General features: G+C 42.9%; 112 protein-coding genes, 2 tRNA genes, 5 pseudogenes and 1 riboswitch. Of the genes and pseudogenes, 60 read left to right on the forward strand and 59 right to left on the reverse strand.

All coding sequences use genetic code 11. The features are described 5' to 3' along the window. Both HXY43_RS01765 and HXY43_RS01770 read left to right on the forward strand, forming a co-directional pair. Window positions 1-107, forward strand: a pseudogene (locus tag HXY43_RS01765) (IS630 family transposase); the annotation flags it as partial. 381 nt (window positions 108-488) lie between these two features. Further along, a complete protein-coding gene (locus HXY43_RS01770) occupies window positions 489-1,871 on the forward strand; it encodes a phytase (RefSeq protein WP_290879195.1) in 1,383 nt (460 codons plus the stop codon). 307 nt (window positions 1,872-2,178) lie between these two features. Here the strand turns inward: HXY43_RS01770 and HXY43_RS01775 are convergent, their stop codons facing one another. Further along, window positions 2,179-3,552, reverse strand: coding sequence for a DUF3370 domain-containing protein (locus HXY43_RS01775; RefSeq protein ID WP_290879197.1), 1,374 nt, complete (start codon window positions 3,550-3,552; stop codon window positions 2,179-2,181). Between the two features lie 40 nt (window positions 3,553-3,592). Next, window positions 3,593-4,105, reverse strand: coding sequence for a peptidase C15 (locus tag HXY43_RS01780; RefSeq protein ID WP_026732698.1), 513 nt, complete (start codon window positions 4,103-4,105; stop codon window positions 3,593-3,595). 58 nt (window positions 4,106-4,163) lie between these two features. Here HXY43_RS01780 and hisH point away from each other — a divergent pair, with 58 nt between their 5' ends. Beyond that, window positions 4,164-4,799, forward strand: coding sequence for an imidazole glycerol phosphate synthase subunit HisH (gene hisH, locus HXY43_RS01785; protein ID WP_026732699.1), 636 nt, complete (start codon window positions 4,164-4,166; stop codon window positions 4,797-4,799). A gap of 221 nt (window positions 4,800-5,020) precedes the next feature. Continuing rightward, window positions 5,021-5,566 (forward strand): 16S rRNA (guanine(966)-N(2))-methyltransferase RsmD, encoded by a 546-nt coding sequence (rsmD, locus tag HXY43_RS01790; RefSeq protein WP_290879203.1) that lies wholly within the window; start codon window positions 5,021-5,023, stop codon window positions 5,564-5,566. 258 nt (window positions 5,567-5,824) lie between these two features. Here rsmD and petG read toward each other — a convergent pair whose 3' ends face one another. Then, complete coding sequence (gene petG / locus HXY43_RS01795) at window positions 5,825-5,938, reverse strand: cytochrome b6-f complex subunit V (RefSeq protein ID WP_290879205.1); 114 nt, start codon at window positions 5,936-5,938, stop codon at window positions 5,825-5,827. Window positions 5,939-6,147: 209 nt separating this feature from the next. On the opposite strand from petG, the gene HXY43_RS01800 reads away from it, so the two are divergent. The 3 genes from HXY43_RS01800 (at window position 6,148) to HXY43_RS01810 (ending at window position 8,249) form a co-directional block, all read left to right on the forward strand. After that, window positions 6,148-6,522, forward strand: a complete 375-nt coding sequence (locus HXY43_RS01800) for a cytochrome c (protein WP_026732702.1) — start codon at window positions 6,148-6,150, stop codon at window positions 6,520-6,522. 170 nt (window positions 6,523-6,692) lie between these two features. Next, window positions 6,693-7,859: a RuBisCO large subunit C-terminal-like domain-containing protein gene (locus HXY43_RS01805; RefSeq protein ID WP_290879207.1), complete on the forward strand. Its 1,167-nt coding sequence runs from the start codon at window positions 6,693-6,695 to the stop codon at window positions 7,857-7,859. Between the two features lie 316 nt (window positions 7,860-8,175). Further along, a tRNA-Met gene (locus HXY43_RS01810) sits at window positions 8,176-8,249 on the forward strand. A gap of 6 nt (window positions 8,250-8,255) precedes the next feature. Here HXY43_RS01810 and HXY43_RS01815 read toward each other — a convergent pair. Then, window positions 8,256-10,376, reverse strand: coding sequence for an amylo-alpha-1,6-glucosidase (locus HXY43_RS01815; RefSeq protein WP_290879210.1), 2,121 nt, complete (start codon window positions 10,374-10,376; stop codon window positions 8,256-8,258). A gap of 144 nt (window positions 10,377-10,520) precedes the next feature. On the opposite strand from HXY43_RS01815, the gene HXY43_RS01820 reads away from it, so the two are divergent. Beyond that, window positions 10,521-11,120, forward strand: coding sequence for a peroxiredoxin (locus HXY43_RS01820; protein WP_026732705.1), 600 nt, complete (start codon window positions 10,521-10,523; stop codon window positions 11,118-11,120). A 288-nt stretch (window positions 11,121-11,408) separates the two neighbouring features. Here the strand turns inward: HXY43_RS01820 and sipA are convergent, their stop codons facing one another. Together sipA and HXY43_RS01830 are read right to left on the reverse strand one after the other, a co-directional pair. After that, window positions 11,409-11,654, reverse strand: a complete 246-nt coding sequence (gene sipA / locus HXY43_RS01825) for a regulatory protein SipA (protein ID WP_290879213.1) — start codon at window positions 11,652-11,654, stop codon at window positions 11,409-11,411. 68 nt (window positions 11,655-11,722) lie between these two features. Further along, window positions 11,723-12,730 carry a sirohydrochlorin chelatase gene (locus tag HXY43_RS01830; protein WP_290879215.1) on the reverse strand — a complete coding sequence of 336 codons (1,008 nt, stop codon included), beginning with the start codon at window positions 12,728-12,730 and terminating at the stop codon, window positions 11,723-11,725. Window positions 12,731-12,770: 40 nt separating this feature from the next. Next, window positions 12,771-12,964, reverse strand: a riboswitch (cobalamin riboswitch). Between the two features lie 431 nt (window positions 12,965-13,395). Here HXY43_RS01830 and HXY43_RS01835 point away from each other — a divergent pair. The 3 genes from HXY43_RS01835 to HXY43_RS01845 all read left to right on the forward strand — a co-directional run bounded on the left by HXY43_RS01835 (window position 13,396) and on the right by HXY43_RS01845 (window position 16,033). Then, entirely contained in the window at window positions 13,396-14,151 is a 756-nt protein-coding gene (locus HXY43_RS01835; protein WP_290879217.1) for a PEP-CTERM sorting domain-containing protein, read from the forward strand. A gap of 58 nt (window positions 14,152-14,209) precedes the next feature. Continuing rightward, window positions 14,210-15,049 carry a cyanoexosortase A gene (gene crtA, locus HXY43_RS01840; RefSeq protein ID WP_290879220.1) on the forward strand — a complete coding sequence of 280 codons (840 nt, stop codon included), beginning with the start codon at window positions 14,210-14,212 and terminating at the stop codon, window positions 15,047-15,049. Between the two features lie 264 nt (window positions 15,050-15,313). Continuing rightward, on the forward strand, window positions 15,314-16,033 hold the full coding sequence (locus HXY43_RS01845) for an HpsJ family protein (protein ID WP_290879222.1): 720 nt from the start codon (window positions 15,314-15,316) through the stop codon (window positions 16,031-16,033). 130 nt (window positions 16,034-16,163) lie between these two features. Here HXY43_RS01845 and HXY43_RS01850 read toward each other — a convergent pair whose 3' ends face one another. The 6 genes and pseudogenes from HXY43_RS01850 to HXY43_RS01875 form a co-directional block, all read right to left on the reverse strand. Beyond that, a complete protein-coding gene (locus HXY43_RS01850; protein WP_290879224.1) occupies window positions 16,164-16,616 on the reverse strand; it encodes a hypothetical protein in 453 nt (150 codons plus the stop codon). Between the two features lie 171 nt (window positions 16,617-16,787). Beyond that, a pseudogene (locus HXY43_RS01855) lies at window positions 16,788-17,342 on the reverse strand (sensor histidine kinase); the annotation flags it as partial. Further along, window positions 17,341-17,586, reverse strand: a pseudogene (locus HXY43_RS01860) (response regulator transcription factor); the annotation flags it as partial. The pseudogenes HXY43_RS01855 and HXY43_RS01860, both read right to left, overlap by 2 nt. A 42-nt stretch (window positions 17,587-17,628) precedes the next feature. Next, window positions 17,629-18,141, reverse strand: a complete 513-nt coding sequence (locus HXY43_RS01865) for a Coq4 family protein (RefSeq protein ID WP_290879227.1) — start codon at window positions 18,139-18,141, stop codon at window positions 17,629-17,631. Between the two features lie 61 nt (window positions 18,142-18,202). After that, window positions 18,203-18,661 carry a hypothetical protein gene (locus HXY43_RS01870; protein ID WP_290879230.1) on the reverse strand — a complete coding sequence of 153 codons (459 nt, stop codon included), beginning with the start codon at window positions 18,659-18,661 and terminating at the stop codon, window positions 18,203-18,205. A 391-nt stretch (window positions 18,662-19,052) separates the two neighbouring features. Continuing rightward, complete coding sequence (locus HXY43_RS01875; protein ID WP_290879232.1) at window positions 19,053-19,511, reverse strand: P pilus assembly/Cpx signaling pathway, periplasmic inhibitor/zinc-resistance associated protein; 459 nt, start codon at window positions 19,509-19,511, stop codon at window positions 19,053-19,055. 360 nt (window positions 19,512-19,871) lie between these two features. On the opposite strand from HXY43_RS01875, the gene HXY43_RS01880 reads away from it, so the two are divergent. Together HXY43_RS01880 and HXY43_RS01885 are read left to right on the forward strand one after the other, a co-directional pair. Beyond that, the gene (locus HXY43_RS01880; RefSeq protein WP_290879233.1) at window positions 19,872-21,068 is read left to right on the forward strand and encodes a sensor histidine kinase; all 1,197 of its coding nucleotides are present in this window, start codon (window positions 19,872-19,874) and stop codon (window positions 21,066-21,068) included. A gap of 5 nt (window positions 21,069-21,073) precedes the next feature. Further along, a complete protein-coding gene (locus HXY43_RS01885) occupies window positions 21,074-21,727 on the forward strand; it encodes a response regulator transcription factor (RefSeq protein WP_290879236.1) in 654 nt (217 codons plus the stop codon). Between the two features lie 50 nt (window positions 21,728-21,777). Here the strand turns inward: HXY43_RS01885 and HXY43_RS01890 are convergent, their stop codons facing one another. Together HXY43_RS01890 and HXY43_RS01895 are read right to left on the reverse strand one after the other, a co-directional pair. After that, entirely contained in the window at window positions 21,778-22,644 is an 867-nt protein-coding gene (locus tag HXY43_RS01890; protein WP_290879240.1) for a HEAT repeat domain-containing protein, read from the reverse strand. A 325-nt stretch (window positions 22,645-22,969) separates the two neighbouring features. Beyond that, window positions 22,970-23,395 (reverse strand): nucleoside deaminase, encoded by a 426-nt coding sequence (locus tag HXY43_RS01895; RefSeq protein WP_026733658.1) that lies wholly within the window; start codon window positions 23,393-23,395, stop codon window positions 22,970-22,972. A gap of 160 nt (window positions 23,396-23,555) precedes the next feature. Here HXY43_RS01895 and HXY43_RS01900 point away from each other — a divergent pair, with 160 nt between their 5' ends. Both HXY43_RS01900 and HXY43_RS01905 read left to right on the forward strand, forming a co-directional pair. Then, on the forward strand, window positions 23,556-24,344 hold the full coding sequence (locus HXY43_RS01900; protein WP_290879432.1) for an ion transporter: 789 nt from the start codon (window positions 23,556-23,558) through the stop codon (window positions 24,342-24,344). 127 nt (window positions 24,345-24,471) lie between these two features. Further along, window positions 24,472-26,058, forward strand: a complete 1,587-nt coding sequence (locus tag HXY43_RS01905; RefSeq protein WP_290879245.1) for a DUF1565 domain-containing protein — start codon at window positions 24,472-24,474, stop codon at window positions 26,056-26,058. A gap of 263 nt (window positions 26,059-26,321) precedes the next feature. Here the strand turns inward: HXY43_RS01905 and HXY43_RS01910 are convergent, their stop codons facing one another. From HXY43_RS01910 to HXY43_RS01930, 5 genes are all read right to left on the reverse strand, one after another. After that, on the reverse strand, window positions 26,322-27,656 hold the full coding sequence (locus HXY43_RS01910; protein ID WP_290879247.1) for an ABC transporter substrate-binding protein: 1,335 nt from the start codon (window positions 27,654-27,656) through the stop codon (window positions 26,322-26,324). 197 nt (window positions 27,657-27,853) lie between these two features. Beyond that, a tRNA-Ser gene (locus HXY43_RS01915) sits at window positions 27,854-27,945 on the reverse strand. A 119-nt stretch (window positions 27,946-28,064) separates the two neighbouring features. Further along, entirely contained in the window at window positions 28,065-28,997 is a 933-nt protein-coding gene (gene crtB / locus HXY43_RS01920) for a 15-cis-phytoene synthase CrtB (protein WP_290879249.1), read from the reverse strand. Then, entirely contained in the window at window positions 28,981-30,420 is a 1,440-nt protein-coding gene (gene pds / locus HXY43_RS01925) for a 15-cis-phytoene desaturase (RefSeq protein WP_026733653.1), read from the reverse strand. Before pds ends, crtB begins: the two co-directional genes overlap by 17 nt. A gap of 182 nt (window positions 30,421-30,602) precedes the next feature. Next, window positions 30,603-31,490, reverse strand: coding sequence for a PhzF family phenazine biosynthesis protein (locus tag HXY43_RS01930; RefSeq protein WP_290879252.1), 888 nt, complete (start codon window positions 31,488-31,490; stop codon window positions 30,603-30,605). A gap of 333 nt (window positions 31,491-31,823) precedes the next feature. Here HXY43_RS01930 and HXY43_RS01935 point away from each other — a divergent pair, with 333 nt between their 5' ends. Continuing rightward, a complete protein-coding gene (locus HXY43_RS01935) occupies window positions 31,824-33,092 on the forward strand; it encodes a septal ring lytic transglycosylase RlpA family protein (protein WP_290879255.1) in 1,269 nt (422 codons plus the stop codon). A gap of 228 nt (window positions 33,093-33,320) precedes the next feature. After that, window positions 33,321-34,397 (forward strand): beta-N-acetylhexosaminidase, encoded by a 1,077-nt coding sequence (gene nagZ, locus HXY43_RS01940; protein WP_290879257.1) that lies wholly within the window; start codon window positions 33,321-33,323, stop codon window positions 34,395-34,397. Between the two features lie 397 nt (window positions 34,398-34,794). On the opposite strand, the gene HXY43_RS01945 is transcribed toward nagZ, so the two are convergent. The 4 genes from HXY43_RS01945 to mutL form a co-directional block, all read right to left on the reverse strand. After that, window positions 34,795-35,238 (reverse strand): PIN domain-containing protein, encoded by a 444-nt coding sequence (locus HXY43_RS01945; protein ID WP_290879259.1) that lies wholly within the window; start codon window positions 35,236-35,238, stop codon window positions 34,795-34,797. After that, complete coding sequence (locus HXY43_RS01950; RefSeq protein ID WP_290879261.1) at window positions 35,226-35,465, reverse strand: hypothetical protein; 240 nt, start codon at window positions 35,463-35,465, stop codon at window positions 35,226-35,228. Before HXY43_RS01950 ends, HXY43_RS01945 begins: the two co-directional genes overlap by 13 nt. 149 nt (window positions 35,466-35,614) lie before the next feature. Beyond that, complete coding sequence (locus HXY43_RS01955; RefSeq protein WP_290879263.1) at window positions 35,615-35,845, reverse strand: hypothetical protein; 231 nt, start codon at window positions 35,843-35,845, stop codon at window positions 35,615-35,617. Window positions 35,846-35,851: 6 nt separating this feature from the next. Beyond that, window positions 35,852-37,591: a DNA mismatch repair endonuclease MutL gene (gene mutL / locus HXY43_RS01960; protein ID WP_290879265.1), complete on the reverse strand. Its 1,740-nt coding sequence runs from the start codon at window positions 37,589-37,591 to the stop codon at window positions 35,852-35,854. Window positions 37,592-37,822: 231 nt separating this feature from the next. On the opposite strand from mutL, the gene HXY43_RS01965 reads away from it, so the two are divergent. Next, on the forward strand, window positions 37,823-38,137 hold the full coding sequence (locus tag HXY43_RS01965; RefSeq protein WP_290879267.1) for a rhodanese-like domain-containing protein: 315 nt from the start codon (window positions 37,823-37,825) through the stop codon (window positions 38,135-38,137). A 241-nt stretch (window positions 38,138-38,378) separates the two neighbouring features. On the opposite strand, the gene HXY43_RS01970 is transcribed toward HXY43_RS01965, so the two are convergent. The 3 genes from HXY43_RS01970 to HXY43_RS01980 form a co-directional block, all read right to left on the reverse strand. Then, a complete protein-coding gene (locus HXY43_RS01970) occupies window positions 38,379-39,422 on the reverse strand; it encodes an adenosine deaminase (RefSeq protein ID WP_290879270.1) in 1,044 nt (347 codons plus the stop codon). Window positions 39,423-39,550: 128 nt separating this feature from the next. Beyond that, on the reverse strand, window positions 39,551-39,844 hold the full coding sequence (locus HXY43_RS01975) for a response regulator (protein WP_367161452.1): 294 nt from the start codon (window positions 39,842-39,844) through the stop codon (window positions 39,551-39,553). A 252-nt stretch (window positions 39,845-40,096) separates the two neighbouring features. Continuing rightward, window positions 40,097-42,625, reverse strand: a complete 2,529-nt coding sequence (locus HXY43_RS01980) for a PAS domain S-box protein (protein WP_290879272.1) — start codon at window positions 42,623-42,625, stop codon at window positions 40,097-40,099. A gap of 501 nt (window positions 42,626-43,126) precedes the next feature. On the opposite strand from HXY43_RS01980, the gene HXY43_RS01985 reads away from it, so the two are divergent. The 6 genes from HXY43_RS01985 to HXY43_RS02010 all read left to right on the forward strand — a co-directional run bounded on the left by HXY43_RS01985 (window position 43,127) and on the right by HXY43_RS02010 (window position 48,560). Further along, the gene (locus HXY43_RS01985) at window positions 43,127-44,470 is read left to right on the forward strand and encodes an adenylosuccinate synthase (protein WP_290879274.1); all 1,344 of its coding nucleotides are present in this window, start codon (window positions 43,127-43,129) and stop codon (window positions 44,468-44,470) included. A gap of 131 nt (window positions 44,471-44,601) precedes the next feature. Further along, a complete protein-coding gene (gene rplY / locus HXY43_RS01990) occupies window positions 44,602-44,901 on the forward strand; it encodes a 50S ribosomal protein L25 (RefSeq protein ID WP_290879276.1) in 300 nt (99 codons plus the stop codon). A 246-nt stretch (window positions 44,902-45,147) separates the two neighbouring features. Next, the gene (locus HXY43_RS01995) at window positions 45,148-46,683 is read left to right on the forward strand and encodes an AAA family ATPase (RefSeq protein ID WP_290879279.1); all 1,536 of its coding nucleotides are present in this window, start codon (window positions 45,148-45,150) and stop codon (window positions 46,681-46,683) included. A 100-nt stretch (window positions 46,684-46,783) separates the two neighbouring features. After that, window positions 46,784-47,299, forward strand: a complete 516-nt coding sequence (locus HXY43_RS02000; protein WP_290879281.1) for a hypothetical protein — start codon at window positions 46,784-46,786, stop codon at window positions 47,297-47,299. 152 nt (window positions 47,300-47,451) lie between these two features. Continuing rightward, entirely contained in the window at window positions 47,452-48,246 is a 795-nt protein-coding gene (locus HXY43_RS02005; RefSeq protein WP_290879283.1) for a YdcF family protein, read from the forward strand. 92 nt (window positions 48,247-48,338) lie between these two features. Beyond that, the gene (locus HXY43_RS02010) at window positions 48,339-48,560 is read left to right on the forward strand and encodes a hypothetical protein (RefSeq protein ID WP_026733641.1); all 222 of its coding nucleotides are present in this window, start codon (window positions 48,339-48,341) and stop codon (window positions 48,558-48,560) included. Window positions 48,561-48,566: 6 nt separating this feature from the next. On the opposite strand, the gene HXY43_RS02015 is transcribed toward HXY43_RS02010, so the two are convergent. From HXY43_RS02015 to HXY43_RS02035, 5 genes are all read right to left on the reverse strand, one after another. Further along, on the reverse strand, window positions 48,567-48,839 hold the full coding sequence (locus tag HXY43_RS02015; RefSeq protein ID WP_290879287.1) for a ferredoxin-thioredoxin reductase variable chain: 273 nt from the start codon (window positions 48,837-48,839) through the stop codon (window positions 48,567-48,569). Between the two features lie 268 nt (window positions 48,840-49,107). Then, the gene (locus HXY43_RS02020; RefSeq protein WP_290879288.1) at window positions 49,108-50,313 is read right to left on the reverse strand and encodes a transposase; all 1,206 of its coding nucleotides are present in this window, start codon (window positions 50,311-50,313) and stop codon (window positions 49,108-49,110) included. 272 nt (window positions 50,314-50,585) lie between these two features. Next, window positions 50,586-50,753 (reverse strand): hypothetical protein, encoded by a 168-nt coding sequence (locus HXY43_RS02025; protein ID WP_290879289.1) that lies wholly within the window; start codon window positions 50,751-50,753, stop codon window positions 50,586-50,588. A gap of 131 nt (window positions 50,754-50,884) precedes the next feature. Then, on the reverse strand, window positions 50,885-51,151 hold the full coding sequence (locus HXY43_RS02030) for a hypothetical protein (protein WP_290879291.1): 267 nt from the start codon (window positions 51,149-51,151) through the stop codon (window positions 50,885-50,887). Beyond that, a complete protein-coding gene (locus HXY43_RS02035) occupies window positions 51,148-51,570 on the reverse strand; it encodes a hypothetical protein (RefSeq protein ID WP_290879294.1) in 423 nt (140 codons plus the stop codon). The genes HXY43_RS02030 and HXY43_RS02035 overlap by 4 nt, the downstream gene beginning before the upstream one ends. 689 nt (window positions 51,571-52,259) lie before the next feature. Between HXY43_RS02035 and HXY43_RS02040 the strand changes: the two genes are divergently transcribed. The 6 genes from HXY43_RS02040 to HXY43_RS02065 all read left to right on the forward strand — a co-directional run bounded on the left by HXY43_RS02040 (window position 52,260) and on the right by HXY43_RS02065 (window position 55,399). After that, the gene (locus HXY43_RS02040; protein WP_290879296.1) at window positions 52,260-52,652 is read left to right on the forward strand and encodes a hypothetical protein; all 393 of its coding nucleotides are present in this window, start codon (window positions 52,260-52,262) and stop codon (window positions 52,650-52,652) included. 142 nt (window positions 52,653-52,794) lie between these two features. Continuing rightward, window positions 52,795-53,103 (forward strand): hypothetical protein, encoded by a 309-nt coding sequence (locus HXY43_RS02045; RefSeq protein WP_290879297.1) that lies wholly within the window; start codon window positions 52,795-52,797, stop codon window positions 53,101-53,103. Window positions 53,104-53,169: 66 nt separating this feature from the next. Further along, on the forward strand, window positions 53,170-53,949 hold the full coding sequence (locus HXY43_RS02050) for a hypothetical protein (protein ID WP_290879300.1): 780 nt from the start codon (window positions 53,170-53,172) through the stop codon (window positions 53,947-53,949). A gap of 76 nt (window positions 53,950-54,025) precedes the next feature. Continuing rightward, complete coding sequence (locus HXY43_RS02055; protein WP_290879302.1) at window positions 54,026-54,262, forward strand: hypothetical protein; 237 nt, start codon at window positions 54,026-54,028, stop codon at window positions 54,260-54,262. Window positions 54,263-54,581: 319 nt separating this feature from the next. Next, window positions 54,582-54,803, forward strand: a complete 222-nt coding sequence (locus tag HXY43_RS02060) for a hypothetical protein (protein WP_290879305.1) — start codon at window positions 54,582-54,584, stop codon at window positions 54,801-54,803. 80 nt (window positions 54,804-54,883) lie between these two features. Further along, window positions 54,884-55,399 carry a helix-turn-helix domain-containing protein gene (locus HXY43_RS02065; RefSeq protein WP_290879306.1) on the forward strand — a complete coding sequence of 172 codons (516 nt, stop codon included), beginning with the start codon at window positions 54,884-54,886 and terminating at the stop codon, window positions 55,397-55,399. A gap of 38 nt (window positions 55,400-55,437) precedes the next feature. Here the strand turns inward: HXY43_RS02065 and HXY43_RS02070 are convergent, their stop codons facing one another. Next, on the reverse strand, window positions 55,438-55,635 hold the full coding sequence (locus HXY43_RS02070; protein WP_290879308.1) for a hypothetical protein: 198 nt from the start codon (window positions 55,633-55,635) through the stop codon (window positions 55,438-55,440). A 5-nt stretch (window positions 55,636-55,640) separates the two neighbouring features. After that, window positions 55,641-56,222, reverse strand: coding sequence for a tyrosine-type recombinase/integrase (locus HXY43_RS02075; RefSeq protein WP_290879311.1), 582 nt, complete (start codon window positions 56,220-56,222; stop codon window positions 55,641-55,643). Window positions 56,223-56,442: 220 nt separating this feature from the next. On the opposite strand from HXY43_RS02075, the gene HXY43_RS02080 reads away from it, so the two are divergent. The 9 genes from HXY43_RS02080 (at window position 56,443) to HXY43_RS02120 (ending at window position 61,760) form a co-directional block, all read left to right on the forward strand. Beyond that, entirely contained in the window at window positions 56,443-56,772 is a 330-nt protein-coding gene (locus HXY43_RS02080; protein ID WP_290879314.1) for a hypothetical protein, read from the forward strand. A gap of 8 nt (window positions 56,773-56,780) precedes the next feature. Continuing rightward, on the forward strand, window positions 56,781-57,407 hold the full coding sequence (locus HXY43_RS02085) for a hypothetical protein (RefSeq protein ID WP_290879316.1): 627 nt from the start codon (window positions 56,781-56,783) through the stop codon (window positions 57,405-57,407). Next, on the forward strand, window positions 57,400-59,292 hold the full coding sequence (locus HXY43_RS02090) for a hypothetical protein (RefSeq protein WP_290879318.1): 1,893 nt from the start codon (window positions 57,400-57,402) through the stop codon (window positions 59,290-59,292). The genes HXY43_RS02085 and HXY43_RS02090 overlap by 8 nt, the downstream gene beginning before the upstream one ends. Continuing rightward, window positions 59,289-60,119 (forward strand): hypothetical protein, encoded by an 831-nt coding sequence (locus HXY43_RS02095; RefSeq protein WP_290879320.1) that lies wholly within the window; start codon window positions 59,289-59,291, stop codon window positions 60,117-60,119. Before HXY43_RS02090 ends, HXY43_RS02095 begins: the two co-directional genes overlap by 4 nt. 117 nt (window positions 60,120-60,236) lie before the next feature. Beyond that, window positions 60,237-60,605 carry a hypothetical protein gene (locus HXY43_RS02100; protein ID WP_290879322.1) on the forward strand — a complete coding sequence of 123 codons (369 nt, stop codon included), beginning with the start codon at window positions 60,237-60,239 and terminating at the stop codon, window positions 60,603-60,605. A gap of 34 nt (window positions 60,606-60,639) precedes the next feature. Continuing rightward, window positions 60,640-60,864: a hypothetical protein gene (locus HXY43_RS02105; RefSeq protein ID WP_290879325.1), complete on the forward strand. Its 225-nt coding sequence runs from the start codon at window positions 60,640-60,642 to the stop codon at window positions 60,862-60,864. After that, on the forward strand, window positions 60,851-61,237 hold the full coding sequence (locus tag HXY43_RS02110) for a hypothetical protein (protein ID WP_290879327.1): 387 nt from the start codon (window positions 60,851-60,853) through the stop codon (window positions 61,235-61,237). The genes HXY43_RS02105 and HXY43_RS02110 overlap by 14 nt, the downstream gene beginning before the upstream one ends. 83 nt (window positions 61,238-61,320) lie before the next feature. Beyond that, on the forward strand, window positions 61,321-61,596 hold the full coding sequence (locus HXY43_RS02115) for a hypothetical protein (protein WP_290879329.1): 276 nt from the start codon (window positions 61,321-61,323) through the stop codon (window positions 61,594-61,596). 2 nt (window positions 61,597-61,598) lie between these two features. Beyond that, a complete protein-coding gene (locus HXY43_RS02120; RefSeq protein ID WP_290879331.1) occupies window positions 61,599-61,760 on the forward strand; it encodes a hypothetical protein in 162 nt (53 codons plus the stop codon). A gap of 221 nt (window positions 61,761-61,981) precedes the next feature. Here HXY43_RS02120 and HXY43_RS02125 read toward each other — a convergent pair whose 3' ends face one another. Next, window positions 61,982-63,940, reverse strand: a complete 1,959-nt coding sequence (locus HXY43_RS02125) for a protein phosphatase 2C domain-containing protein (protein WP_290879334.1) — start codon at window positions 63,938-63,940, stop codon at window positions 61,982-61,984. Window positions 63,941-64,182: 242 nt separating this feature from the next. Here HXY43_RS02125 and HXY43_RS02130 point away from each other — a divergent pair, with 242 nt between their 5' ends. Together HXY43_RS02130 and HXY43_RS02135 are read left to right on the forward strand one after the other, a co-directional pair. Further along, window positions 64,183-64,650: an NfeD family protein gene (locus tag HXY43_RS02130; RefSeq protein WP_290879337.1), complete on the forward strand. Its 468-nt coding sequence runs from the start codon at window positions 64,183-64,185 to the stop codon at window positions 64,648-64,650. 96 nt (window positions 64,651-64,746) lie between these two features. Next, window positions 64,747-65,754, forward strand: coding sequence for an SPFH domain-containing protein (locus HXY43_RS02135; protein ID WP_290879339.1), 1,008 nt, complete (start codon window positions 64,747-64,749; stop codon window positions 65,752-65,754). 78 nt (window positions 65,755-65,832) lie between these two features. Here the strand turns inward: HXY43_RS02135 and HXY43_RS02140 are convergent, their stop codons facing one another. Continuing rightward, window positions 65,833-66,231, reverse strand: a complete 399-nt coding sequence (locus tag HXY43_RS02140) for a Fur family transcriptional regulator (RefSeq protein ID WP_026733636.1) — start codon at window positions 66,229-66,231, stop codon at window positions 65,833-65,835. 155 nt (window positions 66,232-66,386) lie between these two features. Here HXY43_RS02140 and purS point away from each other — a divergent pair, with 155 nt between their 5' ends. Together purS and purQ are read left to right on the forward strand one after the other, a co-directional pair. Next, window positions 66,387-66,665, forward strand: coding sequence for a phosphoribosylformylglycinamidine synthase subunit PurS (gene purS / locus HXY43_RS02145; RefSeq protein WP_026733635.1), 279 nt, complete (start codon window positions 66,387-66,389; stop codon window positions 66,663-66,665). 176 nt (window positions 66,666-66,841) lie between these two features. Beyond that, a complete protein-coding gene (gene purQ / locus HXY43_RS02150; protein ID WP_290879346.1) occupies window positions 66,842-67,519 on the forward strand; it encodes a phosphoribosylformylglycinamidine synthase subunit PurQ in 678 nt (225 codons plus the stop codon). Between the two features lie 28 nt (window positions 67,520-67,547). On the opposite strand, the gene HXY43_RS02155 is transcribed toward purQ, so the two are convergent. The 5 genes from HXY43_RS02155 to HXY43_RS02175 form a co-directional block, all read right to left on the reverse strand. Next, window positions 67,548-68,135, reverse strand: a complete 588-nt coding sequence (locus HXY43_RS02155; RefSeq protein ID WP_290879349.1) for a Uma2 family endonuclease — start codon at window positions 68,133-68,135, stop codon at window positions 67,548-67,550. A 37-nt stretch (window positions 68,136-68,172) separates the two neighbouring features. Next, window positions 68,173-68,388, reverse strand: a complete 216-nt coding sequence (locus HXY43_RS02160) for a hypothetical protein (protein WP_290879352.1) — start codon at window positions 68,386-68,388, stop codon at window positions 68,173-68,175. Window positions 68,389-68,543: 155 nt separating this feature from the next. Then, window positions 68,544-70,070, reverse strand: a complete 1,527-nt coding sequence (trpE, locus tag HXY43_RS02165; RefSeq protein WP_290879354.1) for an anthranilate synthase component I — start codon at window positions 70,068-70,070, stop codon at window positions 68,544-68,546. Window positions 70,071-70,192: 122 nt separating this feature from the next. Then, window positions 70,193-70,621 (reverse strand): photosystem I reaction center subunit II PsaD, encoded by a 429-nt coding sequence (locus HXY43_RS02170; RefSeq protein ID WP_026733629.1) that lies wholly within the window; start codon window positions 70,619-70,621, stop codon window positions 70,193-70,195. A gap of 164 nt (window positions 70,622-70,785) precedes the next feature. After that, window positions 70,786-72,798, reverse strand: a complete 2,013-nt coding sequence (locus HXY43_RS02175; protein WP_290879358.1) for a DICT sensory domain-containing protein — start codon at window positions 72,796-72,798, stop codon at window positions 70,786-70,788. A 1,520-nt stretch (window positions 72,799-74,318) separates the two neighbouring features. Between HXY43_RS02175 and HXY43_RS02180 the strand changes: the two genes are divergently transcribed. Both HXY43_RS02180 and HXY43_RS02185 read left to right on the forward strand, forming a co-directional pair. Beyond that, window positions 74,319-75,365 (forward strand): glycosyltransferase family 4 protein, encoded by a 1,047-nt coding sequence (locus HXY43_RS02180; protein WP_026733627.1) that lies wholly within the window; start codon window positions 74,319-74,321, stop codon window positions 75,363-75,365. 794 nt (window positions 75,366-76,159) lie between these two features. After that, window positions 76,160-78,457, forward strand: coding sequence for an amylo-alpha-1,6-glucosidase (locus HXY43_RS02185; RefSeq protein ID WP_290879360.1), 2,298 nt, complete (start codon window positions 76,160-76,162; stop codon window positions 78,455-78,457). A gap of 71 nt (window positions 78,458-78,528) precedes the next feature. Here HXY43_RS02185 and HXY43_RS02190 read toward each other — a convergent pair whose 3' ends face one another. Both HXY43_RS02190 and HXY43_RS02195 read right to left on the reverse strand, forming a co-directional pair. Beyond that, the gene (locus tag HXY43_RS02190; RefSeq protein ID WP_290879362.1) at window positions 78,529-78,858 is read right to left on the reverse strand and encodes a DUF2973 domain-containing protein; all 330 of its coding nucleotides are present in this window, start codon (window positions 78,856-78,858) and stop codon (window positions 78,529-78,531) included. 195 nt (window positions 78,859-79,053) lie between these two features. After that, window positions 79,054-79,392 carry a DUF2605 domain-containing protein gene (locus HXY43_RS02195; protein ID WP_290879365.1) on the reverse strand — a complete coding sequence of 113 codons (339 nt, stop codon included), beginning with the start codon at window positions 79,390-79,392 and terminating at the stop codon, window positions 79,054-79,056. Between the two features lie 675 nt (window positions 79,393-80,067). On the opposite strand from HXY43_RS02195, the gene thrS reads away from it, so the two are divergent. The 4 genes from thrS (at window position 80,068) to HXY43_RS02215 (ending at window position 83,025) form a co-directional block, all read left to right on the forward strand. Then, a complete protein-coding gene (thrS, locus tag HXY43_RS02200; protein ID WP_290879367.1) occupies window positions 80,068-81,915 on the forward strand; it encodes a threonine--tRNA ligase in 1,848 nt (615 codons plus the stop codon). A gap of 66 nt (window positions 81,916-81,981) precedes the next feature. Continuing rightward, window positions 81,982-82,170, forward strand: coding sequence for a hypothetical protein (locus HXY43_RS02205; RefSeq protein WP_367161453.1), 189 nt, complete (start codon window positions 81,982-81,984; stop codon window positions 82,168-82,170). Continuing rightward, window positions 82,155-82,460, forward strand: coding sequence for a type II toxin-antitoxin system RelE/ParE family toxin (locus HXY43_RS02210; protein WP_290879371.1), 306 nt, complete (start codon window positions 82,155-82,157; stop codon window positions 82,458-82,460). Before HXY43_RS02205 ends, HXY43_RS02210 begins: the two co-directional genes overlap by 16 nt. A gap of 325 nt (window positions 82,461-82,785) precedes the next feature. After that, window positions 82,786-83,025, forward strand: a complete 240-nt coding sequence (locus HXY43_RS02215; protein ID WP_290879374.1) for a hypothetical protein — start codon at window positions 82,786-82,788, stop codon at window positions 83,023-83,025. 111 nt (window positions 83,026-83,136) lie between these two features. On the opposite strand, the gene HXY43_RS02220 is transcribed toward HXY43_RS02215, so the two are convergent. After that, entirely contained in the window at window positions 83,137-83,802 is a 666-nt protein-coding gene (locus HXY43_RS02220) for a phosphoribosyltransferase (protein WP_290879377.1), read from the reverse strand. Between the two features lie 281 nt (window positions 83,803-84,083). Here HXY43_RS02220 and HXY43_RS02225 point away from each other — a divergent pair. From HXY43_RS02225 to HXY43_RS02235, 3 genes and pseudogenes are all read left to right on the forward strand, one after another. Beyond that, a pseudogene (locus tag HXY43_RS02225) lies at window positions 84,084-84,692 on the forward strand (uracil-DNA glycosylase family protein); the annotation flags it as partial. A gap of 108 nt (window positions 84,693-84,800) precedes the next feature. Beyond that, window positions 84,801-85,214, forward strand: a pseudogene (locus tag HXY43_RS02230) (hypothetical protein); the annotation flags it as partial. Window positions 85,215-85,331: 117 nt separating this feature from the next. Beyond that, window positions 85,332-85,856 carry a uracil-DNA glycosylase gene (locus HXY43_RS02235; protein WP_290879437.1) on the forward strand — a complete coding sequence of 175 codons (525 nt, stop codon included), beginning with the start codon at window positions 85,332-85,334 and terminating at the stop codon, window positions 85,854-85,856. Between the two features lie 158 nt (window positions 85,857-86,014). Here HXY43_RS02235 and HXY43_RS02240 read toward each other — a convergent pair whose 3' ends face one another. Continuing rightward, window positions 86,015-88,555, reverse strand: coding sequence for a hypothetical protein (locus HXY43_RS02240; RefSeq protein ID WP_290879379.1), 2,541 nt, complete (start codon window positions 88,553-88,555; stop codon window positions 86,015-86,017). A gap of 229 nt (window positions 88,556-88,784) precedes the next feature. On the opposite strand from HXY43_RS02240, the gene HXY43_RS02245 reads away from it, so the two are divergent. Continuing rightward, on the forward strand, window positions 88,785-89,171 hold the full coding sequence (locus tag HXY43_RS02245) for a hypothetical protein (RefSeq protein WP_026730966.1): 387 nt from the start codon (window positions 88,785-88,787) through the stop codon (window positions 89,169-89,171). 236 nt (window positions 89,172-89,407) lie between these two features. Continuing rightward, a complete protein-coding gene (locus tag HXY43_RS02250) occupies window positions 89,408-89,725 on the forward strand; it encodes a hypothetical protein (RefSeq protein WP_290879384.1) in 318 nt (105 codons plus the stop codon). Between the two features lie 19 nt (window positions 89,726-89,744). Here HXY43_RS02250 and HXY43_RS02255 read toward each other — a convergent pair whose 3' ends face one another. The 3 genes from HXY43_RS02255 to tyrS form a co-directional block, all read right to left on the reverse strand. Further along, a complete protein-coding gene (locus HXY43_RS02255; RefSeq protein WP_290879387.1) occupies window positions 89,745-90,380 on the reverse strand; it encodes a hypothetical protein in 636 nt (211 codons plus the stop codon). Next, window positions 90,377-91,096, reverse strand: coding sequence for an orotidine-5'-phosphate decarboxylase (gene pyrF / locus HXY43_RS02260; RefSeq protein ID WP_290879390.1), 720 nt, complete (start codon window positions 91,094-91,096; stop codon window positions 90,377-90,379). Before pyrF ends, HXY43_RS02255 begins: the two co-directional genes overlap by 4 nt. A gap of 139 nt (window positions 91,097-91,235) precedes the next feature. Beyond that, a complete protein-coding gene (tyrS, locus tag HXY43_RS02265; protein ID WP_290879439.1) occupies window positions 91,236-92,405 on the reverse strand; it encodes a tyrosine--tRNA ligase in 1,170 nt (389 codons plus the stop codon). A gap of 176 nt (window positions 92,406-92,581) precedes the next feature. On the opposite strand from tyrS, the gene HXY43_RS02270 reads away from it, so the two are divergent. After that, window positions 92,582-94,501, forward strand: coding sequence for a transglycosylase domain-containing protein (locus HXY43_RS02270; protein ID WP_290879393.1), 1,920 nt, complete (start codon window positions 92,582-92,584; stop codon window positions 94,499-94,501). 133 nt (window positions 94,502-94,634) lie between these two features. Here the strand turns inward: HXY43_RS02270 and HXY43_RS02275 are convergent, their stop codons facing one another. Continuing rightward, on the reverse strand, window positions 94,635-94,958 hold the full coding sequence (locus HXY43_RS02275; protein WP_026730971.1) for a DUF1825 family protein: 324 nt from the start codon (window positions 94,956-94,958) through the stop codon (window positions 94,635-94,637). Window positions 94,959-95,295: 337 nt separating this feature from the next. Between HXY43_RS02275 and HXY43_RS02280 the strand changes: the two genes are divergently transcribed. Both HXY43_RS02280 and HXY43_RS02285 read left to right on the forward strand, forming a co-directional pair. Next, window positions 95,296-95,670, forward strand: a complete 375-nt coding sequence (locus HXY43_RS02280) for an NINE protein (protein WP_026730972.1) — start codon at window positions 95,296-95,298, stop codon at window positions 95,668-95,670. Window positions 95,671-95,778: 108 nt separating this feature from the next. Next, a complete protein-coding gene (locus tag HXY43_RS02285; protein WP_290879398.1) occupies window positions 95,779-96,321 on the forward strand; it encodes a ComEA family DNA-binding protein in 543 nt (180 codons plus the stop codon). Between the two features lie 99 nt (window positions 96,322-96,420). Here HXY43_RS02285 and lepB read toward each other — a convergent pair whose 3' ends face one another. The 9 genes from lepB to HXY43_RS02330 form a co-directional block, all read right to left on the reverse strand. Next, complete coding sequence (gene lepB / locus HXY43_RS02290; RefSeq protein WP_290879400.1) at window positions 96,421-96,993, reverse strand: signal peptidase I; 573 nt, start codon at window positions 96,991-96,993, stop codon at window positions 96,421-96,423. 386 nt (window positions 96,994-97,379) lie between these two features. Further along, the gene (locus HXY43_RS02295; protein WP_290879403.1) at window positions 97,380-98,771 is read right to left on the reverse strand and encodes a UDP-glucose/GDP-mannose dehydrogenase family protein; all 1,392 of its coding nucleotides are present in this window, start codon (window positions 98,769-98,771) and stop codon (window positions 97,380-97,382) included. Between the two features lie 115 nt (window positions 98,772-98,886). Beyond that, window positions 98,887-99,822, reverse strand: a complete 936-nt coding sequence (locus tag HXY43_RS02300; RefSeq protein WP_290879406.1) for a UDP-glucuronic acid decarboxylase family protein — start codon at window positions 99,820-99,822, stop codon at window positions 98,887-98,889. A 338-nt stretch (window positions 99,823-100,160) separates the two neighbouring features. Further along, window positions 100,161-102,296, reverse strand: coding sequence for a cation:proton antiporter (locus HXY43_RS02305; protein WP_290879408.1), 2,136 nt, complete (start codon window positions 102,294-102,296; stop codon window positions 100,161-100,163). Between the two features lie 242 nt (window positions 102,297-102,538). Continuing rightward, a complete protein-coding gene (locus tag HXY43_RS02310; RefSeq protein WP_290879411.1) occupies window positions 102,539-103,195 on the reverse strand; it encodes a hypothetical protein in 657 nt (218 codons plus the stop codon). 92 nt (window positions 103,196-103,287) lie between these two features. Further along, window positions 103,288-103,485, reverse strand: coding sequence for an NAD(P)H dehydrogenase subunit NdhS (locus HXY43_RS02315; RefSeq protein WP_290879413.1), 198 nt, complete (start codon window positions 103,483-103,485; stop codon window positions 103,288-103,290). 125 nt (window positions 103,486-103,610) lie between these two features. Further along, window positions 103,611-104,924, reverse strand: a complete 1,314-nt coding sequence (gene rodA, locus HXY43_RS02320) for a rod shape-determining protein RodA (RefSeq protein ID WP_290879415.1) — start codon at window positions 104,922-104,924, stop codon at window positions 103,611-103,613. A 101-nt stretch (window positions 104,925-105,025) separates the two neighbouring features. After that, on the reverse strand, window positions 105,026-106,096 hold the full coding sequence (locus HXY43_RS02325; protein ID WP_026730982.1) for an Mrp/NBP35 family ATP-binding protein: 1,071 nt from the start codon (window positions 106,094-106,096) through the stop codon (window positions 105,026-105,028). A gap of 152 nt (window positions 106,097-106,248) precedes the next feature. Then, on the reverse strand, window positions 106,249-106,773 hold the full coding sequence (locus HXY43_RS02330) for a hypothetical protein (RefSeq protein WP_026730983.1): 525 nt from the start codon (window positions 106,771-106,773) through the stop codon (window positions 106,249-106,251). Window positions 106,774-107,547: 774 nt separating this feature from the next. Here HXY43_RS02330 and hemF point away from each other — a divergent pair. Together hemF and HXY43_RS02340 are read left to right on the forward strand one after the other, a co-directional pair. Then, complete coding sequence (gene hemF, locus HXY43_RS02335) at window positions 107,548-108,594, forward strand: oxygen-dependent coproporphyrinogen oxidase (RefSeq protein ID WP_290879419.1); 1,047 nt, start codon at window positions 107,548-107,550, stop codon at window positions 108,592-108,594. 278 nt (window positions 108,595-108,872) lie between these two features. After that, window positions 108,873-109,241 (forward strand): STAS domain-containing protein, encoded by a 369-nt coding sequence (locus HXY43_RS02340; protein WP_290879422.1) that lies wholly within the window; start codon window positions 108,873-108,875, stop codon window positions 109,239-109,241. A 66-nt stretch (window positions 109,242-109,307) separates the two neighbouring features. Here the strand turns inward: HXY43_RS02340 and HXY43_RS02345 are convergent, their stop codons facing one another. Further along, a complete protein-coding gene (locus HXY43_RS02345; protein ID WP_290879424.1) occupies window positions 109,308-109,904 on the reverse strand; it encodes a chromophore lyase CpcT/CpeT in 597 nt (198 codons plus the stop codon). Between the two features lie 736 nt (window positions 109,905-110,640). Between HXY43_RS02345 and psb29 the strand changes: the two genes are divergently transcribed. Continuing rightward, on the forward strand, window positions 110,641-111,348 hold the full coding sequence (gene psb29 / locus HXY43_RS02350; protein ID WP_290879427.1) for a photosystem II biogenesis protein Psp29: 708 nt from the start codon (window positions 110,641-110,643) through the stop codon (window positions 111,346-111,348). Between the two features lie 384 nt (window positions 111,349-111,732). Here psb29 and HXY43_RS02355 read toward each other — a convergent pair whose 3' ends face one another. Continuing rightward, window positions 111,733-112,347 carry a biopolymer transporter ExbD gene (locus HXY43_RS02355; protein ID WP_290879429.1) on the reverse strand — a complete coding sequence of 205 codons (615 nt, stop codon included), beginning with the start codon at window positions 112,345-112,347 and terminating at the stop codon, window positions 111,733-111,735. Between the last annotated feature and the right edge of the window lie 163 nt (window positions 112,348-112,510).

Below are 112,510 nucleotides of genomic sequence, written 5' to 3' on the forward strand. Positions count from 1 at the left end.
AACGTCTTTGGCCTTTAATTAATGAACCACTAGCTCATCGTTCATTCCAAAGCCTTGATGAATTAGAGCAAGTTCTATTTCAACGTTGCCAAGTTCTTCTCAAACAGCCATCTTTGATTCAAGCGATCGCATGTTTCCACTGGTGTTTCCACTGGTGGCCAAAAACAAAACCTTTATCATTCTGACGCAACCGGAATTGATATGACGATCCCCACACAATTAAACTCTTCCTAAAGAGGATTTTGGAAGACTATTGTCGGTTGGTGTATCCTAAAGACTCATACCATTTTGGATTTTAGATTTTAGATTTTGGATTGGGAATTACTGTCTCTGTCGAGGTTGTGTCAATCCATCTGTCGCAATCATTTTTTAAATTGGCATCACGTTAAAGAGAGAATGAACTCTTCCCTAAACTTAACCCAGCTATAAATTGAACTTCATATTCACTTGTTACAGTTTCATACTTCAACAATGTAATGAGAGTAACAATGAAGTTTAGAAATGAGAGTGCTGCTGCTCTAGTTCGATCTGCTGCTATCTTGACATTGGCCACTGCCCTTTTTACCTCGTCCAGTAGTGTACTTGGCAACACTGTTACTCCAGTTTCAGTTCAGCCCAAGTTAGAAACTCCCTCAAATTTTGATGATGATGCCGGGGGCAATGCGGATGCTGACGATCCAGCCATCTGGGTACATCCATTTTCACCTTCTAAGAGTCTGGTTGTTAGTACTCTCAAAGAGGCTGGACTCGCAGTTTATAACCTCAAGGGAGTGCAACTACAATCTATTGCAGCACCTCCAGCTCCAACTCCTGACGATAGCCCAGGCCGCTTTAATAACATTGATGTGCTCTATGGCTTTGTTCTAAACAATCAGAAGGTTGATCTAGCCGTCGTGAGCGATCGCGGTTCGGACAAGCTGCGTATTTACAGCATTAATCCCCAAGCGGCATCCTCAGGTCAGCCGCCATTAACTGATGTGACGGCTGCTAATGTACCGTTTATATTTTCCAGTAGCCAAACTCAAGTTAATGAGCAGGCAACCGCCTATGGGATTGCTGTTTACCAGGAGCCAAAGTCAGGGCGATCGTTTGCTTATGTGAGTCAGCGAAACCGTACAGCCATTGCTCTAGTTGAGTTACTACAGACCGATCGGGGACAAATTACCTATCGTAAGCTTAAGCAACTCAATCTTCCCAGTCAATTCAAGTTACCCAATGGCACAACCTGGATTCCCTGTGAAGATCCGGGTGAACTCCCCCAAGTAGAAGGCATGGTTGTAGATCGGGATCTAGGCATGCTTTATGCCGGCCAAGAGGATGTTGGCATTTGGAAGATTAAACTGCCGCTAGGCTCCACCCGCCCTATCCTCTTAGATCGAGTCCGTGAGTTTGGTGTTCCCTATACCTATGACCCGGTGGAAGAAGAATGCAAAATTGACTTCAGTAACGATCCAGGCTATGGGGGCAAACACCTTTCTGCAGATGTCGAAGGACTGACCATCTACTATGCAGACGATGATGAGGGCTACTTGCTAGCATCTAGCCAAGGTGATAACACCTTTGCCGTCTACGAACGAGAAGACAACAATCGTTTTGTTGGTAGTTTTGCGATCGTTGATACTACAACGGTAGATGGAGTGCAAGAATCAGACGGAGCGGCTGTTATCAACGTGCCCTTAGACAGTGAATTTCCACTGGGTCTATTTGTTACTCAAGATGGTGAGAATATCCCAGAGGTCTTAGATGATGCAGGTGAAGTGCGAGCAAACACCAACTTTAAATTTATACCCTGGCAATCCATTGCTAACACGTTTCCTAAACCATTACAGATTGAGCCTGATGATTGGAACCCTCGAGACGATGATGATTAAGTCATTGTCAGTTCTGTGTGAAACAATCCTGACTAATAACTGCGGATGAGTTCAGGGTAAACACACCTTAAAGCACATATATAATTGACGATTAAATATATATGTGCTTTAAGGATATATAGGACTAGTATTTGATTTTTGAAAAGATACGTAGGGGAGGCAAAAAGGGGTGTGGATTTTCCTCCCCTTTATTGCCGTTGCGTTAAAGCAGTGCGTAACGCACCGCCACGCCAGTGGTGCCCTGCAGCTAATTCCAACTCTCAAAGGACGCTCAAATCCTTACATAGCCTTAACACACCCTTGTATTTTAAAGAGAGTTAGTGTTCTTCAAAGTTTGAACTGTTAAGACTTGCGGTGGTGTTGCATCTGGTGGATAAAGTAAATCCACTTTTACCAATCTTTTGTCGCCTGCTTTCATATTTAAAACTACTAGAGGTTCTCCAGGCTGACCCTGCCTTTGCACCAAATGCACAAACTGGGTTTGTAGCTTGCCTTGGTCATCTTTGTAGCCTAAGCGCACTGTACCACGAAAGAATACTTGCCGCCCTGGTGTACTCAAAAAGCGTAACCCCGGTTGGACTAACTGGTCTTCTTTGAGGGGTGTTTGCATTGAAATAGTTACTCTTTGTGGTGTTTGAGTATTGTTATATAGTGGTAACTTCAGGCTGTATTGGATTCCGTAATTTCCGTGGGCGCGATAGGCAGTGTCAGGATAGCGCACCAGCATCGGCGCACTTTGAATTTGACCAGTCCCTAATGTGCCGCGATGTACAGTACTTAAAGCATAGGAATAAGCTTGACCGGGTTGGGGAATGGTTAGGTATTTGACTTTGGGACTATCTGTAATATTTGCTCGCCAGAAGGAACCCTGGGCTACGCCGGCGACTCGTCCATAGATTATGGGTTTGTCAGTTTTTTCTAGAGGAGTGGGGGTTTTATCGCGAGGTAATGCTAAATCACCATTATTAAGTAAATTTTCCCACTCTTGGAGAGTAGGGGCACGTTCACTGCCATCAGGATTGGTAGGCGCAAACATTGCCAGACTAGCTGCATAGACAGTGCCATTACTCCGCAGGCGAATTAAGGTAGACCGACCATTTAAGGGCGGTGTCAGTCCTTGAACTGGGATAGGTGCATTCAATAACATCTGACTTTGCCCACCAGGAATGATGATTTGGGCAGGAAAAATATCTTGGCGGCGTCCTCGCAGAACATCATTCATAACGCGATCGCCAGGCCCGGCGAAAACTGTTCCTAACAAGTTTTGAGTAAAGGATGGCAATTCCACAAACGGTGCATCCGGTTGACTCAAATAAGTTGCCCCTTGGAAAACATTCACCTTTACTGGTTGTTTGCCTGGGTTATGCAAGATTATCCCCAGATATAGCGATCGCAAATTATCTGGGGTTGGTGCTTCGGCGACGTGGTGGGCAAAAATATCAAATCGTCCCTGAAACGGGAAATTTAGATGTGCAGTTGGCACTTTTTTCCCTGCTGAGGGAAAGGTGGAAAGGAGAATTCCTTCTTTCAACACCTTTTCTGGGCTATTGCTATTAAAGGTAGGAATCCGATCTAGCTTTCCTGGTAGAGGACGAACTTGTTGAGTTTGGACTACTTCCTCAGCTGGTGGTGGTACAGGTGTTGTCTGGGCAATAGGAAGAATTTGTAAGAATGGCAACATATACCTAGATATTTTTTTCTAGATAGAGACGCAAACAACTTTACCAAAGTGCCATCCTGTGAATAATTAATAAAAAATCGGCAAGAATTGAGGATGAATTTTCTTCAGTCAAAATAGGAACGTGGACAAAGATGCAAGGGACTTTTAGTTGGAACTGCCGCAGGTAATCTAGCACCGAATAATAAAGACCCTCGCAGACAAATTTACCGCAGTCGTGGCTGATCTCAACAGCAGCTGTTCCCACCACCAATTGCTTTAAATCAACCGTTGTTTGCAACACACTTTCCCCACAACTAGCATTGGATTCCACACTTAATTGCGTCCGCTTTTCGGCCATGCCACAGCAGATAATCCCGTCTGGCTGGAGTTTCGCGATTTTTTTCAGTACTTGAGCACTGGCAACTTGCACATCTGGTGGCAGCAGTCTTACAAAACTTAAATCATGAGAGATCGAATCAAGTTTGGCAACTTCAATCAATAAATCATCAGAAGAATTTGACACCTGATGAGGTAGCCAAGTGTGAAAAGAAGTTAATAGCAATCTTTTCTTCATAAGGAATATTATTTAAAATAGAATTACCCTCCATAATAAATTGACAGGGAGCAGGTTAATGGCGGTAATAGCAGTCGTGGATTACGACATGGGAAATTTGCACTCAGCCTGTAAAGGTTTGGAAAAAGCTGGTGCAAATCCTAAAATTACAGATTCTGCCAAAGATTTAGAAAGGGCAGATGCAATAGTATTGCCTGGTGTTGGTGCATTCGATCCGGCAGTACAACATTTGAGATCGCGTGGTTTAGAAGAACCCATCAAAGCAGCGATCGCATCTGGCAAACCTTTTTTAGGCATTTGTTTGGGACTGCAAATTCTTTTTGATTCCTCTGAAGAAGGTATTGAACCAGGACTAGGAATTATCAAAGGAAAAGTACGACGCTTCCGTCCAGAACCCGGTATTACAATTCCCCATATGGGTTGGAATCAACTGGAATTGACCCAACCAAAATGTCTTTTGTGGGAATATTTAGCGCCTCAACCTTGGGTATATTTTGTCCATTCCTATTATGTCGAACCAGCCGATCCGCAAGTCTGTGCCGCGACAGTCACCCACGGCAGTCAAACTGTAACAGCTGCTATAGCCTGGGAAAATTTGATGGCAGTCCAATTCCATCCAGAAAAATCTTCTAATATTGGATTGCAAATCCTATCTAATTTTGTTGCTCAAGTACGCGAACAAATTGCTGCTTAAAAACGAGTTAATTTTTGTAAAATTATCCGATTACCCAACCTCTTTTACCGTCTCCACTAAACCCGTTCGGAATGACTGAAAAATTCTACTACAAACGTGGTAGCTAATTATTTACTTGAAGAAGTAATTAACTAATATTTGCATAAACCACTTTCTGTCATTCAAAGTTAGAGCTAAGGTGAGTTTGTACCAAAGTCTGCGTGAATTTTGACCCTAAGCTCATGGCTCTGAGAATTTACGGTAATAGGCAGTTAAAAAGTTTACATGGGAAAGAAACCAGACCCACCAGTGCGCGGGTCAGGGAGGCAATCTTTAATATTTGGCAGGGAACAATAGAAGGATGTCGCTGGCTGGATTTGTGTGCTGGGACAGGTTCAATGGGTGCAGAGGCATTGTGTAGAGGGGCAAGCCTCGCGATCGCCATAGAAAAATCGAGCCGTGCTTGTGCAATTATCGAACAAAATTGGCAACGGGTAGCGAGTCCCGAACAGGAATGGAAGGTGCTGCGAGGTGACATATTGCAGTGGTTGCCCAAACTTTCTGGACAGCAATTTGATAGAATTTACTTCGATCCGCCTTATGCTAGTGGCGTGTATCAGCCAGCATTGGAAGCGATCGCCCACCACCAGCTTTTAGATCCTATTGGCGAAATTGCAGTTGAACACAGTCCCCAAGGTTGGAATCCACCAGTGGTTCCCAGCTTAGAAATCTGCCGTCAGAAAGTTTATGGCAATACAGCTGTTACCTTCTACAGGATTGGAGAATAAACAGAAGGAACTAGGGGAAGTAGGGGCAGTACCTAGCCCTGTCAAGGTGGGTAAAAACCAACCCAAATCTCAGTAAACAAGACTATTTTCTTCTTTGTGTCTACCCTGCGGGAAGCCGAAGAAGGCGCGTCTACGTGTCTTGGTGTTTCAAAAATGATTTTTTCACCACAAAGACACAAAGGCACCAAGAAAAACTCATTTTAAGACTTACACCTTGACAGGTCTAGGGCAGTACCTTATGCCTGCCCATACTTTAATTTAAAGACCTAGCTGGTTGCCACGCTTATACTGCTTGTAGGCAGCGTAGAAAAGTCCAGCTAGAGTTACGGAAATGAGACCCAGAACCATGCCGTCTAGTAAGGGTTCAACCACTTGAAATCTCCTTGTTGCAATTATTAAAGATTTATTTCCTGTTCCTCATCTTACCAAATCTGGCATCAATCCCGCGTCAGGAAATGGTTTTGGGCAGTAACTGTACAAAAGAAATATACAATTTGTGCTTGCAGACACATCAAAGAAATTTTAAGCTATGTGTATGAAATGAAAAATTTTTGTACACCTAGACTTTGACAGCAAAAATTTTGGATAACCAGATTACCCAACCTAAAATTCTGATTCAGCGGATCGCTTTAATGGCTCTGGCGATTTTGCTAGCAGTCGTTTTGGGGATTTTTGCTGTTCGTATGGTAAGGGCTTCTGACCCCTACGTCAAGACCGTTCTATCCTTAACAGGCAACCCTACTCAGGGACACGCTATCTTTCAAATCAACTGCGCTGGTTGTCATGGCTGGGAAGCAGATGGGCGTGTCGGTCCCAGCTTGCAAGGAGTCTCTAAGCGCAAATCCCCCTATGGTCTGATTCATCAAGTTATTAGTGGTGACACGCCTCCCATGCCTAAATTTCAACCTAGCGCCAAAGAAATGGCAGACTTGCTTAGCTATTTGGAGACACTCTAAGTGGGGATGGGGGGATGGGGAGAGTGGGAGAGTGGGAATTGGGCATCGGGCATTGGGCATAGTTAACAACCACTAACTACTAACCACTAACTACTAACCACTAACTACTAACCACTAACTACTAACCACTAACTACTAACCACTAACTACTAACTATTGACTATTGACTAATGACCATTGAAGTAGACTACCGCTTTCCTGCGGGTGTTGACCCAGAAAAGCAAGCCAAAATTATCGCGGTTGGGCAAACAGTTGGAACTTGGGATGCCCGTTTTGCCTACCGAGAAGCAGCTTTGCGATCGCATTTAGCAGAAGTAGCCTCAGTAGAAACAGAAGCCCAAACAAGTTACAGCATCGCCACGATTCGCTTTCCTGAAGCAAATGTAGAAAACGACATCTCCAGCCTGTTGACGATGATATTTGGCAAGTACTCTATGGCTGGTGCGGCAAAAATCGTGGCGGTACGTTTACCAAAAACTTATGGTCTACATCCCAAACTGGGCATTAGCGGTATTCGAGAACGACTGGGGGTATTTAACCGCCCGTTGATTATGGCTATTTTCAAACCAGCACTGGGACTCTCAGCCACCGATCACGCCGCTATTTTGGCAGAAGTAGCCCACGCCGGACTAGATATTATTAAAGATGACGAAATTCTCGGCGATCTGGATATTGCCCCAACCATAGAACGCCTGAAAGCCTGTCGTCAGGTAATTGAAGAAGTCAAGCAAACCACCGGACGTACAGTATTGTATGCTGTCAATGTTACAGGTACGGCAGATAAATTATTAGAGAAAGCGCGTCTTTTGGTACAGCAAGGCGCCAATGCACTCTTGTTGAATGTTCTTACCTACGGCTTTTCGGTACTGCAAGCCTTAGCCAGCGACCCAGAAATTAATGTTCCCATCTTCGCCCATCCAGCACTAGCTGGAGCAATGTGTGCTGCCCCCGATTATGGTATGGCATACTCTGTGGTATTGGGAACCTTGATGGCTCATGCTGGTGCGGACGCCGTGCTGTATCCCGCACACTACGGTAGTTTACCCTTTGACCCAGTCGAAGAAGGTAAGATCCGAGATATTTTGCACAGTCGTGGTGTTTTTCCTGTCCCTTCCGCTGGTATTCATCCTGGCATCGTTCCCAAAGCTTTGGTTGATTACGGTCAGGATGTAATTCTCAACGCCGGTACTGGCATTATGGATCATCCCGATGGTGCAGCTGCTGGTGTGCAGGCATTTTTCGATGTCCTACAACGAGTTAGCAAGGGCGAATCTTTAACGCTGGAAGCCTTACCACCAGGGCCGCTGCGCCATGCTGTCGAAAAGTGGGGAAACTAGTTGTTTGGCATTGGCAACAACCAACTAAGCTGTTCCAGATTTAATTTGCATTCTGAGGGCAGGCGGGGACGCCTACCCCACAATAGTTAGACTACTCTGAAAATAAGGCGGAAGGCAGACGGCAGACGGCAGAAGGAATAAAGATTTTCATCGGTGGTGCTGTACTAAAAGTTCATGACCCACTAATTTAGAATATGCAGATTAAAACATGATTTTGTCACGGCTTTAATTTACATCAGGGGTAAATTTATTAATATTCTGATACTAGTCATAACGAAACTTGTATGCTATATTTAGAAATCGGTGAGAAAAGTTTGGCTCAGTAGCTCAGTAGGTTAGAGCGGAGGACTCATAAGCCTTAGGTCGTGTGTTCGAATCACACCTGAGCCATTATTTTTAACTACGAATATGGCGGATCAACTCAGCAACCGACCAAGCTTGAGCGATCGCACCTCTGGGTGTATGTGGTTCATCACCATCAAAAATCTCAGAAATGGAGTTTAGACAGGCGTCGGAAAGGAAGTGTTCTAGCAGGGGTTGCCAATCAAAGGGTAGGGCTTGATTTGGATGAAAACGCTGCCAAGCACGGATATAAGGCCCAATTAGCCAACTCCAAACAGTTCCTTGATGGTAAGAGCGATCGCGTTGCTCAGAGTTGCCTGTGTATTTACCCACATACGACCGATCGCTTGGATCGAGGGTGCGAAGACCATAAGGTGTAAGTAAGCGATCGGTAGCACGTTGTAATATTTGCTGCCCTTGCTGGGCAGAAAAGGCACAATGAGCGAGAGAAAGGGCTATGACTGCATTTGGACGAACCTGAAAATTGCGTCCATCGTCCGGCTCAATAGTGTCATATAAGTAGCCAAGCTGGGAATTCCAAAACTGTTGCAGTGAGGCTTTTACCTGTTGTGCTTGCTGGCTGTAACGCTGCGCTTGCTTAGCCAAACGACTCGGTTCGGTAACGATTTCTTGCTCACTTAATATTTCTGCCCATCGAGAAGCCCAACATAAAGCTGAATACCACAGAGCATTGATTTCTACTGGCTTACCGCGACGAGGTGTGACAGGCTGCCCATCAACTATAGCATCCATCCAAGTCAAGGCTACACCACGAGCATCCCAACCAATCAGCCCATCAGTAGAATCAACCTGGATATTGTAGCGCGTACCACCAATAAAAGCTTTATAAATTTGCTGTACTACTGGGTACTGCTGCGCTAAAAACTGCCAGTCTTGCGTAGCTTCTAGGTAAAGCCCTAAAGTTTCTATCCACCACAGTGCTGCATCAATACTGTTGTAAAAAGGTTCACTTTCTCCATCCGGTAATGTATTGGGAATCAGTCCGTGGCGACAGTAACACCCAAGAGTCTCTAGGAGTCCTTTCGCCAGGTCAAAGCGTTGCGGAACTAGTGTTAACCCTGGTAAAGCAATCAAGATATTGCGTCCATAATCATTGAACCAATGATAACCAGCAATGACACTAGGACCAGCTATAGAGGTTCGGTAAACGATAAACTGATCGCTTGCCCGTAGTAATTGCTGCCAAATTTGGTACTGGGCATTGGGTATTGGGCATTGGGTATTGGGTATTGAAGTAGTGATTTTTCCCATGCCCCTTGCCCCTTCTCCCCATCCAAAAATGTGAGAAAGTCGCTCTTGCTCTGCCTCGATTGCTTCTGCAAAAATATCATCAGTGAGAACAGTTTGTAATTTGTCGGGAAAACCCACTTTTGCTTCTAGAGTCACTGCATCTCCTGGCATCAAAGCCACTGTCAAGTAACCAGGACTGTAGAGGTCTTCGCGATCGCTTAATCCTCGGCGCGTTTCTTCTGGTAAATGATAATTCCAATACCAAAATGCATCTGGTTGATAGTTTCCTCGTGTCCACCGCAAGTGCCAAGGTGTGCCAAACTGTCCTGAATTTATCGCTTGCAGGCAAACTTGCCCTTGCCCCAGCAACTGCGAGAATTGCAATCCCAGAGTTGCTTTTTGTTGGGAGTGAAAATCGCGATCGCCGATTAGCAGTCGCAACCTCAAAATCGCGACATCACTGCCTTCATAGCGGTATTGAATTAATAGGCGATGGCAAAAAGATGGGGAGATGGGGAGAACCGGAGGTGGGGAAAAAAACCTCACCCCATCACCCCCTCTCCCACTCTCCCCCTCTCCCCCTCCTAAACCGTGGGGCATCACCAATTGCCTGGTTATTTGCCAGTTGTCTTCACCCCAAACCCATTTGGGAACTGGGTTAATATCGAAATAGCGCAGTAGTTCGTAACCCGTCGGATCAATCTGACCACTGCCCCAGAAATTCGTCCCTAATGCTATAACTTGCTTTGGTAGTTCCAGGCTAGCTTCTAAATGTGAAAGCAGCAGAGTACGCCCAGAAGGTGGATTGGTTGCAGCAAACAACCAACCATGATACATACGAGTGCGAACATCTGAAAGCGTACCGCTGGCAAAACTTCCCAAACCATTTGTGAGCAACCATTCTCTTGTATCTAAATCCAGCATTTGCTACTCAAAATCGTTATGAGTATGATATAGTCGTAACAGTTCGTAATTAATTAAGCTGTCAGGACGTGGACGGGTGAGTGTCACCTGTACACCTGTAGAAAGCGGGCAGCTAGACGCAAGTAATTTCAAGGAGAATTAGTTATGTCTACAGAAGGATGCCTCCGTGTTGGTCAAAGCGCCCCCGACTTTACAGCAACGGCTGTGGTAGATCAGGAATTCAAAACTATCAAACTTTCCGACTATCGCGGTAAGTATGTTGTTTTGTTTTTCTATCCCCTAGACTTTACCTTTGTTTGCCCAACTGAAATCACAGCCTTTAGCGATCGCTACGAAGAATTTAAAAAAGTTAACACAGAAATCCTGGGTGTATCCGTTGATAGCGAGTTTTCACACTTAGCATGGATTCAGACCGATCGCAAGTCTGGGGGTGTCGGCGATCTTAACTATCCTCTGGTTTCCGACATTAAGAAAGAAATTAGCACCGCTTACAACGTTCTCGATCCAGCAGCTGGTATTGCCTTGCGTGGTCTGTTTATCATCGACAAAGATGGTATTATCCAACACGCGACAATCAACAACCTAGCGTTTGGTCGCAACGTTGATGAGACTCTGCGGACACTGCAAGCTATTCAGTACGTGCAGTCTCACCCCGATGAAGTTTGCCCAGCTGGTTGGCAACCTGGTGACAAGACAATGGTTCCCGATCCTGTCAAGTCCAAAGTTTATTTCGCTGCTGTCTAGACTATAGTTAGTCAGGCTGAATTGACCGAATCAGGCAGGGAAATTAAAGGTTAAAGGAGCAAGGTTTCCCAATTCCTTTGTCCCTGCCTCTTTATTCCTAATTTTTTGTTAAAGTTTTGTCAGTCAGAGTTGATTTATAAGCTGATGTGCATTTAAGTTGTATAATCAGGGCGGGCGAGACGCCCACCCCACAAGAGTTTGATTTTTTTGAGAATGCAAATTAAATGCCTTTTAGCTTAAAGTAAATCTTAAGTAGGGGAGCTAGTGCGGTTTAACATAAGTTAACAATTACTGGCTGCTATTCTCAGCTTGGGGAGATTCTACACTGTCGATGTATTGGCTTTCCATGAGAAAGGCTCCCCTAGCAAAGCGGACACCCCAGTATCCTCCGGGACGGCGATCAAATACCACACCCTCTTCACCAATGCGAATCACATCGGGAGGACGCAACATAGGCATAGGATCGGCGGTTTTAACGTAGGGTGGTAGTGCGACAACGCGGACTTTGCTACCGATGGCGAATTCTTTGGACATAAAAACAAAATTATGAATGGTGAATGATGAATTATGAAACTCTTTTATCATTCATAATTCATCATTTCTTAGGGTGCTTGCCAAATTTTTTGATGGTACTGCTCTATATCTGCATATGGATCTACAGGCAGGTGGGAGTGGTCGTGATTGTGATGGTCATGAGAATGACTGTGTCCGTGGTGATTTGCTCCAGCTGCGAGGCGGAATTTACACATTTCACAATTCATCTGCACTTGTCCTAGTTGAGTTTCGATTTCTCGCTCCCTAAGTACAGAAAATAGCTGGGGATGCAGGCCCATTTCTGGCAAACAGGTCATGGAAATTTCTGGATATTGTTCCTGCTGCTGGGCAGTGATGTTAAAGATTTTTTTCACTAAAGCGCCAGTAAACAGGAAGTATGGTAAAACAATAATGCGTTTTGGTTGGTATAAACGGGCGCGACGGAAACCTTCTTCTAGTCTGGGGTGAGTAATGCCAATAAAGCAGGTTTCGACAGTTGAGTAGCCGCTACCTTCCCAAAGAATACGAGCGAGTTTGTAAACATCACCATTCGCATCAGGATCGCTGGAACCACGACCGACAAACAACAGAACTGTATCAGCACGAGAGATTTGCAGGGGGTTATTTTCTGGTTTGTCGAGTTCTGCTAAACGCGATCGCCACAATTCGATAATACCGGGGGCAATTCCAAAATGCCGCCCGTAATGAAACTTCAACTGCGGATACTTAGCCCTAGCGCGGTCAAGCTCATTCGTAACATCAAACTTATTATGCCGTGCGGCAAATAGCAGCACTGGTAAGACAGAGAATTCTGTGTAGCCTTGTTCTACACACTGGTCGATACCTTCTTGAATTGTCGGGCCAGTCAATTCCAGAAAACAAGGTACGACTGGACGCGATCGATCTAAAGTTTGATAAATCGCAGCAAAATCTAATAAAGCCAGCCTTCCATCTGCATCCCTAGTGCCATGACCAATCATCAATACAGGACGCTTAATTGGCAATGGTGGCAATTCTAGAGTTTCGACGCTTGGGTATTCTGGTTGGTTCAGATTTGTTGTATCAAAAATAAGCATTCTCAGTTAAAGCTCCTTTCCCGTGCAACGCAGGAAATAGAGTGAGTTAGTAACACATAGGCGTTCTGGCTTAGGCAATTTTAGATTTTGGATTTTGGATTTTGGATTAATGCCAATCTAAAATCTAGAATCTAAAATCTAAAATCCCTTTACAGCTGCGGCACAGCCCCGGACTTACACCGGTATTTCCCTATTTTGTTACGGTTCACAGTTGCCTTGTTATCTTAACTGAATCTTGCCCAGTTCCAAAATGCGGGGGGAGGGGGTGAAGGTATACAGTGACTTAGTTATTTGTCATCACGGACAGATTGTTGTTGTATTAACTGTCTTAACTGGCTGGCTTAACTAGCTTATCTGACGTTGCAACTAGTTACTGAAAGATGAAAAACTCAACAATAGCAGTGTAACAATATCATCTACGAACTATAGAGTTTGCAGTTACCCTTGGGCAGGTATCTGTAAGGATAAGAAATAGACTATCTCAGACTTAGAATTCCTTGCATCCAAAGTAAGGAAAGTTCCAGTGCGAGCAAGTTGCAAGATGACCTTAGAGCCGCACAGTTCATATTTAAATTAACACCACCTATTTTTTTATCGCACTGACAACCTACGATGCTTGCCTTGCAGTTATTCCTGCAATCACGCCCATCAAAGGTATAAAATTTATGAAATTCACAATGAAGCTACTAACACACACAACTGTAGCTGCAACTGTTTTCACAGCGGGTTTTGTCGCCACAGACCAAACTCTAGCTGCTTCTGCCACCTTTAAAGATGTCAATGCGGCAACGCTAGAGTTATTCGATGAATCAGGAAAGTTAGTCGGCAGTGGAGGATTTACATACAAACCCTTTTCAGGAAGTTTTGTACAGTTGAGACCCGGTGTTGTTTACGAAAATCCTCAAGACCCTATCCCGCCATTGAATGTGGCACGTCGCTTTACACCACCCGAGGAATATTCTCTTGTTAACAGCTTCTCAGTAGATTTGCTGTTGGATGGTTTTGAATTTCAAATCCCTAGTCCCACATCTACAGTTTTTGAACTGAATGAAACTGGTCAGAGCATTGTAGGAGCATTCGTCTATTTTTGGAAACCCACAAATTTTGCAATGTCTCCGCCAGGCCCAACGGATGTGCTTTTGAGTGTGTTGGGAGGAGATCCTCGGTCTCCCTTATTGGGGACTCGAAACAATTGGGACGGATGCTTACCCAGATGTGGAGTTAGTCAGAGAGATATTTTCAGTATCGATTCAGATGGAACTTGGGGTTTCTTGGGTTTTCCTGTAAGTGGACAAGGCCCTGTCAGTGGCAGCGGCAGATGGAAAGCAACAGCAGTTCCTGAACCCACAACTATTGGAGGAACTTTGCTGTTAGTTGCCGGCTTGATTGGAAGGAAGCGCAAAAAGCAGCTAGCAAAATGATTGCTAAATCATTCCAGTTCTAAGTTAGCAAGCTAATCCTGCTCATTCCGTCTTCCCTATGAAAGCTACGCGCTTGATTGAAATTAAACCACTAAAAAATATCCAGTTCTGGCTATTAGGAATAGGAGCCGGCTTAACTGCGATTATCTTAACTCTTTCTTGGAAATCTGGAGATATTGCCCATGTAGGAATGAGTGTAGTATTTTTGTTAGCCGTCGTTTCTTTACTTGAAGACAAACACCACTACCTATCTTTAGAAAGTGGAATTTTTCCCAGCGCTATAGGTGGATTATTGATTGGTGGCGTACTTTGGCAAAGTGCTAATTTTCATCATATTAATTCACCGGAAATTTTTCTTCGCGTCTCACCATTGATTTCTGCTTTAGGCATTGGTTTGCTGGCTTCTGGGTTCAAAGGATTAAAACAATATTCACAAGAACTCACTATATTGTTTTTTTTAGGTATTCCGAAGTTAGTGCTATCATCTCTGTTTGATATTTCTTCCTTGACGGCTACATTTTCGGCTTTCCTGCTTTGGTACTGCGGTGTTGATGTGTCCCTACAAGGAGTTTTCTTAAATTTGCCAACAGGAAGTGTCAAGGTTTATGAGGGCTGTTCAGGCATTGAATCTGTCTGCTATCTTTTAGGCATCGCTGTAATTTGTTTGCTGATGTTTCCAACTAAACGAAAACAGAGAGTTTTAGTAATATTCGTGGCTGTGGCATTGGGATTCATTATCAATGGGATACGCGTTGCTCTGCTAGCTGTTATGGTACTAAAAGTTAACTACCCAGCATTTATTTACTGGCATGAAGGCGACGGTTCCTTAATATTTGGAATGATTGAAGTGTTGGCATTTGTTTTGTTTTACTTTTTACTGCACCAACAACAGGAATAAAAAAATCAAGATTAATGACTCTGTGGAAAAAATTGCGAATTCCGTTTTTGGCTGTAATCTTGGGTAGCATTATTCTCATTTTAATGAAAGTCTTTTTAACAACGAATATAAATAAGCCAAAACCAGATCAATCTGATTATGAATATCAACATCAATATGTTTTTCGTCCTATAAATTTACAAGACTTTAAAAACTTCCTAAGCCGGGAGATTTAGGATAGTGATAAGTATCAAAAATTTGTGTTAAGAAAATTGTGTGAGGAACATGACTAAACCCACGACTGATAAATTAATTCCCTTGTTAAACGAGCTACAGGAATTTGCCTATAAAATGGCAGATTCTATGAATATATTTCGAGTGCTTGGCTATGGTCTATTACTCTTAGCCTTGTTTGATATTCTTGAGATGTTTATACCGCCAGGCTTTATGAACCCTGCTTGGGAATTTCAAACCTTTGGAGCACTGGTTGAAAGAGTACCTGTACCTTTAATCGGATTTGTATTGGTATTTTATGGAGAAAAGTATTCGAGAAAAGAATGGGAATTCCGGATTTTGAAATTCCTGTCTTGGTTAACTTTATTGTTAGCATTATTGTTCTTATTACTCATTCCTTTGGGAATTGCTAACACTGTTAGACTCACTAATACAACTGTTAGTCAAATCAATATATTATCCCAACAAAAACTCACTCAAGCTGAACAATTGGAAAAGCAACTGAACCAAGCTACACCTGAACAGATTAATAATTTTTTGAAAAGCCAAGGTCGCTCATTAGATGGTCAAAATCCTCAAGAAGTCAAAAATCAAATTTTGTCACAAATATCTCAAGCTAAAGAAAAAATTCAAACTCAAACAAAAGCTACTCAGTCTTCTCAAAGAATAAAACTGCTCAAGAATTCTATAAAGTGGAACTTAGGAGCTTTAGTTTCTGCTGCTTTGTTTCTAAGTATTTGGCAGGGAACTCGTTGGGCAAGAATGAATTGATACAAATCAAGTCAGTATAAACTTGCATAAGTTCATAGCGAAATTTTTGCAACAAAGCTCTGCGAACCTTTGCGTTTACCTCAGCGAGCCTCTGCGTTTCAAATTTACTCAGAAATACTAAGTTTTAGTGTCACCTCACCAGAAGCTGGTTCATTCCACAATATTTTTTTGTATTCTGACTTGCTGCTTTCAAATTCGCTTGGATCTTAGATTTGTTATTAATCAAAACTGTGGCATAGTATATACTGCCTTTGACATTTGTACTATAGATTAACTGATACGGTTGAGATATTCGCGTTGCAGGAGAACATGATGCTATCTCGGCACTTGCTCCCTGGTTTCTGCTATCGTAGATATTCATCAATATTTGTGTGGGATTATTTCTTGGGCGAAAAACTCTCACAGATTTCTGATTATTGGTATTAAAATAGAGCGTCGTGTCGCTAGTATCTAGGCGATCGCAATAAGTAGATCTTCGGTTTGCTTGTGCTAATATATCTGTGTTCAAGTCTCTTTTCACCTGTTCTTGCAACTTAGTAGACTTAGAGCCAAGTTGAGCTTTTGCTGATGCACAGATAGACAATACTCCCAGAAAGACCAGAAAAAATGAGATCGATTTTTTTGTTGACATGATTTTAGATGTACCGCAAAGTCAAAGCATTTTACTATTAGATTTACCACAAGTTAGATTTATCACAAGTGGTTAGAACAAAAGAACTTTTGACTTCCAAGGTAGCGGTACTAGTTCGCTTAACTACGAAGCTTCTAGAGGCAATCGCACGATAAAGGTGCTACCTTTACCCAGTTCGCTTTGTACCTGGATATAACCTCCGTGTGCCTGCACAATAGCTTGAGCGATCGCTAATCCTAAACCTGCTCCACCAGCGCTACGAGAGCGATCGCTATTCACGCGATAAAATCGGTCAAAGATTCGCTTTTGCTCGTTTGCAGCAATGCCAATGCCTGTATCTTTAACTGCGATCGCAGCTTGATGAGTACTGCGTTCTAAGGCAACACTCACTTCCCCATTGGCTGGTGTATATTGAATACCATTCATAATCAAGTTAGAAATCAGCCGATAAATCTGGTCTTCATCAACGATAACTGTTAGTGGCTGTTGTACTCGTATCTTAGATGTGAGCTTGACTTTGGCTGCTACTGCCAGTGGTGCTAATTCTTCAACTAGATCGTTGACAATGTCATTGAGGTTACAGCGAACGCGTCGTAATGGTGCTGTTTTTCTATCCATTCGAGATAGCAGCAGCAAATCAGCCACCAATTGTGTCAGTCGTTGCGTTTGGCGCTGTACGCAGTTGTTCACTTGTGAGAATTTGATTGGGATGTCGCATGAAATACTCTAGAAGCTGAAACTCTTTGTTAGTCAAAGGAATTACTTGTTTGTCGCCCTCTGGCTGTTGATACGAGACAGTGCGGCTACCGTAGTCAAGAGAGAGGTTCGCAATTTGTAACTTTTCCGGTTGAATTTGGGGCGATCGCCTTTGTAAAGCCCGTAACCGTGCCAGTAACTCTGCCATTCCAAAGGGCTTGACTAAATCAGGTTCATCTTCCACTAGCAAAATTCTCATGTTCACAACTCACCAGTAGCCAAAAATTGATTGCACATCTTTCAAAGGCAAGTGCCAAAGTAACTCTGGTTGCCAAGTATCCGGATCAAAGTGGGAGTTAGATCCACGTTGGTATGCTTGCCATAGCCTCTCCCAATCTAACTGTTGCCGATCCTGCATTTGTCTGCTCATCATTCGCAACAGTCCTAAACCCAGCAGCAGGTTAACTAACCTAAATTTTGCTCCTAGTAAAAATGCTTGTACTTCTGCTTCACCCAAATAATCTGTGCTGTACTCCGTGAGGACGTGAACGCCATCGTGGAGTTGTTTGCGACGGGAACCCGTAGTGAAGGGTGTTAAATTATTTTCATCGAGGAAATCAGCCCAAGTTCTGCCAAAAGTACCAATAGGAAGGGAACGTAATTTCTGTATATCTACAATTTGAGGGACGTTTAGACCTTGTTTTTCTGTTATGCGATCGACTAAATCTAAAAACTTTTGAATACGAACAGTAGGATGAGGTGAAGTGGTGAATGCCTGCATTGTAGGTTGATTTTGGGATAAAGTGGGCTAGGAGCCCACCATACTTTTAGTTAGGGTATTACTATCTTGGTTGCTGCTGCGGTTGCTGCTGACGCTGCAAATTCTGACGGTATTGGTCTAGTTGTTGCTTTTGTTGGGGAGTCAAAACTGCTTCCTGCTGCTGTCGCATAGACACGAAAATTTGCTGCAATTGGGATTTTTGTTGTGGGGTAAAATTTAAAGCAGCAAAAGCCTGTTGAGGAGGCTGACCTGTTTGCATGGCAGTCTTAATTTGCTCCCGTTGCTTTGGTGTCAAAACCTGCTCAACTTGGGAGCGGACTTTGGCATTAATTTGTTGCAATTGGGTTTTTTGTTGATCCGTTAATTCTATACGTGGTGGTTGAGGTTGCGGTTGCTGCTGGTTTTGTGCAAGTTGCAGTGTTGCTTTAGGGGCAATTTCTGCTTGGACAGAACGTTGTGGGATTACAGATAAACTAAGAGCGATCGCTCCCGCTATTAGTGATAAATTTCTGAGCTTCATTTATTGCCTCGCGGATTTCTCCCGTTTGTTCCACTATTATAAAAACTCATTGCCGCATACCACGTCCGAAAAAGTGATGAATATACTCCTCGATTACTGAGGGATATCGTCAAAAATCTTACCCTGACTGGATTCTCCAATCCTGTTTATTTTGCTGTGAAGTAGGAAAGGGTTAAAGGTTAAAGGGCAATACGGTTCAGTTAAGGCTTTGATCCCCCCTAACCCAATACAGTTCAGTTAGTACTCTTTGTGTCTTAGTGTCTTAGTGGTTTAAAGATGATCTTTTTCACCACAAAGACACCAAGACACCAAGGCAAATTAATCATTTCAAGACTCGCATCTAAAAGTAAAAGGGATTGGGGATTGGGGATTGAGTTTTCACGCGTAAAAATTAACGATTAAATTTTTGACGACGCGAACGCATATTATCCCGGAACTCTTGTAGTTGCTGCTTTTGTTCGGGAGTCAGAACTGCTTCCATTTGAGATCTCTTAGACTGCATGATTTGCCGCATTTGGGTTCTCTGTTCTTCAGTCAAATTTAAATTCCGCCATACTTGACGCTTTCCTTGACGGTTTTGCCTGGCAGTTTCTAGCTGTTGACGCTGTTCTGGGGTGAGAATCCGATCAATTTCAGCGCGGGTATTGCGGCGAATCTCTTCCATTTGGGTTTTTTGTGCATCTGTTAACCCCAAACGTTGGAAAGGGCCTTTTTCTCGGACTGGTGTTTCTGTGGCTTGTACCAGTATTAGAGATGAAGAAGAGATTGTTTCTGCTTTGACTGCAAAAGGTATAGTAGTTAAACTAACGGCAGCAGCACCAGCAATAAGAAATAATTTAGAAAGTTTCATTTATAATCTCCACACTTTTGTGTTTCTTTTTCTCCATCCTAGAGACTGATGCAAAGGAGACACATGAGGAGAAAGTCATGTATGCACCCATGACTGAAGTCATGTTTTTTCTATGACGCTAGTTCTCACTGGCTTTCTGAATTGACTGATAGACTGTCATTAACCTGTGTTTACTTTACTATTGATGGGAAAGCTTCCCAAGCAAAGTAAAACAGTTAGTAAACTCTCACCTTTAAAGTCATGGGTGTGAAGATACTTTTGATTTTCTAGTTACCAGGTTGAACCTGATAATAAGAGTTATTCTCTGCTTTCTAGTTTCTAGTTCCTTCTAGCCCCTATTTTTATAGGAGGTATATTTCTGTGAGCCGTCCAATTACAATTCAAAATCATCCTTTTCGGTTTCTGCTTTATTTAGAGTGGATATTAATGGGGTGTGCAGCTTTGATTGCCTTCATACCATCTCCTTTACAGCGTTTTCCTACTAAATTTCCAGAATTAATAATTTGTAGTGTCACAGTTTTTGGTTTAATGGGCTTAAGATTGCCCACAAGTAATAAATTCACTAAAGTAATTTACACAGCACTTGAAATTTTTTTGATAATTATCACTACATTTTTTGGAGGTAGAGCTGCAAGACTATTTCCATTTTTATACGTTATTTTAGTAACTCGTAGTTGCTTAATTTTTCAGATTCAAGGGCGTGTAATAATTACCTTTTTATCCTTCGTCTTGTTTTTATTAACATTGAAGCGAAGATTTGATCGTTTACCATTAACTCCAGCTGCACAAGAACGTTTTTTGTTTATCAATTTTAGCTTTGGAGTGATGTTCGGATTAGCTTTACTATTTGTATTGCTATTGATGACTACAGTTTTATCTGAACGCCAGAGCCGAGAAGAATTAGCAATTGCCAATAAAAAACTCAGTCAATATGCATTACGAATAGAGAATCACGCTACTTTAGAAGAACGCAATCGTATTGCTCGGGAAATTCATGATTCATTAGGACATTCTCTCACTGCTTTGAATCTACAATTAGAGACTGCTTTAAAGCTGTGGCAAACAAATCCAGAAAAAGCTCAAACATTCCTAGCAAAAGCAAAAGAACTGGGTTCTAAGTCTCTACAAGATGTACGGCAATCTGTTTCTGCCATGCGCTCTCATACCTTGCAAGAACAATCTTTAGAACAGGCAATAGCAGTACTTGCAGAAAATATGCATCGTGCAACTGGAGTTTTACCAATTTGTGAAATTACCCTATCTCGTCCCATTCCTCCTGAAATTACTACTCCTGTCTACCGAATTATTCAAGAATCATTTACAAACATTTATAAACACGCTCAAGCTACAGAAGTGAAACTAGAACTGGCTGCAAATAAAGATTTAAAATTGATAGTTCAAGATAATGGTAAAGGCTTTGATTTAGAACAAAATACCACTGGGTTTGGACTGCAAAGTATGCGCGATCGCACTTTAGCATTAGGAGGAAAATTTCAAATTCATAGCACTCCTGGTTCTGGTTGCAAAATTATAGTTGATATCCCTTTACCGAGGTGAAGGCAATGATAAAAATCTTGCTTGTAGACGATCAAAATTTAATTCGTCAAGGGTTAAAAGCTTTATTAGAACTAGAACAGGATTTAGAAGTAGTCGGAGAAGCAGAAAATGGTGAAATCGCAATTAGTTTGATTGAACAATTATATCCAGATGTGGTATTGATGGATATTAGAATGCCAGTCATGGATGGAGTTGCAGCTACACGAGAAATTCAAAAGCGTTTCCCCGGAATCAAAGTTTTAGTGCTAACAACTTTTGATGATGATGAATATGTAAAAGCCGCATTGCAGAATGGAGCAATGGGCTATTTACTCAAAGATACTCCTTCAGAAGAATTAGCTGTTGCTATCCGCGCTGTTCACAAAGGATATACTCAATTAGGCCCGGGAATAGTTAAAAAGCTTTTGACTCAATTTCCCCCATTTGCAGTAAATAATTCACCACCTCTACCTCCTAGCTTGGCTGAACTTACTCCTAGAGAAAAAGATGTTTTGCGGCTAATCGCTATTGGTGCTACTAACAAAGAAATTGCTCAGCAACTTTATATTTCTGAGGGAACAGTCAAGAATCATGTGACTAATATTTTAAATCGCTTAAATTTGCGCGATCGCACACAAGCAGCAATTTTTGCAAATTCATTTTTGTCTTATCTGAATTAGAGAAATCTCTCACCATCCCAAGCTATTGTGCATTAAGAATGCACAATAGCTTACTTTGCCCGCCTCAGCATCTCTTTTTTCAGGACGTTAAAGGGGTTACTCACAAAAGTAATTTCTTGTTGGTTGAATTTGAGTGAAGGATTTTGCAGCACTTTTAAGGCTTTTTCCAAGCCTGAGACAGCCGTATCTAATTCTTTTGTAGATACCTGATTGAGATTCTCTTGCAAACTCAAACCTATATTACCCAAAGCATAAGCCGCAGTGTGGCGAACTGTTTCATCTGTGTCTTGCAAACGGGCAACTAAGGCAGGTATGGCGGGTGCTGAGGGCTTACCGATATTAGCTAAAGCAGAAACAACATTTACGCGCATCCAAGCATCTTCATCGTCTAACTTTTTCATTAATGCAGGTACGGCATAGCCTGCGTCTTTTCCCATACCCCGTAAAGCATGGGCTGTGCTGTAGCGTTCCCATGCATTTTTGCTGTCTAAACCAGCTATTAAGTAAGGAACATACGCTTGCCTGCCAATTTTTTTGATAGCTTGAACTGCATGAGAACGAACGGTAGCATCTTTGTCACCTATTGCCCGTAACAAAACGGGTGCAGATTGGGCTGCTGCTGGCCCTATTTTACCGATAATGATTGCTGCACTAGCACGCACTTGGGCATCGCTATCCTGCAAAGCTGTAATTAAGGCGGGGACGGCAGGTTTACCCACAGTTGTGAGATAATCTATCGCAGCAGCACGCTGTTGAGGGTTCTTTAACCGTTGAATATGAGAATTAATTTGTGTCTCAGTCAGCGGCTTTGCCCAAGTAGCGTGTATTAGTAGCAAAGATGATGAAAAACAGACGAAGGCGATCGCTATTTGGGACGCAATGACATTTAAGCGTGGTATACGGGTATCTTTAATCATAGCTATATTCTTGAAACTGATTAATAGAAATGACAAAGCCCTTAAAAAATAAGTTTCTGAGAGGATATCTTAAAAGTATAAGATCCCCCCTAACCCCCCTTAGAAAGGGGGGAACAATCTTCTCTAAGTCCCCCTTTTTAAGGGGGATTTAGGGGGATCTCTAGGAAATTGTGTTTGATTAATAACTTCTCAGACATCCTATGAGGGCTATGAGAAAAATCAGGTTTTCTAAATCGACGTGGATCGGTGGTTGATTAATCAAACACAATTTTGGTCATAGCCTTAATTCACATTAGACGCAAATCATAAATTAATATTTGCATTACTATTTAAATAACTCTATACACTCTTCTCTTAAAACCCCTTTTTTCACCCGAATTTTTCTAAAACTTTGAGCAATAATCTCTTCGCAAGTGATTGTTATTTGCGATTGATTCACTGAGATTAAATCTTCAATAGAAGCACCATAGACAATTTCTGATATACCTGTCCAAACACAAGCAGTAGCACACATTGGGCAAGGTTCACCAGTTGTATATATGCTATAGCCTTCTAAAGAAGAACTTTGAAGTTTTGACGTTAAACTGCGAATGGCATTAATTTCTGCATGAGCGGATGGATCGCTGTCTCGCTTGACAGTATTATATGCAACTGCAACAACTTCTCTATCTTTGACAATTACTGCACCGTAAGGAGCATCTCCTTTCTTTGCTTCTGCCAGTGCTAAACGCATAAAATCTTCTGGAGTCATATAATCAAGATAGAATTTGGTGATTAGAAAGGATACTTGTTAAGTATATAGCAATCCTATTAGAGTTGTGAACACGACAGATAAATTAGAATAATTGAGGATGATTAGATAGCATTTTAATGTTATTTCTGCAAGATAATTAAAAATGCCATTGATATTTATGTTGCTAACAAAAGAGACAAAAGAAAAAACCGCATTCTACTTAAGAGACTTAGAAACGCCAGTAGGTAAAGTTATTAATTTAACTATTGCTGGGTTGGTTTTGCTGTCATCAGGAATTTTTGTGGCAGAAACTTATAATATTCCCGAACATATTAGATTTAATTTAGATATTGCTGACAACATTATCTTGATTATTTTTGCTTTAGAATACTCTCTGCGTTTGTGGAGTGCAAAAAATAAAATTCAATATATATTTAGCTTTTATTCTCTAATTGACTTGATAGCAATTTTACCATATTTTCTCAGTCCAGTTAATATTAGTTTTATTCGTCTATTACGATGGTTTAGAATTTTAAGATTAATTAGATTCATCAACAGAAAATTTTTATTTGGTATCAGCAGTGAAGATGGTGTAATTTTTGCCAGGATATTATTTACTTTATTCGCAATTATATTTATATACTCTGGTTTAATTTATCAAGTCGAGCATCCTGTTAATCAGAAAGTATTTGCTACTTTTTTGGATGCCTTTTATTTTTCAATTGTGACAATGACAACTGTAGGTTTTGGCGATGTTACACCAATTTCAGAATTAGGTCGCCTGCTGACAGTTTTGATGATTTTAACAGGTATTGCCCTAATTCCTTGGCAAGTAGGTGATTTGATTAAGCGATTAGTCAAAACCGCTAATCAGGTAGAAACTGTTTGCACGGGATGCGGCTTAGCCTTCCACGATGCTGATGCTATGTTTTGCAAAAAGTGCGGGACGAAGTTGTATAAAGATTGACTCATTACTGCCAAAAGTAGGCAAAAGAGCAAGTAGCAGAAAATACTTAAGCTTATTTAAGGATTTCACCGCTACAAAGTTGAAGTGTAGACGGTAGGATGTCAATGTGTTTTTTGTCACTAGAAATATGACCCAATTTCTTTACGTAAATCCTGTAGTTGGTAATGATAGTGCCAGTGGTAATCAACAAGCCCCTCTGAAAACTATTACACAAGCACTTAAGAAAGCGACATCCGGTACGCAGATTAAACTGGCAGATGGTAGTTACAATGCTGCTAGTGGTGAAGTATTTCCCTTGTCAATTCCCAGTGAAGTCTCGGTAATAGGTAATGAAGCGAGTATTGGTAGCGGTATATTAATTGAAGGCAGTGGCGAATACCTCAGTCGGACTTTTGCCCGTCAAAATGTTACGTTTGTGCTGGCTAATGGCGCAGAACTGAAGGGTGTAACCGTGACAAATTCGGCTACCCGTGGTAGTGGTGTCTGGATAGAATCAACTAGTCCCACGGTTGCCAATTGCACCTTCACAAAATGCAAGCGAGAGGGAGTTTTTGTTACTGGCGATGGCAAGCCAATCATTCGTGATAATCAATTTACAGAAAACGCTGCTAACGGAATCGCGATCGCCAAGAATGCCCAAGGTGAAATCCGAGGTAACAGCTGCTTTAACACAGGTTTTGGCATTGCCATTAGTGATACTGCTTCTCCCAAGCTGATAGATAACAAAATCTACGAAAACCGTTCTGGAATTGTTATTTCTGGTGAAGCCCGTCCGGTACTACGTAATAATTTATGTGAAAGAAATACCCAAGACGGTTTGACGGTAATTGTGAATGCCTTTCCGGATATTGGCAGTATCAATAACCCAGGAAGCAATATCTTCCGCAGTAACGGTCAATTTGATATTCAAAATGCTAGTTCCAATAAGTTAGTTTCTGTAGGAAATCAAATAGATCCGGCAAAAGTCCAGGGTAGTATCGAATTTGTTGATACTACTGTTCCTACCCCAACACCCACACCGACACCAACACCAACTCCTACACCATCACCTACCCCAGCACCGACACCAACACCAACTCCGACGCCATCACCTATTCCTACACCCACACCTATACCTACACCTACACCCAGTCCTAGTGACTTAACAGATATTGGCAATCATTGGGCAGCTGCGTTTATTCGGGAATTAATCAAACTGGATATCATCAAAGGTTTTCCAGATCGCACATTTAAACCCGACGCAACAATGACAAGGGCGCAATACGCCGCATTATTAGTAAAAGCCTTCAACCCATCCGCCAAACGCCAAGCAATTAAATTCAAAGATGTACCACAGGATTTTTGGGCGAATAAAGTCATTCAACAAGCATATCAAGGGCAATTTCTCTCTGGTTATCCCGATAACACCTTTCGTCCCAACGATAATATTCAGCGCGTACAAGTTATCGTCTCTCTGGTGAATGGCTTGGGGTTAACCGCTAGTGGTAACAAAACCCTAAAACCCTACGACGATCAAGCAAAAATTCCTGACTATGCCAAAGACGAGGTAGCTGTTGCTGGTGAAAAACAGATTATTGTCAATTACCCACAACTCAAGCAACTCAATCCTACCCGCGATGCTACACGCGCAGAGGTGGTAGCAATGGTGTATCAAGCTTTAGTTGATGCTGAACGGGTAGCAGCAATAGATTCGCCATATATTATAGTTGCTTAATTTGTTTAACTTTAGGGATTTCCAAGAAATAAATTATCCCGGATTGTGGGGTGGAGAGAAGTTGCCGGGGAGATGTTCTTTCCGGCAAACTTCGGAGCATCCTCGCCCGCCCTTATCAAGCGGCAGGCGAGACGCCTGCCTCCACAAGAGATTTTTGGATACTTTTTTATTTGAAATTCCCTTAGTAACAACCCGTTTTCTCACAAAAAACGGGTTGGTTTGAGTATTAATAGCGCGATCGCACTTTCCTAAACCACTAGTCCCTATTTGGGGCTAACTTGTTCAACAGTCTTGATTTTACCATCATCGCTAACTGTCCAAACGTCGTAGACACCAACCACATCACCGTTTTGGTCAATATCTACATTGCCACTGGCTCCTTGATAGTTAATATCTTTACCTTCTCTCAGTAATTTCAGACCCTCACAAACATCGCTAACTTCTACACCAGGAGCATTGGCAACTTCACGAATTTTGCTAGCGATGCCAACGCCTGTATTTTCTTTAGCAGCTTGGGCAGCCAAGACTAACAAAGCGGCGGCGTCCCAACCGTGGGGAGTGTATGGTGCGGGTGCAACTCCTCTTTTAGACTGCCAAAGCTTGGTGAAAGCTTCTAATCCTCTACCGTTGGAACCTGGTACTGTGCCTATGGCTCCAGCGACGATATATTTACCATCAGCAGCTTTACCAACTCTATCAGGGAATGTATCTGACTTCACACCGTCGGTCAGCATCATTTGTACTCCTTGAGTTACACCTTGCTGGTATGCGGATTTGAGAAACAGACCGCCAGTTTCTTCATAAAACACACCCAGCACAGCATCCGGTTTACCTGCAAAAGCTGCTTGGGCTTCAGTATCAAATGTAGTAGCTTTAGGGTCGTAGCGAACAGGGTTATTTTTATTAACTACGGTTCCCCCTAATTTTTCAAATGCTTGCACAAATGCTTTTTCAAATCCCACACCGTAGTCATTGTTAATGACTACGGTGGAAACGCGCTTGAAACCTCTTTTATTGGCTAGTTGAGCTAAAGCTTGTGCCTGGTAAGTATCTGGAGGTGCAGTACGCGCCCAATAGCCTTTATAATCGCCTTTTGTTGCCTTTTCGGTAAATACGGGGCTGGTGCTGCCAGGAGAGATAAGCATGACTTTATTCGGCACGGCAATCGAGACGGCAGCACTGGAAACGCTGCTGGCAAAGGAACCAACTACACCTGCTACTTTATCTAAGGTTGCTAGTTTTTGCATACCGGAAGCACCAGCTTTGGGGTCGGTTTGGTCGTCTACTTGTACTAAGGTGACGGGTTTCCCATTCACACCGTCGCAAGCGTTGACGGTATTGACAAGTAAGGGAACAGATTCTACCATCTGCTGTCCGATCGCAGCTAAGTCACCTGTTGTTGGTAGCAAAGAGCCAATTTTCAGTCCTTGACCACTACTGGTAGCAGGAGATGTGGTGGTAGAACCTGCCGGGGTACTGGTAGCTCCGTTATCGCTTGTGTTGGAGGTAGTGGTATTATTCCCATCACAAGCCGCGACTAACAAGCCAGTTGTTAAAGTTGTTAAAGCTAGGGCAAAGGCACCAATAATCTTTTTCATATATCGCTTTTACTCCTATTTTGCTCAGGAGCCTAACAGTCAAATCAAACTTAATTGAAGATAAGTTTAATCTTTAATGGCTCCAAAGCATAAATAATAGCATCACCCAAAAGGTGTAAAAGTCGATTTCCTGCTTATATCTAGAGTTAGATTTTTTCTTACTTTAGAGACGCGATATATCGCGTCTCTACATAAAACGGAGAGGGAGGGATTCGAACCCTCGGTACGGCCTTACGAACCGTACAACAGATTAGCAATCTGCCGCTTTCGACCACTCAGCCACCTCTCCAAGGTGCCACGAATATAAATAATAGCAGATTCTTTTGGTAGAGTCAAGAGTCAAGGGTCAAGAGTCAAGGTTAAAAAATTGGACTTTTGACTCTGGACTTTTGACTCTGGACTAATTTCTTAAAGTACTTGCGATCGCAACCAGGCTAATGGCAAGCTGCCTAACTTTTGCCACTGAGGTACGTAAGCACGCTGATTAAAAACGTCGTAATTGTTGCGTTCAATTTTTTCCAAAATTCTACTGTAGTGCATTAGAGCTGCCCACACGGGCAACCGAGCATCAGGAGATAGGTAACTAATTCCTTTTTCTGCCTGGCTATAAAATTGGCGGGTGCGGGCAATTTGGAAGCGCATGAGGGAGCGCCAGCGATCATCCACAACACCTTTGAATAAATCTTGCTCAGTGTAATTGAATCGCGCCAAGTCTTCTTGAGGTATATAAATTCGTCCCCTCCGTGCATCCTCACCAACATCTCGGAGGATATTGGTGAGTTGACTGGCAATTCCTAGGGCGATCGCTTCTTCGGTAGGAATATAGGGTAGTTGATTGCGGCTCCAAGGAGCGGTGTTTTGCTCAGTATCTATTCCCATCACCGACGTTGACATTAACCCTACCGTACCAGCGACGCGATAACAATAAAGGTATAACTCCTCAAAGTTTTTGTAGCGGCTGCGGTGTAAATCCATACGCTGTCCGGCAATCATATCCCGAAAGGGCTGAATGTCTATAGGAAAGCGCTGGAGAGTATCCACTAAAGCCACATCATAGTTATCCACTGGGTGTCCCGCAAAAATGGATTCCAGCTGCTGCTCCCATTTGTCTAGAGTTTCTGGCGTGGTAATAGCAGCCGCCGGTCCATCCACCAATTCATCGGTACGGCGACACCAAGCATAAATTGCCCAAATAGCTGGGCGTTTTGCCTTACTCATCAGCAAAGTGCCAAGGTAAAAAGTTTTGGCATACTTTGCTGTGATTTGACGGCAAAGTTGATAGGACTCATCCACAGAGACCGGCGGTTTCATGCGCGGGGGGGAATCAGACAATTGCAGCATTCGTTGCAGGCTGGGGGGTTTGCATTTGCAGGTTTGATGAATTTGCCACCGAGTGTCCTTCAGCAATCGCCTGCGCTGTCAGCTTACCAGAAAGCACAGCACCTTCCATACTACCGAGATAGGGTTGCATAGTATAGCTCCCACTTAGATAGAAGTTGCTAATCGGTGTTTGCTGAGAGGGACGGTACTGTTGGCGACCAGGCGTTGCTTTGTAAACTGAACGCGGCGTCTTGACTACGTGATATTTCAGCAATTTTGCTGGATTATCTGTGCCAAAGTGCGCGGGAAAGAGTTTTTGCAACTCGGCAAGGGTTGCCTGCAAAATCTCCTGATCGGATTTGGCAATCCAATCTTTTGCCGGAGCTAAAACCAATTCCAGCATTGAGCGCTCAGTATTGGCGTACCCACGGCAGGTATTGCTCATATCAGCATAAACGCTGAGTAGAGGCGAGCGCGAAAATAGCAACTGGTCTATATCTGTAAGCTTGCGGTCAAACCACAACTGCAAGTTTATCACAGGCACGCCCTCCAACCCTTCTAGCTTTTGGAAGAAGTCATTTTCCTGCCAGGCAACTGGTAGCATTACCTTCATCACATCTACTGGCATTGCTGAGACGTAAACGTCAGCAGTTTCTACGTAATCTGCTGTCCCATTTAATCCCCGCATCAAGAACCCCTTCACCGTACCATCTTCATTGAGCAAAATTTCTTTTAAAGGGGCATTTAACCGTACTTCTCCACCGCGTGCTGTAATGTAATCTACCAAAGGCTGACACAATCGCTCTGTTGGAGAACCATCCAGAAAAGCCATTTTTGAGCCATCTTTTTGCTGGAGAAAGTGACTGAGAGCAGTCAGCAATACTACGGCTGAAATTTCATCGGGATTGATAAAGTTTAGCGATTTCGAGGCAGCAATAAAGATATCCTGTTGGACATCTTCGCTTACCCCTTGCTGCTTCAACCATTGGGAAAAAGTATATTGGTCGGTTGAATCCACATACTTTTGTCCCCGGAGCATGGCAGGAACTAGTCCCTTCGCTAACTCAATTTTTTCACCCCAACTGAGCATATCGTTATTCCGCAAAATTGCCACGATGCCATTTAATGGTGCTGGCAAATTGGGAAAATCAAACCTGCTGTAAGTTCCTGGTTTTTCGGGCTGGTTGAAGATCATAGTGTGTTTTTTCCACTGCAAACGATCTTCAATCCCCAATTCTTTCAGTAGCTGCAACATATTGGGGTAAGCCCCAAAAAAGACATGCAAACCAGTTTCGTACCAGTCGCCGTCAGTATCTTGCCAAGCTGCTACTAATCCTCCCAATACATCTCGGCTTTCCAAGACGATGGGTGTATAACCTAAATCTGTGAGATATTTTGCACAGGAAAGTCCTGCTAGTCCTGCTCCGGCGATCGCTACTCGCATTTAACCTTACTTTTCTTCAATATTTCTTAATGGTTTTGCCGTACTCATTATACTTTGCAAACCGTTACATTTGCAGACGATAGTAGTTAGTGGTTAGTGGTTAGTGGTTGGTTGTTGTTTGTTGGTTATTTCCAATGCCCAATGCCCAATGCCCAATGCCCACTCCTCCTCTCTCCCCCTCCTCATACGAACTCCCCCTTAGCAACCATAATCACTTTTCCTCCTACGTTCACCTCTATGGCTACATCTTTTTTTTCTGCTTGTAGCAAAAGTAAAGAGGGTCTGTTGATTTCATATCCCTGTTCGACTCGTACATTAATTTCTTGTTTGCCGAAATAGGAATATTCAACTAAATAACCAGCCAAACAACCATTAGCACTACCAGTTGCAGGATCTTCTGGGATGCCTAAATAATCGCAAAAAACTCGCACGTTTAGATGATTTTCTTGTTTGTAAGTTTCTGGGCAAAAGACAAGGATAGATTTAGCATCTGTGGTGTTAATCAGTTCAAAATATTTGTCTTTATTGACTTTAATTCGTTTGACCGATTCCAGAGTTTTGAGAGGAACGATAATAAAGGGTACTCCGGTAGAAACTTCTTGAATTGGAAAGCGAGAATCTATCTCTGTAGACTGAATTCTCAGGACTTCAGCAATTTTATCTGCATCCAATATCTGATGAAATGTTGGCGCTTTTTGCTGCATCCACAGGCACTCTTCAGAACTATTGGCATCATCAACTGTCACGGGTATTTGCCCGACTTTTAGATTTAATAAAATTTTTTGAACTGTAGTTTTAATAATCTCCTTTTGGAGTATGTAGGCTGTGCCTAAAGTAGGGTGTCCGGCAAACGGTAGTTCTTGCTCTGGTGTAAATATTCTAACATTGTATCCATCGGACACCATCTGGGTTGAAGTTACAAACGTTGTCTCAGAATAGTTGACCTCCTTAGCAATTTGTTGCATTTGCTCTGGCGATAGGTTGGCGGCATTGGTAAATACGGCTAGCTGATTGCCAGTATATTTAGCTACCGCAAATACATCGACGATGTAAAAGGCTAGACCAGGCATTTTAATTTATTACGTATGAAAATTTTTGTTTGCTAGCAGATTTTTGCATATTTATTATGCTTGATTTGCGTCTCTTATAAAAAATTTAAATTGAAAATCCAGTAGCAATTGCCTACAACATCTGAAAGTTTTATGTAAGTATTATTTGCTTATTTAGCATCTACAGGATAAGATAAACGCTGCTGGGGATCGCTCATTGCTGTGCATCTAGCTAAGGATATATTCTTTTCAGAAGGAAAGAATGTATTCACACATAGTTTCGAGAAATATTTGAGGCCGTGAATAAATTTGCATCTTCAATGAGATGCATTGATCTGAACATTGACAATTACCATGATCTTGTTTGGACTACTTTGGGTTACATCCTGGATTGGTTCATTTTTGTCGCTAAATCAAAGCTTGCCATCAAGCATGACATCACAAGTTGAGCAGACAAAATTTTCATCCCATTTAGGTAAACTGGTTAATCAGCCTCGTTCATTTTTTGTACAGCCAAAGCAACCAGTAAATTTTTGGAGTACAACGCTATTACCGACACGTTTTTTAAAGATAGATTGGGGAGATAAGGAACAACGAAAAACCCTAAATCATTCACCGAATCTTTTTGCAGGAAGGATTAGAAACAGTAAAAATCAATTTTGCCCCTCCCTTGAGCAGATGAAACCTAGACAAATTCCTGTCAAAACAGCAAGCAGTTTGTCAGTTGCCACTTTGATAGAAGCCACTTCTGCTCATGCAGATTTTCTGCCGAATAAAATCTTGCGATCGCCCTTTAGGGTTTTGCGCCTCCCGCAATCGCTGCAAAATTTCTTTCGCTTTCCCAATCCTTTCGAGCCAGGCTTTAATTCTTCCGCTACCCTACCAGTGGTTGTTGTCCACCGCAATATCAATAACTACGAAGTCTGGGTAAATAACCGTTTGATTGCTAACTTACCCAACAAGCTGCAAGCAACCTTGATGCAACAACGCTTGACGCGATTGTTGAAGTCACCCAACTTAAATGCCTCGAAATTACAACCAGCATTAGTTGATGGTGTACCAGCGTTAATGGCAGGAAATCGCTATTTATTTGGGATTAACAAAGAAGTTACGCAAAAAGCCAACCGTAGCGGTGAATTGTTAGCAATTGAATGGACTAATAATCTTCGCGCCGCTTTAAAAGCACCTGCACTATCACTCGTGAAAGGACAGCTGGAAATGTACGGTTTAAAGCCTTCCAAGAAAAAAATGTATGGCTTGGCTTCTTGGTATGGCCCCTATTTTCACGGTCGTTTAACGGCAAATGGTGAAATCTTCAATCAAAATGAATTGACAGTTGCCCATAAATCCTTGCCTTTTAACACCTTCTTGCAGGTGAAGAATTTGCAAACTGGCAAAGCGGTGATAGTGCGGGTGAACGATCGCGGCCCTTATATCCCACCTAGAAGCCTGGATCTTTCATGGGTAGCAGCTCGCTGTATCAATAGTGAAATCGCTGGAATTGTACCTTATGAAGCGGTGATTATGCAACCAAGCGAAGCCAAAATGACCCTAAAAAATCTGAGCCTGACACTGAAAAACCAGAAACCTTCTAAAAAGCTTGCAGTTGTTACGGATTTCTGATGGAATCTATAAGTCATGCCTGATAAAAATTAAAACGCAGGCAAAAATAGAGTTTTAGAAATCGGCTACAGATGCGCTGGGTACTGGTGATTGGGCATTGGGAATTGAGAATTGGTTTTCTTACCGATGCCCCATGCCCTTTGCCCTACAGTCCCCAGTCTCATGTTTATCTGTGGTCGTTTATACTAACCCTGTTTTTTGCAACAAAAGCCAGAAGGAGTACAAGATATGCATCGCTTTGGACATCACCTGATTGTCGGTATTTCCGGTACTACGTTAAATGATGAAGATAAACGTATCCTGAGTGCATTAAAGCCTATTGGGATTATTTTCTATGCTAAAAACTTTCGTTATGGCATCCATTACGAAGATTGGCTGCAAATTTTCCAAGAGTTGATTAAGCAAATACGGCAATACACTGAACGTGAATCGATGTTCATGACGATCGACCATGAAGGTGGTACTGTCCATCGCCCATATTTGCCCATTACTCGCTTTCCCCATGCTTTCTTGTTGCAGTTCCGTGCGCGTGAAGTAGCTGCATCAGCAGCGCTAGAACTCAAATCATTGGGAATAAATGTATCCTGGGCACCTGTAGCAGATATTTTTTCCAATCCCAACAACCCAATTATCGGATCTCGGGCTTTTGGCGCTACTCCAGAATCTGCGGCTGCTGGTGCGCGTGAATATTTTCTGGGACTGCGAGAGGCGGGAATTATTGGCTGTGCCAAGCACTTTCCCGGACATGGAGACACTAGCACAGACTCTCACCTAGAACTACCAACGCTAAATCTGACGCTGGATGAACTGCGAAGTCGGGAACTTATACCTTTTCAAGTGCTCATCACTGAGCAAGTACCAATGATTATGACTGCTCACATCTTATTTCCCAAAATAGATGCAGATGTACCAGCAACACTATCGCAACCTATCTTAACGGGCATACTCCGAGAAGAACTTGGTTTTGAGGGGGTGATAGTATCTGATGACCTGGATATGAAGGCTGTCTCAGATATGTATTCTCGGAGTGGCACTGTGGCGCAGACATTTAAGGCTGGCTGTGATTTGTTCATTGTCTCCCGTAACTTGCCTTCTTCATCCTCGGAACGCACTTTGGCGATCGCTCAAGATTTTGTGGACTCTCTTAGCAACGGTAGCCTGGATGAACGCATTGTCGAAGCAGCGAGAATGCGAATCGATAGCCTGCTGGCGATCGCTCCGCAATATTCAGTCTCTTCCCTTGACAAAGATACATTGCTGCGTCATGCAGAATTGGCGATCGCTTGTTCTTTTAAAAATCCATAGTTTTGGTATAGGCTTGTATCCCGACAATGCGATCGCATTCCTAGCATTTTGGTGAAAAAGTAAAGTTTAGTTGCAGAAAAAAACTATTCTCATTTAGTAGTGATAATTTATTAATTGAAGCTAGAAAGCTTCCCTGGCAGATTTAACAGCCAATGTTCAATTTAGTTAAGAGGTAAAGAAGCTGTTTTATTGTAATCTGTCTCGTCAACTAACACCAACGCCCAACTCGAACGCTGATATTTCCTCATAGTAGTAAAACGAGGGCAATGTAACTGTTTGTTCAGTAAATTTCAAGCAAGTACAACCCTGAGTTAACTGAAGAAAGAGAGGAGATTTATAAGCGATTAGATGCTTGGGTGTTGTTGTTTTAAAGGGAAAGGTAGAGTTCCTAAGCGGTTCAAGATGCTAGGACTTCACTAAGGACAACAATAGGCAAACCGGGAACATTACAGAAGCTTTTATCATTAGTAATAAATTGGATGCAATTAACAGATAAAGCCGTAGCAGCATGAATAGCATCGGGTGTTTTTAGGTTAGTCTTAGCTCGAAGATTCGCAGCGTGCTTTAGTACAAATTGGCTGATAGGAATTAGTTGCATTTCTGATGACAACAACAGTTGCTCATAGTCTGAAATTAGAGAATTATCTCCATTTCTGATTGGTAATACTAACGTTTCTAATAGTATTAACTCACTGCTGAATATTTCCAATTCACAATTTTGAAATTTAAGCCATAGTGGTTGTAGAAGGGAATAATAATCAGGGTTGCCTTCAACTGTATAAATCACCACTGATGTATCTATATAAATATTACCAGATGAGGGCAGTATCAGCTTTCCCATGAATCCCGTTCTTTTTGGAGTTGTGTATCTATGTCCTCGGTATTTTTGAACGGGTATCTACTACGGATTTGTTCTATTACCTCTATTACAGAATGCCGTTTGGATTTAGCCTTTTCTGGCAATATAACAAATACATCAACAGTATCGCCAATTGCTGCTTCTGGAACTTGAATTTCTAGCTTTTTCCCTGGCAAAACTTTGGTTGTTATGTGTAAAGCTGGTTGCATGATTTATCCAATCTTATCCAATTAATACATCTTCGTATATTTATGTCATTGTTAGAGCTAACCCTACCGATTTTTTATAAATCTTTGGCTTTACTGGCTAGTTCTATCCTGATTTTAATGTTAAATATAAAGATGCTACAGGAATGATGCTACAAATAGAGATGTAGGGGTAAGTAAATATTCCTGCCTATCAGAATAGCTGTGCCATGCGGAATTGGCGATCGCTTGTTCTTTGCAAAAGTTGGTGTTAGCAGAAACGCTTGCTGGCTAGATTTCTGGTGCACAGGCAGGTGATCGCCCTTACCAATTCCTCTAGATCTACGGGTTTCGATAAGTGCTGTTAAAAGCCAGCGGCGATCGCCTGCTGCTGATTCACTCAAGCCCTTCTAAATCCCATGACTCTTACCAATCACCCAATGACGCCGGAAAAATCGCGCCAACGCAGACTCTTCCAACGATAAATAAATTGGGCGTCCGTGGGGACAGGTGCGGGGGTTGCGCGTGCGTTGCCAGTCATCTAATATTTGCTGCATTTCTGGCAGACTCAGAGGTGTACCGTTACGAATGGCACTACGACAAGCAACAGCTACTTGTGCTGTTTGTAAATCGCCTCCCCAACTCAGTTCTAAAATTGCGTCTGCCATATCCTCTCTTTGCTGCAACATTGCGGGTATGCTGCGGACTGCCCAAAGTTGTTCGCCAAAGGGTTCGATGTCCAAGCCAATGCGTTGCAGCTGTGATACTTGCGCTGGTGACAATTGATAGAGAATTATCGGTGCTTCAACGGAGACTATTTGCCAGCGATCGCACAATTGCTCGTACAATACTCGCTCGTGGGCGATGTGCTGTTCCACTAACCACAACCCACCAGGATGTTCGGCAACTATGTAAGTGTTGTTGACTTGGCCGACGGCTTTGAGAGTGTGGGGAGTGGAGGAGGCAGCGCGTTGCGGGGGTTCCCCCCGTTGTAGCGACTGCCGTGAAGTAGAGGGAGTAGAAGGGTTAGTGTTGTACGAACCTTGTTCTTCGGCGGCTTTGATTAATTTCCCAACTCGGGTTGTGTGAACCGCTTCTTTAAGGGTGGCAGAATTAATCTGGAATGCTTGCTCGATCGCCTGATTAATTTGTTGTTGCCAATAACTCAAATCATTCAGGTAAATTTCTGTTTTGGCTGGGTTGCGGTTCCAGTTAATTTGATCTGGGGAAATCAACAAATGTAGGCAACAAATCGGATAGCGATCGCGCGGTAATGTCCTGTGAAATGCCCCCAAGATAGTTTGCTCGATTTCCGGCGCTTTCACTATTCTGCCGTTGACTGCTACTCGCAGCCAATCTAAGCGATGGCGATGGCAGCGATCGGGTAATCCCACAACTAAATATAAGGAATCTTGCCGGGAATTGGGTAGTTCTACTTGCAACTCTTGCAGATCGCTTGGACGCACCTGATGGAGAAGTTGTGGCAAAAGTTTTCCCATTGTGGCGGCGGGAGAGATGGTAAACCATTCCCGGCCATTTTGCCAAACTTGCCAAGCAACTTGAGGATGACAGAGGGCGATTTGTTGGATAGTTGCTTGCACCGCTTTCATTTGCTGTGCTACTGAAGGCAAACCTTGACGCCGCGCTGAACAATTGCCAAATAAATTGGAGACTGTCACAACTGTACCAGGTGCGATCGCTGCTACTTCTATGTGTGCTGCTTCTCCTCCATAACCATACACTACTCGCCAACCGTTGCCTCCCCCTTCCGTCCCCCCTGTAAAGAGGGGGGATACAGAGGTTCCCGGACGACTCCAAATTTCTAAATCTGCCAGAGTCGTCAAACTGTGCAACGCTTCACCGCGAAATCCTAAGCTGTTAATCTTCCATAAATCTGCACAGCTTTTGATTTTGCTGGTACTATGAGCTGATGCCGCTCGTTGTAAATCCTCTAAGTTCATGCCGCAGCCATTGTCTGCCACCCGTACCCGCCATTGTTCGGGCCAAATGGAAACCACAATCCGCGTTGCACCTGCATCCAGAGAATTTTCTACTAATTCCCGCACTACCGAAGCTAAAGAGTCAATTACCTCTCCAGCTGTAATCAGATGTACAACTTCTTTTGGTAAAACTTGTATTGTGGATACCATAAAATCCAGTGTAGGCAAGTTGGCAACCACTGTATCATTTAAACAAATTTCATTAAACTTATATACAAAAATTTATAGATTGCAAAATTACTAAATTAAACACTTCATATTCTCATCAAAATATTTATTCTTTTTAAAAAAAGCCCGAGAAAAATAAAATTTTTGATAGATTGCTGTTGTTAGGTGAAAAGCGGCAAATTACCGAGCAATAAGTATTAAGAGGTGGCTATTATGCTTGATTCTGTTGCACATGACTTAAAATCGCGTTTAGAGCTAGGTCAACCGGGTTTTACAATTTTGGATGTGCGCGATCGCCAAAGCTACAACAGCGGTCATATTACAGGGGCAGTGCCAATTCCTTTGGCTGATTTGGCAAGCCGCGCCAAATCCTGTCTCCATACAAAGCGCGAAATTTATATTTATGGTGAAAATGACGAACAAGCTAGCCAAGCTGTAAATGCACTGCGAGAGGCAGGATTTGTTCACGTCACTGAAATCAAAGGTGGTCTTGCCGCTTGGAAGTCAGTTGGGGGTGCGACAGACTAGCACCGCTGCACGGAAGTCAAAAGTTAAAAGTCAAAAGTCAAAAACCCTTTTGTTCTGTAATCTTGCGGTTAAAGAGCAATTTGGGTGATGGGAAAGTAATACTGTGCCAGTAGCCTATTGACCTAATGGGTGTAGGCAGCGCGTATTTATTCCCATCAAAACTTGAAGGAAAAAATAATAAAAATACATTGCTGTAAAATATATGCACCCTGTAAATTTCTAAGTCTTTGGCAGTGGTTAATTAATTTTTCATCGCCAAAACTTGGGTAGATTCACGGCTTAGCAACCCATTTAATAGGGAAACTGGACGTTGACCGTAGGGCCAAGCAAAAGCATGGCGGAAAGCAGCATCCTGACAAGCTTGGAGTTGTTCAAAATTAATAATGTCGTAGGTAAGGAGATTTTCGTACTCAAACGGCAAACGTACGTTGTGCAGTCCGGCGTTGTCAGTACAAATGGCGATATCTACTCCAGCATCGAAACAACGGTCAAAAACTAACTTCAGTTGTCGAATATCCTGCAAAGTACCAGTTTTTAGGTAGGTAGTGGGGCAAACTTCCAAACACTGATTCCGTCTAGCCAAATCTGGTAGTAACTCGGGATGTAACAGCGGAATTTGGATACCGTGACCGATTCGCATCAGACAGGGTAAAAGTTCCGGGTAACAGCCAGCTGTGGTTTCGTACAGATGCCCTGTGGTGCTAATTCCCAGAGACAAGGCATAATCGTACAGCTTGATCCATTCTTCGAGGCGATCGCCATAATAGCTATCTCCTCCTGCCACGTCTACCGCACAGACATACTGCTTATTTTGTGCAGCCAAATCAACAATCGCTTTATTCACCTCATAGGGTAAGCGCGAGTGCATGCAGAGAATTTGACTAGTAACAATCGGATATTCAGATAATTTGCTTGCCTTACCCACGACTTCGACAATTTCCGCCATCTTGTCGATTCTTTCTGATTGACTCAGATGTTCGGGTGTTCGCAGATAAGGGGTGTAACGCAGTTCCAAATACGCCAAATTTTCAAAGATATAAGCACCCCTAAGCAGGCGATAAATAAAGTAGGGTAGAGTTTCTACAGTTTGCACGCTTTCTACTAATGTATGTAACTCTAGATACTCATCTAGAGTGTTGCGCGGGCGCGTGTAAAACTCTTCAAATTCTGCATATTCAGCAAATCGAGAAATCAACTCAGAGGAATGACGTTCAAAGTATCGCCACAGAACTCGCGGTACAACCGAACCGCCTAGGTGTCTGTGCAATTCTGCATATAAAGCCATAGTAGTGTATCTACAGAAAATTTTAATTATTATTAACAGTAACAAATAAAAAAACAAGCTGCTTCTGAGTAAATTTTTTCTAAGTTTCTTTAATTACGTTTGTTGATTGCGGCAATTATCAGTAATAATTATTTCACAGTACAAGGTTTTGTTAAAAAGGCTTTGACTGCTGCACCTTGTGATTCGGCTATATTTTGTTGTGACGACAGTCCACTAGTAGCAATAATTTTGACATTGGGATTGATTTTTTCTAGCGTGCGGATGGCGATCGCTCCATCCATTGATGGCATCATCATATCTAGCAACACTATATTAATTTCCTGCTGATGCTCTGCGTAGATTGTTACTGCTTCCACACCATCACTAGCAGTAAGTACGCGATAGTTATAAGCTTCTAAAGAAGATTTAGTAATTTCACGAATAGCAGCCTTTGATGCCCTCTAAGCTAAATACATCTGTTCGCGCACCTATTTCTTCCAAGCTGGGACGGCGTAAATTGTTCTTCGGATTAGTTAAAATCATAAATTCGCATCATAATTGATACTTGTTCACCGGCTCGTGAGGTGCGATCGCCAACTTGCAAAAAGCATGTATTCAATCATAAACCATAACAGGTTCGCTCTTTGAGAGGGCTTTTCCTGCAAACAAAATCACACTTAATGAAGTGAATATAATTAGTTACCGCAAATGACTTCATTCAGAGTTTGCAATAATTCATTTGCCGTACAGGGTTTTGACAAAAATGCTTTTACTCCCATACTTTGGACATCAGTAATTTTAGATTCTGATAAAAGTCCACTGGTGGCAATAATTTTGACATTGGGGTTAATTTGTTGCAGTTTGCAGATCGCGATCGCCCCATCCATTGATGGCATCATCATATCCAACAAGATAACATTAATTTCTTGCTGATGTTGGGCGTAGATTGTTAATGCTTCCACTCCATCATTAGCAGTAAGTACGCGGTAATTGTAATTTTCTAAAGAGGATTTAGTAATTTTGCAAATTGCAATTTCGTCATCAACTACCAAAATTAACTCACCACAACCGATGAGTGATTCCTCCTGTTCAGCAGGTGGTTCGGTGTCTTTGCTATTAGTTAAGCAAGGCAAGAATACCTTAAATTGTGTACCTTGACCAACCTGACTGAACACATTCAAAAAACCACCGTGATTTTTAATAATACCAATTACTGTAGAAAGACCCAAGCCAGTACCTTTACCCACCTCTTTAGTCGTGAAAAATGGCTCAAACATTCGCTCTTGAATTTCCAGTGGCATACCTACACCAGTATCTGCAATAGTAATTGCAATATAAGCACCGATACGGGCATCAATATTAGTTTGAGGATCATGTTCATCAATGACCAAATTTTCAGCACAAATGCTGAGTATGCCACCATTAAGCATGGCATCACGAGCGTTAACAACTAAATTCATCAGTACCTGATGTAATTGCGTTGGATCGCCAGAAACATGGCAAAGATTTTCTGGTATTTGTGTGTGGCAAGTTATAGATTTGGGAAAGGTTTGTGTAATGATTTGCTCAATTTCTGCAATTAAATGTCCTATTTGCACAATTGTCCGCGTGCTTTCAATACCGCGTGCAAATGACAATAATTGTTTGACCAAATTAGCTCCGCGTTTGGAATTATTTTCTGCAATTTCTAATAGCTGTTGATACTGCGAATCAGATAATTTCATCTTCAACAACTGCACGGACATTAAAATCGGTGCTAGCACGTTGTTGAGATCGTGGGCGATTCCGCCTGCAAGAGTACCAATACTCTCCAAACGTTGCGATCGCAATAATTGTGCTTCTAATTGTTTTTTCTGGGTGATTTCTGTATTGACAGTCAGGATTGATTTCGGTTTTCCCTTGTCATCCCGTACCAACGTCCAGCGACTTTCGACGATGATTTCTGCGCCTGCTTTTGTCACCTGCTGCAATTCACCTTGCCACGAACCAGACTCAAAGACTGTTAACAGTGCTGCTTCTAGCTGGGACGATGTTTCTTTATACAAAAGCTGTGATGTTTTTTTCCCAATAGCTTCTTCAAACTTCCAACCGTACAGGCGTTCAGCACCTTTATTCCAAAATAAGATTTGCCTGTCGATACCTTGTACTAAAATTGCATCCATTGCTACATCCAGCAGCGCCGCTTGTTCGCGGATTTTCTGTTCTGCTTGCTTGCGCCGAGTAATATCGCGCGTCACTGCTAAATGCATAAACGTGCCATCAGTTTCGTCAGGTAATGGCACAGCATGAGTTTCCATCCAACGGCGAGTACCTTTGCAGCCAACGATCTCAAACTCCAGAGTTCCCTTGTTACCCTGGCAAACACTTTCATGTAAATTCCGAAACGCCTGTTGATATTCTGGTGCGATCGCAGCGTCAATTGGTTTGCCAATCAAGACATCGGCACTTTCCACCTCCATCATCGCTACTCCAGAAGTATTAATTTCTACGAGAGTGCCGTCTTTTGCAATTAGCTTGATACTTTCTGGTTCCGCATCTATGATTGCCCGCAAATGATGTTCGCTTTGCCGCAGTGCTTGTTCTGTCTGCTTGAGTCGGTTAATGTAACTTCTCAGCAGATAATACAGCAAACCTACCAGCAGCAAATCCACAGCAGCGATGAGGGCAAACATCGCGATCGTTCTTTGAAAGTTGACTTGCGATTGGTTGATCTGCTGTTGTAATAACTTTTGCTCTACCTGTAAGCGATCGTCAATTAACTTTTGAATCTCATTTATCGCCTGCTTCGAGAGAACAAAATTTGCTTGACGATAGTTTCCAAAGCCTGGCGTTTTCCCCAAGTTAACTTCTTCTTCAAGGACACTAAACCCATGAGTAATTTTTTGCTCAAGTAAAAAAAACCACGTTTGTTTAATGGGGTTATCTGCAGTTAAATTTTTTAGATATTGGGTATAAGTGTTAATCTCTTTTTGACTAGCAACATAGGCTTGTAAACAATCTGGATCTGTGGTGATTAGGTAATTGCGCTGTGCAGTTTCCGCATTCTGAAATGTTGAGAATACTCTCTCTAGTTGAATAATAATTGTGTGAGAGTGTGCGATCGCTTGCTGATTCTCAATCAGCTTTATCGTATTGCTGTAGGATATTACTGCATTAGCAAATACCACTGCCAATGCCAGTAAAAATACTGCTGCTAGCTTTTGGATGCGAAACAATTTCATCATGCGCTGTTAGTAAAACTCCTTTGCTGCTGGCTATTAATACTGTGTTTTCTCCTAGCATTCATGCAACTTATTGTAGAAATTGAAGGGTAAATCTATGAAGGTAAGGCAGAAACCTCCCACCACAAGTATTCATCCACAGCAGTATTAAAGGTTTTGTATTTATTCAGATACTCTCAAAGTAACTGAAATATCTAGTCAAATGTGTTCACAACTACACTTAAGTAGGTAGGTGGAAATAAACATAACGCGAGTTACGAAACCTAAACACACCTGTAAGGGCAAAGCATTTGTATGTATATCTTGACATCAAAACTGAATGTACTAGTACAAATGCTTTGCCCCTACCCAATGACAAATGACAAATGACAAAACATCATAATCATTGTTTGTTACAACCAACAACCAACAATTTTTATACTTTTGCTCACTAAGCTTGACATTTGTCACGAAACCTGAGGATAATTATTGTTTGTGGAAACTTTAGCTCTTTAAAATAAACTCTTGGCTAACGTCATTGTTATAGGTGCCCAGTGGGGCGATGAAGGAAAAGGAAAAATAACTGATTTACTCAGCCGCTCCGCAGATGTCGTTGTACGTTACCAAGGGGGTGTCAATGCTGGACACACAATCGTAGTCAAAGGTCAGACCTTTAAACTGCATTTGATTCCCTCTGGTATTTTGTACCCGGATACAGAGTGCATTATCGGTTCTGGAACAGTCATCGATCCACAGGTTTTGATTGCAGAACTCGATCAACTAGAACAACTTGGTATTTCTACCAGCAATCTGTTGATTGCCCAAACCGCTCATGTAACGATGCCTTATCATCGATTAATTGACCAGGCAGTGGAGGAACGTAGGGGGAGCCATAAAATTGGCACGACTGGTCGAGGTATCGGCCCGACCTACGCAGACAAATCAGAGCGGACGGGCATCAGGATGTTAGACTTGATGGATACCCAAGGGCTACGTGACCAGCTAGAGTGGACGATCAATTATAAAAACGTCATTCTGGAAAAGCTTTACAACTTGCCGCCATTAGACCCGCAGAAGGTGATAGACGAATATCTGGGGTATGCGGAAAGGTTGCGACCGTATGTGGTCGATACCTCTTTAAAAATATACGATGCCATTCAGCGTCGGCGCAATATTTTATTTGAGGGAGCACAAGGTACGCTCCTCGACCTAGATCACGGAACTTATCCCTATGTAACCTCTTCTAACCCGGTGGCAGGGGGGGCTTGCGTTGGTACAGGGTTGGGGCCAACAATGATTGACCGGGTAATTGGGGTTGCAAAAGCCTACACCACGCGTGTAGGTGAAGGGCCGTTCCCCACAGAACTGGATGGAGAATTGGGAGAACAGTTGTGTGCGCGTGGTGCTGAATTTGGTACAACCACAGGACGCAAGCGGCGATGTGGCTGGTTTGATGCGGTCATCGGTCGCTATGCTGTGCGTATTAACGGTATGGACTGTCTGGCGATCACTAAATTAGATGTCCTTGACGAACTAGAGGAAATTAAAGTTTGTGTCGCTTATGAGATTGATGGGGAACGCTGCGAACATTTTCCCACCAGCGCTCGTAAGTTTGCCCAGTGTCGTCCTATCTACAAAACCCTGCCAGGATGGAAACAGTCTACCAGCAACTGCCGTTCTTTGGATGATTTGCCACGGCAAGCGTTGGATTATCTCAAATTTTTGGCAGAATTAATGGAAGTGCCGATCGCGATCGTCTCTTTAGGAGCTAGTCGCGATCAAACTATCATTGTTGAAGACCCCATACACGGCCCCAAACGGGCTTTGTTACACCCTGACGGCACCCCTGCTTCCTTGCTGAGTGCCTAGGAGATGCGTTATTATTGCGATTCTATGTAGGGGAGGACACTTGACTGCAAGTGTCCTTTGCGTGTGAGTGTAGCACTCATATGTTGATAGCAGTAAAAGTTGTGCAACTTTGAATTTTGAATTATTGAAGTATGGAACTTACGATTGAATGTCAAAAGCGGCCAGAAGGTAGCAAACCCAATGCTTTGCGTCGTTCTGGGTTAATACCTGCTAATTTATACGGTCATAATGGTAGCGAGTCTGTTTCTTTGGTTGTTGATGCCAAAACCGTTGAACAGCTGCTCAAAAAGGCTCGTGTAAATAAAACTGAGTTTGAACTGAATGTTACAGATATGAATTGGCGCGGTACAACGGTGATCCGAGAACTTCAAGTTCATCCGGCAAAGGGTACGCCCTACCACTTGAGTTTTTTTGCTGCCGCCAAAAACTGATACAGTTTGTAATAATTGCTGAGGAGACCAGGGGCAAAACCCTGGTTTTTTATTGATTGATATCAAGTCCGGCTAATTCATGTTCATTAAAAACCCTCACCCTCTCTCTCAAGTTGGGAGAGGGGTAGGGGGTGAAGGCAGATACGATAACTAATCAAACGGATTTGATATGAACCACAAAGACAAGCCAGCGCGTTGCGGGGGTTCCCCCCGTTGTAGCGACTGGCGTACAAAGGACACAAACAGATGACAGAGGTTTCGATTCCACCTTTAATTCAACAGATGTTGCAGCCTGGTTTTTATCCACACTCAGTGCAGGAACCAGTTAAGTTAATTCAGACGCACGTTTCTTATGTGTTGTTGACTGGGGATTATGTATATAAGGTGAAAAAGCCGGTAAATTTCGGCTTTTTGGATTATTCAACGTTGGAGAAGCGCAAGCATTTTTGTGAAGAGGAGTTAAGGTTAAATCAGCGGGGAGCAGGGGAGCTTTATTTAGAAGTGTTACCTGTGACTTTGGTAGGGGAGCAATACCAGCTTGGGGGAACAGAGGCGGTAGAGTATACGCTGAAGATGCGTGAGTTTCCTCAAGAGGCACTGCTAAGCGAGATGTTTGAGCAGGGGAAGTTACAGGAGGTGCACTTAGAAGAGTTAGGACGGGTAGTAGCAGATTTTCACGCGAAAACTGCTACGAATGATTACATTCGTTCTTTTGGGGAAGTGTCGCAAGTCCGGGCTGCTTTTGACGAGAATTACCAGCAAACGGAAAAATATATCGGTGGCCCGCAAACGCAGGAACAGTTTGAGAAAACGAAGCAATATACAGATCGGTTTTTTACAGAGCGAAGGGAACTTTTCCAGAGTCGAATTGCTGGTGATTTTATTCGCGAATGTCACGGCGATTTGCACCTGAGAAATATTGCGCTGTGGCAAGAGAAATTATTGCTATTCGACTGTATTGAGTTCAATGAGCCGTTTCGCTTTGTTGATGTAATGTACGATGTGGCGTTTACGGTAATGGACTTGGAGGCGCGACAGCGCCAAGATTTGGGCAATGCGTTTTTGAATACCTATATTGAGCAAACTGGAGATTGGGAAGGTTTGCAGCTGCTGCCTTTGTATTTAAGTCGTCAGGCTTACGTTAGGGCTAAGGTAACTTCGTTTTTGTTGGATGATCCTGGTGTGCCAGCAGAGGTAAAGCAAGAGGCTGCAAAAACAGCAGCCGGTTATTACAAGCAGGCATGGGAATATACTAAGCCACGTCAGGGACAGTTAATTTTAATGTCGGGCGTGTCGGGTTCTGGGAAAAGTACGACAGCACGATATTTAGCTCGACAGGTGGGAGCAATTCATATTCGCTCAGATGCAGTGCGGAAGCATTTGGCAGGAATTCCCTTGCTGCAACGGGGTGGAGATGATTTGTATACATCTGAAATGAACCAGAAAACCTATGCACGGTTGTTGGAGTTGGGGATTCTGCTCGCAAGTCAGGGGTTTGTTGTAATTTTAGATGCTAAGTACGATCGCCAGCAGTTGCGACAAGAAGCGATCGCCAAAGCTCAAGAGAAGCAAATACCCTTACAGATTCTTTATTGCACAGCACCACCAGAGGTTTTACAGCAGCGACTACAACACCGCAGTGGTGATATTGCTGATGCCACTGCCGATTTATTGGCCTCACAACTTCGCTCTGCTGAACCCTTCACCGAAAAAGAAAAACCACTAGTTAAAATTTTGGACACAACCCAATCACAACAGGCACAATTAAGTTGGTTAGCGTGAGTAAACTATTTCTCGTGATGACTGTTGTTTGTTGTTTGTTTTCTGCAACAACCAATAAACAACTACCAACAACATTAATTAAGCCAACAGGCCTGACCTTATGGCACCAGATAAAAACAACTTCAGCAACTTTCTATCCGTCTCACCCAACTTTTTGAACCAAATCTTGGTTGGGATATTTTTAACACTAATTTTCTTGGTGTTACGTTACCCACCTCCTTTAAGTATTTTCTTGGGCATTTTGGGTGGTTTAGCCGTAGGATGGATAACTTCGTCAAGCAAAACTGGCCCCAAGGGAGGTGCTGTGGCCTCTACTGAGGGAGTTGATGCTGGATTAAAGTACTGGTTATTTTTCTTACTGGGATTTGTGTTTTTGGGGTATCCACCATCTATAAGCATCTTGCTGGGTTCATTAGCTGGGATCGGTGGCGGCTGGATTATTGCATGGTGGCAAAGTAAGGAAGAAGCTAGAACTCAACTCCCTGAAGAACCTATAGAGGAAGATCAGCAAGAACAGCCTAGTTCTCCAGTCACCAAACGACGGATCAGAAAACCTGTTCGCCGTTACCGTCGTTCTTCTCAAAATTTCAATTGGTTCGACTTTTGGCGAAGGTAAAAAGTAATTGTTGTTAATAGTTAGTAGTTAGTAGTTAGTAGTTAGTAGTTAGTAGCTAGTTGTTCGTTGTTTCAAATAACTCACCATCAACTCATTATCCACCAACCACTAACCACTAACCACTATCTACTATCCACTACCCACTAACTCCAATGTTTTTGTATCTCTCCAAACTGCTGCCACTATTTTTTTATCCGCTGGGGCTAACTTGTATTTTTTTGCTGGTAGCACTTTTCATGTTGTGGAAACGTCCCCGAACAGCAGCGATCGCTATTACACTGGCGCTGATTTTACTGTTATTTAGCAGTAATGCCTGGATTCCGAATTTACTGGTGCGATCGCTAGAATGGCAATATCTCCCACCTGCACAAATACCAAATGCAGAAGCAATAGTTGTGCTAGGAGGTGCTACCAAGCCAGCTTTGCCACCACGACCAGGTGTAGATTTAAACGAAACTGGCGATCGCGTTATTTATGCTGCTCAACTTTACCGTCAAAATAAAGCTCCTGTTATCATTCTCAGTGGTGGCCGCATCGATTGGGAAGACAACCAAGGCTTAGCAGAATCAGAGGATATGGCACAAATCCTCACCTCAATTGGCATACCATCAGAAGCTCTCATTCAAGAATCTGAGTCCCTGAACACATATCAAAATGCGGTGAATGTCAAAAAAATACTCGAATCTCGTGGGATTCGTCGCATCTTGCTGGTAACTTCGGCAATGCATATGCCGCGATCGCTCCTTATTTTCAAGCGTCAAGGTATTGACGCCATTCCTGCACCCACTGACTTTCTCGTGACTAGCAGCGATATGCAAGGACTAGCTAGTACCCCCAAAGCCGCTATCCTGAGTTTATTACCAGATAGCTCCAATCTGCACAAGTTTACTGGAGCAGCGAAAGAGTATGTTGGTATTTTTGTTTATCGCTTACGAGGTTGGTTGTGAAGATGATTAAGAGTTAGGAGTTATTGACTGCGTAATAATGGATAAGAGTTGAAAAAATGCTCTTAATTTCTAACTTTTTACTTTATTAAATTATGTCTAAAGACTTACCACATATTATTCCTTCGCCTCAACCTCAAGTTGAGGAAAGTTTTGCTGCTTACCAAACAACCCACCAGTTTTATCAGGAAGTTAAGACGCGATCTGAGTATCAGGAATATTGTGAATGGTATTATACCATAGCAGAGCAGCATCGTCAAGAACTAAAAAGGATGCGCGGCGAACTGAATTTTTATGCAATCTTTCGCCGCCAATGAGGGATATTAGATAATTTCTAACTCCTTTTCACGGAAGTGAGCCTTAAATTTTTTACTAAACTGAACCTGAATTGGCAGGTTAGCGCTGACAGGTCTACCTTCCCATTGAGTGACAATGTCTACCACCTCTCCCTCTGTGCCTTTGAGGTCAAAAGCATTACCGCGATGCTCGGGATGATGGTAAACTACCACGGATTCTTTGACACGAACGCGATCGCCTTTTTTCATAACAAAATTTACACCTTGCTTCTGCTTTTCCACAAGTGTCTCCACTGCCATCCCTCATTGAACTTGCTTCTCTTGAAAAATAGACTGCTTGCAAAAGTTGTTTTTGACTTTTAAGCAGTATTTAGGCGCAATTTGACGCCTCCATACCTGCTAGACGAACAAAGCCTGCCCATGCAGGCTTTGAGCTAAATTCGTCCCCTTAGTCTTTACCCTTTGTTTCCCAATCGATAGGGAGAAAAAGAAAGGCGATATTTGAAGTCGCCAGGTACTTTGGCAAGAGGCCTAACCATTTTATCTTCACTCCACAGTGTTACAGCAGTCAACCGGAAATTGCTGTTACCAACTCCCGGAATAATAATCGCACTGCTTTGGCTGCAACACGCGATCGCACTAGTGCCACTGGTTTGCCTGCTGCTTTCTCCGCGTCCAAGTACGCTCCAAGTTGAAGTGCGATCTCGTTTTTGGGACGCGATCGCCTAACTTCGATTCTTGTAAAAACCCACTGCCATAAGGCTTTTCTACACAAATCAGAACCACCCACTACTTTTTTGCGGTGGGAATCTCCTGATGATTGTTCCGTAGGGGCACAACCCAAAGCTTTTTGAAAACGCCGCAATGAAAGGTGTCGTTTGGTTGGTTTTCCGGATCGCCTACCTTTTCTAATTTGTACTTCTGGTAATCCCTCGGCATCGAGGTAATTTTCTAGCGGGTAAATTTGGGAGAGCAGAATCGCTTGTAGGCGTGAGCCAAAACCAAATTTCTGAAAAACTTGCCGATAAACCTCAAACCTAGAATCACTAAGCAATTCGTGTAATTCTGTTTCAATCGCAAACTCTTCGCGCTCGATACTACACAAACGCTGTGCATGGTGACGAACGCTGTCGGTTAAGCCCAGACCGACAGATTTAGCGTACAAGTTATCATAGCGATTTGAGGAACGTTCACCCGCAAGCCAACCCCATAAAAGCGGTACTTGTCCGCTATTTTTTGCTCTTTTGGACTCGACAAAGGCCACCTCCGGAAACTGCCAAGTTAAATCCTGACGTAAACGGTTGACGATCGGGTTTTGGACTCGATTGAGATGGGCAAGCCTCAATACCAATTCTCGGATATGGGTAATGATGGGTTGACGAATTTGAATGAAGCGTTGTAACTGATCAAAATAATCGAAATAGTAGCAGGCAAGGGCTAAAGCATCAGCATCATCGTCTTTATCAGGTAACGCTAGGTGATGCGCTCGATAATTCTTTAACTCCTTGTGACCCACAAACCTAACTTCCACGCCAGCACGAGCTAGGTGCGTTGCCCAAAGTTTAGCGTAATTTACACCAGTTGGTTCCATCACTGCAATGTCCGGCTTTAGTTCCAGCAGGGCTTTAATGCCTTCAATGCTGGCACTGAAGCGATAAAACGGACACTCGTAATAAAATTGACGTGGTTGAATTGGCTTGCTTGTTAACAAACAAGCACAAACAGAGGACTTGCTAACATCAAGCCCTAATATTTTTAAATTCTCTTGTGTCATCTGGGTGGTTTTTGGTTTTACAAAACCTTGTCAAAGCCTTTGAATCACCCGAAGGCATTAAGCCTAATTCACTCCCAAGGCGATCGCCGAAGTAGGGGACATCGGCGCACTCTTGAAACAGCACTACACATCAACTGAGCTTGGGAAGATAAAAAAGCCACGCTTAGCTTGATTCACTCTCAAAAGCCCTAAGCTGTTGTATATGTGCTGTGCGAACTGATGTGGACTCAGACCGCAACGGCGGGCACGTGGCCCGTCGTTTCGCCAGTGAGTCACGCTGGCTCGTCAGGCGATGTATCAAAACATGTAATCGCATATTTCACAGCGTCGGCATTACCGCAAGAGGGGCATTGTTCATAATCCGGATCGTCTTCATCTAATGCCCAAAATGTTGAACAACTCTCACATTTATAAAAGCCAAATTCAGCATCAAATCTCACTTCATGAGAGCCACACTCAATACATAATGGTGTTTTTAAATCTGTCATAGGCTGTATATAATTACACTTTGGTAGATGTTTGATTCAAAGTTGAGCGATCGCGCAAATTGCATCCACGCGATCGCTCAACCTTATGCAGCTACTAACTGCTTAAGATGAATCCTCCAAATTTCATCAACTGGATATTTGATTATCTTGGAGCATTCAGCAAATTCTTGTGCATTTTCGGGAGTTGGTAAAACACGTTCAACTGACTCAACAACATAGTGATCAAAAAGTGTTTGTCCGATGAGTTCATTTTCGTTAAAGTGCTGTGTGTAGCCTTCAATCTCATCCGCTTTTATCTGTTTACCATTAAGGTAATACTTGCTGTAGTAAAACTTTAAATCTTCAGTCATTTCACCCTCTTATTCTCAGGAAAAAGCATACATCTGACTTTGCCATCTTTGTATTGCCAGCTTTTAACTTCTCTTCCTAATGCTGGTTTTACTAATTTGCATTCTTCTAGTGTGTTTACCTCCACATATTCTTGTCCCTTGTCGTCTTTTTTAATGACCAAATCTTCAATATTCATCAGAGTATTACCCTGAGAATCAATGACCTTCTTTTCTCCTCCAGAGTTGACGACGTAATAAACTACTCCCCCAAGTGTCACTACTCCCAAAACAGCACAGACAACGGTTCCGACTCCCGTTGCACACAGGGGCGCTGCTGGTGCTAGGACTCCAGGGTTTGCATTAGCTGGATTTGGCTTGTTGAAGCTGCTAAATCCGACCACTACCGCGATACTTACAGTTAACCATTTGGCTTTTCTCATCGTTGGTTTCCTTTTTAAGAAAGTGGTGTCCCGCAAGAACACCACACTGTGCAAAAACGTTTGTGCCAAGTATGGATAATGCCCAAACTTAGCAGAAGCGTTGTTAAAGTTTGACTACGATGAGGTTTGTGGTAGATTACTGGTTAAATTCGGATGGGCGATCGCATTTTTGTAGAATGCGATTGCCTCAATTCTTAGTTACCCCTCCTTTGTTTTTTGAGCTGCCAGTACTCTGGCCAAGGGATAATAAAGTTGGCTCTGTGTCGGCGCGTTATCCGATAAGCGCTATACCACCTATACCAACAAGTTTTGGCGTAGTTGTTCATATGTATGAGTTGGTTTTGAGAAAGTCCAGCAGTGTCCACCACGTGCCACACTGCTGGCACGTTTATCTATACAGTCAGTAACTCCAAGACAGAAGTAAGTACTAAGATTACCCTCCTTACGAAACGACACAAGACTATGACGGGCATCGATGCGGCCCACCCAATAACTAATGACTAACCACTAACCCCTAGCAGGTCTTTGTTTATTGCACTACAGGCAGCAGGCTGCTATCTCTGCTTGGTTGGGGGTCGGTTAGTTTTTTTCATACAGAACTAATGTTAGTATATTATATGAATGAAACCAGTCAAGCATTTTATTCATATAAAAAGGTTTTGTTCATACAATAAAATGAGGGTATTGTTGTGATATGCGAACATGGCCAGACCCAAGAAACTAGCAGAAGACTCAATTCGGGCGACATTTTTGATCAGCGAGAAAGACTGGGAAGCCTTCAAGCTTCAAGCAGAAGCAATGGGACTGAACAGATCGGACTTGATCAGATCAATTGCTCAGGGCAAGATTCCACTGGGGAAACCAGAAAACAAGGAGAAACTTCTACTGGGAAAATCCTAGAGCGTCTCGAATTTATCGAGAACGCTTATATTTCCTACGTAGAAGCTCACCAACAGCGTTTAGAAGCTCGTTTAATTGAGAGCAAAGAACAAAAAGAACTTTTCAAGGAAGTAGTTCAAGAGCTTAAGCAAGAAATTTACAATTTAGTCTCTGAGCAAATTAAAGAAGAAAATCTCGAATAAGCCGTCCTACCTAGTGGAGTGGTGGGGCGGCTTTATATTTGCATCCGGAAAAATGCTGAGGCTGAAAAATGCGGAGAATTCCTGATGCTTCAACCAGGAAAAACCCCGCATGTTGGGATTGAACATCTACCTCTCAATCCCTATGCACATTGTAATTTTGGTCATCTGGCTATTGCTATTGTCATTTTTCCTGTGGCTAGCATTCATGACCATCAAAGCCCACCAACAACCTCAAAGACGCCACCACCCTACAAGAAGGCGGACACCACGAAACCACTCTACCAGCAGAAACGTTAGTCCTAAAAAGTGGCAACAACTGCTCACCCTAGTTCAAGGTGACGTCGCCACAGCTAGCAGACTAATCGACCGTGAGCGTAGGCGCAATCCCCATCGCAGCATGGAGTGGTGTATTGAAAAAGCGATCTGGGATTTGGAGCGCGATCGCCACTAAAAAGTTAAAAGCCACCCACGAATTCGACCTCTTGGGCGGCTTCACATAACTTCAAACACTACAATTATGCAATTTACTGACAAAAAATCTGTCCATCGTGAGACAGAAAATTGGACAACACAACACGACGCATATTGTTTTGAAAATCGGATCATGCCATCTGCTCAAGCTCTATGGAGATGGCTGATTACTCAAGGAATCGGAAAAGAAGTAGAACCAGATTTAGAAAAAGAATTCAACGCTTGGGTAAAGAAACATCGAGGTAAAGGATACTGTCGCGACCAAATTAAAAACGCCTTTAACCAACTCATAGAACATCGTGTTATCCAGCTAATAAAACAATACACTTGGCGTGTTGTCAAAATAGTTACCCGCCCCTTAGAGTGGCTGAAACCAAGAAAAAAATCGCGCCATCAAAATAAAAATTGCGATTTACAACCCTCAAACGACCAATCTACGGAACCGAGTACCAAGCAGCAGCAGCAATCTTCTAATAGTCCTAGCGCCGATGATTCCGTAAAGGAACACAATCAGTCAGTTCTCGCAGAATCAGGTATCTACATTGACATTAAATGCAACGCGATACTGACTCGTTCCACACTCGAAATCAAGCTAGCAATTATCATGTTCTACCTCAAAGGTGGATTCCAAAAAATCGATCAGAATCCTGAAGGTTGGATACGAGAATGTCTGCAAAACCAATATTGGGATGAACCCTCAAACTATCAGCGAATCATTAGATACATATTTAGAGATTCACCACAACTTGTCGTCATTGATTTTGAAGAGTCAGAACATTTAATAGACAAAGCTTGGAGCGATTTAACGGGCAATAACACTTGTTAAAACAGTGTTATTGATTACACAAAAAAACTGCTTCCTTCACAGGGAAGCAGACAACTATTAAACAACTACGAAAATTATGAACGAATCAACAGAACTTTTTGAAATACATAAAGCCAGATTTAAAGCCTGGATTAAAAAGCGATTCATCAGTGAAGTAGACATCGCCTCAATGCCAAGCGAAGTCAGCTTGGCATGGGCCGCAGCTCTCATCGAGCTTGCGATTGAAATCAAACAGGCAGAACGGCTGCGAATACTCGCATCAATGCCTCACCACGTAGTTTCATTTCAACGCCAGGGGGGCTGTGAGCGATGAGCTACGAACAATTACAGCTGGCCCTGGACATCCCCACAGTCGAGTCCTCACCTCGCATTATCCATGACCCCTACTGGGATGAACTGGAGAAACAGCCAGTTTCAGAACCATGTGATAACTTTGACCAGTGTAGTTTGCCAGAACAAGGTAATTGCTCGGCTTCCATTAACTGCACGGTTTGTAATACAAGTCCATCTTTTACAATTGCTCCCGAACATCCTACTAGCAATGTTGGGGGGCAAATTTCTTTAGTAGAGTCTCCGTACAAAAGTGTTGGGGAGCAGTCACAACTAATACTGCCCCCCAACAAACCCACTGGGTGGAGAAGTATTGGGTTGAGCGAGGCAGTAAAAAGTATTGGTACTATCGTTACTGCTGGATGGAGGGGCGAAAAATCCATCGTCGTTACATCGGCAGTGTCAACAGCGCGATCGCCAAGCAGAAAAAAGAGGCTGTGGAGTTGGCGATCACAGAAGGTGAATCACCAATTGAGATTAAGCAGCTAATCATCGGAGCGATCGCGAGTAACCATCGGAGCTAGCGGGCTAGACAATCATGCAGCTAATTTTCTGAAAACTCGCCAAACATGATAACGTTGGCGGTATTTGTCGAGGTTTAAAGATGAACAAACAAGAAGCAGCAGAGTTTCTTGGTGTCAGCGTTCGTGCCCTTGAGCGATACGTGCAGCAGGGGCGAATCAGCGTGAAGTACGAAAAAGGCAAGACTCGTCCCACTGCCAACTTTGACCAAGGTGAACTGGAAGCTTTTAAGGCAGAACTGAATCAGCCAACTATTAAACCTGCTATCGAAACTCGCCAAATTGCGACAGACCAGCAGCAACATACAGATAAATTGGTACATCAGGCTGGCGAGATTACGGAAATTGACGATTTAGTCGTGGTTGACCACCTGTCCTCAATTATTGAGACTTTATTGACCAGGAGCGATCGCCAGCCAACTGTACCCATCAGCACGAAACTTTTACTCACCTTGGCTGAAGCACAAGCCCTGACCGGGCTTTCGCGAGAATTCCTACGAGACGCAATTGTCAAAGGTAAATTAGCCGGTCATGTGATTGGTAGAAGTTGGAGGATAAAGCGCTCTGACCTGGAAGCTTACATTGATAATCTGTTTTAGGGGAATGGGGAGTGGGGGAGTAGAGTGGTGATCGCCATTTACGGATCAATCCGCAACGACGGCGGTAGATCCTCCGCATCCTCCCAGGTGGATGCCCCAAGTTCTCTAGCCTCATTCCAGGCATCCGTTGCTAACTCTTCAAGCAGTAGGGCCAACCTAGCCGGGTGCTTAATTTCGTTGCCAATAATTTTATTGTTGAGGGCAACGATTCCTTGAACTAATTCGAGGGATATCAAATTATTCATAGTGTGGCGATGGCTCCTTTGACGCGATCGCTATCAATTTCCACATAGCGCCCAAGCGCCTTCAAATCGCGATGCCCCGTGATTTTCTGGATAGTGTACAAGTCAGTACCGTTTCTGTGCAATTTAGTAATAAACGTGCGTCGAGTGCTGTGGGTGCTAATTCCCTTTGCCTCCAGCCCAGCCCGTTCAACTGCTGCACGTAAGATTTTATCTGCCCATCGCACAGTGATCGGGCCAGCAGCTTCCCTGTTAGGAAACATCCAAATCGAGTCAGGTTCCGGCTTGTAAGCACCCAAAGATTCAAAAAGCACCGGATGGACAGGAACCTGTCGCGTTTGCCGCTTGCCATCAGGTGCAGCCTTACGAGTATTAGCCCGAAAAGTGATTTCACTTCTGGGAGTACCGTCACTGTTGTAACAGTCCTCAACCCGAAGTTGGACTACTGCGCCCCAACGTTCACCCGTGTACCAAGCCAAATCTAAAAGCAGTTTGTATTTTCGGTTCTTAATCTGCTTGCGGATTTTAGAATAGTCCGCATCGTTGAGGATAGCCGATTGTCCATTTCGGTTATTCTTCATATTTTGTTGCCTATAATTTCAGTTCCGGTTTTACCTCTCGCACAGGCAAAACCGGAATATTTATCGGAATAGCTGTTAACTAAAACTGACTCAATCCTATTTGCAGCAATAGTTACAAGCCATCAGTGTAAGTTCCGAATTTACATAAAAGCAGAATATTTACACCATCTTAGAAGTTGCATAAAAAAGATTTATTCACTTGATCAGAAATCTGATTTTTATGCCAGAACCAACCTTGACAGAAGTATTTGGTGGCGGTGCGACACAAACAGCCACCACAATCACAATTAATAAATCTGACTTACCAAGACTAACAGCATCAGCAAACAATAGCGCTGAGAGTTTATTAGTAGGAATTTTACTAAAAGCTAAAATAGCATTATCCAAAAACCGTTTTGATGCAGATATAGACCAAAGTATTTACATTGATGATGCATATCCTGCATTTACCTTTAGAGGAATTAATAATGACCAATACCGAGTTGATCAGCTCACGATCAACTTAGCCAAAGAAGATACATCAAGTGCAATTGACCCCGACGACTACTAAGTGCATTTATGCAATTCTGCGAATCAAAGACTTCTGCTTATGTAAAAATTAACGATCCGGACACTCTTCAACTTATAGATTGCAACTTTAGTGAGTGTCCGATTGATATCACTATCACACCAAAAGAAAGTTGTCCGATATACAAGGTATCCTACACATTCTTGCGGCGAGAAAGAACAAGTGATAGCTTTTCTAGATCGTGGGACACCTCTACAATGTACGGGCCAATTGGAGGATCAAGAATTATTCCTTACTATCCTAATGGTGATGGCTATCGATGCCAAATTTACGCTTATGGATTTTCAAATGGATTTTCAAGATGCGAACAAAATCCTGAATGGTTGACCGTTCGGGGGCTAACCTATGGTGAAGCTAAAGATTTTGAAATCCTCAGCATTACTCTTGAAAGTCCTGGTACAACCACAGGATATACATTGTCAATTAAAGACAAAAATAACAGCGAAGTTTACAGTAAGGATTTCATCAAAAAGCCAACTTATCAGGTCGCTTGTGGATGTGAAATTGGAGAAATACAGTGTGGCATTCCTCCAAATATTTGTTGCATTCCTTGCAGTGAAATAAAGGAAGGAATTGCCAGTGCTACAGCAATGCTAAGGATGATAAATCGTGGCTGATTGCTGTAGTGAAATTCGTGCTGAATTAGCAGCACTTAAAGCTGAGATTGCTAAGTTAAAACCTGTTGATGAAGAAGCAATTATTCAAAAAGCTGTACAACGATCTGAGCAAGCAATATTGCCAAAAGTTGGGGCAATTGCACTTGCATTAATAGTTGCTCAAATATCACCATTTAAAGCACGTCTAGCAACAGTAGAGGGTATTGCAAACGACGGGTTAAGTAGTGCAAGACAAGCACTAGAAAGAGCATATGCAGCACAATCAGCCGCAGGTGCAGCACAAAATATAGCTACTTCAGCAGCAAATCAAGCTGGTAATGCTCTATCTAAAGCGGGTGAAGCTTTATCTAAAATAGCTGCTCTAGCAGCCGCATTAGCTGCATTGGCTGCAAGTGTGGCTACCTTGCTAGTGCTTGGTAGTAGGATAGACGCGCTAGAGAGCTATGTCGATAGAGTATCTGCTGATATAAGCAGAGTACTTGGCTTGCTGCCACCAATTAAAAGTGCAGCCGAAAAAGCCCAATCAACTGCTGAGATTGCAATAGGTAGAGCAGATCAAGCTTCTGGTTTGGCATCTGCTGCTAATAGCACCGCAAACGTAGCCAGTGGTCGGGCTATGGCTGCTCAAGGCACAGCACAACAAGCACAAACCACTGCCCAACAAGCTCAAGGCACAGCCCAACGCGCTCAAACCACTGCTGATGAAGCATTAGCTTTGGCCAAGCAACCTAAGATTGTTCAGATTGGAATACCAGGGCCTCAAGGGCCATCGGGAAAAAATGGCAAGGATGGCTTGCAAGGGCCACAAGGCAAAGACGGAATGATTGACCCAGCATTGCAAGGACAACTTAATCAGATCAACCAAAAACTAAATTTAATTCCACCTTTAATAATTGCAAGAACACCATTAACTTATGAACAAGCTATACAAGCGTCTGCCACAGGTACTTGCCGTACAACACAAACTGGAGGTTGCATAAATCGCGCTCTACAAAATACCGCAGAAGATATCAAAAATAGCTTGAGACAAAACGATGTGTGGGGGCCACTAAACTACGCGCTTAATACAGAACAAGTTAATCGACTAAAAGGGGTACAGGAAGTTTTAGGGCCACAAATCTATAGTAAATCTGGAACACCTATTGGATTTACAGATTATTTCAAAATGTTCAACCGATGGGCACACTTAGATCGAGTTTTAAATATTTTGATCTGGTGGCAAACGCTTCATAATGCTGCCATGCTGTCAAATAATATTGTACAAACTTTGGCGTCAGCATTTAACAATGTATTAGCTTTTCTTGGAATTAAAGATTTAGAAGGTAATGCTATTGATATTGGGCAAATTTTAGGTAAAACCTATCAAGATGCGATTAAAGCTGCTTTAGGTGAAGACACATACAACAACCTCAACAAAGTATTTAACGCCGCTAACCGTATTTACCAATCAGCAGCCAACATAGCTTTTGCCATCCAATCAATCCAACAATCAATCCTCAATGCCTTAGAAGTTGTGGGGGCGGGAGTCGCGAAAATTGCCAATGCTCTGAAGGCGGCGGGCCAGGTTTTTGACGCAGCTTACGAGTGGATGAACCCCACTCCCAATTTTGACAATGCCCTATTTCGCAAGCTTGAGAACATCCAGCAGGTGGCATCAAACATTGAGTTTGTCTCTCAAACTCCCCTTGATGTGCAAAGTGCCGTCAACACTATGAAAGAGGAGCGTAACAATATGAAAGAAGCCCTCAAAGATGGTGAGAATGCACTCAAGGGCTTGGGCATTATTGAATCTGAAAACCAGAAAAAAGCAGCAGATGAGCGCAAAGAAGATTCTGCTGGTCAAGACCTGAAAAACACCGACAAGCTGGAGGCTGAGGACGAATGACGCTACCTTCAAGCTTTGGGCACTGGGAACACCTCCAAGATATGATCCGCCGCGAACACAATAAAATTGTGGCGCGGTACTTTAAGGATTTGGGTGATATCAGCTGGGAACCAAATATTAATACTCCGAGGGCTGCACTACGGACGGCTTGCCGCATTGATGACCAAGACACAGCCATAATGACTTTAATTCGGCTGTACCTGTTTTATGAGGTGCTTGGATACGGTAAAAAACGCTTGGGTAATTTTTACGGGATGCCAGCCCTAGATTTTCAAGAGTCATTTGAGGGTAGACCCCAGGTGTTTCTATTTTTCTCACAGGATAGAGCATCTGTCCCGGATAAACTATCACCGATTACAGCTGAAATCAGCTTTAGGCTGATGGATGAAACCTCAGAAAGTATCACTCCTGCCAAAGCTTTAACCCTCGCCAACAAGATTAAACAGGAAATGACAGATGGCGGCAAAGAAATATACTTCAACAAAGGCAGAATTCTGGTTAATTACAACGACCGTAAACATGGACTTGCCTTAAGAATATACGCGACAAGTGAGGATGAAGGCGAAAAAATCATCAAAAAAATTCTCACCATACGTAACATATCTTTCAACGCATCACATTTGTCTGTGTCTATTCCCAAGCGGCAATCACAGAACCTTCCCAAGGGAACAAAAACTATATATGGCAAGCAACGTAAGAATCGTCGGTGGCGGCCGAGTGCGCGTGTGAGGTTTCGCTATGCCTACCTATACGTGCATGGCTTAAATGAGGTAGTTCCATTGGTCGATGCTACGGGTCAATGGATTGACGCTTTGGTTCATGTCTGAGCATTTTTGAAAAGTGTTTGCGATCGCGCAAACCTTTAAGGTTTCCATGTCAACTCAACTACGAAAAAGCAAGGCTAGGATTGCGTTCTAAGCACTTCAAACACGAATCACGCAAGCATGGCAACTGCACAAAGTAGAAAACGTACAGATTACCTGATCGATATTGGTAATAACAAGGTGGTCGCGATCAAGGCGATCAAGTCGAGCATCCAGGACATAGATCAAAGCCTTGGTTACGTCGAGAATGCAACTGGAGAAATCCCCCAAGGAAAAATCCTTGTTGGCGAAGGTCGGGAAGATGCACTGTTAAGCGGCTGCTTTCCGATTGCGGTTTACTACCTCAAAAACAAGCAAAAGCGTCGAGTGGTGTTGCTTGTATCCCCCACCAAGGCGGACACAGTTGCTACTGAGCTAAAAACTAAAAAATACGCAGGCAGCAACATTATCAAAGTAACCCCTGTGCGTCGTCGCAAGTTCACTTACTAAGTTTATTACTGATATTTTTTGAGGAGATTCTGAAATGGCCGCAGGATTTATTGTTGTAACCCTGGATCAAACCACCGGCGACCCCGACCAGTATTGGGATGGTACGCAATTTCAGCCTGATATTGACTTGGCTGATTTCATTACTACCAAAGCAGAGGCCCGCTATGTTGCTGGTAGTAATCAGGCTGTCCGGACTGATGTTGATGTCGTCTATAAAGCTGCTGAAAGTAACATTACTCTCTCTAATGGAATGGTTTAGAGTCTATCAACAGGCTTTTAATCTTCACACCAACCCAAGACCCAGAGTGTTAATTATTCGTCAATTTCAATCACGAATTCTGAGTATTGAAACTAGCAAAATTGGGTCTTGGGATTATTCTTTTATTGGCCATATTGTACCTGTTTTAAATACTCCCAGTGGAGTATCTGAAGGTCGGTATACACGTCTATTTTTAGGCAAACAAACTTATAAACTTCAGCCTAATGATTTAGTTGGAAATCTGGAGATTAAACCTAAACTTTGGATTCCCGATTTGACGGTTACAATTTGGGAGTTACAAGGATATAAAGATCCAGATGAAACCATGCTGAAAAACTTGGAACGAATTGAGCAAAAAATCGATTGGGGTTAAGTTCGGAATGCAGTTGTGGGAATCTGTGCAGCAGCAACCAGTGGCGCTAATGCCAGGATTAAAGTTACTGAATATTTTTACTCATGAAAGGTTTTACTGTTAGTGATGCTATTGCTTTTGGTAGTCTCTTTTTAACAAGTGTTACGGCCATAGTGGGTGGCATTTTTTGGTATGCCAACTCTGAAAAGAAGAAATACGGTTTAGAACGTGACTTTGGACATATTCGCCGCAATCAAGAGCAGATTCAACAGTCCCTCAATACTGTTTTGAGTGAATTTGATAGACGCTTTGATACTGTTGAGAGGGATATTTTGGAAATTAAAGCTACTTTGAACATTCCTCATCGTGGCGAGCGCTGATCATGTGGCAGAAGATAAATACGCGATCGCTTGTTGTGCTACTTCTAGTACTTGGGGCATTGGCGATCGCACTGCACGATGAAAAATTTCGCCCTATTTTTGGCGATTTGGCCAAAGTGGCTATTGGCGGGTATTTAGGTCAATTAATACCTGAATCTAAGTAAATGGGTATTGAACTCTCCAGATTAGCTGTCCTGATTAATCACTGGGGATTCACTCCACGGTGTTACGGCAGTCAAGTTAGTGGTTGGTGGTTGGTGGTTAGTAGTTAGTGGTTAGTGGTTAGTGGTTAGTAGTTAGTGGTTGTTAACTATGCCCAATGCCCACTCCCCCACTCCCCCACTCCCCCACTTTCCCCATCTCCCTATCTCCCACTCCTCCACTCCTACCTTCTAGGCGAACAGAGGGGAAGTTGTCTGCACATCTGTTGGAATGTTTGCGGATGCAATTGCCACCAAGCAAATAATCCCCCAATTGTACCTCCCACCAACAAAGCCAACAATCCTAGTAGCAACACCAAAGGCTTGTGCCGATGTTGAGTACTGACAGAAGTTTGGGTTGTTGCAGAAATATCTAACTCCAGCAATACTTGTGAACTTTCTGCTAATTCAGATTCTTCTGCTTGTAGCGGTTGTTCTTCTGGGACAACTTCTACTTGTTTTTCTTCGATAGTCTCTATTTGTAACTTCTTCTGATGAACCGGGACGAGGTAATCTGGAGAGACACGGCAATGGGTGAGAACCACAGATATATTGTCATGACCATTTTTTTGATTTGCCAGTTTAATCCAGCAAGAAACAGCTTCTTCTAGGGAGAGTTTGCCTGTTAACACTGGTGCGGCGTAATCTCGCCAGCTTTGTTCTACTAAATGGTTATCACCTAAGCCATCGGAACACAACAGCAATATGCCGTCTTCATCCAAAATAAAGCGCTGGATCAAAGGACTGAGAAATTCGCCATCTTTTGTTCCCAAAGCTTGAGTAAGGGCTGTAGCATCCGGACGTTGTAGTGCTTGGCGATATAGACTGCGGGCATGCCGTACTTCTCGCGTCGTCACATCATCATCAACTGTAAGCAACTGGCAGTAGTCGCGGGTAATCCAGTAAGCACGGCTATCACCAACATTAACTAAGTAAAGTTCGTGGGCATTCTCTGAGTGCCACCCACCAGCAGTTTGGACGCATTGTGGTACTTGTACAGCCATGACGATGGTTGTAGCCATACGCTGAATTCCTACACGTTTTTGCTCGTTATTGCAGTTGCAAATCACGTTATTCACAACTCGCAAACTTGCCTCTAATTGTTGCTGTAACAAGTCTGGCGTGATGATTTCAGTCTGTTCTACAACCTCTTGTAGTAAAGCGCGAATTTGTAATTTCACAGACTGCACTGCTAATTGACTTGCCACCTCGCCGCCTTCATGGCCGCCAATACCATCGCAAACAATTGTTACCCGTGGTAGTAATGAATCATCACTCGCATCATTGCTGCTAGGGTAACAATTGTCCTCATTATGCATAAGTTCTTCTGGCCCTTTATCGGTTGCACCTGTTACCTTTAGGGTTAAGGGTAATTCCGCAGCGGTTGCTAGTAACAAAGCATTGAGTTCGGCAGAAATAGTCTTTAACTCTGCTTGGGGACTACACATCTGCTGGACTATTTTTTGCAAGCCTTCTGACACTTGTGTTTTGGCTGTCACTACCAAAGGTTGCCAACACTCTCCCAAATGCTTCAGGCTAGGCTTTCCTGACACCTGTAGAGACGTTGCATGCAACGTCTCTACAATTTGCAATAGTCGTACACACCAACCTTGCACTCGTAAATTGTCTGGCTTTAGCAAACTGGTTGCCACTCCCAATTCTGATAAAGGAGTCCACAGTTGGAGAATTTGCCAAAGCCAGTAAACTTGTCTTACCGCTGTTGCTTGCTGCCATGCTTTGGTTAGCGCTGGGTAAAGATTTCCTGCCTCATCTACAGGCACATTTTCCAGCAAGAGAATATCACCCACACCTTCTGCGTGGGAACAAACCAACCCATAGACTTGCGGTAGGTGTAATCGCTGTTGATATAACCGCAGGTAAGGAATAATTTCATTGGGGATTTCTTCAGGTATGTCTGGCAATTTTCCCGGTTGAGTATCCAACCAAATTTGGGGTGCAATTACCTCATACCGTTCAGCCACTTTTTCTCCTGGTTGTATTTTGGCTACCGATGAACCAATTGCCCACAGATAGCGGTGAATTAGGGGAGTTTGACAACTTGCACAAAGGCTGTTGTCCACAGGATTAATTGGGTGAGTACAGAGGGAATTTGGACAATAAATTATCCGCTGGGTAGAAATCATGCAAGTGTAAATTTCCAGACAATATTGATGAGTGAAGTTCGATTAAATCTAGCTGTCAAAGACTGGCATGTTGGATTAGACTGGACTTGTTTGTTTGCTCTGAACAGTTGTTACTTAAAGTTAGAAAAAGTTGAAGTAAAAATTCTAGCTTACGATTTCTGAAAATAGCGAATGCATGGCTGTATCTAATCACAGAAATGCATTTACGTAAATGTATGTAATGTAGTGTCTAGGATGACGCTATGCCAATTTCTACCGCAATTTGGTTTTCAAGTTCTACCGTAATTTGGTTGTTGGTAGGAGCAGGTCTGTGTTTAATGGAAGTGTTTCTACCCACAGCTTTTGTGGCTTTGATGATGGGAATTAGTGCCTTTGTGGTGGCGCTGCTATCTCCAGCGATCTTAGGAAAGTTATGGCTGCAAGTTGTGGTTTGGCTATTGCTTTCTACATTCCTAATTGTGCTTTTTCGGCGCTTATTGACACCACCGCGAGGTAAGTCAAAAATTCAAGACGCGATCGCCGCTGAAACTTTAACAGAGATACCAGCTGGAAAACCAGGGCGAGTGTTATACGAAGGCAATTCTTGGCGGGCGCGGTGTTACGATGACCATTTAGCGATCGCCCCCAATCAAAAAGTTTATGTAGTTAGACGCGAAGGTACAACCCTAATTGTGATGCCAGAGTATTCTTCCATCGCAAATACAGACTAGGCAGAAGGAATATTTTCAATCCTCCCCATCTCCCTATCCCCCCTCTCCCCATCTCCATTACCCATTACCTACTAATAAATAATCAGGAGATAAATTATGGAACCCATATTATTTGTTATAAGTTTAGTTTTGGGCGGTTCCGTCATAGCAAGCTCTGTGAAAATAGTCAATCAGGGCAATGAAGCCTTGGTAGAACGCTTAGGTAGCTATAACAAAAAATTAGAACCAGGGCTAAACTTTGTCGCTCCTTTTTTTGATAGAGTTGTCTTTCGCGAAACCGTCCGAGAAAAAGTATTAGACATTCCCCCGCAACAATGCATTACTCGCGACAACGTGAAGATTACTGTTGATGCGGTAGTTTACTGGCGCATTGTCGATATGGAGAAAGCTTACTACAAAGTGGAAGATCTCCATGCGGCGATGGTGAATTTGGTCATGACGCAAATTCGTGCTGAAATGGGCAAACTGGAACTGGATGAAACCTTTACCGCCCGTTCGGAAGTAAATGAACTTTTGTTGCGGGATCTAGATATTGCTACCGATCCTTGGGGAGTGAAGGTAACGCGGGTGGAACTGCGAGACATTCTTCCATCTCACGAAGTGCAGCAGTCGATGGAATTGCAAATGTCGGCGGAACGGCGCAAACGGGCGGCGATTTTAACCTCTGAGGGCGAACGAGAAGCTGCAATTAATAGTGCCAGAGGAAAAGCAGAAGCGCAAGTTCTAGAGGCTGAAGCCCGTCAAAAAGCGGTAATTTTGGAAGCTGAAGCCCAACAAAAAGCGCTGATTCTTAAAGCCCAAGCCGAACGTCAACAGCAAGTTCTCAAAGCCCAGGCTATTTCTGAATCTGCGGAAATGATAGCCCAAAAAATTAAAGCCGACCCCACAGCCCACAAAGCCTTAGAAGTTCTGTTTGCTTTGGGTTATCTGGATATGGGCGCGACTATAGGCAAGAGTGATAGTAGCAAAGTCATGTTTATGGATCCTCGCACGATTCCTGCCACTTTGGAAGGTATACGCTCCATTGTCTCAGATGCTCCAACAGACTCTAACCCGATATCGAACACTCAAGAGTCAACCGTAAATAACAACCGTCTCAGTTAAGATGTTTGTCATTAGTCATTGGTCATTGGTCATTAGCTTTTGACAAAGGACAAATAACAAAGGACTAATGACTAATGACTATTCCATCACAGCTTGAGTTATCTGACATTGGTTGCACAAACCAAAAAACTCCAGGGTGTGGTAAAAAATCTTAAAATTGTGGGTGGCTTGTAACTGCTCTTCTAGTTCATGGGCTGGACACTGATTGATCGGAATCGAAGTACCGCATTGCAGACAGGTGAGGTGATGCTTATCTTGCTGCGATAAACTGTAAAGCGCCTCACCGTTCGCTAATGTCCGCACTTGCACCATGCCTTCAAGCTTCAAGGCTTCCAAAGAACGGTAAACTGTTGCCAGACCCATGCTTTGGTTACGATTACGCAATTCCACGTAAATATCTTGGGCAGAAATACCTTGTTTGATAGTTTTGAGAAGATTGAGAATCCGGTCTTGGCTGCGGGTGCGTACGGCTTTCATAAACGGTTATAAAAAGAATGCCAACGTGTTTGAACTTAATATTTTGGTATATCTTGGCTAACTTCTAGCTTAACGCCAATAACTGTGTAATCTTATAGTCGCTTAGCTGCAACAGAAAGATATAGTATGAGCGTAGCAGCATTCAGCAAAAGTCAGTGCAAAGGAAGTATCGAGCCAAAATTTTTGTAACGCTCCGTCCTTCAGTTTTAGATCCTGCTGGCGTAGCAGTGCAATCTGGGCTGAAGCAGTTGGGTTACGATAACGTCGAACAGGTGCGGATTGGTAAATACATTGAAATTATTCTGATTTCTCCGGATGAGACTTCCGCACGTCAAAATCTTGACCGAATCTGTGACCAAATGTTAGCAAATCCAGTGATTGAAAATTATCGCTTTGATTTGATCGAAGTGGAATCGCAGACGGGAATAGTGTAAGGAAATGGGAAGGTGGGGTGGTGGGGAGAACCGCTTCGCGGAATTCAAAATTTAAAATTCAAAGTTCAAAAATTTTGACTTTTGACTTGTTTTGCCATCAACCCTACTCTACAAGAAGCCGCGCTAGCTCACCACTAACCACTAACTACTAACTACTAACTCTTGACCAATGACCAATGACTAAATTCGGTGTAATTGTTTTTCCTGGCTCTAATTGCGATCGCGATGTTGCTTACGTCACCAGAGATATTCTGAAACAACCAACTCGCATGGTTTGGCATCAAGAAACGGATATTGCCGATTTGGATGTGGTAATTATCCCTGGTGGGTTTAGCTACGGTGATTATTTGCGCTGCGGTGCGATCGCTCGCTTCTCACCTGTGATGCAGCAAGTTATCGAACATGCACAAAAAGGCAAGTTTGTCCTCGGTATTTGTAATGGATTTCAGGTATTAACTGAAGCAGGATTATTACCTGGGGCGTTGGTGAGAAATCGGGATTTGCATTTTATCTGCGATCGCGTTCCTTTGAAAGTTGAGCGTAGCGATTTAGCTTGGACGCAAACTTATGCTGCTGGTGAAATTATTACTTTGCCCATTGCCCACGGAGAGGGACGATTTTACGCTGATCGAGCAACATTATCAAAACTTGAAGATAACGGTCAAGTAGTGTTCCGCTACGAGGGAGAAAATCCCAACGGCTCAGTAAACAACATCGCTGGTATTTGCAATTCTACAGGCAACGTATTGGGAATGATGCCACACCCAGAGAGGGCAGCAGATCCATCATTGGGCGGTACAGATGGGCTGAAGTTGTTTGCTGGGTTAGTGGAGAAAGTTGCGGCGTTAGTGTAGTTACGTAGAGACGCGAAAGTTCGCGTCTCTACATAATTGTCGTTAAATCCAATACAAATCCAGGTAATACATCCTCTCCTGATAGAGTAGAAGGATTTTCTAAAATCTCCACATCTGTACCTGGACGATAAATTTCGACTCGTCGCGCCTCCGCATCAATTAACCAGCCTAAACGTGCGCCATTTTCAATGTATTCTTGCATTTTCTCCCGAGTTTTATTCAGAGAATCAGTAGGAGAACACAATTCCACTACAAAATCAGGACACAGTGGTAGAAATTTCCGTCTTTGTTCTCTGCTGAGAGACTCCCACCTTTCTATTGCGATCCAAGAAGCATCGGGAGAGCGATCGGCACCATTGGGTAGTTTAAAACCTGTTGAAGAGTCAAAAGCTTTACCTAATTTGTTCTGGCGGCTCCAGGCTTGAAGTTGATACGCTAGTTCAATATTACGATTGCCTGTTTCTCCTCCAGTTGGTGACATTATGATCAATTCCCCAGATGCGGTGCGCTCAAATCTCAAGTCGCGGTTATTCTGACAAAGCTGCCAAAATTGTTCGTCTGTTAGGTCGATTTTTAATTCTAGGGTAGGAGGCAAGGTGATTGTAGTGGCTTCCATAAACTTACCCCAAGATTGTTTTTTGATACTTTCTAGTTTAATCCTCAGTAATTAGGTGAGCTAAAAAACCGGATTTACGTTCTGTAGGCAGAATCATAGTAGCGATCGCACCCTGTTCATCAAGCGGAATGCCCCCACATCTGCCGAAAACCCCCATCTTGAAAGAGCAACACGATTCCTCCATGCTTTCTATCGTGCCTCCAGAACACCTGATATTTTTCAATAACTTTAGCCATTTTTTACCTTCCTGCATTTAAGAGCCTATTTATGAAGCTTTCCATCTGTACGGGCGAAGCATTCAGGCGATCGATTCCGCGTTGAACTTGAGAAACTGCACGCCGCATGCTTCGCCCCTTTGAAGTTGTAGGATAGGCAGTATCATCCATTCAGGTTTTACACAAAAAAGGTTCACAGCAAACAACGTATCGCTTCTAACAAACCTCTAGCCTTATTCAAAGTCTCTTCATACTCTCTTTCTGGCTCTGAATCAGCTACCAAACCCGCACCTGCTTGCACGGTTACAGTATTATTACGTACAACCATAGTCCGAATTGCTATAGCAGAATTCAATTGTCCTTCAAAATCGTAATATCCATATACACCAGAATACACACCCCGGCGAGAAGGCTCTAACTCATGTATTATTTCCATTGCCCGAATTTTGGGCGCGCCGCTAACCGTACCAGCAGGGAAACAAGCTTTGAGTAAGTCCCACGCAGTTTTACCAGGTGCTAATTTACCCACAACGTTGCTGACAATATGCATAACGTGAGAATAGCGTTCAACCACCATTAATTCGTCCACTTTTACCGTGCCGCTTTGGCACACGCGCCCCAAATCATTGCGCCCTAAATCAACAAGCATGACATGTTCGGCTATTTCCTTGGGGTCTTTGAGTAAATCCTCTGCTAAGGCTATGTCTTCCTGTGATGTTTTACCGCGCGGGCGCGTACCAGCGATAGGACGTACTGTAGCGATTATCCCTTCTTCTGGATCGCGTTCCGCTTTTACCATTACTTCCGGACTGGAACCGATAATTTGCCAGTCTTGGAAGTTAAAGAATGCCATGTAAGGAGAAGGATTAATCTGACGCAGGGAACGGTACAGGGCGAAGGGGTCACGTGTGTATTCTGTCGATAGGCGTTGGGAAATTACGACTTGAAAGATATCTCCAGCTTTGATGTATTCTTTGGCCTTTTTGACACTGGCACAAAATTCATCCTGCGTAAAATTACTTTTATACTCCTCTACTTCCCCTAATTTCCTGTTCCCTGGCGGTTTCCACTCCAATAAGGTACTTTGAGGTGACAGGGGTAGAGATAGCTTGCTGACCATCTGAGTAACGCGATCGCACGCTTTTTCATACGCTGCCTGTAGAGACGCACCATGGTGCGTCTCTACATCGCGCAAATCAGCATAGGCGATCGCCCAAATTTTGCGTTTGACTTGGTCAAAAATCAACAGGTGATCTACCTGCATCCACACACCATCAGGGATATTACGGTCATCTTGCGGATGAATTGGCACACGTGGTTCGATCCACTGAATCAATTCATAGCCCCAAAACCCAAATAAACCGCCAATTCCTGGCGGTAATTGGGGTAACTTGACTGGGTAGTAAGGTTCCAAACACGTGACTAAAGCTGTAAAAGGGTCGCCTTCAAATACAACTTGAGAACCATCGCGGAGTGTTTGGGTAGTGCAATCGCCCCTTGCTTCTAAAATCCACAACGGATCGCAACCCAATAAACTATAACGTCCTAGCTTTTCCCCACCTTCCACCGATTCCAGCAAAAAACTGTAGGGTTGTCCAGCACAAACTTTATACCAAGCAGAAACTGGTGTATCTAGATCGGCTACCCATTCCTGATACACCGGGACAAAGTTACCACTTTTTGCTAACTCGGAGAATTGGGGGAAATCGGGGAAAATCATAAATAATCAATACTGGGGGATTAGGAACCAGGGAAAGCTAGAAACCTGGAGAATAAGTCTTAATATCTTATACTTCAGACTTCATACTACTCTAGTTCCCAATCCCTAATAACCCAAATTAACTATGGATTGGGAGCGTCGTAGGTAGCTGTGCCACTGAACTTGAGTTTAGAAGGCTCGGGATTCTCACCGATACTGCGGTCTACATAACGCACTTTCTCACGACCTTGGTTAACCTTCTCTGGGAAGACACCATCAGCCGGATGAATATAAGCGGTTTCTCCGTTGGGGTAAATCCGGTAAATTTTGTAGTCCGTGATTTTGAATTTCCGGAGTTGACCACCCAGAGCGATGCATTGCTCTTTACGAGCTAGATACAGCAAGTTCTCTCCTTGCCGCATAATGGCAGAGCCACCAGTAGGCATTTCAAAAACTTGCTGTTTTGGGCTAGTCCAAGTAATCGCGTACTTTTCTTCTACTTCTGCTTTTTTGAGCAAGCCGCCAGTGCTGCCGCCAAATACTGGAGTTTGTCCAGAAAGTGTTTCTGCCATAAAAGTTTCTCTCAACGTTTTTACGGCATACTAACACCGCAACTGGGGTTATATTGCGATTGTGTAAGGAACTGTAACAGTTTAGTTATTTGTTGGTTGTTGGTTGTTGGTTGTTAAGACACCAAACAACAAACACCAAACAACGAACAACAAATGACTAATGACTATTGACTCTTGACTTTTGAAGTCTTTTGCTCTTGACTTCCCTCAACGATGGGTATGGTGAAGTGAAATTCACTGCCCTGGTTTTTGCCATTTGATTCTGCCCAAATCTCGCCACCCCAGCCATTGACAATCTGACGGCAAATAGCCAACCCTAAACCTGTACCACCGGTGCTACGCCGCAGCGCTCCCTCTTCCTGATAAAAGCGGTCAAAAACTACTTCTAGTCGATTAGGTTCTATACCTCGCCCCGTATCAGCGACAGTCACCTCGACCATTTGTTTGTTATTGCGAGTAGCCTTAATAGTAATCTGCCCTTCTGGTGGTGTAAATTTGCAAGCGTTATCTACGAGTTTTGCCAGTACTTCCACCAACCAATCACCATCAGCTCTGACCAAAGGCAGGTTGCGTGCAATTTCGGTTGTGATTTCGGGCAACTTATCAGTAGTCATGCGAGTGCGAATGCGGCTGAGTGCTAAATCTACACACTCTTGTAAGGTCAGAGATTCCGGATGCCATTCTACTCGCCCACTTTCTAAGTTGGAAAGCGTGAGAAAATCTTGAATGAGTTTTCGCATCCGGTCTGAATCAGCAAGAGCTGTGTTCAGCATTACCTGCCGTAGTTCTAGAGGCATATCAGGTTCGCTGGCAAGGCTTTCCAAACACACTTGAATGGTGGATAGGGGTGTGCGGAGTTCGTGTCCGGTGATCGCGATCAGGTTGCTGCGGGTACGATCGAGGGCTTCTAGCTGCTGGTTCAATTCTTCTAGGTTAGCGTAGGCTTCAGCTTGGATGAGAGCTGCACCTATTTGGGTAGCGATCGCCTTTACCAAATCTATTTCCCCAGCTTGCCAATCATGGGGATTTTCACCACAATAGTGCAATTCGACTATGCCTAACAACCGCCCTTGAAAAACCACGGGTTCCATTAGCCAAGAACGAATGGCAAATCTTTCCACAATCTGCCACAGCGCTTTGGAACCACTTACCCGCGAGTCGTTGACAGTATCGGCAACACGGACGCCTTCACCCTGTACAACCACTTCCTCAAACAGAGGATTGTTTTCTAATGGCCAGGCATGTCCCAAAAGTGATAAAACATTAAAACTTAAAAACTCGTGTTCAATGATAGCTTGAGTGTCTGTAGCTTGGGCGCGGTAGATGAGACAGCGACAAGCCCCCAGATGTTGTCCCAACTCTTGCGCCGCCACTTTCAGAATTTCTTGGGGATTGAGCGATCGCCTAATTGCGGTACTAATTGAATTGACAAGGCGTTCTTTACGGGCTTGGGCGGAGATGGAACGATAGGCTTTGTGCAATTTGTACTGGCTCGCTTGCAGGTATGTGACCAAACGCTGTACAAAGGGGTCTGTGTCAATGTCGCAAGCATATTCGCTCAGCAGTTGGCTTGCTTCTGCATCAATCTTGCGCCCCCCAATACCAAATCGCTGCCGTGCCTGCTCAATTTTACCTGCTAACTCCGGTCTATAAGCCACAATTCTCTCGAATAATAATTCGGCTGCTTTGAGACTAACTCCTCGTTCTGCCGTCCAAATTCCCTCAAATCTTCGCGCCGCGTCCATATCCAGACCAGGGCTTAACTCCCGCAGTTGCCTATTCTTGGCTAAAGAGCCAAGGCTTTCTCGGCAAACTAAACAAGTAGCATAGTTTTGGGCAATTACTACCAAATGCCACTCTTGACTTAAAGCATCATCTGGCTCAAAAGCTATCTTTTCGTAGTACTCCGAGCTGTTCGTAAAATCAGTTTCTGGTGCGGATAATACGTATATTTGATTACTTCGCAGGGCAAGCCGTTGATAGCGATGAGCCTCCTGGCGATAGAACCGCTCTCGTTGAAAGCTAGCAATCACCAAGGGTTGCTCTAAAGTGGCGGCCAATACCTGATCCTCCATCGCATGGGACAGCGCCGTTAGCGAAGCTTTGAAATATAGTTGGGGCCGCAGGTGGGGCAAGGCCTGTAGCATATCGCTCAGCACGGAAGTTGAAATGCTCATGAACGTCCTAAAGGAGCCACAATCTGGACATTATCCACGTCACAGCTGCATTGTACAAATTACAACGGACTTTCAAATCAAGCAGATGGTTGCAATATGTAAAGAATGGTGACATGGTTTTGTCACCTAACCCTACCTTACAAGAAGCACCCATAAGGGCGCTAAGCGTACAGCATGGGAAATGAGCGTGACTCTTGCCATTGCAAGCGGAAATAGGTCTAACTTTGTTTATACTTCACAAGATGTCGCGACACAAAATTTTTTCAAACCCAAAAAACACTATATTCCAGAAAAAGAGATGATTTGACATTACCGCAAAAATGACAAGTTTTAGGACTGGGAAAGCAACTGTCAGCAAGCATGAGTTTAGAATCACAAAATTAGTATTTCCATGACTATTGTCTGCTGAAATTGTACAAGCTCTCACGAATGATTGCTTTCGCTAACCTGCCGTTAACTAACATCCTACAGATATAAGGTTCTATTACTTGTTGATGAGGGTTAAGTTTGATTTTGATTTTCAATTCGAGTCGCAACCTTTAGAAACCTCTCACTCTGAAAAACTGTTTCTAATTTGTTTTCTGATGTGAGGCACAAAGAGCTTTTCATATTTTTACCTCTGTTCTGGTAGAAGCGGGCTATTGAGCAAAACAGGGTAATTTCCAAGTGTTAGTTAAGTACTTTAAAACTGATTGGAAGCGCTAAGGTGCTTACCATCCATCAAAATTTTCGTTCTTAATTGGCTAAATAGAAAACATCAAAATACTTAGTAATTTACCATGCCTGCTTTATTTTAAAGCCTGTCTATCTGATATTTTTTGACACGCTAAAATAGACTAAATCCTTACCATATAGGGTTTTTAAAATTTCGCTTACCTTCTTCTACTCAAGACAGTTCCACATTATAAATTATCACAAATCAAAGTATAAAAATCCATCTTTATCATTCCCTACACTCTATCTCCTATTTCCTATGTTCAAGATAGACACCCATCAAGTCCGTCAAAAAATACATGAAAATCCTTGTAATTTCAACTTTCTGGCTTCTGTATCCTTTTGATCTTGCTCAGCTTTAATCAAATGTATAAGCTTTTACATTTTGTATTTTTAATTCCTCTGTAACATCCATTTGTTGTTGCGATCGCCTTTGTTTATGCAGCATATTGCTAATTAAATCTATTTCAGGTAATATTACTTTATCGTCAATATTTCGTCAGAAATCTTAAAAACATGTGATATAATGCAAACTTACATCCTTTACTCAGAGTATTGATTTAAGTCTGCAATTACTACTGAGTAGGATCAGCATAACTATTGCTAGAAAAAGCCTTGATGGGAAGGAAGATGATATCTATAGAGTTTTTGAAAAGACAAGTATGCAGCTTAATTTAGTTCCACCATCAGGACTAGCAAAATTCGACATAAGGCATAGTATGTTTGCCCGGGCTTGAAAATATTTAGTTTTGTGCGATCGCATTTTTTAGGGCAAATGTGCTAATAATTACCTGCATAGGTGAAACATGAGAATTGCTCAAATTTCTCCTTTATGGGAGCGTGTTCCCCCCTTTCGTTACGGCGGTACCGAACTAATTGTCAAATTAGTTACGGATGAATTAGTTCGGCGCGGTCATCAAGTCACTTTATTTGCTTCTGGTGACTCAATTACTAAAGCAAAGCTTCACTCCGTTCATAACAAGGCTTTACGGCTTGACCCCAACATCAAAGAGGCAAACATTTACGAGCAGATGTTGCTGAGTGAGGTTTACCAAAACGCGCATCATTTCGATATCATTCACTCTCACATTGGTTATCCCGTTCTTCCTTACACAAGTTTTACCAAAACACCCACAGTGCATACGATGCACGGGATTTTCACACCCGATAACGAAAAAATGTATCGCCGCTATGCTAAACAGCCCTTCATCAGCATTAGCGAAGCACAGCGAGAACCGCGTTTGGGTCTAAACTATATCCACACTGTCTACAACGGTATAGACACAGCCGTCTATCCCTTCTTTGGCGAACCTGCACAACCTGCTTACCTCGCCTTTGTAGGCCGAATTTCTCCGGAAAAAGGGCCAACACAAGCAATTAAAGTCGCTCTTGCTAGTGGGCTGCCCTTGAAAATGGCAGGCAAAGTTGATGTGGTTGACCAGGAATTTTTTAAAGAGCAAGTCGAACCACTCATTGATGGCGAACAAATTCAGTACTTGGGTGAAATTTCCCACGAAGATAAAGTTAAACTCTTGGGTGGTGCAACTGTTACTTTGTTCCCTATCAATTGGCGAGAACCTTTTGGTCTGGTAATGATTGAGTCGATGGCAACGGGTACACCTGTAGTTGGCATGGCGTTAGGTTCAGTACCAGAAGTGATCGCCCACGGCAAAACTGGTTTCGTTTGCCACTCACTAGAACAAATGATTGAGGTTATACCAGACGCCACAAAACTAGATCGTCAAACTTGTCGAGAATACGTTGTTAGTCGCTTTAGCGTCGAAACAATGACCGATCAGTATGAAAGGGCCTACGAGATGGTACTCAACTCCCAGCTGAAATTTGCTAGCTAACAACCTAAAAGTCTGAGCAAATTTAGTTTTTACAAGTCAACCTTCTGTGGGGTGGTCGAAAAGTCCACCCCATAGATCTGGGTAAGCGAGATGCCTTAAGATGAAGAACATCTATACTATAGTTTTTGTTCTAATTAGCTGTTGTATCTAAAATAAATTACTAAAAATCGTATATACTATGTTGAATTAAAAATTAAGACAGATATTCTAGTATAAAAATTTCTATGATTTTTTAAATATTAGATAAATAAATATAAATAGTAATTCATATCAGTGCTTTTGCTTCAATTTTTATGGATATCCGTATATTAACTACAGTAATACTAAATGATTCATGAGAATTTAGTTTGTGTCTTTTCTTTGTGTCAGACCCTGCGGCAAGGCAAACAAATTACACCGCAGACGCATCTTGCACTCGCAGGGTGTAGCCCTTCTCGTCGAGTAGCTGCCTGTGGGCGTTTACATAGGTGAACTTCCAAGATCCTACTGTCTAGTCCATGTGGCTTGTTTGATAAGAAAATCCTAATACCCAAATAGGATTGTCATATATATTCAATTCAAATAAAGAGGTGAAAGTTCCTATTTTTCCCTCGTTTTCATCTGTACGAATTTTTAACTATACAATTATAAAGATTTGATGATGTGCCTTTGATGCTTCTCCTCCTATTATCTAAATGTGATTATTATTTATCTTTGGTTACATAATTCCAAAGATTTTTCCAGAGCGTCTTTTTTCCTGTTGACGCGAAACTAACAAAGAAGAAAATATAGACTTGTACACGGAATACTGGCTGATGACACCGGATACACTGACGACACCGGAAAGGATTTTCCTGGACGGAAAAACTTTTGTTCCTGCGGAACTAATACCTATCTCTGAATGGCCTTGCGTTATAAGTGAAAGACCGCAGCCGACACTGACGGTTAAAGATGATGATTTATTTTTAGTTACAGATACTCTAGGTAATATCTCTGGGTGTTCGCTCAACGATGGCAACACCAGCATGGGCTTTTTTTGCGCCGATACTCGATTTTTGAGTCGATTGGAGTTGCAGGTTGATGGGCGATCGCCTGTTTTATTAAGTAGCACAGCTGACAAGGGCTTTTCACTTTCTGTTTTGTGTACAAATCCGAAAATAGACGATCGCCTCCAAGCTGACACAGTCGGAATTCGCCGAGAATTCGTGCTAAATGGGGCACTATTTGAAGAAATAGAGATATCGAATTATAGCACAAGTACAATCAACTTTGAACTCAGTATCAGCTTTGATGCCGATTTTGCCGATTTATTTGAAGTCCGGGGCTTTGACAGGCAAAAACGGGGCAGAATTTTACGCCAAGTAGAACCGACGCTTGAGGAAGGAGTCGTGGCTACAGGTGACGGCGCTTCGCCTCCACAACTCCACCTCAGCGCATCCACAGACAAAGCCTTAACGCTTGCTTATCAAGGTCTGGATGGTTTAGTGATGGAATCTCGGATCAATTTCCAGCATCGCCTACCAGACTATTTCAAGGGCTACACGGCAGTTTGGCAATTTGAGCTAGCTTCCCACGAAAAGCAAAAGCTGGGCTACCGAGTCAGTATGTTGACAAATAACAAGCCTAGTTCTACCGTTAGCGCTCCTGTTACCTTAGGTCAGGCAAAAGCCGCTGAGACAATGGAGGAGCAAAACTGGGTGCAGCAAATTACCAGCATTCGCACGGACGAAAAAGGTGTTTTCAACCGAGTGATTGAGCGTGCAGAGCAAGACATGTATTTGTTGCGCCAGTCTTTTGGCAAGCACAAAACTGTTTCTGCTGGAGTACCTTGGTTTTCCACACTATTTGGGCGGGATTCAATCATTACAGCTTCCCAAACCTTGATGTTAAATCCCCAAATTGCCAAAGAAACTCTGATTCTCTTAGCTCAATACCAAGGTAAAGTCGAGGATGATTGGCGCGAAGAGGAACCAGGTAAAATACTCCACGAGTTGCGGTTGGGCGAATTGGCTCGGTGTGGAGAAGTTCCCCACACACCTTACTACGGTACTGTGGATGCTGCTCCCCTGTGGCTGATGCTATATGCCGAGTACTATGCATGGACTCACGATTTAGAAACCCTAGAACAACTGTGGTCGAATGCACTAGCGGCTATGGATTGGATAGATCGCAACATGAAAGATACAGGCTATCTCAGCTATTACCGTAAATCAAAGCGCGGTCTTGCTAACCAAGGCTGGAAAGACTCTGGTGATTGTATTGTCAACCGTAAGGGAGAACTGGCTAACGGCCCAATTGCCCTTTGTGAAGTGCAGGGTTACGTTTATGCAGCAAAAATACGGTTAGCAGAAATTGCGAGGATGAAGAAGCGGTTAGATCTGTCAGATCGCTGGCTAGAAGAAGCAAGAAATTTGAAACTGCGTTTCAATAGAGATTTTTGGATGGAAGACCAGGATTTCTGCGCCCTGGCTTTAGATGGAGATGGCAAGCAAGTAGATAGTATTAGCTCAAATCCAGGTCACTGTCTGCATTTAGGCATTTTCACCCCAGAAAAAGCTTACAGCGTGGCAGAGCGGTTGCGTGCACCAGATATGTTTAATGGTTGGGGCATTCGTACCCTGAGTAGTTTGTCGCCAGCTTATAATCCGATGGGGTATCACATTGGTTCTGTGTGGCCCCATGATAATTCTTTGATTGCGATGGGATTGCGATCGCTCGGTTTAGTCGATCAAGCCTTGGAACTTTTTGAAGGTTTATTCGACATGACTAGAAAGCAGCCTTATCATCGTCCTCCAGAACTGTTTTGTGGCTTTGAGCGCATTAGTGATGATAGTGCGCCTGTGCAGTACCCAGTTGCCTGTACCCCCCAAGCTTGGGCTACTGGCAGTATCTTTCAATTGCTGCAAATGATGGTGAATCTAGTACCGGATGCTCCCAACAACTGCTTGCGAATTATCGACCCAGCTTTACCAGAGTCTATTCATCGTCTGTCGCTGCACAACTTGCGAGTTGGCCCTACTATCCTCGATTTAGAATTCGAGCGTTCAGGTAGCACGACAGCTTGTCGCGTCGCCAAGAAACGCGGTAATCTGCGGGTGGTTATCGAAGCCTAAAAAATGATGAATGCTGAATTATGAATTATGAATTTTTTATCATTCATAATTCATAATTCATAATTCATCTTTTAGCTTTCCTCCTGGCTTTCGCTTTTATTTCCCGGCGAAGCTTCGTAAAGAGCATCGAGTTGTTGACGGGCATCATCAACGTTGATCGAACGCATCACTAATAAAGGTTCTTTAATGATATTGCCCGAGCTATCTAACAATTCCGGATGGGGTGTTAACGACCTTCTAGATGCTGGATAGGGGTAATTACCTTGATTTGCCATTGACGAGTACCTTGCCGGATAATTTCGGTCTCTGTCAAAACTAAACATGATTAAATTGCGAATCAAGTTGGCAACAGCTATAAAGGCAAGAATGGTAAAAACAAGAATGTAAAGCAGATGTAACATCGGGTTTTCCTCCAGGGGCAGCAAATTTTAAAACTTTTGTTGCAACGATTCGCCTAGCCTGAAGCTAGAACGAAAACCTAAACCTCTGTTTGTGTGCCTATATTTGCGGTAATTATGCAGATAATGCGAATTTAAAGTTTGATAAGATACATGATTTTGTTAAGCGAGAAATGTTGTTAAGGAATTTTCTTCAATTTATATGCCGTCTTGCTGCTGCGGATTTGCGTTTTCAGTACGGAAGTGCATTGCCACCTTCCAGCATTCTGATAGCAATTGATGCCAAGGCATTAAGGTTGCCATATCAATCCCAACTTGTCCTTCCGTTACGTTAAACAGCATTGTTGCCGCGTTCACTTCTTCTTGGGCTTGCTTGACTCGTTCTAGCAAGGCAGATTGCTCCTGGCTACTTAAAAAAGAAAGTTGCTCTGTTTCCAGAAAATTACGCGATCGCGCAAACCAGTATTGAAAATCTTCCAGTAGTGGTTGCAAAACTGTTTTTAGCAACTCAGTCTCTGGTAAATTCGAGTCTCGCATAATTGACAAGCATATTTCTAACTTTCTTACTAATATTAACGCGATTTACGATTCTTAACATTTAGAAATTATCACGTTTAAGTTATAAACATTAAAAAATCTGTAACAAGAGCTACATTATTAGTATTATATATATCTATAAGAGCTTTTGTACATAACCTTGGGGCAGAGACTTTAGATATTTTTTGAGTTTGCAGGAAAAATCGAAATAGTATTAAGTAAATAATTACAGTTTAAAAAAGGTAAGATTTTTAGAATTTCTATCAAAATTAATATAGACACTTGCGTACATCACCACAACGCATGAAATGGGGCATAGGGCAATACAGTTCAGTTAAGATTTAGATCCCCCCTAGCCCCCCTTGAAAAGGTGGGAACAACAGTATTGAAGTCCCCCTTTTTAAGGGGGATAATGGGGGATCTCCAAAGATTAAATTGTGCTAACTGAACCGTATTGGGGCATAGGGCATTGGATATCGGAAATTGAGCATTGGGAATAGAGATTTAACGATTATCTTTGCCCAATACCCATTGCCCATTGCCCACCCTATAGGAAGCCCTCTTACGAGCATCTACTGCATAGAAGCTTTCTTTTCAAGATCGAGCGTTGGATGACATCGGGGTCGTTAATATATAGTCAGTCGAATAAGTTACACGCAAGCAATTACTTCGCCAATGGATCAGCCGCCAATGTCGTCTTCTGAACACCCTAATCAACCAGAACAACCTGAAAAAAAAATTTATTTGCCGCGTACAAGTGAATCTGAAAAGCTGAAAAAAATCCGCCACACAACATCCCACGTAATGGCGATGGCAGTGCAAAAGCTGTTTCCCAAGGCGCAAGTCACAATCGGCCCGTGGATTGAAAACGGCTTTTACTATGATTTTGATAATCCAGAGCCATTTACCGACAAGGATCTCAAAGCCATCAAGAAAGAGATGGATAAGATTATCAATCGCAAATTGCCTGTTATTCGAGAAGAAGTAAGCCGCGCCGAAGCAGAACGCCGGATTAAGGAGATTAACGAACCTTATAAGTTAGAAATCCTGGCAGATATCAAAGAGGAACCGATTACAATCTACCACCTGGGAAATGAATGGTGGGATTTGTGCGCCGGACCGCATCTAGAAAACACCAAAGAGTTAAACTCAAAAGCGATTGAATTAGAAAGCGTTGCTGGCGCTTACTGGCGTGGGGATGAAACCAAAGCGCAACTACAACGTATCTACGGTACTGCTTGGGAAAACCCAGAACAACTAGCAGAGTACAAGCGGCGTAAAGAAGAAGCACTGCGACGCGATCACCGTAAACTTGGTAAAGAACTGGGATTGTTTATATTTTCTGACTTAGTGGGGCCGGGATTGCCACTGTGGACACCCAAAGGAACCCTCCTACGCAGTCTTTTGGAAGATTTCCTCAAGCAAGAACAACTCAAGCGCGGTTATTTACCAGTGGTAACGCCACATATTGCCAGAGTCGACTTATTCAAGACTTCTGGACACTGGCAGAAATATAAAGAAGATATGTTCCCAATGATGGCAGAAGATGAAGAAGCCCAAGCCCAAGAAATGGGCTTTGTCCTCAAGCCAATGAATTGCCCTTTCCACATCCAAATATATAAAAGTGAGTTACGCTCCTATAGAGAATTACCGATGCGGTTAGCGGAATTTGGCACTGTCTATCGTTACGAACAATCTGGAGAATTAGGGGGTTTAACGCGGGTGCGCGGTTTCACAGTCGATGATTCGCACCTGTTCGTAACGCCAGAACAGCTAGATAGCGAATTCCTCAATGTCGTGGATTTGATTCTGTCGGTATTCAACAAACTGCAACTGAAGAACTTTAAAGCCAGACTCAGTTTCCGCGATCCAACTAGCGATAAGTACATTGGCTCCGATGAAGTTTGGGATAAAGCCGAAAATGCCATTCGCCGCGCTGTCGAACACTTGGGAATGAATTTCTTTGAAGGTGTTGGGGAAGCAGCTTTCTATGGCCCCAAACTCGACTTTATCTTCCAGGATGCTTTGGAAAGAGAGTGGCAATTGGGAACGGTGCAGGTAGATTACAACTTGCCAGAAAGATTTGATTTGGAATATGTCGCCGAAGATGGTTCTCGCAAACGTCCGGTAATGATTCACCGTGCGCCTTTTGGTTCCCTGGAAAGACTCATTGGTATCTTAATCGAAGAGTACGCGGGGGATTTCCCCTTGTGGTTAGCGCCTGTGCAAGTCAGATTACTGCCAGTTAGTGAAGTCCAGTTAGATTTTGCCAAAGAAGTAGCAGCGAAAATGAGAGCCCAAGGGATTCGTGCGGAAGTAGATACCAGTGGCGATCGCCTAGGTAAACTTATTCGCAATGCTGAAAAAGAGAAAATCCCCGTGATGGCTGTGGTAGGAGCCAAAGAAGTTGAAACTAATTCTTTGAGCATCCGCACTCGCGCAAATGGGGAGCTGGGGACTATCGCTGTTGGTGAAGTTTTAGATAAGATAAAGGAAGCAATAACTAACTTCGAGAATTTTTAACAGCATCTAGGGTGGGCAATGCCCACCCAAATAGTATTGCAATATAAATTTACTAGAAATTACATTATGAGTTCTACAAAACAAAAGATACAATCTCTTTTGAAGCAGTTACCTGATAATTGTTCAATTGAAGATGTCCAATATCATTTGTATGCCATTGAAAAAGTCCGTCGCGGTTTGGAAGTAGCCGATCATCAAGGAACAAGAATGCAAAATGAGGCCGAAGAACGATTGAACAAATGGCTTATCAAGTAGAATGGTCTCCCAAAGCATTAGAAGATGTAGAAGCAATTGCCATATATATAGCTCGTGACTCGCCTTCCTACGCTGCGACAGTAGTGAAAAAGATACTTGACACAAGTGTCAACTTAAGTAAAGCTCCTTTTTCCGGTCGCATCGTACCAGAGTTCGGCAACGATAATATCAGAGAACATTTGGCGTACAGCTATCGAATCATCTATCGCATTCAGGGAGATATTGTCACTGTTGCCGCAGTGATTTATGGAAAGAAACTGTTGGATAAATATGATTTTGAGAGCGACTGAGGAGAGGATAAATAATTTGGTATCTTCCTTAATGCCTGCTTTCCTATTCTAACGATTAGAAGTAGCACAGTGGGCGCACCCTAGTTTTTATACTGGGCAAATCGTGTTCGTTTGCATTCTGCGGAAAGCTGTTTGCGCTTCTGCAAGCAGTAAACCTGTCTCATACTAATTTGCAGTCAAAGATAGTACTTCCCTCACCCCGCCTGTCGGCACCCCTCTCCCAATTTGGGAGAGGGGAAGGGGAGAGGGCAATAATTGCTATTGCTATGTCTGAACGCAACTTGGTATAAGTAACTTGCTCTGTAACAAGGATAAACGTGCTGCCTTGCGTAAACGTGGAATCAGACCTCAGTGGCCCAAACGTGTTTGGAAGAATAGAAAAAATCGGGGTAGACCAATTAAGATTTCTGTTCCGCGCTTTCAGCAAGAACGTTGTTTCGCCTGGTATCAAAGAAAATATCGCCGTCTCGTTGTGCGATGGGAGCGAATTTCGGACTGCTTCAACGCTTTTCTTCCTTTAGCCACAATTCACATTTGGATTAACCGGATTTTATTAGTGGGATAGGTTCTAGAAATCAATTAGTTGCTCAAGCGCCTGAGGAAATAGCAGCAATCAAGAAAACAATATGATATATTCCTCTAATCAGTTTCCTTGCTGCTGGCAACTCCTTTTATTTTATTGTTGAAGATACATTAGAGCTTCACTTGTTTCTACTTGGGGAAATTCTAGATAAAAATTACTAACACTTGCGAATGGTTCCGGTGTTGCCAAAACGATTGTGCGATCGCCCCACTGACGCAACCAAGGTAGTAATTTCAGAGGTGCAACAGGCGCACATAGCCAAACCTGTCTTGGAGAATGTCTTTTGGTAGCAGCAGCAGCTACTGCCATAGTCATTCCCGTTGCAATCCCATCATCAACAATAATTACTGTTGCGCCTTCTGCATTCACCTGCGGACAAGCAAAACTTAATTCTGCTTCCAAGGATTTAGCTTGGTTAATAGCTTTATTTAAAGCTGTTTTTTGCCACTCTAAATTCTGTCTTTGGTACATTCTTCTTGGTTGAGCCCAAAGAACATTACCGCAAGCAGTTACCGCACCAATTGCTAACTCTGGATTTTCAGGATGGCTAATCTTTTTTGCTACTAATATCGTCAACGGGCAACTCAAAAGCTGTGCAACTGGTGCCGCCACCTCTAGCCCTCCTCGCGGCAAAGCATAGACGATTGGTGCTGGCTTTATCCCAGATTCATTTGCTTGCTGATTGAGAGTCTTATGGATAACTTGTGCCAGTTCCTCTCCGGCTTGAGTGCGATGGCTAAAAAGTGGGGTATGCGGCATGGTTTTTCCCCAGCATATGACAATGCCATTGCTTCGATCTTGACAGATTTTTATTGAAGTGAATTAATATTCGTATTTTGTTAAACTGGGAAAAGCTTTCATTTTTGAAAAGTTTATACACTACTTAAGTATAAGTATCTAGAAACATGCAGAAGAGTTTATAGTATTTAGTATAAACATATACAAAAAAGCACTGCTGCTGTTTTTAGCACGGACTATTTTCGACTCAATATTTTACTTAGATTTAGATAGCTTACGCTGACATTAATATTTCAAGTTTCATGAGTAACGAACATCAACTCAGCCTTTTTGAGGAATCCAACTCTGAGGAATCCAACTTTGACCAAAAAGAACTGATTCCCACGGACGCCAAAATTCCCATTCCTCCAGGGACATATGCCAATATGACTGAATTGGCACAGCATTGCAACCAGTGCCATCGTTGTTCATTGGGAGACACCCGTACTCATGCAGTTGTTGGGCGTGGGAACCTCAAAGCACCCATTATGATTGTGGGGGAAGCACCAGGTCAAAATGAAGACGAAACCGGATTACCGTTTGTCGGAAAAGCAGGACAGTTACTAGAGAAAATTTTGGCATCTGTCAAACTAGATACTGAGAAAGATGTATACATATCCAATGTCAATAAATGCCTTCACGGTGACACAAGAGTTTTCACTAAACATGGAGCCAAACGACTGAACTGGATTGTGAAAAACCACTGGGATGGTGAGGTTTTGAGTGTTGATAATGATGGTAGCCTTGTTTGGAAGAAAGTCACTGGTTGGTATAGGTCAAAACTTGCAGGTAGACCTCTTTATAAGGTGTCTTTCAAAAATGGCAAAAGTAGTAACAAAGGTGAAGTAGGCTATATTGCCACAGGCGATCATCCAGTTCTCACCCAACGAGGCTGGATTACAGTTGAAGAATTACAAGATGATGACTTAGTTGCCACTGGTACACCCGCACCTGGAGAAAGAGGCTTACAAGTATTACTAGGTTCTTTGCTAGGTGATAGTTGTATTGGTTCTAATGGTGCATATCTTGAAAATCACAGTATTCAGCAGGAAGCTTATTTAAAACTCAAAACAAGAGTTTTAAATGGTTTTCGACCACAACTGAGAGAATATCTGGCTAAAACCCAAAATGGCAATAGTCATAGAGCCATTAGTATGGGATTGGCGAAAACTTACTACCTGCACGATCTACGTCAGGAATGGTATGCCAATGGTAAAAAAGACTTTCCCTTTGCAGCGCTACAAAAGCTAGACAACTTTGGTTTAGCCATCTGGTACATGGATGATGGTTATTGGAGGAGAAAAACCAAAAATGGAAAAGTCAGACAAGATATTAATGTTGAAATCGCGTTAGGAGACGTTACAAAAGAAACTGTTGAAAAAGTTATTAATTATTTTGCAAGTCAAGGTTATCAGACCTATGCCGTTTTTAGATCTACTTGGAGACTTTGTTTCAGATATGGCGAAGGAATTAGATTTTTAGAGAATATTGCAGAATATATACCCTCTTCTATGCGGTACAAATTACCAGAGGAATTGCACAGTATTCCCTTTAATTTGGAAGCCTACCAAGAAGAAACTGTTGTAACTTACTGGAAACCAGTTAACAAAACACTATTACCACCAAAGCCAGATTCCTATCTGGTATACTGCATAGATGTTGAAGATACAGCCAACTTTGTAACACCCGCAGGCGTTGTACATAATTGCCGTCCCCCCGGCAACCGGACTCCGACACCTGAAGAAATGGCGGCTTGTAAACCCTATCTATTGGAACAAATTCGTCTGGTTGACCCCAAAATTATTCTGTTGACGGGTGCAACCGCTGTTAAAGCTTTAATCAACGATAAGCGAGGGATTACCAAAATTCGCGGAACTTGGATGGAGTGGGAAGGACGTCTGTGCATGCCGATTTTTCACCCTTCTTACTTGCTGCGTAATCAGTCTCGTGAAGTTGGTAGTCCCAAGTGGTTGATGTGGCAAGATATTCAAGCTGTGCGTGCTAAGTACGATGAAATTCTGACAGCAAAGGACTAGTAGTCTGCCAATCGAACTTTAATGGTTTGATATGGTTCGTAGTGAGCGCTTTAGCGCTCAATTAAGCACTAAAGTGCTTACTACGAACTCAGCAAACTTGGTGTGGTAGACCACTAGTATTAGGTGCGTTAGAACGCCGTCCTAACGCACCACAATGTTCAATTAACTTGACAAAGCCAAGATTCGCTTTCTATACACTTGGCAATGGGGTGTTTCGTCGTTGAACCAGACTCAGATGTATCACGATGCCATCCTTGCCAAGTATCGGCAGCCAGCTTAGAAAATTCACCCTGCACTTGAAACCAGTTAGGATTGTCTTCTCCATTCCATAGATTACACAGTAAATCTAAAACTTTCTCGGAAGTGTAATTGCTCATTTTATTCAGTTTGCTTTTGTTTGACTTAGTTAACTGATCGTCTTCCTTAAAAACCTTGCTCAGTCCTCCTTTAATGCTCAAGTTGCTAAGCTTCTTCGAGCACCTGGAAATATTGAAGAGTGCATCACACATCCGACGGTTTAAGCCTAAGTATACAGACCCCTTAAGTGCCTTTAAAAAACACTCTAAAGCGTTGGTAGGGTCATTTTGAATTAAAAGCTGATATTCTCCATTGAGTAAATAAATTTCTGAAAGAACTGCTTGGCAAAAATTATTGCTGTGACTAGTTGTTAAATCAGCTTTCGCAAGTGTCTCGGCAAAAGCTAATGCCTGTATTGCCAAATTCCCATCTCCGAGCCGAACCCAGACTCGTCCTGCTAAAGCTAGCCATCGAGCCATCCGCTGAGTTAAACCAATACGTGATGCATAATGAGCTGCTCTGAGAAAATTTTCTGCGGCTTCTTCAAGTGTATTTTTCTCATTTGAAAGATAAAACTCTATCCGCGCAGCATTCCCATAAATTTCAGATAAGGCTTGATAAACATCCAAACCAGGATCTTTGTAGCAAGAGCCTGGTTTAATTGCACCTCTAATTTTACTCTCCCATCCTTCTAATCCCAGCCACTTACTTCTGTGAGCGGGTGCAAATAAATCTGCCTCATGTCCGCAGGAAAGCTCATATAAATAGATTTCTGACTGTAGTAAAGCCTCTATAGGAACAAGTTCTTGCTTGACTTCTTGGTCTTTCTCAAGAACTTCTTTAATTTCTTGAATAAGCAGTTTTGCATTAATTATGTTGCCTTGGAAAATTGACAGCCTCAGTTCTAGTTGCTTTGCAAGGAAATAGCAGCGGTAGAAGTTGAGCCGATATGAAAAGTAAATATCCTCCTTGGTGGGAATTTTGTTTAATTCATCCCTAGCTGTATCAGCAATCCTCTTAATCTCAGCAAACTCACACTCTTTATCAAGAAACTGAAAATTCTGAAAAGCTTTCCTTGCTATATTTAATCGCTTCCTCAATTCCGAGAGAACTTTGCATACTGAACTATATTTTTCTAAGTAGAGTCTGTCATTTCTGTTCTGATCTGCTACCCATTGCCTTGCTGCACAGACGATCGCTTGCAGCATAGTGATCATCGAATCCCGGTCAACCCAAATCCCCTGATACTGTTGCTGATTTCCCAGAATTACCGTTGTTTCAACCAATGAATCAATGCTGCTATCGAGGGTTTTTGTTGATAATGTGATATTAGCTATCTGCTTTGTCAAACCCATGTGTAAGCTACAGGCACCGATAGCATTCTCCACCATTGTGTTGCTAGAGGTATATATCCATTCAAGAAGTTCACTAGGTTTGTCATCATGACTAAAGCTACAAGTTACTACCGCCATCATGACTGGATTGAGTGAATCAAGAGATTGTGTTTCCAGTTGCGTTGTTGAGCATACACCCGGAGTATTTAGATTGCGCTCTGCCCAAATACCAATATCTACGAACTTACGGTATACATCACTATATTCCTCTTTCTGATTGACAGACTGGGACAAAGTTTGCAATTCCAGCTTTTTAACTCTGATATGAAGATTAGCTGCATCTTTGGGCATTTGTTCCTTAATCACAATACTAAGGAAAAGTGCGATCGCTTCTTGCTGAGTAAAGTTTGTCTTACCTCCAGCTTTTAGTCCTTCCCAAGCGTGGTGCAGCTTATCAATTACTTCCAGTCTCAGTTTTAAGCCCAGTGTTGGCTGAGATTTCCAAAGGTTATCAATGAGATATCCTAGAGAATCATTGTCATGATACTGGCGATGTCCTCGAAAAAGTTCTTTGCTGGCAATTGCTATCTTGTTGCTTACAATTGCGAAGAACTCTTGGGTTGTAGATAGTAAATCTTCAAATTCTAGCAACTCAAGTAATGCAGCTATCTTGGCAACTTGAAAAAACCTTTCTGGGGTAACTCGAATAATGCTATAGCGGTTCTCTGGCAAGAAACCAGCAGACTCCAGTAGTTCGTCAGCTCCAATCTCTCCCAACAACTTTCGTAGTTTGTCAGGATTAGATTCTATTTCTTGTGAGTTTTTGTCACTCTCTCTTTTTGATTTTTTCTTGGATGCGCTACGATTGTGAAGATTATTGCACAGTTTGATCAATCCTTCACGGTCAACCGGCAATCGTTCCTTTCCCTTATTCAAAAAATCAATTACGACTGGTCGGCTAACACCCATTCCTTCTGAGAGTTCTACCTGCGTTGCTCCCATTTTGTCTAGGAAAAACTGAAGCATCTCGCGTAGTGCTTCTTGGTTTCCAACGCCTTCTCTGCTCATGATCTTTATTATAATTCTTAAATGTAAATCCTATTGACATTTAAACAGAAACGACATCTATTTTTTGTATTTATGTATACATAATGTCAATTATAAATCACTTTACAATTTACATGTTCAGTAAACTTACAAAAAAACTGTTTTTTTGTATTTTAAAATACAAAATCTTGCCTTTAAATATGATTTTAATATTTACATGCACATGATATTTACAGTGTAAAACTAGATTATGCCTCCCGAAGCAGTAGAGAAAATTCTTGACTACTGCGAACGAAGGATAGCTGGGTTTCAACAATCTAATCACACTGGACTTATAGAAATCCGATGCTGCCCTTATCAAGGTCAGTACAAAGTCGAGTGCCGCTGCGGAGATTATCAATATTTCCCAATTGCACGAGAAGACCTAGCTGTCTGGAATACGCCTCCGCTGTCTAGACAGCGGGAAACCTTGGAAACCGTAGAACAGGTTCTAGCAAAACTTAATAGCGCATTATTTGAGACTTTTCGTCTACAGCAAGGTTATGCGACTATTTTGATCCTACATAGTGCAGATAACGGTCGATACGGGTTCCAGTTTTGGCCATCAGTAGTCCACGGAATAAAGCCCTGGAATTAAGCGTTGCCGATCTTGGAGTAATGGTAGCGCAGCTTCACCTCATGCATTTTTTGAATAAATCCGAATAATCTAATAAATCTCTGTTAACAGCTCATCGATGGGAACAACCACGACGGATGCTGCTGAAGCTTCAGCTTTGCACATCCGTTTTTTTTCTGCAATCAACAAAACAAAATAATCACTGGGAGAAAAAAGTGAATTTACTAAATAACCACAAATTTAACTGAATTCATCCTATGACAAATGAACCTTTGTCCTCCGATACTTCCCACTCTGAGCTTTACCTGAAAATGACACTGGATGTCTTCCAAGAACATCTGCGTCAGGCACGGCAGACCTTTAACCTCTCTGTTGTAGCACTCATAGTTTCCATTAGTATCAGTGCGATTGGTGCAGGTCTTCTAATTGGTGGCAAAGCCACTGAAGGAACAGTCACAGCAGCTACAGGGCTACTTTCAACAACATTCTGTACCCAAATTGCCAAAGAGTCGAGTGAAAAATTAGAGGAATTGACCGAAAATCTGAAGACTCTGCATCCTTCTTCCAAAGTTTAGTTGCTGAGTACTTTATTTTTTAATTCCCAAATCGCACACTTCCAGCACGACAATCTCTTAACCACGTCTTAATTCCTTCGGCAACAGCGCCGTTACTGCTATCTCGCGGGGGGGTCGGGGGATTTTTCTTTGGATAGGAACCAGTTTGAGAAAACATTGTCACCATCCACCAACCACTCTTGGCTTTTGTTAAAAATAACCAATGGAATTGTTGTAATTCTACGGCTTTTTCACCTACATACTGCCGCTCTAAAGTAGTAAAAAACACTTGTTCAACACCTTTGGAAGCGTTTTTTGATTCTGCGCCAGTATCTTCGGTTGGGTTTAGAGGTAGCGGTGTAAACTCTGGTTTTCCTGCGACTAGAATATAACCGTAAACGTCGGTTGACCTCTTGAGGCGGCGAGCGCGTTGAATAATTCGATTAGTATAACTAGGTAAATCGCGCAGAAGTTGCGTAGTTAATGTTTCTATATTTTGTTCTAAGCAAACAGACCTCACCCTATCTTTATCATTCTCCTGTGCTATCGGCAAGGGGTTAGGGGAGGTAAGGTTCTGCGCGAATGCTTGGTCATCAAGCCAATTTGAGATGAAAAACCAGAAGCCACAAGCTACAAGCCACAAGCCATACTTTTTCTTCCTAGCTTTGGACTTCATGTCACCGTTGCTAACTCGTCGCAAATTCTTTTCCAGGCTAACTCAGGTTCGGCAGCAGCAGTAATAGGACGACCAATGACGAGATAATTTGCTCCTGCTTGCAGTGCTTGCTTTGGAGTAAGCGATCGCTTTTGATCTCCTTTATCTGCCCAAGTAGGACGCACTCCCGGACAAACTAACACAAAGTCACTCCCGCAACTATCTCGCAACTGCGCTACCTCTTGAGGCGAACAAACCGCCCCATCTAATCCAGTTTCTTGCGCCATCAGTGCCATTTCTAAAGCATACTCTGGCAATTCTAAAGGAATCCTTAAATCAAACGCCAACTGTCGGGAAGAAATACTAGTTAACAGTGTAATCGCAATTAGCTTTGGTGGTTGTACACCCGCTTGTGCTGCCCCTGTTTGCACTCCATCCGTTGCTGCTTTCAGGGCATCTCTACCAGCTGTAGCATGAATAGTCAGCAAATCAACACCGTAATGTGCCGCTACACGGCAGGCACCAGCGACGGTGTTAGGGATATCATGAAACTTCAAATCCAGGAAAATTCGCTTTTGCCGGGATTTTAACTCTTGGAGAATCTTCGGCCCCGTACTAGTAAACAACTCTAAACCAACTTTCCAAAAGCTGACTTGTGGCAGTTGTTCGACAAGGGCGATCGCATCTGCCTCATCAGCCACATCTAAAGGCACAATAATTTTGTCATTCGTGTTCATTTTTGGTTATAACCTTGTGGTAGTTAGTAGTTAGTAGTTAGTAGTTGGTAGTTAGTAGTTAGTAGTTCTTTGACCACTATCCACTAACCACTATCCACTAACCACTATCCACTAACCACTATCCACTAACCATTCCCAATTACTCTACAAGTCGGACAAACTTATTTTTTCCCAATTGCAAAACTCGTCCATGCAATTCACCAGGTGCTTGGAAAGAGGCATCAACATCGGTGATGCGATCGCCATCTAGCCGCACGCCACCCTCTTGAATTTTCCGCTTTCCTTCCCCACCGCTTTTACACAAGCCGCTGACATTGAGAATATAGGATAATTTTGCCGGGAATTCTACTTTAGATAGAGAAAATTCGGGTACATCACCTGCTTCAATGTTGTTGACGGCTTCATGTCCGTGATACTGCCGGACTATTTCTTGCGCGAGCAATTTTTGGCGATCGCGTGGATTATCTGGCAGTTTTTCCAGCGGTAAATCCGTCAACAGTTCAAAATACTGTTCCAGCAAATGGTCGGGCACACCTTGCAACTTTTGATACTTCTGAGTTGGATGTTCTGATAATCCTACATAATTCCCTAAAGACTTAGACATTTTTTGCACGCCATCAGTGCCAATTAAAATCGGCAGCAGTAACCCAAATTGGGGTTTTTGTCCAAAATGGCGCTGCAAATCTCGCCCAACTGCTATGTTAAATTTCTGGTCAGTACCACCTAATTCCACATCTGCTTCGATAGCCACAGAATCAAAGCCCTGCATCAACGGATAAAGGAACTCATGTAGGAAAATTGGATTCTCTTTTTTATAACGTTCAGCAAATCCTTCTTTTGCTAGCATCTGCCCTACTGTCATGGTTGAAAGCAACTCCAAAATTTTTCCTAAATCCAGTTTGGAGAGCCATTGGGAATTGTACCTTACCTCTAACCTTCCAGGTGTGTCAAAATCCAATATAGGCCGCACTTGGTCAAGGTACGTCTGGGCGTTTTTCTCGACCTCTTCTTGGGTCAATTGGCGACGCACTTCGGATTTACCGCTAGGATCGCCTATGCGTGCCGTAAAATCACCAATGATTAGCACTGCTGTATGGCCAGCATCTTGAAACGCTCGCAGCTTTCGCATTGGTATGGTATGACCAAGATGAATCTCCGCACCCGTAGGGTCAATTCCATACTTGACCCTTAAAGGTCGGTCGGTTGTCGCCAAGCGCTTTTCTAAACTTTCAGTTTCACTGTCTGAGTCAGTTGGTTGTGGAAAAATTTCGACTACGCCACGACGTAACCAAGAAAAATTCTGCGCCATACTAATAGGATGTTGAATGTTATCAATGCTTTGCACTATAGAAGTTAAGTAGGTTATAGTCACTAGCAATGCTTCCGCTCTTTTATCTGCCAAACTAATATAATTGCAAAAAATTAACCGCCTTACTGCGCCAAAGAAATTATAGTTATATTTACAAGTGAGGAAGTGAGAACGCCGTGTCGTCTAGCACTTTTGAAGATAAGGAATCCCAAAATAGCCCTTCATCTGGCGTCGAGTTTTTGAAAGGAGTAGGTCAGGTAGCTGGCGGTACTTTACTATCAATCACCATGCTGGCGAGTTCTATTGTAGCGGGAGGGCTGGTTGGCTTAGCCATTAGTTTCCGCAATTTGCCCGATGTTAGGCAGCTACGCAGTTTTTTCCCTTCTGAAACTACTTACATTTATGACATCAAGGGCAAGTTGTTAGCCAGTATCCACGGTGAAGCCAACCGTGAAGTGGTACCCCTAGATAAAATTTCTCCGGAACTCAAACGGGCAGTGCTAGCAAGCGAGGATGGCGACTTTTACTATCACCACGGCATTAACCCCAAAGGTGTGGGGCGTGCAGTTATCACCAACTGGATAGCAGGTGGAGTGCGTGAGGGTGGTTCCACCATTACTATGCAGCTGGTGAAAAACCTGTTTTTGTCTCAGAGACGTGAATTTACCCGCAAGATAGCAGAGGCGGTATTGGCAATTCGCCTAGAACAAATACTTACAAAAGACCAAATTTTGGAAATGTACCTCAATCAAGTGTATTGGGGTCACAACAACTATGGTGTACAAACGGCAGCGCGCAGTTACTTTAACAAGTCGGCCGAATATTTAACCTTAGCTGAGTCGGCAATGATGGCGGGTTTGATCCAAGCGCCAGAACAATACAGCCCTTTTATCAGCATGGAAAAGGCCAAATACCAACAGAAAGAGGTTTTGGGGCGGATGCTCTCTTTGGGTTGGATCACGCAAAAAGAGTACGACGATGCCCTGCAACAAAAAATTAAGCTGGGTAGAATTAGGTCATTCCAAGGTAGCGCCCTGCCTTATATAACCAACGCTGTTTCCCAAGAGTTAGCGAGAAAATTTGGTCGCGAGGCGCTGCTAAAAGGCGGAATGCGGGTACAAACTACGGTTGACGCTAAGTTTCAAGCAATGGCAGAGGAGACTGTCAGTAAATGGCATAAAAGACTTCTCGGTCAAGGGTTATCTAAAAATCAAATTGCCCTTGTGGCAATTGACCCCCGCACCCATTATGTAAAAGCATTGGTGGGTGGTGTAGACTCCAGAACTAGTGAGTTTAACCGAGCAACTCAAGCTTATCGGCAACCAGGATCTGCTTTTAAACCCTTTGTTTACTACGCTGCTTTTGCTACTGGTAAGTACGGGCCAGAAACGGTGGTTTACGATACTCCAGTCAGTTACCGAGATGGCAGTGGTTGGTACAGCCCGAAAAACTACGATGGTAGTTATGGCGGCTCAATGTCAATTCGTACTGCTTTAAAGCTGTCTCGTAACGTCCCCGTAATTAAGATTGGCAAGGCTATAGGCATGAATAAAGTTGTCGAGACTTGCCGTACCTTGGGGATTATGAGTCCGATGGAGCCAGTGACTTCTTTGCCTCTTGGTGCTATTGGTGTAACGCCTTTAGAAATGGCATCCGCTTATGCTACCTTTGCCAATTATGGCTGGCAGTCACCGACAACGGTAATTGCCCGCGTCACTGATAGTCGTGGTAATGTGTTGCTAGATAATACTCCCAAACCCCAGCTAGTTTTGGAACCTTGGGCAGCAGCGGCAACTATCGATACGATGCGCTCGGTAATTACTGATGGTACTGGTAAAAATGCTGCTATTGGTCGCCCAGCTGCTGGTAAGACAGGAACTACTTCTTCAGAAAAAGATATTTGGTTTGTCGGTACTGTACCCCAGCTAACAACAGCTGTTTGGGTGGGCAGAGACGACAATAGACAATTGGCTCGCGGTGCGACAGGTGGTGTTATGGTTGCTCCCGTCTGGCGCGACTTTATGGTTAGGGCGCTCAAAGACGAGCCAGTGGAGAACTTCAAGCCTATTTCTCAGTTTCCTCGCCCTAAAAAGTAGAGGGACTAGGGATTATGGACTAAGGGACGATCAAAAATCAGAGATAGAAATTAAGAACTAGGATTTTGAATTTAGAGTTTTGATTTTAGAATAATGTCTCTCTAGCCCCTAGCTAGCTCTTAGCCCTTGGTTTCTAAGGCTGTTTTTCTAGCTCTGCTTTCATGCGCTCTAGAGTGAGTTGCATTTGGTCAAACATTTGTTGTGGTGTGACGCCAAACTGACTAAGCTGAGTTTTCAACTGCTGGATAGTCATTTGCGCCATAAAATCCTCCGATAGCTCGAATCGCTTCATAAAGACGCGATAGCGCTCCATCATTGCTTCCATTTGCTCAATAAACAGCTTTTTACCCTCGCGATCAAACTTGCCGTAACTATTGCCAAGTTTGATCAGCGCTTGATAATCTTCAAACAGCTGTTTCGCTTCTTGCTGAACAATCTCAGAGTCAAAGAATCCCATGTTGCTTCTATATCAAATGAGTACCGATGCTCAGTAGCTCACCTTTATCTTAAACTTATGTCTTTAGCTTTATTTTAGTCTAGGTAACTAACATCAGAAACAGACTTCGGTTAGAGTACGGTTTGTTACCGAGATATCAACACTTGACTGTTATTAGTCAAGAGTCCAGAGTCAAAACTCAAGGGTCATGAGATTTGGCTAGTAGCACCAGACTTAAATTAATACAATATATTCAGAGGTTGAAAGTTTGATAGCAGCAATGCTGATTTTATGAATGTCCTTTGCTACTATGGCTGTCTTGCCGTGAGAAATGTGGTAGTGGTAGGTTGATAAGAAAATGCTGACTAAGCGAAAAAGCCGGAGTGTTGCTGCAATTTTAGCTTTTGCTGGCACGCTGACAATTTCAGGTTTACATAAGTTTTATTTGGGACAGCCTCTGTGGGGTCTTTTATACCTATTGCTTTCTTGGACACCGATTCCCAAGGTAGCTAGTGCTATAGAGGGTGTTTGGTATTTAGCTCAGGATGAAGAAACCTTCGATCAGAATTTTAATCAAGGCAAGTCAGTGGTTCGTTCCGTGCAGTCAGGGGCAAATCAAGTTGGAGCGATCGCTGATGCTTTGCGTGAATTAGATGCTCTGCGTCAGGATGGACTAATTTCTGAATATGAATTTGAGCAAAAACGCCGTCAGTTACTCGACCAAATTTCTTGATTTGTTGGTAGTTAGTAGTTAGTAGTTAGTAGTTAGTAGTTAGTAGTTAGTAGTTAGTAGTCATAATCGGTTTTTTCCACTATCCACTATCCACTATCCACCAATACCATGAACCAAAACAGGCTGCCATTTACACTCAACCCTAGGCTGCAAAAACTACGTTCTAAACTGCTCAACGATCCTTACTACCGACTCCAATCAGCAGAGGAAATTGCGATCGCTGCATCCCTAGGCATCCGTATAGATGCTAATCAGGCAACTGTAGATGATTGGTTGCGCCTGCCAGGGTTATCGATTCACCAAGCGCGATCGCTTGTAGAACTTTCGCGTAGTGGTGTTAAATTTTACTGTATTGAAGATCTAGCTGCGGCTTTGAGTATATCGATACAGCGACTCAAGCCTTTAGAACCAATTCTAAATTTTAGTTATTACGATGACGAAGCTGTAAATAATATTACCTATGTGATTAATCCCAATACAGCAACGATTGAAAGCTTGCTAAAAGTACCGTTTATAGATGCGTCTCTGGCTCAAGCAGTAGTCGAAAACCGCCAATCAGCTGGGCTGTACCGTAACTTAGTAGATTTCCAGCAACGGCTAAATCTATCGGGTGATATCCTTGCCCAGCTGATGTATTATCTCAGATTTTAGGTGAAGGATTGTTAGTAGTTAGTAGTTAGTTGTTAGTAGTTAGTTGTTAGTTGTTAGTTGTTAGTTGTTTACCACTAACCACTAACCACTAACTATTTTTTAAACAAACCCAATTCGACTAAGCGGCCAAAAGCGAAACACTGCCCGACCAATGATATTTTTTCTTGGTAAAAAGCCCCAGTAACGAGAGTCATTACTATCGTTGCGGTTGTCTCCCATGACAAAAAACTCATTTTCAGGGACTTGTACTGGTGGAAACGGTTGATTTGGTGGTTCGGCAATGTAGTTTTCTTGTAAGGGTTTTCCGTTAATGTAAACTTTGCCACTATTAATGGCAACTATCTTACCTGGTTCCCCAATCACGCGTTTGATAAAAGCTTGGTCTTTGTGATATCCCCGTCGTTGGAGTTCTTCGGGAGGTTGAAAAACGATGATATCGCCTGAATGTGGAGGGTGAAAATAGTAAGAGACTTTTTCTACCACTAAGCGATCATCTGTATGTAAGGTTGGCACCATTGAATCTGAAGGGATGTAGCGAGGTTCGGCAATAAAAGTCCGGATTAAGAATGCTAAAACTAAGGCAATAGCTATCAAACCCAAATTTTCCCGCAAACTGCGTCCCACTCCTGACGATGCAGAAGCTTCTTTTGCATTACTTTCCTGAGGGGTCATACAAAATTTAAGAATTAGGTTCAAAAGTTAGACAAACACTTTAATTATTTTGACGCTAAGCTAAATATATCTTTAATAAGCAAGATATGTTTCACAAATTGCAAATTAATAAGTATCAGTACGTATATTTTATTTAGGCTTACTCAGGTATTTTTCAGACTATCAAAGCTAAATTATAGATTGAAATGTATAATTCAAGACAATACTTAGATTAGATGATAGAGAAAATAATTCAAAATCTTAGTCGAAAAATTTATAATTATCAGACAAGCTTTAGTATACTTTCAGTTTTTCCTCCTTATAAAAAGCTAATTGCCGACTGGTAAGATGATAGTCCCAGTCGGCTTTTTGTGGAAGTTAATAACTAGCGGCTCATTACATCTCTATTATCGCCCTACACCAATGTACTGGAAGCCAGCTCTCAACATTGTTTCAGGGTCGAGGAAGTTACGACCGTCAATCATGACCGGGTGGTTCATCAATTTTGCCATCTTAGCGTAGTCAAGATGGTTGAACTGTTGCCATTCGGTTACTAATACCAACGCATCACAACCATCGGCAAGTCTTTCTGGGTCTGTTTCTACCAGAACACCAGAAAGACCATCACGCAAACCAGATTGGGAAACAATCGGGTCATATGCCTTAACTTTAGCTCCCAGTCGATTCAACTGCTCGATCAGATTGAGTGCAGGGGCGTCGCGCATATCATCGGTATCAGGTTTGAAGGTAAGACCGAGTAATCCAACAGTTTTACCTTTAAGGATTTTCAGTGCTTGCTGGAGTTTTTCTACAGCAATTAGGCGCTGGCGTTGGTTGACGCAAACAGCAGCTTTGAGTAACTGTGCTTCGTAGCCGTAGTCATCAGCAGTGTGAATCAGCGCTGCTACATCTTTGGGGAAGCAGGAACCACCCCAACCAATACCAGCGTTTAAGAATTTATTACCGATGCGGGAGTCAAGACCGATGCCTTTTGCTACTTGGGTGACATCAGCACCAACGCGATCGCAAATGTTAGCTACTTCGTTAATAAAACTAATCTTGGTTGCTAAAAAGGCGTTAGCAGCGTATTTAATCATTTCTGCCGAACTGAGATCCGTTACCAGTACTGGCACTGGTGGTAAAGACTGGTCTTCAGCGTACTTGCGCTCTACAATTGGGGCATACAGTTCTTGCATCATGGCAGTTGCTTTCGAGCTATTGCCACCTAAAACAATGCGATCGGGATTGAATGTATCGTAAACTGCCGAACCTTCCCGCAAAAACTCTGGATTGCTAACTACATCAAACTCGGCTGTAATCTCAGGCAATTTTTCTTCATCGTGTCCCCCACCAACAGGCACTAGTGTTTTTTGGCGTTCGGCAATGCCATCTAGAACAATCATCCGTACCCAGTCACCAGAGCCAATAGGTACAGTAGATTTATTGACAATCACCTTATAGCCACCATTTAAGTGGGAACCAATGCCACGAGCAACAGCTTCAACGTAGCGAGTATCGCTTTCACCAGTGGGTAGAGGCGGTGTTCCTACAGCAATAAACAGAATCTCCCCGTGAGTGACTCCAGCACCGAGATCAGTTGTGAACTGGATCTTGCCATTAGCAATGGCAGTCTGCATGATTTCTGAGAGTCCCGGCTCGAATATAGGCGACTGCCCAGACTTCATTAATTTTACTTTTTCTTCGTTGTTATCTACACAAATGACATCATGCCCGATGTGAGCCAAGCAAGCACCTGTAACCAAGCCGACGTAACCAGTACCAATAACACAAACACGCATCTTATTCTAATTCCTCACTTTTTTGGGGTTAATTTTCTACGAATAAGTCCAGAGTCCAGAGTCAAGGGTCAAGAGTCAAGAGTAAATTTTTTGACTAATGACTATTGACTATTGACTATTGACCACTTTTTATACGATCGCGGAAATCTTCTACAGTCAGTTTTAACCCTTCTTGCAGAGGAACGGTAGGTTCCCAATTTAACCAGGTTTTCGCTCTGGTAATATCGGGGCGACGGCGGCGCGGATCATCAGCGGGCAGTGGTTGAAACTTAATCTCTGCATCTGGGTTGATTAGATTTTGGACTGCCTGGGCTAATTCTAAAATTGTGTATTCATCAGGGTTTCCTAGATTGACTGGTCCTGTGTAGTCATTATTCATTAATCGCATCAGCCCTTCTACTAAGTCTGAAACGTAACAAAAACTACGTGTTTGTGAACCATCACCGTATACGGTTAAAGGAATACCCCGCAACGCTTGAACTACCAAATTGCTCACTACCCGACCGTCATTTTCTAACATTCGAGGTCCATAGGTATTAAAGATGCGAGCAACTCTAATATCAACTTTATTTTGTCTGTAGTAATCAAATGCTAGTGTTTCAGCAATACGTTTGCCTTCGTCATAGCATGAACGAAGTCCGATGGGATTGACGTTACCCCTATATTCTTCGCTTTGGGGATGAACTTCTGGATCGCCGTAAACTTCACTTGTGGAAGCTAATAAAAAGCGTGCTTTCACGCGCTTAGCTAACCCCAACATATTCAACGTCCCCATAACGTTGGTTTTAACAGTTTTAACTGGGTTGTACTGATAATGTACTGGGGAAGCAGGACAAGCTAAATGGTAAATTTGATCGACTTCTAAGCGTATTGGTTCAGTAATGTCATGGCGGATAAGTTCAAAATAGGGGTGATTCATCCATTTAAGGATGTTACGTTTGTGACCTGTATAGAAATTATCCAAACAAATGACTTCGTGCCCGTCAGCTATTAGTCGGTCGATTAGATGGGAACCAATAAACCCAGCACCGCCCGTCACCAAAATTCTCATAGTTTTCCAAGTAGTTATAGATATTCAACAGCTGCTATTGTGCTTGTGCTTAGAGTACCCACTCAAAGAAAGAAAATACAGCACAAGTAAGAGTATCTAAAGAACTAATGTTAGTCAAATTTCCTTTGTATGTGAGTCTTTATGTTTATATTCAATTGCTGAACAATGCTTTAAGCAAAATTATCAAACATCTTCTGGAAATACCGATCTTTTCCCTAAGATTTCATGAAATCTTTAAAAATATAAAGTTTTTTAAAGTCGGAAATGTTGTTTGTTGTTTGTTGTTTGTTGTTTGGAAGCAACCACCGAACAACAACCAACAATCAACGAACAACAAATTACACAACTGCCGTAGAACCGGGAACACCCGCTGGTAGAACTGTTGATTGAGTGCGTTGTGGTTCCCCAAGCATGACAATAGAACAGGTAAGTTGTCTAGCTAACTGAGTTGTGACATCACTAATAGCTAAACCACCTGGACTAGTGCGATTACGTACAAAAGGTAGCACGACTAAATCATATAATCGTGCTGCCTGCAAGATGGCCTGAGCAACATTTTCATGAGCAATAATTTGAATCTCTGGTGGATTAGCTAAAGCTAATTTTGATACCAGTAGAGAAAGTTGCGATCGCCTCCACGCTATCTTGCTGGAACTAGTGCGGCGTTCGCATACATTCAACACGGTTACTTGCGCTTGATTTGCCTCTGCGAGCATCTGGGCAAATTGCATCGGTTGCAATGTTGGTGCCATTAAATTTTCTACTGGCACCAAGATCCGCTGAATTTTTTTCGGTGATTCTACCAAACGAGTCACCGCCACTGGGCAATGTGATGACCACAAAACACTATCAATCACATTACCGAATAAACGCGCCCTCAACCCAGTTCGTTTACCCCATCCCATCAAGATTAAATTAGCCTTTTGTTCGCGTGCCGATCTGCTAATTCCCTGTGCAAAGGCATCATCGATTCGCAGTAATGGTTCTGCTTCCACACCCAATACTTTACTCAAGGCCATAGCTTTAAGCAGCAAACGTTCGCTACGTTCTAGAGAGATCTCTAATTTAGGTGCATCCATATGAGCTGTTGCAGTGGCAATAGCTAACGGTATAATCCTGCCATTTGCCTGACGTGCCAATAACGCCGCCATTTCAATTAAATACTGCTGTGTTTGGGGATTATGGACTGGTACAACGATAGTAAAAGGAATGTTGTCTCTTTTTCCAGAATCGGTGTATGGTGGCGTTATTGACGGTTTTTCCTTCCCAATCGCGGAAGTCAAACCAACGGCAAACCGACTGCTCATCAACGAGCCTAGGGTTGATGTCAGCAACATTAAGGCGATCGCACTATTTAATACTGTTAGCGATAGCAACTTATTCTGATACGCGACTAAAGTTGCGGCTAATGTCACACCCACCTGGGGTAATGACAGCGACCACATAGTTAACATTTCCTGCCAGTTGTAATGATAAAGTAACTTCACCCCAAAAGCAGCGATAAATTTGCTGGCAATTAAACCTACTACAAGCAACAGCGTTAATTGAATGGTGGTGATACTGCTGAAAAGGGCAGGCAGATTAAAGAGCAGGCCTAAATGAACAAAGAAAATTGGGATGAATAGTACGCTGCCAACAAAAACCACTTTCTCTTTTACCGGGCCTTCGCCAACCGCCTCGTTTACTGCCAAACCAGCTAAAAAGGCTCCAACAATTTTTTCTACCCCAATCAATTGGGTACCTACGGCAGCAAGAAATACAGAAAGCAACACAAACAAGAATTGATTTCCCTCATCGTCTCCCGAACGCCGAAAAAATTCTTTGCCTGCCCAATTGCAGCCAAGCAAAACGATAATGGTGTAAATAATTAGTGAATTAAATAAAGGAATGCTCTGCCAAAAACCCAAATTGGCAGTGTTGGCAGCTAAACATAGGGCAAATACTAGTAGTGCGCCTAAGTTCGTTAAAACCGTGGCCCCAATAGTCGTACTGACTGCTTCGTTGTTTATTACTCCCAAGCGATTAATGAGGGGATATGCTAAAAGCGTGTGGGAAGCCAAAATAGAACCAACTAGTACAGCCTCATTCCAGCCAAAGCCAAAACTCCGACCGATCGAGATTCCCACCACCAGAGGTATACTGAAGCTCAAGCAGCCAAAGCCGAAAACTTGACTTTTTTGGCGGCGGAACTGCTCTAAGTCAATTTCTAAACCCGCTACAAACATCAAATAAATTAACCCAATGTCTGCAAGCAGGCTCATAACAGGCGATTCTGTCTGGAATATATTCCAGCCATAGGGGCCAAGTACTACCCCCGATAGCACTAAACCTACCAGTCCTGGTAGTCGTAGTCGCTCAAATACGACGGGTACGACTAAAATGACCACCAGCAGAATAGCAAAGGGAATAATGGGTTCCTTAGTGAGAACTTGGGCAGTATCTTCAACAGCAAGAACTTGTGAGATCAGTTCCATAGGTAGGAATTGCAGGGGTGATGGTGGGACTGTGATTCTCCTAGGGCAATCCTCGAATCACGATCAAAGGTCGGGGTATAAGGATTAAAGGGTGTAGAATAGCAAGAAATATCTTGTTCACTAAACCCCTACACCCCTATCCACTTACACCCCTAGTGACGAAATAACAGCAGAAGCTACCCGGACGATAAATATCAAAATTTTACTTACACTAACTAAGCAATTATCTAGGAACGAACTACCTATGGGTGGATTTGACTCAAAATGAACCGCAGGCGATCGTAGTCGTCTTTGAGCAATACGCTCAGGGTACGTCCGGCTTGGATGAGCCATTCTCGATCAGCTTTACGTAACTGATATACCTCGCGAATGGCTGCTGCGGTCAAAGAATCTACTGGCGCACCGTTGACAAAAAGCAGTGTCCGCAAAAAATCTAGCTGTTCGGTAAATTTAATTATCGCTTCACTTTCGCATCGATAAACTGGTTGATGAATTTGCGGTGGACGAGGAGGTAAATACTGATACAGTCGAGCACTAAAACCCCGTATATTGGAGCCTGTTGCAAAGCCTACGATCGCAGCACGGAATTCGGTTTTAAGCATGGCGAATATTTGGGGTTGTTCTTCTCGCAACTCCTGTAGCGACAATCCTAGAGCCACTGGTCTGTGTACGGAATCGATGGGCATTGTTGTGGCATGGTAGACCACAGCATACACTTGATTGCCTGATTCTTCATCCACGGAACAAACCCAACTGCCAAAGGGGGGCATAGGGGGAAAGCTTAAGTCTTCCGGTTCCAGACACTGGGCTAAAAACTCGCAAGTAGTAGTTTCTACCACCTCCGCAAAGTGGTTGGGGTGGCGATCGCCTCTGTTAAATTGTGGCAGGGGAAGACGCATAGTTATCAAAAGTCACGCATTCAAAAGTCACGCATTCAAAAGTCAAGAGTCACAATGTTATGAACTATTGACTCTTGACTCTGGACTTTGGACTATTTTGCTTTTTTACGTCCGGCTGTTGTCTCTACAGGTTCTAGTTCTGAGAGACGAAAGGTAACTAATTTATCCCAGTTACCACCTTCAAACAGTACGGCGACCTTGCCATCACTTACCCGTTGCACGAGTCCTTCATAGCGATAATAGGTATCTTTCGGATTCTTGACGCGAACAGTTGCTCCTGGCAGGATCATGATTTTTACTCTCTAGGTTTCCTGTTAATAGCTTAATACTTGTGACTGGTGATTTGTCATTGGTCATTTGTCCTTTGTCCTTTGTCAGTTTCCAATGACTAATGACTAATGACTATTGACTACGATTAATACTTCTGCTTTTGGCGAAAATTAGCCACAGACTCGACTATTCCCAAGGCAATAAAGTTTTTCAACATAGCAGAACGCCCGTAACTCATCCAAGGTAAGGGAATTCCTGCTACTGGCGCTAAACCAACAGTCATGCCAATGTTGACAATCATCTGAAACACGATCATGGAAAAAACACCAATAGCTAATAATGAGCCAAAATTATCTTTGGCAGTTTGGGCAACGTGTAACAGGCGCAGACAAATTAAGCAGAAGACAAAGAGCAATATCAAACAGCCAATGAAACCGAATTCTTCTCCCACGGCAGAGAAGATAAAATCTGTGTGCTGTTCGGGAACGAAATTCAACTGAGTCATCGGACCTTTGAAAAGACCCCATCCCCACCACTCACCAGCACCAATGGCAATACGAGATTGGATTTGGTGATAAGCAGCGCCGAGGGGATCGGCTTTGGGGTTCATGAATGAAGTGAGTCGGTCTTTTTGATACTCTTTGAGCACGTGGTTCCAAATAAACAGTCCTAATTCGCCACCCAGCATATTCAGACTCCATGCACCGATAGCGCCAAGGTTATATTTTCGCCAAGGGAGGGTACGCCAGCCAACAATCCCCATGATTACTGACCAAACTAACCCTAACGGGCCGAAAGTAATGTCTTTGGAGAAAGCGATCGCAAAGGGCCAGGGTATGCTAAACAAAATCGCGGCAAAAATCGGAGAAATCATTAGTATCAACCAGCCTGGGTTAGCATTTGCCCAGTACAACATCCCCAAGACGATCGCACCAAATACTAGTGATGTTGCCAAGTCTGGTTGCAAAAATACCAATCCCCAAGGAATGGCAGTAATTGCCAAAGCGCGGAAAACGCTATCAAGGCTAGAAGCAGTGCGTTTGTGTAGCAAAGCGGCTAGGGTGATAATGATCCCGATTTTGGCAAATTCTGAAGGCTGGATGTTGAAACCAAAGATGTTGATCCACCGTTGTGCGCCTTTAGCACTGTGACCAATTACCATGACTGCGATCAAGCTGATGTTGGTAATTGTGTATGTCACCCAATGCCATTGGAGTAGATTTTCATAACGAAAGCGAACCAGCAGCAAGGCGATCGCGCAACCAATAGCACCAATCAGCCAGTGCCACCACCAGTCGGTGAGTCCCTGGTTCAATTCGGTACTGCGGATCATGATGCCACCAAATATGGTCAAACCTACGGGCAAACAAAATAACAGCCAGTCCATTTGCTGCCAAGGTTTAAACCAATATTTCCAGCGAATTTGCAAGAGGGGAGAGCGTGACCTTTTTAACAACATGGGGGGATTTGAGACTTTAGTTTTTAGATTTTAAATTTACTGACTACTAAAAGTCTGTATTCCGACCCATAGTTTGTTACCCAGACAAAAATTACAATTTCTTATGTAAGGGCAGCAACTGATACTTTGCCTGCGATTATTTGGGCGATCGCCTTGAATGCTTTGGCACTGGCTGAATCTGGATCGGCTGCAACTATTGGTACACCGCTGTCTCCGCCGATACGCGTGGAAATTTCTAATGGTATGCACCCCAACAACGGCACTCCCAACTCTGCCGCTGTTTTAGAGCCACCACCAGATCCAAAAATGTCATACTGCTTATCTGGCATATCCGGGGGAATGAAATAACTCATGTTTTCTACTATCCCCAAGACAGGTACGTGCATCTGCTGAAACATTCGCAAACCTTTGCGAGAATCTAACAAAGCGACAGTTTGCGGTGTCGTTACAATCACTGCTCCTGCCATTGGCACTGCTTGTGTCAATGTTAACTGAGCATCCCCTGTTCCCGGTGGCATATCGACAATCATATAGTCCAGTTCTCCCCATTGCACTTGATAGAGAAACTGGCGAATTACCCCATTCAGCATTGGCCCGCGCCAAATCACGGGTTGGTCACGGTCAATCAAAAAGCCCATTGATACTAGTTTGACGCCATGATTGAAAGCAGGCTCCAATACTTCTCCTTTCTCCGAGGAGCGCACCACAATCTGAGCGTCAGCTAATCCCAGCATCGTAGGATCGTTAGGCCCGTAAATATCCGCGTCGAGCAAACCTACCTTCGCCCCAGATTGTGCCAGAGCGACTGCTACATTCACAGCCACCGTACTTTTACCGACGCCGCCTTTACCACTAGAAATGGCGATAATATTCTTTACACCAGTCACGCCTGTGCGATCGGGTAAACTTTTTTGCTGGGGTGTTTCTGCTGTTACTTCTACGGATACATCCGTAACCCCTGGTAGAGTTTTCACCGCTTTTTGACAGTCTTCCACGATGAATTCACGTAACGGGCAGGCAGGTGTAGTCAACACCAAAGTAAAATTTACTTTGCCTCCGTCAATTTTAATGTTGCGAATCATATTCATTTCTACCAGACTTTTGCGGAGTTCTGGGTCTTGTACCGGTCGCAACACTTCTAAGACTGAGCGAGAATCGAGGACATTATTCATAGTGTTTTTACCCTTACTGCCGCAACATTATTTAACAAACAGCAATGATTATCTAGTTATCTACTTGCATCTTAATTGGAAATTGTTATTAGTTAGTAGTTAGTGGTTAGTAGTTTGCCACTCCCCACTAACCACTATCCACTAACCAATACCTAAAAATCAAAACAACTATCCTTGAGTGGTTTCCCTTTCCCTGAAACTGCTGATAATGTCCCTTTTTCAACTGCCTCGATTAAAGCTTTGGCGACGCGATCGGCGTAAGGACGAGAAAATGACCAAATCAAGGGCGATAACCAACCGCGTAGTGTAACAGAATATGACAAATAGGTACCGCAAAGGGTAGACTCTATAGTGTAAGTGATTCGTTCTTCAACACCAGGAATCGCCAATATTCTGATACTCAGTAACTCTCTGGGATTGACGCGCTCTACAAAAATACGTATCGGAATTGGTGAAAAACGTGTCACCGCTTGATAAATTAATCCTGGTTTGGGTACTAATCCATAAGGGACGTTCGTGCTTTTGAGAAGTGGATGCCAGGAGACGTCTGCCAAGTTAACTAGCTTTTGCCACAGTTCATCAACAGAAGCAGAACTAATCTCGCGATAAGTTCGTATTAGAGAAGCGCAAAACCGACGACGTTTGCGGTGGATGAAGTTGGGCAACCAAGCTCGCATTTTCCTAATCCTCTTCGCTACATGCTTTCTGGTAACTCTTGCATGATGAATGGGGATTGGTGATTGGGGATTGGGGATTGGGGATGGGGTAAAGGGTAAAGGGTAAAGGAATATTACTACCCTTTCAGCCTTCCTCCTTTACCCTTCCCCCTCTTGTTTTTTCCCATGCCCTTTGTCCCATGCCCCTTAACCCTTTCCAGTCCCTAGTTCTTAGTCTCTAGTCCCCATTCTCCTTGAAACTTCTGATGCCTGAGGTAACAACCCTGCAAGAGAAACCATATTTTTTCTACTTTTTATAAATACTATTAATCAGCACCCGATATCTTCCTACCTACTGCGGAAATGCACAGAAAAATTTGGTGTGCGATTATACTGTTTTACTTTGATTTTGGTGAATAGGGTCTCCACAGTAAAATTTGGGCTAAATTCAGACATAGCATTTAGGTTTTACCAAAGTAATTTTTTTGTCAAAGTAGCCCGCTTTTGAATTACTTACAAGGTCAAAAGTGCTTATAGACTAATTCGCCAAAGTAGAGTATTCATACCAAAATATTTACATTTAGAAAAGAAGTTGAAAAAAAATCAATCAATATACAAGCCTATACGCATTTGAGAGAAAATAACTCTAGTCATGCCCACCCACTGCCTGAATGCTTGATCCTCAAGAGAAAAGCAAGGTAGGCATTTTTAGCCGAACTGTTGGCTGCTGCTGTGGTGGGTTCTTAGTTAAAAAATTGTTGCTTTTTGCAAATAGTTATTTAGGTTGTTGAATTTATGGTGACTAACTCTCAAAGACCGGCTTTACCAGTAGAATCATCTGCATCTTTACCACCAACTGACGCTAAAGCTAGGGTCAGTCAGTTTATGAAAAGTTTACAAGACGAAATTACCCAAGCTTTAGAAAAATTGGATGGTGTAGGTAAATTTCAGGAAGATTCTTGGGAACGTCCGGAGGGAGGCGGTGGGCGATCGCGCGTGATGCGAGAAGGCGCAATCTTTGAACAAGGTGGTGTAAATTTTTCTGAAGTTTGGGGTTCCCATTTACCGCCTTCAATTCTCGCACAACGCCCAGAAGCAAAAGGACATGATTTCTATGCCACAGGCACTTCAATGGTGTTGCATCCCCGCAATCCTTACGTACCCACCGTTCACCTCAATTATCGCTATTTTGAAGCAGGCCCGGTATGGTGGTTTGGTGGTGGTGCCGATCTGACCCCCTATTATCCCTTTGCTGAAGATGCCATTCATTTCCATCAAACATTCAAGCAAGCCTGTGATGCTCATCACTCAGAGTATTACCCAGTCTTTAAACGCTGGTGTGATGAGTATTTTTACTTAAAGCATCGGGGGGAGACGCGGGGCGTTGGTGGTCTGTTTTTTGATTATCAAGATGGTCAAGGTGCTTTATATCGCGGTCCTCATACTGATAGCGAAGCTGCTAAGTACAGCAACCAATTGGGAACTATTGCACCACGCAGTTGGGAAGATTTGTTTGCCTTTGTGCAAAGCTGCGGCAAAGCCTTTTTAAGCGCCTACCTACCAATCGCAGAGCAGCGACACAAGATGGAATATGGCGATCGCCAACGCAATTTTCAACTGTACCGCCGGGGACGGTATGTAGAATTTAATCTAGTTTATGACCGAGGTACAATTTTTGGACTGCAAACCAACGGTCGTACCGAATCAATTTTGATGTCCCTACCTCCCCTAGTACGGTGGGAATACGGCTACAAGCCTGAGCCAAACTCACCCGAAGCCGAGTTGTACGAAACCTTCCTCAAACCTCAAGACTGGGTAAACTGGACACCAAGCCATACGTAAAGAGTGTGAGTTAAACTACTAAAGGAAAGCACTAAGCAATCAAGGTGACAGTTGTTGCTGTAGCTTGCTAATTTCAAGCTACAGAATCAATCCACCCGTTGCAAGTGAGTAACATAATTAACCAATACCATTCCGTCCATCTCCTTTCAACTAAAAGGGAGAAGTGATTATGGGGATGTTAGTGGTTAGTAGATAGTGGATAGTGGGAACTAACTACTAACTACTAACTACTAACTACTAACTAATAGTCAATTTTGAGAATGCCAAGGGGAGGCTCAGTGATCGACATAGACCAAAAAACTTATACAACTCAGGACGGTAATACCGTTATCGTCTTGACACCCACAGGCCGCCTGGATATCACCACAGCATGGCAATTTCGCTTGAAATTGCAGGAGTGTATTTCCAAACTCAGCCGTCATGTGGTTGTGAATTTAGGTCATGTGAATTTTATTGACAGTTCTGGGCTGACTTCTCTGGTGGCAGGAATGCGCGATGCTGATAAAGTTAAAGGCAGTTTTCGTATCTGTAATGTCCACCCAGAAGCCAAACTGGTGTTTGAAGTAACGATGATGGACACGGTGTTTGAAATCTTTGAAACGGAGGAGGAAGCTTTAGAAGGTGTACCTCGTAGTATTGCCAGCTAGTTCAAAGTCAAATATGAATAGTGAAGAGTCCAAAATAGAGACACTTCATAATTCATAATTCATAATTTAGTACTGTTTTCGCTTGGTGTAGCGATAAGGCCCTAAAATCGCTCCCCAAGTAGCCCCTCCGGTATTAGGATCAATTCCTTTGTCATAACTATGCAATTTTTCCTGAGTCACGTCAAACCCCAAAGAAACTTGTACAGTATTGCCAGCATAACTAAAGCAGCAACGAGTTTCTGGAGGTGGGGTAGCAGTAAACTGATAGCTGTTGGCAGCTAGTGTTTGCTGAGTGACGTTGAGAATGCAACCAGGTAGTAAATCTAATTGTTCAGGCTTGAGGGTGTGAAGTAACGAGGGGTTTAGACCAGCGCCACGCAACGCTGTTGGATCTTTGGGCATATAGTATTGTACATTTAGAGGTGCATCAAGTTCACCCCCTGACCTGAGCCGCATAATCCGTTGGCGGTAGGGTTGATCCAATTTCACAATATTGGCTTGTTCTGCAAATAATGTCAGGCTGTCTTCTGGAAACAGAGGAACAGGTATTTGCCACAGACGCAAGTGGACATACCAAGCAGGTTCTGCTAGAGCTTGTTCTCGATTATCAAATTCACCAGCTAAGTAATTAGCGAGGCAGAGTAACTGTGGCGAGAAGGTCATAAATCTAAAGCGTATTCACAAGTTATTATAATTTGTGCGTGCTTCCCAAGGGAAGAGGGATTAAAAGCTATATGGTCTTGCCATGTGTTATGACTTTTGGTAACTAAAGTGTAACTTAATACAAAAATATAAATAAAACCTCCTGCTAAGAGGAGGTTGTTTATTTTTAATATTGAAATTTAATTCTTAGAGGTCATTTATAAAGTAAAAATAAAATTTTTGTAGGGGAGCCACTGCGTTGGGCAGCTCTGCCGACTTGTAGCAAGTGGCGTTGTGTTAGGCGCATATTTCGGTATGATTTGTCACGAAAAACACGATCAAAGTGCCTAACGCACCATGTTAGATAGTGGTGCGTGATAGCAAAGCCGTAACACACCCTACTTAAAATTTACCCCGTTGCTGAATGAAGGGATGATATCATTTATGTAAGTACAATATAAACTGTATAGAGTAAAAATGCTGTTGCATGAAGCGGTAAAAATTCTAGTTAGCTAAGCTTGCGCGATCGCGTTATTTAACCCTTCATCATTGGAGGGTTTTTTTAGATACAATGATCATTTATACTTTTTTGATCTTGTCAGGCAGCTTGCAGTTTGCAAAATTTTTTAGAAAATCAATTTATAAATTTCATAGATACTAAAAGCACGCGAAACAAGCGTAAAATTAACCTAAGATTAAGCACTTACCTAGAAAAATAATAGAAATTAGCTTCAAGATAGCTAAAACCCTTGATATTATGTCGTTAACCCGTACTGTATCCGATACAAAGCGAGCTTTCCACACTCTCCACACCCGTCCGATCAACACTATTTATCGGCGGGTAGTAGAGGAATTAATAGTAGAAATGCACCTACTGTCAGTAAATGTCGATTTCAGCTACAATCCTATTTATGCCTTGGGCGTCGTCACTTCCTTTGACCGCTTTATGCAAGGCTACCAGCCAGAACAGGATAAAGAGTCGATATTTAATGCTCTGCTACGGGCAACAGAGGCAGATCCGCAAATCTACAGACAGGATGCTCAACGCTTGCAAGATATTGCCAAAAGTCTGTCAACTCAAGATTTAATTGCCGCTTTAAGCCAACAAACTCAATTAAATCGTGATGCTGACTTACAAGCACATCTACAAGCGATCGCCAACAACCCCAACTTTAAATACAGCCGCTTGTTTGCGATTGGTTTATTCTCTTTACTAGAACAGTCAGACCAAGAATTGGTCAAAGACGAAAAAAAACGTACTGAAGCACTGAAAAGCATTGCTGCTGGCTTGCACTTATCAGATGACAAACTCAACAAAGATTTGGAACTTTACCTTTCTAACGTAGATAAGATGTCGCAAGCACTAGTGGTAATGGCAGATTTGCTTTCAGCCGATCGCAAAAAACGCGAACAACGCAATCAAAAATCAAATACTACCGTTACTCCCCCAAAGAATAACGAATAGTGATGAGCGCCCTTTGCGGGTGCTTCTCGCTTCTAAGTAGGACGGCGTAATTAATTAAAGGTTTGTAGTGTAGACGCTCGTAGAGCGGCTACTTGCAGAAGTCGCTACGCGCCTACCCGTAGGGTGGACTTTAGTCCTCAAAAAAGGGCTAAAGCCCTTACTACGAACTTATTTCAATAATTTTACGTTACTTAAAATGGTTTGATTTATTTCCGCCGGCTTACTTAGGTTAGAGGAAACAATAGCTGAAGTTCGCTTTATCACTATTAAGAGTGCCAGCGCACCAAAGATAGTGGAGTTTTTTCTATAGCCAGAACTTAATTTGATTTAAGCTTTACTGATGTAGAGACACTCCTAGGGGCATCTCTACCAAACACGTTAGTTTTAATTTCCTTGTTGATTTGGAGCTGTGGGCTGTTGCAAAGAAGTGCCAGGATTAATAGGAAAGGGAATTGAATTGGGTTGATTAAGGTCAGAGTTACCTTGGGGATTGAAGGGAGCCGTTGGTAGTGTACCAGGATTGATCGGCAAAGAAGGAACAGGAGCACCTGGGAGAGAATTCGGCGATTTTTCTGAAGAACCGGGTATAATTCCTAAAGAAACGCGATCGCCACCTACTTGCCGCAGCAAATCTAGTAATTCTATGACATCGTTATAAGTTGCTGAACGTGAGGCATTCAATACTAAAGTACCGTTAGGATTTTCTTGCAGATACTGTCTTAAAATATCTGCCAGCTGTTCGCGTTTGATTGGTTGTTTTTCTACATAGGTTTGACCAACAGCATCAATAGTCACGGGTAATATTTGTCGTCCTTGGGGTAAATTAACACTGCCTGCCGTAGATGAGCTAGCTTTGGGCAAATCAACGTTAATTACTTGCTGCCGAGTAAATTGCAAAGATGCCAAAATGAAAAACGTCAAGATACAAAAAATGACGTCAATTAAGGGAATAATTTGAACTTGAGCTTCTTCAATGGGAGTATGCAAGTTAATTTTCATCGTCTCGCTCTTATGCTAGATTGCAATGGAATATTTGACAATTCGTAGTCAGGGTAAGCTCATCTAATTTAGTATAAAAATAGCTTGACAAATTAAACAAGACAAGAATAATCAGCGGTGTAAAAAACGTACTTGACATCAGAGCAAGATAAGTGAGATGACT

The sequence above is a fragment of the Fischerella sp. genome (assembly GCF_013388695.1).
GTDB lineage: Bacteria > Cyanobacteriota > Cyanobacteriia > Cyanobacteriales > Nostocaceae > PCC9605.

What these genes read in the sequence shown, in the direction of transcription:
- HXY43_RS01870 (WP_290879230.1), bottom strand. Translation starts at nt 18,661, where the DNA reads ATGAAGCTCAGAAATTTATCACTAATAGCGGGAGCGATCGCTCTTAGT.
- HXY43_RS01935 (WP_290879255.1), top strand. Translation starts at nt 31,824, where the DNA reads ATGATCTTGTTTGGACTACTTTGGGTTACATCCTGGATTGGTTCATTT.
- HXY43_RS01930 (WP_290879252.1), bottom strand. Translation starts at nt 31,490, where the DNA reads ATGCCTGGTCTAGCCTTTTACATCGTCGATGTATTTGCGGTAGCTAAA.
- HXY43_RS02125 (WP_290879334.1), bottom strand. Translation starts at nt 63,940, where the DNA reads ATGATTTCTACCCAGCGGATAATTTATTGTCCAAATTCCCTCTGTACT.
- HXY43_RS01945 (WP_290879259.1), bottom strand. Translation starts at nt 35,238, where the DNA reads ATGGGAAAGCTGATACTGCCCTCATCTGGTAATATTTATATAGATACA.
- HXY43_RS02175 (WP_290879358.1), bottom strand. Translation starts at nt 72,798, where the DNA reads ATGAGCATTTCAACTTCCGTGCTGAGCGATATGCTACAGGCCTTGCCC.
- HXY43_RS01895 (WP_026733658.1), bottom strand. Translation starts at nt 23,395, where the DNA reads ATGACTCCAGAAGATTTTATGCGTTTAGCACTGGCAGAAGCAAAGAAA.
- HXY43_RS01780 (WP_026732698.1), bottom strand. Translation starts at nt 4,105, where the DNA reads ATGAAGAAAAGATTGCTATTAACTTCTTTTCACACTTGGCTACCTCAT.
- tyrS (WP_290879439.1), bottom strand. Translation starts at nt 92,405, where the DNA reads ATGGCGCAGAATTTTTCTTGGTTACGTCGTGGCGTAGTCGAAATTTTT.
- HXY43_RS02080 (WP_290879314.1), top strand. Translation starts at nt 56,443, where the DNA reads ATGCCAGAACCAACCTTGACAGAAGTATTTGGTGGCGGTGCGACACAA.
- HXY43_RS01905 (WP_290879245.1), top strand. Translation starts at nt 24,472, where the DNA reads ATGACCCAATTTCTTTACGTAAATCCTGTAGTTGGTAATGATAGTGCC.
- HXY43_RS02140 (WP_026733636.1), bottom strand. Translation starts at nt 66,231, where the DNA reads ATGAAAGCCGTACGCACCCGCAGCCAAGACCGGATTCTCAATCTTCTC.
- HXY43_RS02185 (WP_290879360.1), top strand. Translation starts at nt 76,160, where the DNA reads ATGACACCGGATACACTGACGACACCGGAAAGGATTTTCCTGGACGGA.
- rodA (WP_290879415.1), bottom strand. Translation starts at nt 104,924, where the DNA reads ATGTTGTTAAAAAGGTCACGCTCTCCCCTCTTGCAAATTCGCTGGAAA.
- lepB (WP_290879400.1), bottom strand. Translation starts at nt 96,993, where the DNA reads ATGACCCCTCAGGAAAGTAATGCAAAAGAAGCTTCTGCATCGTCAGGA.
- HXY43_RS01820 (WP_026732705.1), top strand. Translation starts at nt 10,521, where the DNA reads ATGTCTACAGAAGGATGCCTCCGTGTTGGTCAAAGCGCCCCCGACTTT.
- HXY43_RS02065 (WP_290879306.1), top strand. Translation starts at nt 54,884, where the DNA reads ATGAACAAACAAGAAGCAGCAGAGTTTCTTGGTGTCAGCGTTCGTGCC.
- HXY43_RS01805 (WP_290879207.1), top strand. Translation starts at nt 6,693, where the DNA reads ATGACCATTGAAGTAGACTACCGCTTTCCTGCGGGTGTTGACCCAGAA.
- HXY43_RS01770 (WP_290879195.1), top strand. Translation starts at nt 489, where the DNA reads ATGAAGTTTAGAAATGAGAGTGCTGCTGCTCTAGTTCGATCTGCTGCT.
- HXY43_RS02155 (WP_290879349.1), bottom strand. Translation starts at nt 68,135, where the DNA reads ATGGAAGCCACTACAATCACCTTGCCTCCTACCCTAGAATTAAAAATC.
- HXY43_RS02010 (WP_026733641.1), top strand. Translation starts at nt 48,339, where the DNA reads ATGTCTAAAGACTTACCACATATTATTCCTTCGCCTCAACCTCAAGTT.
- HXY43_RS02110 (WP_290879327.1), top strand. Translation starts at nt 60,851, where the DNA reads ATGGAATGGTTTAGAGTCTATCAACAGGCTTTTAATCTTCACACCAAC.
- crtA (WP_290879220.1), top strand. Translation starts at nt 14,210, where the DNA reads ATGAAAGCTACGCGCTTGATTGAAATTAAACCACTAAAAAATATCCAG.
- HXY43_RS02180 (WP_026733627.1), top strand. Translation starts at nt 74,319, where the DNA reads ATGAGAATTGCTCAAATTTCTCCTTTATGGGAGCGTGTTCCCCCCTTT.
- HXY43_RS02130 (WP_290879337.1), top strand. Translation starts at nt 64,183, where the DNA reads ATGCCAATTTCTACCGCAATTTGGTTTTCAAGTTCTACCGTAATTTGG.
- HXY43_RS02030 (WP_290879291.1), bottom strand. Translation starts at nt 51,151, where the DNA reads ATGACTGAAGATTTAAAGTTTTACTACAGCAAGTATTACCTTAATGGT.
- HXY43_RS02330 (WP_026730983.1), bottom strand. Translation starts at nt 106,773, where the DNA reads ATGCGAGCTTGGTTGCCCAACTTCATCCACCGCAAACGTCGTCGGTTT.
- HXY43_RS01970 (WP_290879270.1), bottom strand. Translation starts at nt 39,422, where the DNA reads ATGGCTTTATATGCAGAATTGCACAGACACCTAGGCGGTTCGGTTGTA.
- HXY43_RS02325 (WP_026730982.1), bottom strand. Translation starts at nt 106,096, where the DNA reads ATGAATAATGTCCTCGATTCTCGCTCAGTCTTAGAAGTGTTGCGACCG.
- HXY43_RS02085 (WP_290879316.1), top strand. Translation starts at nt 56,781, where the DNA reads ATGCAATTCTGCGAATCAAAGACTTCTGCTTATGTAAAAATTAACGAT.
- sipA (WP_290879213.1), bottom strand. Translation starts at nt 11,654, where the DNA reads ATGTCCAAAGAATTCGCCATCGGTAGCAAAGTCCGCGTTGTCGCACTA.
- HXY43_RS02005 (WP_290879283.1), top strand. Translation starts at nt 47,452, where the DNA reads ATGTTTTTGTATCTCTCCAAACTGCTGCCACTATTTTTTTATCCGCTG.
- HXY43_RS01775 (WP_290879197.1), bottom strand. Translation starts at nt 3,552, where the DNA reads ATGTTGCCATTCTTACAAATTCTTCCTATTGCCCAGACAACACCTGTA.
- HXY43_RS02240 (WP_290879379.1), bottom strand. Translation starts at nt 88,555, where the DNA reads ATGAGCAGAGAAGGCGTTGGAAACCAAGAAGCACTACGCGAGATGCTT.
- HXY43_RS02220 (WP_290879377.1), bottom strand. Translation starts at nt 83,802, where the DNA reads ATGCCGCATACCCCACTTTTTAGCCATCGCACTCAAGCCGGAGAGGAA.
- HXY43_RS02170 (WP_026733629.1), bottom strand. Translation starts at nt 70,621, where the DNA reads ATGGCAGAAACACTTTCTGGACAAACTCCAGTATTTGGCGGCAGCACT.
- HXY43_RS02120 (WP_290879331.1), top strand. Translation starts at nt 61,599, where the DNA reads ATGTGGCAGAAGATAAATACGCGATCGCTTGTTGTGCTACTTCTAGTA.
- HXY43_RS01815 (WP_290879210.1), bottom strand. Translation starts at nt 10,376, where the DNA reads ATGCTGGATTTAGATACAAGAGAATGGTTGCTCACAAATGGTTTGGGA.
- HXY43_RS02280 (WP_026730972.1), top strand. Translation starts at nt 95,296, where the DNA reads ATGCTGACTAAGCGAAAAAGCCGGAGTGTTGCTGCAATTTTAGCTTTT.
- HXY43_RS01910 (WP_290879247.1), bottom strand. Translation starts at nt 27,656, where the DNA reads ATGAAAAAGATTATTGGTGCCTTTGCCCTAGCTTTAACAACTTTAACA.
- crtB (WP_290879249.1), bottom strand. Translation starts at nt 28,997, where the DNA reads ATGCTGCAATTGTCTGATTCCCCCCCGCGCATGAAACCGCCGGTCTCT.
- HXY43_RS02210 (WP_290879371.1), top strand. Translation starts at nt 82,155, where the DNA reads ATGGCTTATCAAGTAGAATGGTCTCCCAAAGCATTAGAAGATGTAGAA.
- rplY (WP_290879276.1), top strand. Translation starts at nt 44,602, where the DNA reads ATGGAACTTACGATTGAATGTCAAAAGCGGCCAGAAGGTAGCAAACCC.
- HXY43_RS02205 (WP_367161453.1), top strand. Translation starts at nt 81,982, where the DNA reads ATGAGTTCTACAAAACAAAAGATACAATCTCTTTTGAAGCAGTTACCT.
- rsmD (WP_290879203.1), top strand. Translation starts at nt 5,021, where the DNA reads ATGGCTCTGAGAATTTACGGTAATAGGCAGTTAAAAAGTTTACATGGG.
- HXY43_RS02050 (WP_290879300.1), top strand. Translation starts at nt 53,170, where the DNA reads ATGCAATTTACTGACAAAAAATCTGTCCATCGTGAGACAGAAAATTGG.
- mutL (WP_290879265.1), bottom strand. Translation starts at nt 37,591, where the DNA reads ATGGTATCCACAATACAAGTTTTACCAAAAGAAGTTGTACATCTGATT.
- HXY43_RS02190 (WP_290879362.1), bottom strand. Translation starts at nt 78,858, where the DNA reads ATGTTACATCTGCTTTACATTCTTGTTTTTACCATTCTTGCCTTTATA.
- HXY43_RS02235 (WP_290879437.1), top strand. Translation starts at nt 85,332, where the DNA reads ATGCGGTACAAATTACCAGAGGAATTGCACAGTATTCCCTTTAATTTG.
- nagZ (WP_290879257.1), top strand. Translation starts at nt 33,321, where the DNA reads ATGCATCGCTTTGGACATCACCTGATTGTCGGTATTTCCGGTACTACG.
- HXY43_RS01875 (WP_290879232.1), bottom strand. Translation starts at nt 19,511, where the DNA reads ATGAAACTTTCTAAATTATTTCTTATTGCTGGTGCTGCTGCCGTTAGT.
- HXY43_RS02195 (WP_290879365.1), bottom strand. Translation starts at nt 79,392, where the DNA reads ATGCGAGACTCGAATTTACCAGAGACTGAGTTGCTAAAAACAGTTTTG.
- HXY43_RS02300 (WP_290879406.1), bottom strand. Translation starts at nt 99,822, where the DNA reads ATGAGAATTTTGGTGACGGGCGGTGCTGGGTTTATTGGTTCCCATCTA.
- HXY43_RS02015 (WP_290879287.1), bottom strand. Translation starts at nt 48,839, where the DNA reads ATGGCAGTGGAGACACTTGTGGAAAAGCAGAAGCAAGGTGTAAATTTT.
- pds (WP_026733653.1), bottom strand. Translation starts at nt 30,420, where the DNA reads ATGCGAGTAGCGATCGCCGGAGCAGGACTAGCAGGACTTTCCTGTGCA.
- thrS (WP_290879367.1), top strand. Translation starts at nt 80,068, where the DNA reads ATGGATCAGCCGCCAATGTCGTCTTCTGAACACCCTAATCAACCAGAA.
- HXY43_RS02255 (WP_290879387.1), bottom strand. Translation starts at nt 90,380, where the DNA reads ATGAAGTCCAAAGCTAGGAAGAAAAAGTATGGCTTGTGGCTTGTAGCT.
- HXY43_RS01890 (WP_290879240.1), bottom strand. Translation starts at nt 22,644, where the DNA reads ATGATTAAAGATACCCGTATACCACGCTTAAATGTCATTGCGTCCCAA.
- HXY43_RS02095 (WP_290879320.1), top strand. Translation starts at nt 59,289, where the DNA reads ATGACGCTACCTTCAAGCTTTGGGCACTGGGAACACCTCCAAGATATG.
- hisH (WP_026732699.1), top strand. Translation starts at nt 4,164, where the DNA reads ATGGCGGTAATAGCAGTCGTGGATTACGACATGGGAAATTTGCACTCA.
- HXY43_RS02310 (WP_290879411.1), bottom strand. Translation starts at nt 103,195, where the DNA reads ATGCGTCTTCCCCTGCCACAATTTAACAGAGGCGATCGCCACCCCAAC.
- pyrF (WP_290879390.1), bottom strand. Translation starts at nt 91,096, where the DNA reads ATGAACACGAATGACAAAATTATTGTGCCTTTAGATGTGGCTGATGAG.
- HXY43_RS02020 (WP_290879288.1), bottom strand. Translation starts at nt 50,313, where the DNA reads ATGACACAAGAGAATTTAAAAATATTAGGGCTTGATGTTAGCAAGTCC.
- HXY43_RS02100 (WP_290879322.1), top strand. Translation starts at nt 60,237, where the DNA reads ATGGCAACTGCACAAAGTAGAAAACGTACAGATTACCTGATCGATATT.
- HXY43_RS02275 (WP_026730971.1), bottom strand. Translation starts at nt 94,958, where the DNA reads ATGGGATTCTTTGACTCTGAGATTGTTCAGCAAGAAGCGAAACAGCTG.
- HXY43_RS02135 (WP_290879339.1), top strand. Translation starts at nt 64,747, where the DNA reads ATGGAACCCATATTATTTGTTATAAGTTTAGTTTTGGGCGGTTCCGTC.
- HXY43_RS02345 (WP_290879424.1), bottom strand. Translation starts at nt 109,904, where the DNA reads ATGACCTTCTCGCCACAGTTACTCTGCCTCGCTAATTACTTAGCTGGT.
- psb29 (WP_290879427.1), top strand. Translation starts at nt 110,641, where the DNA reads ATGTCGTTAACCCGTACTGTATCCGATACAAAGCGAGCTTTCCACACT.
- HXY43_RS02160 (WP_290879352.1), bottom strand. Translation starts at nt 68,388, where the DNA reads ATGCAGGAAGGTAAAAAATGGCTAAAGTTATTGAAAAATATCAGGTGT.
- HXY43_RS02285 (WP_290879398.1), top strand. Translation starts at nt 95,779, where the DNA reads ATGAACCAAAACAGGCTGCCATTTACACTCAACCCTAGGCTGCAAAAA.
- HXY43_RS01830 (WP_290879215.1), bottom strand. Translation starts at nt 12,730, where the DNA reads ATGCTTATTTTTGATACAACAAATCTGAACCAACCAGAATACCCAAGC.
- HXY43_RS02315 (WP_290879413.1), bottom strand. Translation starts at nt 103,485, where the DNA reads ATGATCCTGCCAGGAGCAACTGTTCGCGTCAAGAATCCGAAAGATACC.
- HXY43_RS02035 (WP_290879294.1), bottom strand. Translation starts at nt 51,570, where the DNA reads ATGAGAAAAGCCAAATGGTTAACTGTAAGTATCGCGGTAGTGGTCGGA.
- HXY43_RS02115 (WP_290879329.1), top strand. Translation starts at nt 61,321, where the DNA reads ATGAAAGGTTTTACTGTTAGTGATGCTATTGCTTTTGGTAGTCTCTTT.
- HXY43_RS02245 (WP_026730966.1), top strand. Translation starts at nt 88,785, where the DNA reads ATGCCTCCCGAAGCAGTAGAGAAAATTCTTGACTACTGCGAACGAAGG.
- HXY43_RS01950 (WP_290879261.1), bottom strand. Translation starts at nt 35,465, where the DNA reads ATGCAACCAGCTTTACACATAACAACCAAAGTTTTGCCAGGGAAAAAG.
- HXY43_RS01965 (WP_290879267.1), top strand. Translation starts at nt 37,823, where the DNA reads ATGCTTGATTCTGTTGCACATGACTTAAAATCGCGTTTAGAGCTAGGT.
- HXY43_RS01845 (WP_290879222.1), top strand. Translation starts at nt 15,314, where the DNA reads ATGACTAAACCCACGACTGATAAATTAATTCCCTTGTTAAACGAGCTA.
- HXY43_RS02000 (WP_290879281.1), top strand. Translation starts at nt 46,784, where the DNA reads ATGGCACCAGATAAAAACAACTTCAGCAACTTTCTATCCGTCTCACCC.
- HXY43_RS01900 (WP_290879432.1), top strand. Translation starts at nt 23,556, where the DNA reads ATGTTGCTAACAAAAGAGACAAAAGAAAAAACCGCATTCTACTTAAGA.
- HXY43_RS01995 (WP_290879279.1), top strand. Translation starts at nt 45,148, where the DNA reads ATGACAGAGGTTTCGATTCCACCTTTAATTCAACAGATGTTGCAGCCT.
- HXY43_RS01835 (WP_290879217.1), top strand. Translation starts at nt 13,396, where the DNA reads ATGAAATTCACAATGAAGCTACTAACACACACAACTGTAGCTGCAACT.
- HXY43_RS02055 (WP_290879302.1), top strand. Translation starts at nt 54,026, where the DNA reads ATGAACGAATCAACAGAACTTTTTGAAATACATAAAGCCAGATTTAAA.
- purQ (WP_290879346.1), top strand. Translation starts at nt 66,842, where the DNA reads ATGACTAAATTCGGTGTAATTGTTTTTCCTGGCTCTAATTGCGATCGC.
- HXY43_RS02355 (WP_290879429.1), bottom strand. Translation starts at nt 112,347, where the DNA reads ATGAAAATTAACTTGCATACTCCCATTGAAGAAGCTCAAGTTCAAATT.
- HXY43_RS02075 (WP_290879311.1), bottom strand. Translation starts at nt 56,222, where the DNA reads ATGAAGAATAACCGAAATGGACAATCGGCTATCCTCAACGATGCGGAC.
- HXY43_RS02295 (WP_290879403.1), bottom strand. Translation starts at nt 98,771, where the DNA reads ATGCGTGTTTGTGTTATTGGTACTGGTTACGTCGGCTTGGTTACAGGT.
- HXY43_RS02305 (WP_290879408.1), bottom strand. Translation starts at nt 102,296, where the DNA reads ATGGAACTGATCTCACAAGTTCTTGCTGTTGAAGATACTGCCCAAGTT.
- HXY43_RS01865 (WP_290879227.1), bottom strand. Translation starts at nt 18,141, where the DNA reads ATGCAGGCATTCACCACTTCACCTCATCCTACTGTTCGTATTCAAAAG.
- HXY43_RS02250 (WP_290879384.1), top strand. Translation starts at nt 89,408, where the DNA reads ATGACAAATGAACCTTTGTCCTCCGATACTTCCCACTCTGAGCTTTAC.
- HXY43_RS01885 (WP_290879236.1), top strand. Translation starts at nt 21,074, where the DNA reads ATGATAAAAATCTTGCTTGTAGACGATCAAAATTTAATTCGTCAAGGG.
- HXY43_RS02045 (WP_290879297.1), top strand. Translation starts at nt 52,795, where the DNA reads ATGCACATTGTAATTTTGGTCATCTGGCTATTGCTATTGTCATTTTTC.
- hemF (WP_290879419.1), top strand. Translation starts at nt 107,548, where the DNA reads ATGGTGACTAACTCTCAAAGACCGGCTTTACCAGTAGAATCATCTGCA.
- trpE (WP_290879354.1), bottom strand. Translation starts at nt 70,070, where the DNA reads ATGATTTTCCCCGATTTCCCCCAATTCTCCGAGTTAGCAAAAAGTGGT.
- HXY43_RS02105 (WP_290879325.1), top strand. Translation starts at nt 60,640, where the DNA reads ATGGCCGCAGGATTTATTGTTGTAACCCTGGATCAAACCACCGGCGAC.
- HXY43_RS01980 (WP_290879272.1), bottom strand. Translation starts at nt 42,625, where the DNA reads ATGATGAAATTGTTTCGCATCCAAAAGCTAGCAGCAGTATTTTTACTG.